Origin of the sequence: Streptomyces sp. NBC_01618 (assembly GCF_045209435.1) — a bacterium.
Taxonomy (GTDB): Bacteria; Actinomycetota; Actinomycetes; order Streptomycetales; family Streptomycetaceae; genus Streptomyces.
Genome location: NZ_CP109297.1, coordinates 1201957 through 1317299, shown reverse-complemented (window position 1 = coordinate 1317299; position 115343 = coordinate 1201957). Strand labels below are relative to the sequence as shown.

Annotated in this window: 101 protein-coding genes, 7 tRNA genes, 8 pseudogenes and 1 riboswitch (2 of these 117 only partly in view); of the genes and pseudogenes, 87 read left to right on the top strand and 29 right to left on the bottom strand. The window is 70.6% G+C overall.

The genetic code is table 11. The annotated features are described in order from the left end of the window. Window positions 1-955: the 3' portion of a phosphotransferase family protein gene (locus OH735_RS06265; protein WP_406380162.1), read on the top strand. It extends 2 nt beyond the left edge of the window; 955 of the gene's 957 nt are visible here — the last part of the coding sequence; its start codon straddles the left edge of the window (only 1 of its three bases is visible, at window position 1); its stop codon occupies window positions 953-955. Window positions 956-1023: 68 nt separating this feature from the next. Beyond that, complete coding sequence (locus tag OH735_RS06260) at window positions 1024-1299, top strand: zf-TFIIB domain-containing protein (RefSeq protein ID WP_406380160.1); 276 nt, start codon at window positions 1024-1026, stop codon at window positions 1297-1299. Between the two features lie 115 nt (window positions 1300-1414). Here OH735_RS06260 and OH735_RS06255 read toward each other — a convergent pair. The 5 genes from OH735_RS06255 to OH735_RS06235 form a co-directional block, all read right to left on the bottom strand. After that, window positions 1415-1486: transfer RNA gene (locus OH735_RS06255), tRNA-Val, on the bottom strand. Window positions 1487-1509: 23 nt separating this feature from the next. After that, window positions 1510-1581 (bottom strand) — tRNA-Val (locus tag OH735_RS06250). 19 nt (window positions 1582-1600) lie between these two features. After that, window positions 1601-1672: transfer RNA gene (locus OH735_RS06245), tRNA-Val, on the bottom strand. Between the two features lies 1 nt (window position 1673). Next, window positions 1674-1747: transfer RNA gene (locus OH735_RS06240), tRNA-Cys, on the bottom strand. A 37-nt stretch (window positions 1748-1784) separates the two neighbouring features. Next, a tRNA-Gly gene (locus OH735_RS06235) sits at window positions 1785-1857 on the bottom strand. A 163-nt stretch (window positions 1858-2020) separates the two neighbouring features. On the opposite strand from OH735_RS06235, the gene OH735_RS06230 reads away from it, so the two are divergent. From OH735_RS06230 to OH735_RS06220, 3 genes are all read left to right on the top strand, one after another. Continuing rightward, a complete protein-coding gene (locus OH735_RS06230) occupies window positions 2021-3055 on the top strand; it encodes a chorismate-binding protein (protein WP_406386436.1) in 1035 nt (344 codons plus the stop codon). Then, a complete protein-coding gene (locus OH735_RS06225; RefSeq protein WP_406380158.1) occupies window positions 3055-3876 on the top strand; it encodes an aminotransferase class IV in 822 nt (273 codons plus the stop codon). The genes OH735_RS06230 and OH735_RS06225 overlap by 1 nt, the downstream gene beginning before the upstream one ends. A 64-nt stretch (window positions 3877-3940) precedes the next feature. After that, complete coding sequence (locus OH735_RS06220; RefSeq protein WP_406380156.1) at window positions 3941-4777, top strand: GNAT family N-acetyltransferase; 837 nt, start codon at window positions 3941-3943, stop codon at window positions 4775-4777. A gap of 12 nt (window positions 4778-4789) precedes the next feature. On the opposite strand, the gene OH735_RS06215 is transcribed toward OH735_RS06220, so the two are convergent. After that, window positions 4790-5305: a DsbA family protein gene (locus OH735_RS06215; protein ID WP_406380154.1), complete on the bottom strand. Its 516-nt coding sequence runs from the start codon at window positions 5303-5305 to the stop codon at window positions 4790-4792. Between the two features lie 229 nt (window positions 5306-5534). On the opposite strand from OH735_RS06215, the gene OH735_RS06210 reads away from it, so the two are divergent. The 3 genes and pseudogenes from OH735_RS06210 to OH735_RS06200 all read left to right on the top strand — a co-directional run bounded on the left by OH735_RS06210 (window position 5535) and on the right by OH735_RS06200 (window position 7524). Beyond that, window positions 5535-5996, top strand: coding sequence for a hypothetical protein (locus tag OH735_RS06210; protein ID WP_406380153.1), 462 nt, complete (start codon window positions 5535-5537; stop codon window positions 5994-5996). A gap of 148 nt (window positions 5997-6144) precedes the next feature. Further along, window positions 6145-7136 (top strand): annotated as a pseudogene (locus tag OH735_RS06205) (LacI family DNA-binding transcriptional regulator). Window positions 7137-7368: 232 nt separating this feature from the next. Next, the gene (locus tag OH735_RS06200; protein WP_406380151.1) at window positions 7369-7524 is read left to right on the top strand and encodes a hypothetical protein; all 156 of its coding nucleotides are present in this window, start codon (window positions 7369-7371) and stop codon (window positions 7522-7524) included. Between the two features lie 4 nt (window positions 7525-7528). Here the strand turns inward: OH735_RS06200 and OH735_RS06195 are convergent, their stop codons facing one another. Together OH735_RS06195 and OH735_RS06190 are read right to left on the bottom strand one after the other, a co-directional pair. Continuing rightward, the gene (locus tag OH735_RS06195; protein WP_406380149.1) at window positions 7529-8101 is read right to left on the bottom strand and encodes a CGNR zinc finger domain-containing protein; all 573 of its coding nucleotides are present in this window, start codon (window positions 8099-8101) and stop codon (window positions 7529-7531) included. 353 nt (window positions 8102-8454) lie between these two features. Continuing rightward, entirely contained in the window at window positions 8455-8868 is a 414-nt protein-coding gene (locus tag OH735_RS06190; protein ID WP_003959770.1) for an SsgA family sporulation/cell division regulator, read from the bottom strand. Window positions 8869-9058: 190 nt separating this feature from the next. Between OH735_RS06190 and OH735_RS06185 the strand changes: the two genes are divergently transcribed. Then, a complete protein-coding gene (locus OH735_RS06185; protein ID WP_406380147.1) occupies window positions 9059-9538 on the top strand; it encodes a TIGR02611 family protein in 480 nt (159 codons plus the stop codon). Between the two features lie 52 nt (window positions 9539-9590). Beyond that, window positions 9591-9662: transfer RNA gene (locus tag OH735_RS06180), tRNA-Val, on the top strand. A gap of 145 nt (window positions 9663-9807) precedes the next feature. Here the strand turns inward: OH735_RS06180 and OH735_RS06175 are convergent. Further along, window positions 9808-12366 (bottom strand): SCO7613 C-terminal domain-containing membrane protein, encoded by a 2559-nt coding sequence (locus OH735_RS06175; protein WP_406380145.1) that lies wholly within the window; start codon window positions 12364-12366, stop codon window positions 9808-9810. 83 nt (window positions 12367-12449) lie between these two features. Between OH735_RS06175 and OH735_RS06170 the strand changes: the two genes are divergently transcribed. After that, a complete protein-coding gene (locus tag OH735_RS06170; protein ID WP_406380143.1) occupies window positions 12450-12896 on the top strand; it encodes an SRPBCC family protein in 447 nt (148 codons plus the stop codon). A gap of 39 nt (window positions 12897-12935) precedes the next feature. After that, window positions 12936-13007 (top strand) — tRNA-Val (locus OH735_RS06165). Window positions 13008-13104: 97 nt separating this feature from the next. Here the strand turns inward: OH735_RS06165 and OH735_RS06160 are convergent. Further along, complete coding sequence (locus OH735_RS06160) at window positions 13105-13830, bottom strand: 3'-5' exonuclease (RefSeq protein ID WP_406380141.1); 726 nt, start codon at window positions 13828-13830, stop codon at window positions 13105-13107. A 206-nt stretch (window positions 13831-14036) separates the two neighbouring features. Between OH735_RS06160 and OH735_RS06155 the strand changes: the two genes are divergently transcribed. From OH735_RS06155 to thrS, 3 genes are all read left to right on the top strand, one after another. Then, window positions 14037-14603 carry a DUF4365 domain-containing protein gene (locus tag OH735_RS06155; RefSeq protein ID WP_406380139.1) on the top strand — a complete coding sequence of 189 codons (567 nt, stop codon included), beginning with the start codon at window positions 14037-14039 and terminating at the stop codon, window positions 14601-14603. Continuing rightward, a complete protein-coding gene (locus OH735_RS06150) occupies window positions 14603-15913 on the top strand; it encodes a hypothetical protein (RefSeq protein ID WP_406380137.1) in 1311 nt (436 codons plus the stop codon). The genes OH735_RS06155 and OH735_RS06150 overlap by 1 nt, the downstream gene beginning before the upstream one ends. Window positions 15914-16040: 127 nt before the next feature. Continuing rightward, window positions 16041-18026 carry a threonine--tRNA ligase gene (gene thrS, locus OH735_RS06145; protein WP_406380135.1) on the top strand — a complete coding sequence of 662 codons (1986 nt, stop codon included), beginning with the start codon at window positions 16041-16043 and terminating at the stop codon, window positions 18024-18026. A gap of 100 nt (window positions 18027-18126) precedes the next feature. Here thrS and OH735_RS06140 read toward each other — a convergent pair whose 3' ends face one another. Then, window positions 18127-18801, bottom strand: coding sequence for a potassium channel family protein (locus OH735_RS06140; RefSeq protein WP_406386434.1), 675 nt, complete (start codon window positions 18799-18801; stop codon window positions 18127-18129). 69 nt (window positions 18802-18870) lie between these two features. Between OH735_RS06140 and OH735_RS06135 the strand changes: the two genes are divergently transcribed. After that, the gene (locus OH735_RS06135; protein WP_406380133.1) at window positions 18871-19431 is read left to right on the top strand and encodes an HIT family protein; all 561 of its coding nucleotides are present in this window, start codon (window positions 18871-18873) and stop codon (window positions 19429-19431) included. Window positions 19432-19496: 65 nt separating this feature from the next. On the opposite strand, the gene OH735_RS06130 is transcribed toward OH735_RS06135, so the two are convergent. Both OH735_RS06130 and OH735_RS06125 read right to left on the bottom strand, forming a co-directional pair. Further along, window positions 19497-21167 carry a hypothetical protein gene (locus tag OH735_RS06130; protein WP_406380131.1) on the bottom strand — a complete coding sequence of 557 codons (1671 nt, stop codon included), beginning with the start codon at window positions 21165-21167 and terminating at the stop codon, window positions 19497-19499. Between the two features lie 147 nt (window positions 21168-21314). Beyond that, window positions 21315-23540 carry an elongation factor G-like protein EF-G2 gene (locus OH735_RS06125; RefSeq protein WP_406380129.1) on the bottom strand — a complete coding sequence of 742 codons (2226 nt, stop codon included), beginning with the start codon at window positions 23538-23540 and terminating at the stop codon, window positions 21315-21317. 268 nt (window positions 23541-23808) lie between these two features. Between OH735_RS06125 and pgsA the strand changes: the two genes are divergently transcribed. The 15 genes from pgsA (at window position 23809) to OH735_RS06050 (ending at window position 39506) form a co-directional block, all read left to right on the top strand. Continuing rightward, window positions 23809-24489, top strand: coding sequence for a phosphatidylinositol phosphate synthase (pgsA, locus tag OH735_RS06120; protein WP_406380127.1), 681 nt, complete (start codon window positions 23809-23811; stop codon window positions 24487-24489). Beyond that, entirely contained in the window at window positions 24486-25421 is a 936-nt protein-coding gene (locus OH735_RS06115) for a phosphatidylinositol mannoside acyltransferase (protein ID WP_406380125.1), read from the top strand. Before pgsA ends, OH735_RS06115 begins: the two co-directional genes overlap by 4 nt. Beyond that, entirely contained in the window at window positions 25418-26605 is a 1188-nt protein-coding gene (locus tag OH735_RS06110; protein WP_406380123.1) for a glycosyltransferase family 4 protein, read from the top strand. The genes OH735_RS06115 and OH735_RS06110 overlap by 4 nt, the downstream gene beginning before the upstream one ends. 344 nt (window positions 26606-26949) lie before the next feature. After that, window positions 26950-27447 carry a hypothetical protein gene (locus OH735_RS06105; RefSeq protein ID WP_406386432.1) on the top strand — a complete coding sequence of 166 codons (498 nt, stop codon included), beginning with the start codon at window positions 26950-26952 and terminating at the stop codon, window positions 27445-27447. A gap of 167 nt (window positions 27448-27614) precedes the next feature. Beyond that, window positions 27615-28535, top strand: coding sequence for a pyridoxal 5'-phosphate synthase lyase subunit PdxS (pdxS, locus tag OH735_RS06100; protein ID WP_093898403.1), 921 nt, complete (start codon window positions 27615-27617; stop codon window positions 28533-28535). A gap of 6 nt (window positions 28536-28541) precedes the next feature. Continuing rightward, a complete protein-coding gene (gene pdxT, locus OH735_RS06095) occupies window positions 28542-29135 on the top strand; it encodes a pyridoxal 5'-phosphate synthase glutaminase subunit PdxT (RefSeq protein WP_406380121.1) in 594 nt (197 codons plus the stop codon). A 61-nt stretch (window positions 29136-29196) separates the two neighbouring features. Beyond that, window positions 29197-29949: a YebC/PmpR family DNA-binding transcriptional regulator gene (locus tag OH735_RS06090; protein ID WP_406380119.1), complete on the top strand. Its 753-nt coding sequence runs from the start codon at window positions 29197-29199 to the stop codon at window positions 29947-29949. A 137-nt stretch (window positions 29950-30086) separates the two neighbouring features. Continuing rightward, window positions 30087-30662, top strand: a complete 576-nt coding sequence (gene ruvC / locus OH735_RS06085) for a crossover junction endodeoxyribonuclease RuvC (RefSeq protein WP_406380117.1) — start codon at window positions 30087-30089, stop codon at window positions 30660-30662. Continuing rightward, on the top strand, window positions 30659-31282 hold the full coding sequence (ruvA, locus tag OH735_RS06080) for a Holliday junction branch migration protein RuvA (protein WP_406380115.1): 624 nt from the start codon (window positions 30659-30661) through the stop codon (window positions 31280-31282). Before ruvC ends, ruvA begins: the two co-directional genes overlap by 4 nt. A gap of 160 nt (window positions 31283-31442) precedes the next feature. After that, window positions 31443-32546, top strand: a complete 1104-nt coding sequence (ruvB, locus tag OH735_RS06075) for a Holliday junction branch migration DNA helicase RuvB (protein WP_406380113.1) — start codon at window positions 31443-31445, stop codon at window positions 32544-32546. Window positions 32547-32710: 164 nt separating this feature from the next. Then, entirely contained in the window at window positions 32711-33202 is a 492-nt protein-coding gene (yajC, locus tag OH735_RS06070; protein WP_406380111.1) for a preprotein translocase subunit YajC, read from the top strand. Window positions 33203-33349: 147 nt separating this feature from the next. Continuing rightward, window positions 33350-35098, top strand: coding sequence for a protein translocase subunit SecD (gene secD / locus OH735_RS06065; RefSeq protein WP_406380109.1), 1749 nt, complete (start codon window positions 33350-33352; stop codon window positions 35096-35098). Between the two features lies 1 nt (window position 35099). Beyond that, entirely contained in the window at window positions 35100-36206 is a 1107-nt protein-coding gene (gene secF, locus OH735_RS06060) for a protein translocase subunit SecF (protein WP_406380107.1), read from the top strand. Beyond that, entirely contained in the window at window positions 36203-36757 is a 555-nt protein-coding gene (locus OH735_RS06055) for an adenine phosphoribosyltransferase (protein ID WP_406380105.1), read from the top strand. The genes secF and OH735_RS06055 overlap by 4 nt, the downstream gene beginning before the upstream one ends. Window positions 36758-36926: 169 nt before the next feature. Continuing rightward, window positions 36927-39506: a RelA/SpoT family protein gene (locus OH735_RS06050; RefSeq protein WP_406380104.1), complete on the top strand. Its 2580-nt coding sequence runs from the start codon at window positions 36927-36929 to the stop codon at window positions 39504-39506. A gap of 38 nt (window positions 39507-39544) precedes the next feature. Here the strand turns inward: OH735_RS06050 and OH735_RS06045 are convergent, their stop codons facing one another. From OH735_RS06045 to OH735_RS06035, 3 genes are all read right to left on the bottom strand, one after another. Then, window positions 39545-39916, bottom strand: coding sequence for a MarR family winged helix-turn-helix transcriptional regulator (locus OH735_RS06045; protein WP_406380102.1), 372 nt, complete (start codon window positions 39914-39916; stop codon window positions 39545-39547). A 279-nt stretch (window positions 39917-40195) separates the two neighbouring features. Then, a complete protein-coding gene (locus tag OH735_RS06040) occupies window positions 40196-41425 on the bottom strand; it encodes a DUF349 domain-containing protein (protein ID WP_406380100.1) in 1230 nt (409 codons plus the stop codon). Between the two features lie 195 nt (window positions 41426-41620). After that, window positions 41621-42409: a peptidylprolyl isomerase gene (locus tag OH735_RS06035; RefSeq protein WP_406380098.1), complete on the bottom strand. Its 789-nt coding sequence runs from the start codon at window positions 42407-42409 to the stop codon at window positions 41621-41623. A gap of 154 nt (window positions 42410-42563) precedes the next feature. On the opposite strand from OH735_RS06035, the gene OH735_RS06030 reads away from it, so the two are divergent. Continuing rightward, on the top strand, window positions 42564-43250 hold the full coding sequence (locus OH735_RS06030; protein ID WP_406380096.1) for an MBL fold metallo-hydrolase: 687 nt from the start codon (window positions 42564-42566) through the stop codon (window positions 43248-43250). Between the two features lie 14 nt (window positions 43251-43264). After that, window positions 43265-44527, top strand: a complete 1263-nt coding sequence (gene hisS / locus OH735_RS06025; protein WP_406380094.1) for a histidine--tRNA ligase — start codon at window positions 43265-43267, stop codon at window positions 44525-44527. A 65-nt stretch (window positions 44528-44592) separates the two neighbouring features. On the opposite strand, the gene OH735_RS06020 is transcribed toward hisS, so the two are convergent. Together OH735_RS06020 and OH735_RS06015 are read right to left on the bottom strand one after the other, a co-directional pair. Then, window positions 44593-45438, bottom strand: coding sequence for an ABC transporter permease (locus tag OH735_RS06020; RefSeq protein WP_406380092.1), 846 nt, complete (start codon window positions 45436-45438; stop codon window positions 44593-44595). Next, the gene (locus OH735_RS06015; protein ID WP_406380090.1) at window positions 45435-46289 is read right to left on the bottom strand and encodes an ABC transporter ATP-binding protein; all 855 of its coding nucleotides are present in this window, start codon (window positions 46287-46289) and stop codon (window positions 45435-45437) included. Before OH735_RS06015 ends, OH735_RS06020 begins: the two co-directional genes overlap by 4 nt. Window positions 46290-46437: 148 nt before the next feature. Between OH735_RS06015 and OH735_RS06010 the strand changes: the two genes are divergently transcribed. Both OH735_RS06010 and OH735_RS06005 read left to right on the top strand, forming a co-directional pair. Further along, on the top strand, window positions 46438-47073 hold the full coding sequence (locus OH735_RS06010; protein WP_406380088.1) for a vitamin K epoxide reductase family protein: 636 nt from the start codon (window positions 46438-46440) through the stop codon (window positions 47071-47073). 69 nt (window positions 47074-47142) lie between these two features. Continuing rightward, entirely contained in the window at window positions 47143-48525 is a 1383-nt protein-coding gene (locus OH735_RS06005; protein ID WP_406380087.1) for a replication-associated recombination protein A, read from the top strand. On the opposite strand, the pseudogene OH735_RS06000 reads toward OH735_RS06005, so the two are convergent. Then, window positions 48498-48796 (bottom strand): annotated as a pseudogene (locus OH735_RS06000) (DUF2470 domain-containing protein); the annotation flags it as partial. The gene OH735_RS06005 and the pseudogene OH735_RS06000 overlap by 28 nt on opposite strands. A gap of 188 nt (window positions 48797-48984) precedes the next feature. Here OH735_RS06000 and rpsD point away from each other — a divergent pair. Next, window positions 48985-49599 carry a 30S ribosomal protein S4 gene (rpsD, locus tag OH735_RS05995; protein ID WP_030918857.1) on the top strand — a complete coding sequence of 205 codons (615 nt, stop codon included), beginning with the start codon at window positions 48985-48987 and terminating at the stop codon, window positions 49597-49599. A gap of 17 nt (window positions 49600-49616) precedes the next feature. On the opposite strand, the pseudogene OH735_RS05990 reads toward rpsD, so the two are convergent. Further along, window positions 49617-50152 (bottom strand): annotated as a pseudogene (locus OH735_RS05990) (regulator); the annotation flags it as partial. Between the two features lie 419 nt (window positions 50153-50571). Here OH735_RS05990 and OH735_RS05985 point away from each other — a divergent pair. The 14 genes from OH735_RS05985 to nusB all read left to right on the top strand — a co-directional run bounded on the left by OH735_RS05985 (window position 50572) and on the right by nusB (window position 65241). Next, the gene (locus tag OH735_RS05985; RefSeq protein WP_406380085.1) at window positions 50572-51567 is read left to right on the top strand and encodes an RNA-guided endonuclease TnpB family protein; all 996 of its coding nucleotides are present in this window, start codon (window positions 50572-50574) and stop codon (window positions 51565-51567) included. A 216-nt stretch (window positions 51568-51783) separates the two neighbouring features. Continuing rightward, window positions 51784-52233 (top strand): DUF948 domain-containing protein, encoded by a 450-nt coding sequence (locus OH735_RS05980; protein ID WP_406386430.1) that lies wholly within the window; start codon window positions 51784-51786, stop codon window positions 52231-52233. A 7-nt stretch (window positions 52234-52240) separates the two neighbouring features. After that, window positions 52241-52603 carry a DUF6167 family protein gene (locus tag OH735_RS05975; protein WP_406380083.1) on the top strand — a complete coding sequence of 121 codons (363 nt, stop codon included), beginning with the start codon at window positions 52241-52243 and terminating at the stop codon, window positions 52601-52603. Next, complete coding sequence (alaS, locus tag OH735_RS05970; protein ID WP_406380081.1) at window positions 52603-55272, top strand: alanine--tRNA ligase; 2670 nt, start codon at window positions 52603-52605, stop codon at window positions 55270-55272. Before OH735_RS05975 ends, alaS begins: the two co-directional genes overlap by 1 nt. An 8-nt stretch (window positions 55273-55280) precedes the next feature. Next, window positions 55281-55754 carry a Holliday junction resolvase RuvX gene (gene ruvX, locus OH735_RS05965; protein ID WP_406386429.1) on the top strand — a complete coding sequence of 158 codons (474 nt, stop codon included), beginning with the start codon at window positions 55281-55283 and terminating at the stop codon, window positions 55752-55754. 95 nt (window positions 55755-55849) lie between these two features. Then, window positions 55850-57577 carry an endolytic transglycosylase MltG gene (gene mltG, locus OH735_RS05960; RefSeq protein WP_406380079.1) on the top strand — a complete coding sequence of 576 codons (1728 nt, stop codon included), beginning with the start codon at window positions 55850-55852 and terminating at the stop codon, window positions 57575-57577. Next, complete coding sequence (locus OH735_RS05955) at window positions 57564-58400, top strand: shikimate dehydrogenase (protein WP_406380077.1); 837 nt, start codon at window positions 57564-57566, stop codon at window positions 58398-58400. Before mltG ends, OH735_RS05955 begins: the two co-directional genes overlap by 14 nt. A 147-nt stretch (window positions 58401-58547) precedes the next feature. Next, window positions 58548-59732 (top strand): chorismate synthase, encoded by a 1185-nt coding sequence (aroC, locus tag OH735_RS05950; RefSeq protein ID WP_406380075.1) that lies wholly within the window; start codon window positions 58548-58550, stop codon window positions 59730-59732. Beyond that, window positions 59729-61375: a 3-dehydroquinate synthase gene (gene aroB, locus OH735_RS05945; protein WP_406380073.1), complete on the top strand. Its 1647-nt coding sequence runs from the start codon at window positions 59729-59731 to the stop codon at window positions 61373-61375. Before aroC ends, aroB begins: the two co-directional genes overlap by 4 nt. Further along, the gene (gene aroQ, locus OH735_RS05940) at window positions 61372-61812 is read left to right on the top strand and encodes a type II 3-dehydroquinate dehydratase (RefSeq protein WP_266745098.1); all 441 of its coding nucleotides are present in this window, start codon (window positions 61372-61374) and stop codon (window positions 61810-61812) included. The genes aroB and aroQ overlap by 4 nt, the downstream gene beginning before the upstream one ends. Window positions 61813-62163: 351 nt before the next feature. Then, on the top strand, window positions 62164-62982 hold the full coding sequence (locus OH735_RS05935) for a Pro-rich N-terminal domain-containing protein (RefSeq protein ID WP_406380071.1): 819 nt from the start codon (window positions 62164-62166) through the stop codon (window positions 62980-62982). A gap of 101 nt (window positions 62983-63083) precedes the next feature. Then, on the top strand, window positions 63084-64190 hold the full coding sequence (locus OH735_RS05930) for an aminopeptidase P family protein (RefSeq protein WP_406380069.1): 1107 nt from the start codon (window positions 63084-63086) through the stop codon (window positions 64188-64190). A 50-nt stretch (window positions 64191-64240) separates the two neighbouring features. Further along, window positions 64241-64807 carry an elongation factor P gene (gene efp, locus OH735_RS05925; protein WP_406380067.1) on the top strand — a complete coding sequence of 189 codons (567 nt, stop codon included), beginning with the start codon at window positions 64241-64243 and terminating at the stop codon, window positions 64805-64807. A 2-nt stretch (window positions 64808-64809) separates the two neighbouring features. After that, the gene (nusB, locus tag OH735_RS05920; protein ID WP_266745094.1) at window positions 64810-65241 is read left to right on the top strand and encodes a transcription antitermination factor NusB; all 432 of its coding nucleotides are present in this window, start codon (window positions 64810-64812) and stop codon (window positions 65239-65241) included. Window positions 65242-65428: 187 nt separating this feature from the next. Here the strand turns inward: nusB and bldD are convergent, their stop codons facing one another. Continuing rightward, complete coding sequence (gene bldD, locus OH735_RS05915) at window positions 65429-65929, bottom strand: transcriptional regulator BldD (protein WP_266745093.1); 501 nt, start codon at window positions 65927-65929, stop codon at window positions 65429-65431. Window positions 65930-66150: 221 nt separating this feature from the next. Here bldD and pyrR point away from each other — a divergent pair, with 221 nt between their 5' ends. From pyrR to OH735_RS05845, 14 genes are all read left to right on the top strand, one after another. Beyond that, window positions 66151-66735, top strand: coding sequence for a bifunctional pyr operon transcriptional regulator/uracil phosphoribosyltransferase PyrR (gene pyrR, locus OH735_RS05910; protein ID WP_406380065.1), 585 nt, complete (start codon window positions 66151-66153; stop codon window positions 66733-66735). Between the two features lie 93 nt (window positions 66736-66828). After that, complete coding sequence (locus OH735_RS05905; protein WP_406380063.1) at window positions 66829-67815, top strand: aspartate carbamoyltransferase catalytic subunit; 987 nt, start codon at window positions 66829-66831, stop codon at window positions 67813-67815. 2 nt (window positions 67816-67817) lie between these two features. Then, window positions 67818-69104 carry a dihydroorotase gene (locus tag OH735_RS05900; protein WP_406380061.1) on the top strand — a complete coding sequence of 429 codons (1287 nt, stop codon included), beginning with the start codon at window positions 67818-67820 and terminating at the stop codon, window positions 69102-69104. Beyond that, window positions 69101-69682: a hypothetical protein gene (locus OH735_RS05895; protein WP_406380059.1), complete on the top strand. Its 582-nt coding sequence runs from the start codon at window positions 69101-69103 to the stop codon at window positions 69680-69682. Before OH735_RS05900 ends, OH735_RS05895 begins: the two co-directional genes overlap by 4 nt. After that, window positions 69679-70821 carry a glutamine-hydrolyzing carbamoyl-phosphate synthase small subunit gene (gene carA / locus OH735_RS05890; protein WP_406380057.1) on the top strand — a complete coding sequence of 381 codons (1143 nt, stop codon included), beginning with the start codon at window positions 69679-69681 and terminating at the stop codon, window positions 70819-70821. Before OH735_RS05895 ends, carA begins: the two co-directional genes overlap by 4 nt. Then, on the top strand, window positions 70814-74122 hold the full coding sequence (gene carB / locus OH735_RS05885) for a carbamoyl-phosphate synthase large subunit (protein WP_406380055.1): 3309 nt from the start codon (window positions 70814-70816) through the stop codon (window positions 74120-74122). Before carA ends, carB begins: the two co-directional genes overlap by 8 nt. Before the next feature lie 72 nt (window positions 74123-74194). Continuing rightward, window positions 74195-75304, top strand: a complete 1110-nt coding sequence (locus tag OH735_RS05880; RefSeq protein ID WP_406380053.1) for a quinone-dependent dihydroorotate dehydrogenase — start codon at window positions 74195-74197, stop codon at window positions 75302-75304. Next, window positions 75301-76140 carry an orotidine-5'-phosphate decarboxylase gene (pyrF, locus tag OH735_RS05875; RefSeq protein WP_406380051.1) on the top strand — a complete coding sequence of 280 codons (840 nt, stop codon included), beginning with the start codon at window positions 75301-75303 and terminating at the stop codon, window positions 76138-76140. Before OH735_RS05880 ends, pyrF begins: the two co-directional genes overlap by 4 nt. Before the next feature lie 244 nt (window positions 76141-76384). After that, the gene (locus OH735_RS05870) at window positions 76385-76708 is read left to right on the top strand and encodes an integration host factor (RefSeq protein WP_030584134.1); all 324 of its coding nucleotides are present in this window, start codon (window positions 76385-76387) and stop codon (window positions 76706-76708) included. A gap of 38 nt (window positions 76709-76746) precedes the next feature. Next, on the top strand, window positions 76747-77364 hold the full coding sequence (gene gmk, locus OH735_RS05865) for a guanylate kinase (RefSeq protein WP_406380049.1): 618 nt from the start codon (window positions 76747-76749) through the stop codon (window positions 77362-77364). A 113-nt stretch (window positions 77365-77477) separates the two neighbouring features. After that, window positions 77478-77750: a DNA-directed RNA polymerase subunit omega gene (gene rpoZ / locus OH735_RS05860; RefSeq protein ID WP_003970369.1), complete on the top strand. Its 273-nt coding sequence runs from the start codon at window positions 77478-77480 to the stop codon at window positions 77748-77750. A gap of 152 nt (window positions 77751-77902) precedes the next feature. Next, complete coding sequence (gene coaBC / locus OH735_RS05855) at window positions 77903-79105, top strand: bifunctional phosphopantothenoylcysteine decarboxylase/phosphopantothenate--cysteine ligase CoaBC (RefSeq protein ID WP_406380047.1); 1203 nt, start codon at window positions 77903-77905, stop codon at window positions 79103-79105. 250 nt (window positions 79106-79355) lie between these two features. Then, on the top strand, window positions 79356-80564 hold the full coding sequence (metK, locus tag OH735_RS05850) for a methionine adenosyltransferase (RefSeq protein WP_406380045.1): 1209 nt from the start codon (window positions 79356-79358) through the stop codon (window positions 80562-80564). Window positions 80565-80741: 177 nt separating this feature from the next. After that, window positions 80742-82886 carry a primosomal protein N' gene (locus OH735_RS05845; RefSeq protein ID WP_406380043.1) on the top strand — a complete coding sequence of 715 codons (2145 nt, stop codon included), beginning with the start codon at window positions 80742-80744 and terminating at the stop codon, window positions 82884-82886. Between the two features lie 80 nt (window positions 82887-82966). On the opposite strand, the gene OH735_RS05840 is transcribed toward OH735_RS05845, so the two are convergent. After that, on the bottom strand, window positions 82967-83518 hold the full coding sequence (locus tag OH735_RS05840; RefSeq protein WP_406380041.1) for a hypothetical protein: 552 nt from the start codon (window positions 83516-83518) through the stop codon (window positions 82967-82969). Between the two features lie 229 nt (window positions 83519-83747). On the opposite strand from OH735_RS05840, the gene fmt reads away from it, so the two are divergent. The 4 genes from fmt to OH735_RS05820 all read left to right on the top strand — a co-directional run bounded on the left by fmt (window position 83748) and on the right by OH735_RS05820 (window position 88183). Continuing rightward, window positions 83748-84680 carry a methionyl-tRNA formyltransferase gene (fmt, locus tag OH735_RS05835; protein WP_406380039.1) on the top strand — a complete coding sequence of 311 codons (933 nt, stop codon included), beginning with the start codon at window positions 83748-83750 and terminating at the stop codon, window positions 84678-84680. Between the two features lie 72 nt (window positions 84681-84752). Beyond that, window positions 84753-86186: an RsmB/NOP family class I SAM-dependent RNA methyltransferase gene (locus OH735_RS05830; RefSeq protein WP_406380037.1), complete on the top strand. Its 1434-nt coding sequence runs from the start codon at window positions 84753-84755 to the stop codon at window positions 86184-86186. Window positions 86187-86318: 132 nt separating this feature from the next. Next, a complete protein-coding gene (gene rpe / locus OH735_RS05825) occupies window positions 86319-87002 on the top strand; it encodes a ribulose-phosphate 3-epimerase (protein ID WP_406380035.1) in 684 nt (227 codons plus the stop codon). A gap of 164 nt (window positions 87003-87166) precedes the next feature. Next, window positions 87167-88183: a sugar-binding transcriptional regulator gene (locus OH735_RS05820; RefSeq protein WP_406386428.1), complete on the top strand. Its 1017-nt coding sequence runs from the start codon at window positions 87167-87169 to the stop codon at window positions 88181-88183. Between the two features lie 172 nt (window positions 88184-88355). Here OH735_RS05820 and OH735_RS05815 read toward each other — a convergent pair whose 3' ends face one another. After that, window positions 88356-89378: a terpene cyclase gene (locus tag OH735_RS05815; RefSeq protein WP_406380033.1), complete on the bottom strand. Its 1023-nt coding sequence runs from the start codon at window positions 89376-89378 to the stop codon at window positions 88356-88358. Between the two features lie 307 nt (window positions 89379-89685). On the opposite strand from OH735_RS05815, the gene OH735_RS05810 reads away from it, so the two are divergent. The 5 genes from OH735_RS05810 to OH735_RS05790 all read left to right on the top strand — a co-directional run bounded on the left by OH735_RS05810 (window position 89686) and on the right by OH735_RS05790 (window position 96380). Continuing rightward, window positions 89686-91152 carry a GuaB1 family IMP dehydrogenase-related protein gene (locus OH735_RS05810; RefSeq protein ID WP_406380031.1) on the top strand — a complete coding sequence of 489 codons (1467 nt, stop codon included), beginning with the start codon at window positions 89686-89688 and terminating at the stop codon, window positions 91150-91152. A gap of 197 nt (window positions 91153-91349) precedes the next feature. After that, window positions 91350-92807, top strand: coding sequence for an aldehyde dehydrogenase family protein (locus OH735_RS05805; RefSeq protein WP_406380029.1), 1458 nt, complete (start codon window positions 91350-91352; stop codon window positions 92805-92807). A 312-nt stretch (window positions 92808-93119) separates the two neighbouring features. Then, window positions 93120-93575: an Lrp/AsnC family transcriptional regulator gene (locus OH735_RS05800; RefSeq protein ID WP_406380028.1), complete on the top strand. Its 456-nt coding sequence runs from the start codon at window positions 93120-93122 to the stop codon at window positions 93573-93575. A 253-nt stretch (window positions 93576-93828) separates the two neighbouring features. Continuing rightward, window positions 93829-94626, top strand: coding sequence for a carbon-nitrogen hydrolase family protein (locus OH735_RS05795; RefSeq protein ID WP_406380026.1), 798 nt, complete (start codon window positions 93829-93831; stop codon window positions 94624-94626). 47 nt (window positions 94627-94673) lie between these two features. After that, window positions 94674-96380 carry a flavin monoamine oxidase family protein gene (locus OH735_RS05790; RefSeq protein ID WP_406380024.1) on the top strand — a complete coding sequence of 569 codons (1707 nt, stop codon included), beginning with the start codon at window positions 94674-94676 and terminating at the stop codon, window positions 96378-96380. Window positions 96381-96429: 49 nt separating this feature from the next. On the opposite strand, the pseudogene OH735_RS05785 reads toward OH735_RS05790, so the two are convergent. The 3 genes and pseudogenes from OH735_RS05785 to OH735_RS05775 form a co-directional block, all read right to left on the bottom strand. Continuing rightward, window positions 96430-96699: pseudogene (locus OH735_RS05785) on the bottom strand (fumarylacetoacetate hydrolase family protein); the annotation flags it as partial. Between the two features lie 14 nt (window positions 96700-96713). Then, window positions 96714-97448 (bottom strand): DUF5995 family protein, encoded by a 735-nt coding sequence (locus tag OH735_RS05780; protein ID WP_406380022.1) that lies wholly within the window; start codon window positions 97446-97448, stop codon window positions 96714-96716. Between the two features lie 83 nt (window positions 97449-97531). Next, window positions 97532-97678: pseudogene (locus tag OH735_RS05775) on the bottom strand (nitrate reductase); the annotation flags it as partial. An 84-nt stretch (window positions 97679-97762) separates the two neighbouring features. Between OH735_RS05775 and OH735_RS05770 the strand changes: the two are divergent. The 5 genes and pseudogenes from OH735_RS05770 to OH735_RS05750 all read left to right on the top strand — a co-directional run. Further along, window positions 97763-98767, top strand: a pseudogene (locus OH735_RS05770) (acyl-CoA dehydrogenase family protein); the annotation flags it as partial. Beyond that, entirely contained in the window at window positions 98740-98976 is a 237-nt protein-coding gene (locus OH735_RS05765; RefSeq protein ID WP_406386426.1) for an acyl-CoA dehydrogenase family protein, read from the top strand. The pseudogene OH735_RS05770 and the gene OH735_RS05765, both read left to right, overlap by 28 nt. After that, window positions 98976-100664 (top strand): annotated as a pseudogene (locus OH735_RS05760) (thiamine pyrophosphate-binding protein); the annotation flags it as partial. The gene OH735_RS05765 and the pseudogene OH735_RS05760, both read left to right, overlap by 1 nt. Before the next feature lie 160 nt (window positions 100665-100824). Further along, a pseudogene (locus OH735_RS05755) lies at window positions 100825-102029 on the top strand (Glu/Leu/Phe/Val dehydrogenase dimerization domain-containing protein). Between the two features lie 243 nt (window positions 102030-102272). Further along, on the top strand, window positions 102273-102422 hold the full coding sequence (locus OH735_RS05750; RefSeq protein ID WP_406380020.1) for an acetate--CoA ligase family protein: 150 nt from the start codon (window positions 102273-102275) through the stop codon (window positions 102420-102422). A gap of 107 nt (window positions 102423-102529) precedes the next feature. Here the strand turns inward: OH735_RS05750 and OH735_RS05745 are convergent, their stop codons facing one another. After that, window positions 102530-103570 carry a LacI family DNA-binding transcriptional regulator gene (locus OH735_RS05745; RefSeq protein WP_406380019.1) on the bottom strand — a complete coding sequence of 347 codons (1041 nt, stop codon included), beginning with the start codon at window positions 103568-103570 and terminating at the stop codon, window positions 102530-102532. A gap of 190 nt (window positions 103571-103760) precedes the next feature. On the opposite strand from OH735_RS05745, the gene OH735_RS05740 reads away from it, so the two are divergent. The 4 genes from OH735_RS05740 to OH735_RS05725 are packed head-to-tail and all read left to right on the top strand — an operon-like array spanning window position 103761 to window position 107248. Then, window positions 103761-104663, top strand: a complete 903-nt coding sequence (locus OH735_RS05740; RefSeq protein ID WP_406380017.1) for an ABC transporter substrate-binding protein — start codon at window positions 103761-103763, stop codon at window positions 104661-104663. Next, complete coding sequence (locus OH735_RS05735; RefSeq protein ID WP_406380015.1) at window positions 104660-105763, top strand: amino acid ABC transporter permease; 1104 nt, start codon at window positions 104660-104662, stop codon at window positions 105761-105763. The genes OH735_RS05740 and OH735_RS05735 overlap by 4 nt, the downstream gene beginning before the upstream one ends. A gap of 1 nt (window position 105764) precedes the next feature. Next, window positions 105765-106508: an amino acid ABC transporter ATP-binding protein gene (locus tag OH735_RS05730; protein WP_406380013.1), complete on the top strand. Its 744-nt coding sequence runs from the start codon at window positions 105765-105767 to the stop codon at window positions 106506-106508. After that, window positions 106505-107248: a type 1 glutamine amidotransferase gene (locus OH735_RS05725; RefSeq protein ID WP_406380011.1), complete on the top strand. Its 744-nt coding sequence runs from the start codon at window positions 106505-106507 to the stop codon at window positions 107246-107248. Before OH735_RS05730 ends, OH735_RS05725 begins: the two co-directional genes overlap by 4 nt. Window positions 107249-107751: 503 nt before the next feature. On the opposite strand, the gene OH735_RS05720 is transcribed toward OH735_RS05725, so the two are convergent. Both OH735_RS05720 and OH735_RS05715 read right to left on the bottom strand, forming a co-directional pair. After that, window positions 107752-109137 carry a uracil-xanthine permease family protein gene (locus OH735_RS05720; protein WP_406380009.1) on the bottom strand — a complete coding sequence of 462 codons (1386 nt, stop codon included), beginning with the start codon at window positions 109135-109137 and terminating at the stop codon, window positions 107752-107754. 174 nt (window positions 109138-109311) lie between these two features. Further along, a complete protein-coding gene (locus OH735_RS05715) occupies window positions 109312-110544 on the bottom strand; it encodes an MFS transporter (protein WP_406380007.1) in 1233 nt (410 codons plus the stop codon). Between the two features lie 156 nt (window positions 110545-110700). Between OH735_RS05715 and OH735_RS05710 the strand changes: the two genes are divergently transcribed. The 5 genes from OH735_RS05710 to OH735_RS05690 form a co-directional block, all read left to right on the top strand. Continuing rightward, complete coding sequence (locus OH735_RS05710; protein ID WP_406380005.1) at window positions 110701-111885, top strand: ROK family protein; 1185 nt, start codon at window positions 110701-110703, stop codon at window positions 111883-111885. 278 nt (window positions 111886-112163) lie between these two features. Next, window positions 112164-112294: riboswitch (FMN riboswitch) on the top strand. A 157-nt stretch (window positions 112295-112451) separates the two neighbouring features. Then, window positions 112452-113552 (top strand): bifunctional diaminohydroxyphosphoribosylaminopyrimidine deaminase/5-amino-6-(5-phosphoribosylamino)uracil reductase RibD, encoded by a 1101-nt coding sequence (gene ribD / locus OH735_RS05705; RefSeq protein ID WP_406380003.1) that lies wholly within the window; start codon window positions 112452-112454, stop codon window positions 113550-113552. Next, window positions 113553-114170 (top strand): riboflavin synthase, encoded by a 618-nt coding sequence (locus OH735_RS05700; RefSeq protein WP_406380001.1) that lies wholly within the window; start codon window positions 113553-113555, stop codon window positions 114168-114170. Further along, complete coding sequence (locus tag OH735_RS05695) at window positions 114167-114811, top strand: nicotinamide riboside transporter PnuC (protein ID WP_406379999.1); 645 nt, start codon at window positions 114167-114169, stop codon at window positions 114809-114811. The genes OH735_RS05700 and OH735_RS05695 overlap by 4 nt, the downstream gene beginning before the upstream one ends. Then, window positions 114808-115343: the 5' portion of a bifunctional 3,4-dihydroxy-2-butanone-4-phosphate synthase/GTP cyclohydrolase II gene (locus tag OH735_RS05690; RefSeq protein ID WP_406379998.1), read on the top strand. Its footprint extends 763 nt past the window's final position; 536 of the gene's 1299 nt are visible here — the first part of the coding sequence; the start codon lies at window positions 114808-114810; the stop codon falls past the right edge of the window. Before OH735_RS05695 ends, OH735_RS05690 begins: the two co-directional genes overlap by 4 nt.

Genomic DNA, 115343 nt, shown 5'->3' with positions numbered 1-115343 from the left:
GACCACCGCAGTCGTACGCGCGCTGGGCGCCCTCGCCCACCGGGCCGCCCACACCGGACCCCCGGCCGACTGCGCCTGCCCGCCACCGGCCGTGCTCGCGGACCGCGCGGACGGCACGGTGGTCCGCAGCGGTCCCGTCGTCGCCAAGGCCCACGCCCCCGGCACGGACACCCCCGGTCTGCTGACCCGCCTGACCCTCGCGAACGACCCCCGCCTGACCGGCATCCTGCTCGCTCCGCTGCGGCCCCGGCCCGCCACCCCGCTGCACGGCCGCCCCGTCACGCTGTGGCCCCACGGCCAGCCCGTCGACCCCGACGACCCGGACGCCGCCCCCTGGGAAGAAGCCGCCGTCCTGCTCGCCGGGCTCCACCGGACCCCGCCCACCGCCCCGCTCCCGCCCATGCGGGGCCCCGCCAAGGCCGCGCTCGCCGTTGCCCGGATGCGCGCCGCCCGGCCCGGCGAACCGGCCACGGCCCCCGTACTCGAAGCCTGGCGCCGCCTGCCGGCCTGGGCCCGCGACGAAGCCGCCGCGCCCCCGCACCGCGCGGGCTTCCTCTGCCACGGCGATCTGCACCTGGGCCAACTCGTCCGCCACCCCGCGCCGCACGGACCCTGGCTGCTCATCGACATCGACGACACGGGGCTCGGCGACCCCGCCTGGGACCTCGCCCGCCCCGCCGCCTGGTACGCGGCCGGGCTGCTGCCCCCCGACGTCTGGCTCCGCTTCCTGGACGCCTACCGGGCGGCGGGCGGACCCGCCGTACAGGCCGAGGGCGACCCCTGGCCCGAACTGGACGTCCCGGCCCGCGCCCTGACCGTGCAGACCGCGGCGCTCGCACTCGCCAAGTCCGCGGCTAAGGGCCGGAGTCCGGATGAAGTGGAGCAGACGATGATCGATGCCTGTGCCCGAATTGCCGCTCTCCCGCCCGAGTTGGCCGCCGAGTACTCGTCGTAGGCTGAACCGACCGTCGCCGGGCATGCATTCCGGGGACGGCGACCCGACGGCGAGGAGTGAGCCGAACCATGCAGTGTCCCAAGTGCCACGCACAGATGCAGACGTACAACCGCAATGGCATACAGATCGAGCAGTGCAGCGGCTGCCGGGGGATCTTCCTCGACTACGGCGAGCTGGAGACCCTGACCCGCATCGAGGCGCAGTGGACGCAGCAGGCCCCGCCCGCCCCGCCCGCCTACCCGGCCGCCCCGGCGCCCGCCTGGGGCGCCCCCCAGTACCAAGGCGGCCACCACGGCGGTCACTACCGGCACAAGAGCTTCGGCCGCATGCTCTTCTCGTCCTGAGGGAAAGCGCTGCGGGCCCGGACGGAAGACGTCCGGGCCCGCCACCGCACGCACCGCCGCCCACCGCGGGGACGACAAAGCCCCGGTCGCCGAGACGACCGGGGCTTGTACTGCGTGCGCGATACTGGGATTGAACCAGTGACCTCTTCCGTGTCAGGGAAGCGCTCTCCCGCTGAGCTAATCGCGCAGGGTGAACCTGCGTGTACTGCGTGCGCGATACTGGGATTGAACCAGTGACCTCTTCCGTGTCAGGGAAGCGCTCTCCCGCTGAGCTAATCGCGCGGGGGTCCTTGTGGACCGGTGGACGATACTGGGATTGAACCAGTGACCTCTTCCGTGTCAGGGAAGCGCTCTCCCGCTGAGCTAATCGTCCTTGGAGGTGGAGACGGGATTTGAACCCGTGTAGACGGCTTTGCAGGCCGTTGCCTCGCCTCTCGGCCACTCCACCAGGAGTGGGGGTTCGGGAAGATCCCCCACTTTCTGCGAGCGGACGACCAGGTTCGAACTGGCGACCTCAACCTTGGCAAGGTTGCGCTCTACCAACTGAGCTACGTCCGCTTGTCTTTTCCGACCCGCTTGCGCGTCCCGGCGACGTGTTGAACTCTAGCGGATTCCCGGGCCAGTACAAAAACGCGTTTGTGCAGCGTGCTGAGGTGCGTTCGCCCCGGCGCAGGTCATCGTGCGCCGTCCTAGACTCAACGGCGTGCACGACCTTGTCCCGATGGCCCGCTTCGGCGGCCTCGTCGCGTCCGATCTGCAGGACGTGACCAGTGATCCCACCGCCCTCGACTCGTCCGGCTTCTGGGCCGTGTCCGCCGATTTCGAGGGCCGTCTCGTCTGCGCCCGCTTCGCCTCCGTGCGTACGGAGGCGGTGGCCGCCCCGGCGCGCGGCGGCTGGCGCGGGCCTGCGGTCGGTGACTGGAGCTCGTCCCTGGACCGTGCCGCGTACACCGCGGGCGTACGGCGGATCCGCGAGTACATCGCGGCCGGCGAGGTCTACCAGGCCAACCTCTGCCGGGTGATGACCGCTCCACTGCCCGACCCGGCCGCCTCGGACGTGGACGCGCTGACCGCGCTGCTCGCGCGCGGCAACCCCGCCCCTTACGCAGGAACGATCCGGCTGCCCGCGCACGGCGTGGAGATCGCCACCGCGTCCCCGGAACTCTTCCTCGAGCGGGACGGCCGGACCATCGAGTCCGGACCGATCAAGGGCACCGGGCGGACCGAGGCCGATCTGCTGGAGAAGGACCACGCCGAGAACGTGATGATCGTCGACCTGGTCCGCAACGACCTCGGGCGGGTCTGCGCCACCGGATCGGTCACGGTCCCCGACCTGTGCGTCGTGGAGAAGCACCCCGGACTCGTCCACCTCGTCTCCACCGTGCGCGGGGAGCTCGCCGAGGGGGCCGGCTGGCCCGAACTCCTCGACGCCGCGTTTCCCCCGGGCTCCGTCACCGGAGCACCCAAATCCAGCGCTCTCAGGATCATCGAGGAACTGGAGACCGCACCGCGCGGCCCCTACTGCGGCGGCATCGGCTGGGTCGACGCCGACCGCCGCACCGCCTCTCTGGCCGTCGGCATACGTACGTTCTGGATCGACCGGACCGCAGCCGCCCCGGTCCTCCGCTTCGGTACCGGGGCCGGCATCACCTGGGGCTCCGACCCGGAGCGCGAATGGGACGAGACCGAACTGAAGGCCTCCCGGCTGCTCGCTGTAGCGTCGGGCGCTCACGAAGCGACTGGAAGGACCGCGTGATGAGGATTTGGGTCAACGGCGAACTGCGGGACGCCGACGACGCCCGGGTGTCCGTACTCGACCACGGACTCACTGTGGGGGACGGCATCTTCGAGACGGTCAAGAGCGTCGAGGGCAGGCCTTTCGCCCTCACCCGCCACCTCGACCGGCTGACCCGCTCGGCCCGCGGCCTCGGCCTCCCCGCGCCCGACCTCGACGAGGTGCGCCGCGCCTGCGCCGCCGTCGTCGACGCCAACCCGATGGCGCTCGGCCGGCTGCGCATCACCTACACCGGAGGACTCTCCCCGCTCGGCTCCGACCGCGGCGACGACGGTCCCGGCCTCGTCGTCGCCCTCGGGGAGGCGCGCCGCCGCCCCGACACCACCGCCGTGATCACCGTCCCCTGGACGCGCAACGAACGCGGTGCGCTCGCCGGGCTCAAGACCACCTCGTACGCCGAGAACGTCGTCGCCCTCGCCCGTGCCCATGAGCACGGCGCGTCCGAGGCGCTCTTCGCCAACACGGTCGGACAGCTCTGCGAAGGCACCGGGTCCAATGTCTTCGTCGTGCTCGACGGGCGGGTGCACACCCCGCCGGTCGCCTCCGGCTGCCTCGCCGGGATCACCCGCGCACTGGCCGTGGAGTGGACGGGGGCCGAGGAGACCGACCTGCCGTTCGACGTCCTGGAACGGGCCGAGGAGATCTTCCTGACCTCCACCCTGCGTGATGTGCAGGCCGTCCACCGGGTGGACGGCCGGGAGCTGCCCGGTGCGCCCGGACCGGTGACTGCCAAGGCCATGCGGATCTTCGACGAGCGGGCCGGGAACGACCTCGACCCGTAGAACCCGCACCTCGACTCCGTAAAACCGGGTGACGGGCCGGGGCACAGTGGATAGAACAACTGCGATGACTACGACCCTCCGGCCGACCGGGCCGATCCAGCAAGGCGCCGACGGCGCGAAGAGCCGCTCGTACGACGTGTGCGACAACGGGCGGCCCGTCGGCGCCGTCGAGATCGGTACGGATCCGCGGTTCGGTGCCTCGGTCGGCGTGCTGCGTTCCCTGAGCGTCGACGAATCCCGCCGCAGGCGCGGCCGCGGCACCATCGCGGTGCTGGCGGCCGAAGAGGTGCTGCGCGGCTGGGGCTGCACCCAGGTGCGCCTGGCGGCGCCCGAGGGCAACGAGGGAGCGCAGGGCCTGGCCGCCGCACTCGGCTACACCGAACGCGGCCGGAACATGCTCAAGGAACTCGACCGGACGGCTCCGGCGCTTTTGGACGGTGTCGTCGCCCGGCAGATGAGCGCCGAGGAGTTCGCGCGCTGGCAGAGCACCAGCGTCGACACGTACACGCAGTCCTGGATCGACCAGGGCGTTCCGGCTGAGCAGGCCATACAGAAGTCCAGGAACGACTATGCCCGTAACCTGCCGGACGGCATGGAAACCGCGGGCATGCATTTCCACGTCCTCGTTCACGAGGGCGTGGTCGTCGGCCATCTGTGGGTGTCGGTGCGCGAAGAAAGCCCGGGCGAAAAGGCCGGATACGTCTTCGACGTCGAAGTGGGCGAGGAGTACCGGGGCCGAGGCTACGGACGTGCCCTGATGTGGCAGGCGGAACACATCACCCTGGACGCGGGCGCCCACCGCCTCGGGCTGCATGTCTTCGCCGGCAACACACCGGCTCAGCGGCTGTACGAGTCGCTCGGTTACCGGACGACTCAGTACAACCTGGCCAAGACGTTCTGACCCGCCGCCGGCTCAGCCCTGCTCGGCGAGCAGCCGGTCGGCGATCTCCTCGATGCGTTCGCGCAGCCCGTCCTGGCTCCTGCCGCCGTCCAGCCGCTCGTCGCCGATCACGTACGTCGGCGTGCCGGTGACCCCGATGGCCTTGCCCTCGGCCTGGTCGGCGTCGACGATCAGCATGTGGCGGCCGTCGATCAGGGCGGTGTCCATCTCCTCGGCGTCCAGGCCGATTTCCCGCGCCACCTCGATCAGCAGCGGCTCGCCGGTGCGGCCGAGGTCGGCAGTGCGGGCGAGAACCGCCTCGATGTACGGCCAGCCCGTGCCCTGGGCCGTCGCCTCCTCGGCGGCCTGCGCGGCGGCGTGGGCGTGCTTGTGCTTCTCCAGCGGGAAGTGCCGCAGCCGCACCTCCAGCCGGTCGCCGTACTTGGCCCGCAGGGCGTGCACATCGGTGAGGGCCTGGTGACAGTCGGGGCACTGGAGCTCGCACCACAGGTCGAGGACGACCGGCGCTGCGGCGGTGGAATCGCTCATGCGGCCAGTCTCCCAGGGCGCGCGCGAGCGTCCCAATCCGCATCCCCCTCCGTATCCGGTCCGTATCCCCGTCCGGTCCGCTCCGGCTTCGGGCCGGAGTGCTTGGGAATCGGCACCTGCGGAGGATCCCGGCCCTGAAATGTCCCTGATGTGGTCCTGGAGCGTGGCCGCACGGGTGGTGGGCGGTGCAGGATGGAAGGGACGTTTCCCCTTGTGCCTGGAGGCCCCGATGCTTGCCGAGACCATTTGCTCCGCGGTGTCCGCGGCGGGCCTGGGCATCGCCGCCGTCACCGCGTACCGGAAGCGCTTCCTCGCCGCGGCCCGGATCGCCGCCTACTCCCTGGTCCCGATCGCGCTGGTGCTGACCGGGATCGTGGACTGGGTCGCCGGAATCGCCTTCAAGCCGAGCGTCTGGCTCGGCTTCGGGCTGCTCGCCGTGGCCTGGCTGCTGTTCATGACCACGCGCGCGGTCGAGCGCCGAGGCGTCGGCACCCGTAAGGAACGCAAGGCCGCCGCACGGGCGGCGCAGGGCGGGGCCGTCGCTCCGGCGGCTTCGGCACCCTCCCTCGGCTCCGGGCTCCCGGCGACCCGGGCGCAGGCGGTCCCGAAGACGAAGGCGAAGGAACAGTCCGCGTCGTCGGGCGAGGACTTCAGCGACATCGAGGCCATCCTGAAGAAGCACGGCATCTGACCCGCACCACCGCGACGGGGTGGGGGGCATGATGGGCGACCGGACCGGCGGTCGTCGCCGGGGAGTCGGCCCGCGACGGCGTCCGTACGATGGGGTGACGCCGTGGACCGGTGCGGCCGAGGGCATCAGTGGGGCAGGGATCAAGGATGTGGCCCGGCAGGCCGGAGTCTCCGTGGGCACCGTGTCGAATGTGATCAACCGGCCCGAGGCGGTGCTGCCGGAGACCCGTACCCGGGTGCTGGCCGCCATCGAGGAACTCGGGTACGTGCGCAGCGAGTCGGCCCGCCAGCTCAGGGCCGGCCGTAGCCGGATCATGGCACTGCTCGTCCTGGACATGGGCAACCCGTTCTTCGTCGACGTGGCCCGCGGCGCCGAGCGCGCGGCCCGTGTGGCCGGCCTCGGTGTGATGGTCTGCAACAGCGGCCAGAGCCCGACGGAAGAGGCCGAGTACCTCGGACTCTCGCCGAGCAGCGGGTGTGCGGTGTCCTGGTCACCCCCGCCGACGCGACCGGCCGCAACCTGGAGGCGTTCCGTCGTCACCGCATCCCCTTCGTGCTGGTGGACCGCGTCGTGTCCTCCACGGGGACCTGCGCGGTCTCCGTGGACGATGTCCGCGGCGGCGCGCTCGCCGCTGGTCATCTGGTCTCGGCCGGGCACCGCTCGGTGGCGTACGTCAGCGGCCCCGGTGACCTTCACCAGATCAGGGACCGACGCGAGGGCGCCCTGTCGGCCCTCTCCGACGCCGGACTGCCGCCCGAGGCACTCGTCGAGATCCCCTCCGACCGACCGGACGTGGCGGCGGGGCGCGATGCGGGGGCCCGGCTGCTCGGACTCGTGCCCCGGCCGACCGCGGTGTTCTGCGCCAACGACCTGCTCGCCCTCGGTGTGCTGCAGTCTCTGTACGCGGCGGGCGTGCGGGTGCCGCACGACATCGCCATCGTCGGCTACGACGACATCGAGTTCGCGGCGGCCGCTGCCGTACCGCTGACCTCGGTCCGTCAGCCCGCCGTCGTGATGGGCAGGATGGCCGCGGAGCTCCTGCTGGAGGAGGCGGACGACGAGGGCGGTACCCACGAGCACCGCAGTGTGGTGCTCCAGCCCGAGTTCGTGGTGCGCGCCTCCAGCACGACACCACGCTGAGACCGGGTTGCGCTGCCTCCCCGCGATTCCCGCCCGCAATTCGGTGCGTCTGCCGCGGTGTTGTGCTGCGCCGACGTCAACGACGAGTGGTTCAGGGGTTGTCGTACCGAAAATCTGACGGACGACCGGACGCCGGAGCGAATCGCGCCCCACTCCGGGGTGGGTGAACTCCCGGCGTAAAAAGGCGTGTTGATCGCCAACGGGGCCCGTTCTGGGTCATGATCGTCTCGAGATGGTGGACACCTCCCGGGGCGATGCCCCCGCACCCGCTGACGAAGAGCCGCGCGGCTGCCTCTTCGCGCTTTCCCAGCCCCCTTTGATGATCTTCCTCGCGGTGGTCGGCAGCCTGCTGCTGATGGCCGCGGTGCATGATCTCTTCATGCTGTGAACGGTCAGCCGGCCGCTTCCTTGCGGCGTGCCCGGTACGCGGCCACATGCAGACGGTTACCGCAGGTGCGGCTTGAGCAGTAGCGCCGGGAGCGGTTGCGGGAGAGGTCGACGAAGGCGTGCCGGCAGTCCGGCGCCTCGCAGCGGCGCAGCCGCTCCTGCTCGCCCGCCACCACGATGAACGCCAGGGCCATGCCGCAGTCGGCCGCGAGGTGGTCGGCGACCGAGGCGTCCGGTGCGAAGTAGTGCACATGCCAGTCGTAGCCGTCGTGGTTGCTGAGCTGCGGTGTGGTGCCGGCGGCGGCGACGAGGGCGTTGACGAGTGACGCCGCGGTCCGGGCGTCGTCCGTCGCGAAGATCTCGGCGAAGCGCGTCCGGACGTCTCGTACGGCGCGCAGGTCCTTCTCGTGGAGCTCGCCCACGCCGCTGATGCGATGGCGGCGCGCGAAGTCGTACAGCGCTTCGATGCCGGCGAGACCGTCGACCGGCCCGCCCTCCGGCTGCCCGCTCTCCGGCGCCGTGTTCAGCAGGTCGACCACCGTGTCGAGGGCGATCCGGGTGTCGTGGGGGATCAGCACGCTTTCGCTCCCTGGCCTCCGGCGGGCGGGTGCCCGCCGATGCCGGCTGACTCTACTGGCTCGGTGCCCCCGCACAGAGGCCCGAGAGCGCCCATTTGGGGCGCGAGGAGCGCGTACCGGCCGCCTGCGGGTACCCGTGGCCGGTGGCCGCCCGTCCTGGCCGTGGCGGGCGGCCTGGGCCCGCGGGGCGCGCGCCGGTGCGCGGAGCGTGGCCGCACGCGTGGGCGGTAACGCGCGCCGACGCCGTCATCACGGTGGATTCCGTGGTGACGGCGTCGGTGTCAGCCCTATGAGGTTGTCCGCGCGGCGCCGTCTCCCCGAGTCGGACGGCGCCGTGCAGCTCTCGGCCTGGCTCAGCTCTCGGCCAGGATGTGTGAGAGCTCCGTGTCGAGATCGAAGTGACGATGCTCGGTGCCTGGCGGAACCGCGGCGTCGGTCCTTTTCAGGAACGACTCCAGGGCCCTCGCCGGGGCTTCGAGCAGGGCTTCGCCCTCTGGGGAGCTCAGTGCGATGCAGACGACGCCCTGGCCGTGGCTACGTGATGGCCAGACGCGGACGTCTCCGGTGCCGGTGGGCCGATGCAGCCCCTCGGCAAGGAGGTCGCGGGCGAAAACCCATTCGACCGTTTCCTCCGCTCCGGTGTGGAAGGTGGCGTGCACGGCATAAGGATCGGCCGTGTCATACCGCAGGCCCGCGGGTACAGGCAGTGAAGACTCGCTCGACACAACGAGGCGCAGGTGCAGCTCGCAGCTGACCGTGGTGTTCATAAGCGCCAGGGCCTTTCGCTCAGTGTGCGCTCGGGGATTCGCACGTCGGCGAAATCGACATGCCACCTACGGTGGCGTTGTAAACCCCTCTGACCTTTTTGTGGCCCTTCAGGTAGCTCGTGCAGCGGTGTGTAACTTTGGGTTATGCGGCCATTCCGGTGACGAAGGGCGTTCCGGTAGGTTGGGCCCCATGAACGCGGACAGTGACGAGCGGGACGGCGGCGCCGGACCGGCGAAACCGTTGTCCGCCACGGGGGATGTGACGGGAGAGGCCACGGAGGGTGTGACGAGGGAGGACCGGGAGCTCGGTTCCCGGGCACCCGGGTTCATCAGGGCCTCACGGGCACTGCATGTGAGCTGGCAGGTCGGCGTCTTCGTGGTCGGCCTCGCGGTGGTCGTCGCGGGGATCATCATGCTGCCGCTGCCCGGCCCCGGCTGGCTGGTGATCTTCGGCGGCATGGCGATCTGGGCCACCGAGTTCGTCTGGGCGCAGCTGGTGCTGCGCTGGACGCGTCGGAAGGTCACCGAGGCCGCCCAGCGGGCGCTCGATCCCAAGGTCCGGCGACGCAACATCATCCTCACCGTGACCGGTCTGGTGATCATCGCGGTACTCGTGGGGATCTACGTCTGGAAGTTCGGCGTGACCATGCCGTGGAAGATCCACGAGTGACCGGGGTGGTCATGGGGCGCCGCTGACATGCGGTAATGTTTGGCCTGCGCCCGGGCGATTAGCTCAGTGGGAGAGCGCTTCGTTCACACCGAAGAGGTCACTGGTTCGAACCCAGTATCGCCCACCCGGACAGAGGGCCCGTGAGACCGCAGAGTCTCACGGGCCCTCTGCGTTTCCCGCGCTGTCCCGACCGGGCCCCCTCGACTTGTCGCAGACCGCCGGCCGGTCCGAGGCCCCGAGGGCGCCTTGGACCGGCCGTGCGCCACACCTCACCGCATCCGGCCCAGGACACCCTTCAGGCGCCGCGCATCGCGCAGCCGTTGCTCGTACGTCGCCCCGACCACCAGCAGCAGCACCCCGGCGAGCGCGGGCGGCAGCCAGCGCGGCAGTACGCCGACGACCTGGACCACGTACGGCGCGAGCTCGTGCACGGCGTCCAGCGCCAGCACCGCACCACCGAGCAGCAGCAGAGCCTGCAGCCGCAGCCGCGCGCCCGCCAGGGTGATCACCAGCGCCGCCGCACCGAGCAGCAGCGGCCGCACCCAGGACGGATCGACCCATGCCGCGAAGAGACTCGGCACCAAAGTCGCCGCGAGACCCGCCCCGTACGCCGTCCACGACGACGCCTCGGGGTCACGGCGCCGACGCAGCACACCGACCGCCAGGGCGGGCACCGTCACCGGCAGGGTGTATGCCTCCGGGGCCGACACCCCCGAAGCCGACAATCGCAGCCACGCCGCCAGGACGAACAGTGCCGTCGCCAGATACCCGGCCACCGGCCGGCGCTCGGGCCGTACGGCCGTGCCCGCCGCCAGCACCCCGCACAGCGACAGGACCAACGCCAGGAACGGCCGGTCCGGCACCGCCATGCCCACCGCCACGACACCCGCCACGGCCCCGGTCAGCTCGACCGGCAGAGCCGGCGGGCGGCCCCGCAGCCGCGCCCCGAGCAGCACCGTCACCACAGGGACGACCAGCATGACCGGCGCCGCCCGATACCCGGCGAGCCCCCACGACGCCCCCGCCGCACGGGCCAGCACCATCCCGCACACCACCGCACCGCAGGCCGGCACCGCCTGCGCCATCCGCAACACCCCTGCCGCACGCGCCGCCTGAGCGGACGGCAACGGCGGCAAGGCCCGCGCTGCCGGGACCGCGGCACCGCCGAGCACCACCGCAGCCGCCCCGAACACCACCAGCAACCCCGTGAACACCGCGTACGTGGCGGTCTCCGTGGCGAGCGACAGCATCCCCACGCTCACCGCACCGAGCAGCCCACACACCAGCGCGGTCCGCCCCGCCCCATCTGCCCCCCGGCGCAGTTCCCGGACCGCCACCGCGAACACCCCGGCGACCAGGACCGACTGCACCGACACCGCGGCCGCGTACGACAGTCCCAGCACCGCGGGCAACGCGGTGAACCCCGCCCAGCCGAGCGCCACCGCACCGGCCCCCGCCGCACCCCGCCACGCCGCCCTCGGTGCGACGACCGGCCCGGCCACCCGCAGCCACGACGCCCACGACCGGTACGCCGCCCCCGACAGAGCGGCCACCGCCAACAGCACCACCGGGGCCGAAGCCATTGCGGACCACGCGCCGGCCTCCATGCCCAACGCGCCCCGTACCCCGCCCTCCGGCACCCCCGACCACACCCGGGCCGCCTGCGACACCGTGCCCACCAGCGACAGACCGACCGGCGGCACCGCGGCCAGCACCGAGCCCACCGTCACCGCCGACGAGGCCCACAGCAGCCCCTTCCCGACCGGGCGCGGCAGCGGAGCGCGCACCGCCGCCAACAGCACCACACCGCACAGCAGGTACAGCGGCACCGACCAGCTCCAGGCCACCCCGGCGCCCAGCACACCACCCACCGCGGCCACCCCGCCGAGCCCGGCCACCGCCCCACCGGCCACCGCGAGCCCCGCCGGCGCACGCCATGCCCCGGCCACCGCGACCGCCGCACCCGCGAGCAACAGCAGACCAGGCGCCACCGCGGCCGACACGGCATCGGCGGACACCGACTGCCCCAGGCCCACCAGCAGGCCCAGCAGGCCCGTCGTCCAGCAGCAGAAGCAGGCCGTGACCCGTACCGCAACTCCCTTGCCCCACACCGCGATCGCACAGTCCAGCGCCGCCGTCGCCAGCAACGCCCAGCCGAACACCGTGGCCTCCGCACCCGCCGACCACGCCCACAGCAACAGCGGCAGTTGCGCGGTCACCACGGCTAGCGGCAGCGGCAGCCGAAGCCGGCCGAGCAGCAGCCCGTACGCACCCCAGAGCACCGCCAGCACCGCCGAGGCGACCGCGGCGAAACCGGGACTGCCGGCCTCCGGCACCGCCAACTGGTGCAGCGCGTACGCGTCCAGCACCATCAGCACCGACGCCAGAGCGGCGAGCGACTCGGCCGTCGAGGGCAGCCCGCGGCGCAGCAGCACGGCGGGAGCGGAGAGCGCCGCGACCGTCACCATCGTGAGCACCGCCGAGCGGCCGCCGATACCCATCTGACCCCAGCTGACCAGGGTGAACGCGATCGCAGCGACCGTGAGTAGCAGACCGCCCAGGGTGAGCAGCACGTTCTGCGCGCTGCGCGGCCCGGCCGGCGCGGTGGGAGGACCGAAGGGAGCCGTGAACGGGGCCGGCGGCCGGACCGGCGAGGGCGGTCCGTACGGAGCGGCGGGCGGCGGCACGGCGGGGCGCGCGGCGGGCTGCGCCAGCACACTCACCAGCCAGGCACGACGAACCAGCAACTGGGACCGGCGGGCGTCCAGCCGGGCCAGCTCGTGATCGAGGAGCGCCAATTCCTCGGCGGGCGGCGGCACATGTTCCATGGACGGGAGTGTGGCGCGGGCAACAGGACCGGACATGGGCTCGGGTACTCAGTTCCCCGGCTGAGTACGCGCAGACTGGGGTCATGGACTGGAGCCACTACCGATTCGTGAGTGTCTGGGACCTGCCGGGACCGCCCGACACCGTGTACGAGATCCTCGGACGCCCCGACGACTACCCGCGATGGTGGCCGCAGGTCCGCGAGGTCACCTCGGACGACGGCACCACCGGCACCACCCGGATCCGCTCCCTCCTCCCGTACGACCTCGTCATGACCGTCCGCGAACGCCGCCGCGACCCCGCGGCCCGGGTCCTCGAAGCGGCCCTCGGCGGCGACCTCGTCGGCTGGGCCCGGTGGACGGTCACCGCGCACGGCTCCGGCAGCCGTGCCACGTACGAGCAGGAGGTCCAGGTGCACCGACGGCTGATGCGGCTCCTCGCGGTGCCCGGACGCGCCGTGTTCCGGGCCAACCACGCGCTGATGATGCGCGCCGGGCGCCGGGGTCTCACGGCCTGGCTGGAAGGAGTTTGAACCGGACACCACGAGCCCTGTATGGTTCAACCCGTTCCCGGGCGATTAGCTCAGTGGGAGAGCGCTTCGTTCACACCGAAGAGGTCACTGGTTCGAACCCAGTATCGCCCACCCGGAAGAGGCCGGTCCGTCAGCAGAACCGACGGACCGGCTTCTGCGTGTCCGGGCGCGGGAGCCGCGGCGGCGTCCGTCGGCCCGACCCGTCCGATCATGCCGCGGCGGGCAGTTCCGGGCGCAGCGGCCACGCGGGATCCACCGCCTCGACCGTGCCGTTCTTCGCGAACCACGCCTGCAGCCCACGCGCCTGTGCCGCATGCCACACGGCCTGCAACGTGTGCAGCTCCGGCGGGGACAGCCGCTCCAGCCGGGACGAGAACCGCCGCCCCACCGCCCGTACCAGCTCCAGCGAGGCCGCCGCATCGGCCGCCGCGTCGTGCGCGCCGTCCAGCACCACCCCGTACAGCTCGCAGAGATCGGTGAGGGTCCGCCGCCCCTTGCGGTAGCGGTCCAGGTGCTTATCGAGCACGCGCGGATCCAGCACGCACAGCGGTGTGTTCTGCAGGTAATGGGCGAGTGACGACGCGCGGTGGCGCCTCAACTCCCGGTCCAGCAGGGTCAGATCGAACGGTGCGTTCATCACGACGAGCGGCCGGCCGGACGCACACTGCTCGGCGAGCGCACGGGCTATCTCCTCCACCACCGGCGCGGGCCAGCGGCCGTTGCGCTGAAGGTGATCGTCGGTCAGACCGTGGATCGCGGTCGCCCCCACGGGCACCGGAACCCCCGGATTCACCAGCCAGCGGGTGACCCGCACCCGCCCGCCTGCCGTGTCCTGGACGACCAGGGCGGCCGAAACGATCCGGTCCTCCTCGACGTCCACTCCCGTCGTCTCGGTGTCAAATGCGGCCAGTGGCCCTTCGTACCAGTGAGTCATCCCCGAACTCCTCGTGCGCGAACGGCAGATGGCGTGATTCCCCTGCCCGGTCCGGTGATACCCGCACCCTTTGCCTGATACGCCGTTTGCGCGCCGTTCCGTGCGGTGACAACACAGGTGGGGGCGACGGAAGTTGTCCGTCACCCCGCCATCGAGACCAATCCGTCGAAGAACCGATCGGCACAGCCCGGAAGGCCCACGCAGCCATGGCGCTCGCGCAGCCCGAACCGAGCGGGCTGCTGCCCCAGCGGATCGCACCGCTGCGCGGCACACTCGCCACCACCGCCTGCATGGAGACGCTCCAGGTGGGCTACTTGCACGCGGTCGCGGCTGCGGCGGGGTGCTCCCTGGCGCAGCCCTTCCCCGACAACGGCATCGACTGGCACGTCAGCCATGGCGCCCCCGGCCATGCCGTGGACGACGAAGTGACCATAAAGGTGCAGCTCAAATGCACCTACCAGATCCCGCCGAATCCGCCGGGACCGACGTTCTCCTTCACACTCGACAACGCACATCTCGTGAAGCTCGCCCGGACCCCCGTGTCGGTGCACAAGATCCTCGTCGTGATGATCGTGCCGCGCAGCCAGGACGAGTGGCTGCGTGCCGGACACGACCGGCTCGACCTGCGGCACTGCTGCTACTGGACCAACCTCGCCGGGCACGCGGTCACGGGCCGGCACCGGACCACCGTGCGGATCCCGACCTCACGCATCTTCGACGACCGGGCGCTCTGCGAGATCATGACCCGCGTAGGGGCGGGAGGGAGACCCTGATGCACCGGCCGATGGACGAGTCCGTCAACCCCGTCAACTCCGTCAACCCCATCAATTCCGTCAACGAAGTGATCCCGTCGGCCATGCGCCCGCACCCGAGCGAATCCGCGGGAGCGTGGGCCACCGCTCCCCGGCCGCCCGGGGACATCCCCGACCCCGCCCGGGTCGACCCCGCGGTCCTCGCCGCCCTGCTCGACCGGCACGGTTGGCTCCGCCGCGGCGGAGCGGCCGGACGGTACAGCCGCTGGACCCCACCGGGACCACCCGCCCCGCCCGGCGGCGGTACGAGCCTCCTCGTACCCGACACCACCGCCTTCCCCGACAGTGAGGACCTCCTCGGCGAGGCGCTGACCGCCCTCGCCCGCAGCGCCGCGCCCTCCGCCCGCGAAGTCCTGGTCTCCCTCGCCGTGCCCAGCGACGAGATCCGGTGGTGGCGCGAGGTCCCCGAACCCGTCGGGGGAGCGGCCGGGGCGGCAGGCTGGACGGGCGCGGAGCAACTGCACAGCGCCGCCCGGCAGATCCTGCTCGCCGGAGCCCTCGCCGTCCGAGCACGCGCCGGCTACCACGGCGCACGCCACCGCCGCAGGGCCCGGGCGGCCCTCGACGGCATCCTCGTCGGGCCCGCGCCCGGCGGCCGCGAGCTCGCCGCGTTCGTCCCCGTGGAACCGGGCCGGCCCGTCGCCGTACGGCTCTACCACGCCCTGCACGCCACCCGCGACGCCGTGGACTACCAGCGGGCCACCGGCGGCTTCGAAGCCTTCGACACCGCCGTCGAGGCAGGAGTCGGCCGGGAACTCACCGAGGCCCTCATCGCGCTGGTCCAGGGCTCGGAAGGGGCCGGGATCGCTCTGGAGTGGGCGCCCGCCGCCGGGATCCCCGAGGGCTGCCCGGCCCGTCCCGAGCCGGTGGAATTCTCCCCGGGCGACCTGCCCGCCCTGCGCCGGGCGGGCGCCCGCTACCTCCGGGACGAGCCCGCCGTGCCGGTACGGATCACCGGCGCCGTCGTCCGGCTGCGTCGCTCGGGACCGCGGGGCGCCGGAATCGTACGGCTGCGGGTGCTGGCCGGAGCCGAGGTGGCGCACGTACGGCTGGAGCTGGACGAGGAGGCGTACCGGATCGCCGGCCACGCCCACCTGGTGGGCCTGCCGATCAGGGTGGAGGGCAGGCTGGAGAGCCGTGGCGGCTTCCGGCGGCTGACCCGGACCGCGCAGGTGGTGCCCGTGCAGGTGGACGAGGCGGAACGGGACCGGCTGATGAAGTCGCTCCAGGAGAACGTCGACTATTTCGAGGAGGCGTGCACGGGCGAATAGGGGCGTAGCGGGGGAGCCGGCGGCCTTCACGGCTCCACCGTTTCGCAGAGGGGGCCCGCGGCTCGGTACGATTCGTATCGCACGCGCACCACGCATGCGTGCGTACCCCCTGAGTCAGGAGAGACCGGTGTCAGACGTCCGTGTGATCATCCAACGCGATTCCGAGCGGGAAGAGCGCGTGGTGACGACGGGCACTACGGCAGCCGAGCTCTTCCCCGGCGAGCGCACCGTTGTCGCCGCCCGGGTCGCCGGTGAGCTGAAGGACCTCGCGTACGCCGTCGCCGACGGCGAGGTCGTCGAGCCCGTCGAGATCTCCTCCGAGGACGGCCTGAACATCCTGCGGCACTCCACCGCGCACGTCATGGCGCAGGCCGTTCAGCAGCTCTTCCCCGAGGCCAAGCTGGGCATCGGCCCGCCGGTCAAGGACGGCTTCTACTACGACTTCGACGTCGAGAAGCCGTTCACTCCCGAGGACCTCAAGGCCATCGAGAAGAAGATGCAGGAGATCCAGAAGCGCGGGCAGCGGTTCTCCCGCCGGGTCGTGACGGACGAGGCCGCGCGCGAGGAGCTGGCGGACGAGCCGTACAAGCTGGAGCTCATCGGCATCAAGGGCTCCGACTCGGTCGAGAACGCCGGCGACGGCGCGGATGTCGAGGTGGGCGGCGGCGAGCTGACCATCTACGACAACCTCGATCCGAAGACCGGCGAGCTGTGCTGGAAGGACCTGTGCCGCGGCCCGCACCTGCCGACCACCCGGTTCATCCCGGCGTTCAAGCTGATGCGGAACGCTTCGGCGTACTGGCGCGGCAGTGAGAAGAACAAGCAGCTCCAGCGCATCTACGGCACCGCCTGGCCCACCAAGGACGAGCTCAAGGCGCACCTGGAGTTCCTGGAGGAGGCCGCCAAGCGTGACCACCGCAAGCTCGGCAACGAGCTTGACCTCTTCTCCTTCCCGGACGAGATCGGTTCCGGTCTCGCGGTCTTCCATCCCAAGGGCGGCATCATCCGCCGCACCATGGAGGACTACTCGCGCCGGCGGCACGAGGAGGAGGGCTACGAGTTCGTCTACTCGCCGCACGCCACCAAGGGCAAGCTCTTCGAGAAGTCCGGCCACCTCGACTGGTACTCCGAAGGCATGTACCCGCCCATGCAGCTCGACGAGGGCGTGGACTACTACCTCAAGCCCATGAACTGCCCGATGCACAACCTGATCTTCGATGCGCGCGGGCGTTCGTACCGTGAACTGCCCTTGAGGCTCTTCGAGTTCGGGACCGTGTACCGGTACGAGAAGTCCGGCGTCGTGCACGGCCTCACCCGGGCCCGCGGCTTCACGCAGGACGACGCGCACATCTACTGCACCAAGGAGCAGATGGCGGAGGAGCTCGACAAGACGCTCACCTTCGTCCTGAACCTGCTCCGCGACTACGGTCTGACCGACTTCTACCTGGAGCTCTCCACCAAGGACCCGGTCAAGTTCGTCGGCTCCGACGAGGTGTGGGAAGAGGCCACCGAGACGCTGCGCCAGGTCGCCGAGAAGCAGGGCCTGCCGCTGGTCCCGGACCCGGGCGGCGCCGCGTTCTACGGCCCGAAGATCTCCGTGCAGGCACGCGATGCCATTGGCCGTACCTGGCAGATGTCGACCGTCCAGCTCGACTTCAACCTGCCGGAGCGCTTCAACCTGGAGTACACCGGCCCGGACGGCACCAAGCAGCGCCCGGTCATGATCCACCGCGCCCTGTTCGGCTCCATCGAGCGCTTCTTCGCCGTGCTGCTGGAGCACTACGCGGGTGCGTTCCCGGTGTGGCTGGCTCCGGTGCAGGCGGTCGGAATCCCGATCGGCGACGCCCACATCCCCTACCTCCAGGAGTTCGCCGCGGAGGCAAGGAAGAAGGGCCTGCGGGTCGAGGTGGATGCCTCGTCCGACCGGATGCAGAAGAAGATCAGGAACGCGCAGAAGCAGAAAGTTCCGTTCATGATCATCGTTGGTGACGAGGACATGAACGCGGGCACGGTGTCGTTCCGGTACCGCGATGGCTCGCAGGAGAACGGTGTTCCGCGTGACCAGGCGCTGGCGAAGCTCGTTGACGTGGTGGAGCGCCGGGTGCAGTCGTGAACGTTCCCCGCCTGCGGCGGGGATGATCCGAAGATTCGGAAACAGCACAGGGCGAAGGCTCCGTGCTCCCCGCGCACGCGGGGATTCGGCCCCCGGAGAGCTACCCGCCCTCCGGGGGTCTCATCTCGTCCTCCCGCCGGAAGACGTGCAGCAGCCACGACGAGAACGAACCCGTCACCGCCCCCAGCAGCGCCAGCCCGCAAGCCATCAGGCCCGACGCCACGACCCGGCCGCTCGGGGTGACCGGCACCGTGTCCCCGTACCCCACCGTCGTGAGCGTCGCGCAGGCCCACCACACCGCGTCGCCGAACGTGCGGATCGAGGCACCCTCCGCGGTGTGCTCCTGGTGGTACACGGCGAGCGCGGCGGAGAAGCCGAGCAGCAGGGAGCTCACGCCGGCGTAAGCGATCACGCGCGCGTACAGGCTCAGCCGCGGCTGCTCCCTGCGCTGCTGGACCGCCGTGTAGAGCCGGATCAGCCGCAGCGGCCGCAGCAGGGGAAGCAGCAGGACCACCGTGTCCAGCCAGTGCACACGGACGAAACGGGGACCGAGGCCGCTGAGGCGGAGCCGTACCGCGTAGTCCGCGGCGAAGAACAGCCAGGTCGCGCAGACCAGTGCGAGGGCGATCTCGCGCCAGGGCCGGGCGTCGTGCGGGGCGAGCACGCGGACCGCGTAACCGAGCAGGAAGAGCAGTGAGGCGCCGAAGAGCGGCACTTCCGTGCGCTGCTCCCAACGCCTGAATCGAGGTGGGGTGGAGTCCGCGCGCTGGTCGATCACCGCCCCAGCATCGCCGGGCGCCGACGGGTGCGGCCCCGGCGACACGCTGCCCGGGAGCGAAGCAATATGCTGATCGGCATGACGAGTGAGCCGGAGCAGCAGATCGGAGTCGGGACGCCCGACGCGTTCCAGCGCCTGTGGACGCCCCACCGGATGGCGTACATCCAGGGCGAGAACAAGCCGTCCGGTCCGGAGGCCGGCGATGGCTGTCCGTTCTGCGCGATTCCGTCGCAGTCGGACGAGGACGGGCTTGTCGTGGCGCGCGGCAAGCATGTCTATGCCGTGCTCAATCTGTACCCGTACAACGGTGGCCACCTGATGGTGGTGCCGTACCGGCATGTCGCGGACTACACGGAGCTGGACGGCCCGGAGACCATGGAGCTGGCCGACTTCACCAAGCGGGCGATGGTGGCGCTGCGGGCGGCGTCGGGGGCGCACGGGTTCAATATCGGGCTCAACCAGGGTGCTTCCGCGGGGGCCGGTATCGCGGCCCACTTGCATCAGCACCTGGTGCCGCGCTGGGGTGGTGACACCAACTTCATGCCGGTGGTCGGGCACACGAAGGTGCTGCCGCAATTGCTCGCCGATACGCGCAAGATGCTGGCCGACGCCTGGCCGGTGGGCTGATCCGAGCTGTTGCTTCGAAGGGGCCGCCCCGGTCTTCGCGTTTTGCCGGGGCGGCCTTTCGCTGTCTACGCGTCGTACAGGTCGGCCTTGCGCGGTGTCGGGTCCTGGACCAGGCCGCTCAGTATCATCGAGCGGTTGTCGAAGCGTTCGGTATCCACCCCGTTCTCCTCCAGGACGCGCAGGGCGGCGCTGTGCACGGCGCGCAGGACGGGCGTGGCGGCGCGCATCGCGTCATCGGCCATGAAGCGGTGGCGCCAGGGCTTCTCGGCCCAGGCGTGGCGCAGGCCGAACGGCTCCGGCAGGGCGATTTTGCCGCCCAGGTAGTCGAGGAGCGGTGGGTACCAGGTGAAGGGTGCGCGCAGGGCGAGGCGGACGATTTCGCGGGGTTCCACCAGCGCGAGGGTGATGTCGCGGGTCTCCCAGAACCGGACGGTCTTGTTGACGGTCTTGGTCTTGGCCGCGGGCTTGCTGGTGAAGAGCGAGTGGACCGGGCCGAGTGCGTGTCCGGTGACTTCGATGCGCAGGGTTTCGTAGAGCACCGTGACCGTGATCATCATGGTGATGACCAACTGGCCGTCCCAGAGGGTGAACTGGACGCCCAGGTAGTGCCGGTCGCCGCCGCCGAACTGCTGGTGGTTGCAGATCCGCTGTATCTCGTGCGGTTTGACCTGGAAGGTGGCGACGTCCTCGCCGTCGGGGCGGGAGACCGAGTCGGCGTTCTCACCGACGGGGGAGACGATCCAGTGGGTGACCGACGGGGTCGGGAATCCGCCGGTGTTCAGCGGGCCGCGCTCCAGCACCTTGAGCTGGTCGTGGATGGCGCGTATCAGGTCCCAGCTGCGGAACTGGTGGAATTCCTTGCCGGGTTCCTTGGAGACGAGCTCTTCGGCGAGCTGCCAGCTGCCCCAGCGGGTGCCCATGCCGAGGATTCCCTTGGGGCCCGCGTAGAAGACCGAGTTGGACTGCTGCTCGGCGGAGAGCTTCTCCAGGCCCTGGCGCAGTGCCTCGCGGGACGTCTCGTTGGGGTTCTTGGGTACGGCCTCGGGGATCTTGGCGATGACACCGCCGCCGGAGAGCAATCCTTCCCAGCGGGCGCGCATGTCCTTGGCGGAGGCTTCGGCGATCCGCTTGGCGATGAGCCAGCCGATGACGGGGGCGACGATCATCGCCCGTACGTAGAGCGCCAGGAATCCGGTGAGCGGCAGCTTGATCAGGAAGAACAGGGCCACGATGCCGATGACCGGGAGCAGGGCGTTGCCCAGCGTGGCGAGCGCCTTGTCCTTGGTGTTGCCGAGCCCGTCGCGCAGCCGGAAGGCGATGACCCACAGGAGCATGCCGGGCAGGAAGGGGAAGCCGAACAGGGCGGTGACGGCGGTCAGTTTGGTGTCGCGTGCCCTGCGGAGGCGGGTAGCGGACAGGCAGTGTTCGACGACGGTCTGCGGGTCGGTCCCGAAGGACTGGATGAGGGCCTTGCGGGCGCCGCCCAGCATGCGTTCCTGGACGGCGCGGGAGAAGGCCTCGCCGAGATTGGGCTTGAAGTAGTCGGACTTGAAGAGTTTGGAACGGCTTGCTTTGACTTCGGACTTGTGCCACTCGCTGTTGGCGTCAAGGATCGTCTCCACCGGGCTGTCGCGGTATGCGGCGGAGGCGAGGGCGTTCGTCGCCACCGCCTGTCCGCCCGAGCCCTGGAGCGGGATCTGCGCTCCGGGAGAGAAATCGAATCCGTCGTTGGCCACTGTCGCCCCCACTCGCCGCCAAGGAACCGCTCCTGCGGCTGTTTCCCAACTGCCGTGCCCGGCACACCTTCTGAGCTGGGACCACAGCGTATCGTCCGGATCAACACGCCGCCCGCCCCTGTGGACAAGGGCGGGCGGCACAGCCGATTACGCGCCATTCGGGTTGTTCTGCTGCTGTTCGCGGATGCGCTCCGCGAGCTGTGGGGGCATGGCTTCGTGCCGGGCGTACGCCCGGTCGAAACGACCGGCGCCATGGGAGAGGGAGCGGAGTTCGATGGCGTACCGGCCGATCTCCAGCTCGGGCACCTCGGCCCGTACGAGGGTGCGTCCGGGGCCGGACTGTTCGGTTCCGATCACCCTGCCGCGCCGCCCGGACAGATCGCTCATGACCGTCCCGACGTAGTCGTCGGGGACCAGGACCCGGACCTCGGCGACGGGTTCGAGGAGCTGGATGCGGGTGTCCGCGGCCGCTTCGCGCAGGGCCAGGGCGCCCGCCGTCTGGAACGCGGCGTCGGAGGAGTCCACGGAGTGGGACTTTCCGTCCCGCAGGGTGACGCGCACGTCGACGAGCGGATGCCCGGCCGCCACTCCGCGCGCGGCCTGGGCGCGCACGCCCTTCTCGACGGACGGGATGAACTGGCGCGGTACCGCTCCGCCGACCACCTTGTCGACGAATTCGATGCCCGAACCCGGGGGCAGCGGCTCCACGTCGATCTCGCAGATGGCGTACTGGCCGTGGCCGCCGGACTGTTTCACATGCCGGCCGCGCCCGGTCGCGGGGGCGGCGAAGGTCTCGCGCAGCGGCACCTTGTGGGGTACGGAGTCGACCTGGACCCCGTAGTGGCTGCGCAGCCGGTCCAGGGCCACGTCCTGATGTGCCTCGCCGAGGCACCACAGGACCACCTGGTGGGTGTCCTGGTTCTGTTCGAGGCGCATGGTCGGGTCCTCGGCGACGAGCCGGGAGAGCCCCTGGGAGAGCTTGTCCTCGTCGGCCTTGCTGTGGGCCCGGATGGCGAGCGGCAGCAGGGGGTCGGGGGTGGCCCAGGGGTCCATCAGCAGCGGCTGGTCCTTGGCGGACAGGGTGTCACCGGTCTCGGCGCCGGCCAGTTTGGCGACGCAGGCCAGATCTCCGGCGATGCATGAAGTGAGGGGCTGCTGCTGTTTGCCGGAGGGGGCGGAGAGGGCGCCGACGCGTACCTCCGTCTCGTGGAAGGGGCGGGTCTCGTGGCCGGGGTCGGTGAGGCCGTGGCCGAAGACATGGACGGTTTCGTCGGGGCGCAGGGTGCCGGAGAAGACGCGTACGAGCGAGACGCGGCCGACGTACGGGTCGGAGGCCGTCTTGACGACCTCCGCGAGGAGCGGGCCCTGCGGGTCGCAGGTGAGGACCGGCCGGGGCGCGCCGTGCAGGGGGGTGACTTCGGGGAGCGGGCGCTCCCGCGGGGTCGGGAAGCCGCCGGTGATGAGGTCGAGGAGCTCGACGGTGCCGACGCCCTGGCGGGCGCCCTCGGCGGCCGGGGCGGCGGTGAGTACGGGGTGGAAGGCGTCCCGGGCGACGGCGCGTTCCAGGTCGTCGATGAGTGTCTTGATGTCGATGTCGGCCCCGTCGAGGTAGCGGTCCATCAGGGTCTCGTCCTCGCTCTCGGCGATGATTCCCTCGATGAGCCGGTTGCGGGCCTCCTGGAGCGGGGTCTGCTGGGCGTCGGCGGGCGGGTGCTCCTGCCGCTCGCCCGAGGAGTAGTCGAAGATCCGCTGGGTGAGGAGTCCGGTGAGGCCGGTGAGCGGGGCGTGTCCGTCAGGACCCTCGGGGCCGAGGACGGGCAGATAGAGCGGGAGTACGGCGTCGGGGTCGTCGCCGCCGAAGATCTCGCCGCAGATCCGGGTCATCCGGTCGAACGAGGTGCGCGCGGTGTCGAGGTGGGTGACGACGATGGCGCGGGGCATGCCGACGGCGGCGCACTCGTCCCACACGGCGCGGGTGGCGCCCGCCACGGCGTCGGCCTCCTGGGCGGCGGACACGATGAACAGGGCCGCGTCCGCCGCGCGCAGACCGGCCCTGAGTTCCCCGACGAAATCCGCGTATCCCGGGGTGTCCAGCAGGTTGATCTTGTATCCACCCCATTCGACGGGGACGAGGGAGAGCTGTACGGAGCGTTGCTGGCGGTGTTCGATCTCGTCGAAGTCGGAGATCGTCGTGCCGTCCTCGACCCGGCCTGCCCGGTTGACCGCACCCGCGGTCAGTGCGAGGGCCTCGACGAGGGTGGTCTTGCCGGAGCCGCTGTGGCCGACCAGCACCACATTCCGTATCGATGAGGGCTGGTCGGCCGTCGCTGCCCTGCCGGCGGCCCCGGTGTGTGCGTGTGCCTTGTCGCCCATGATGCGTGCCTCCCAGATAGTGGCGCGGAGCGGGAAGAAAAGCCGGCGCGGTGTGGGGAGAAGGGTGCACGGGCACGGAGGAGCCGCCGCGGCGGCTACGGCGACGCCCGCGGTAATTCGAGCTTTCCACTCCCGCCGGGTCGCGTCCATACGTCGGGCGCCGTCGTGCGAGGCCGGGTGCCCGGCCGGTGGAGTCCGGCGCGCGTGACTACGATGGGCCAGCCGGTGGCCGAAGGGGCCGCTCGGCCCACCGACCCTCGGGAAGGCCATGCTGAACAAGTACGCGCGTGCATTTTTTACGCGTGTCCTCACCCCGTTCGCCGCACTGTTGCTCCGTCTCGGCGTGAGCCCCGATGCGGTCACTCTGATCGGTACGGCCGGGGTGATGGCAGGTGCGCTGGTCTTCTTCCCGATGGGGGAGTTCTTCTGGGGCACGATCGTCATCACGATCTTCGTGTTCTCCGACCTCGTCGACGGGAACATGGCCCGGCAGGCCGGTATCTCCAGCCGCTGGGGCGCGTTCCTGGACTCGACCCTCGACCGGGTCGCCGACGGGGCGATCTTCGGCGGATTCGCGCTCTGGTACGCGGGCAAGGGCGACGACAACGTGATGTGCGCGGTCGCGATCTTCTGCCTGGCGAGCGGCCAGGTGGTCTCGTACACGAAGGCGCGTGGTGAGTCGATCGGGCTGCCGGTCGCGGTCAACGGGCTCGTGGAGCGCGCCGAGCGGCTGGTGATTTCGCTGGTCGCGGCCGGGTTCGCCGGTCTGCACAAGTTCGGTGTGCCCGGGATCCAGGTCCTGCTGCCGATCGCGCTGTGGATCGTCGCCGCGGGCAGCCTGGTGACGCTCGTGCAGCGGGTCGTGACGGTGCGCCGTGAGTCCGCCGAGGCCGATGCCGCCGAGGCCGAGGCCAAGGTCGCGGACCGGGGGAGCGGGGCCGCGCAGTGAGCGGCGCACCGGGGGAGGCGCGGACCGGCCTGCGGGACCGGTTGACCGACGGGCTGTACGGGTTCGGCTGGGCCGCTGTGAAGAAGCTCCCCGAGCCGGTCGCCCGGGCCCTCTTCCGCACCATCGCCGACCAGGCGTGGAAGCGGCGGGGCAAGGGCGTGCTGCGGCTGGAGTCGAATCTGGCGCGGGTCGTGCCCGGGGCGTCGCCGGCCCGGCTCGCCGCGCTCTCCAAGGCCGGGATGCGCTCGTACATGCGCTACTGGATGGAATCGTTCCGGCTGCCCACCTGGAGTCCGGCGCGGATCAAGGCGTCCATAGAGGTGACGGACGCGCACCGGCTGACCGACGGGCTGGACACCGGCCGCGGCGTCATCCTCGCCTTGCCGCACCTGGGGAACTGGGACCTGGCGGGAGCCTGGGTCACCACCGACCTCGAGGTGCCCTTCACCACGGTCGCCGAGCGGCTCAAGCCCGAGACGCTGTACGACCGGTTCGTGGCCTATCGGGAGGGGCTCGGCATGGAGGTCCTGCCGCACAGCGGCGGCGCCGCCTTCGGCACCCTGGCGCGACGGCTGCGCGCGGGCGGCCTGGTCTGCCTGGTCGCCGACCGCGACCTGTCGGCCTCCGGCGTCGAGGTGACGTTCTTCGGGGACACCGCGCGCATGCCCGCGGGACCGGCACTGCTCGCCCAGCAGACCGGGGCGCTGCTGCTGCCCGTGACCCTCTCGTACGACGAGACGCCGGTGATGAAGGCGCGCATCCATCCGCCCGTCGAGGTGCCCGAGTCAGGCAACCGCGACGAGAAGACGTCCTCCATGACACAGGCGCTGGCCGATGCCTTCGCTGTCGGGATCGCCGAACATCCGGAGGACTGGCACATGCTGCAGCGGCTCTGGTCGGCCGATCTGGAGAACCGGGAGGACCGGCAGTGAAGATCGGCATCGTATGCCCGTACTCCTGGGACGTACCGGGCGGCGTGCAGTTCCACATCCGGGACCTGGCCGAGCACCTGATCCGGCTGGGACATCAGGTGTCGGTGCTGGCGCCCGCCGACGACGAGACTCCGCTGCCGCCGTACGTGGTCTCCGCGGGCCGGGCCGTGCCCGTCCCGTACAACGGCTCCGTGGCCCGGCTGAATTTCGGCTTCCTTTCGGCAGCCCGGGTGCGCCGCTGGCTGCACGACGGCACGTTCGACGTGATCCACATCCATGAGCCGACGTCGCCGTCGCTGGGGCTGCTCGCCTGCTGGGCCGCGCAGGGCCCCATCGTCGCGACGTTCCACACCTCGAACCCGCGCTCCCGGGCGATGATCGCCGCATACCCCATCCTGCAGCCCGCGCTGGAGAAGATCAGCGCGCGCATCGCGGTGAGCGAGTACGCGCGCCGGACCCTGGTCGAGCACCTCGGCGGTGACGCGGTCGTCATCCCGAACGGAGTCGATGTCGGCTTCTTCGCCGGTGCCGAGCCCAAGGCCGAGTGGCAGTCGAAGGGGGCGCGAAGCTCGGTCGCGGGCGGCACGATCGGCTTCATCGGGCGCATCGACGAGCCCCGCAAGGGCCTGCCCGTCCTGATGAGGGCGCTGCCCGCGATCCTCGCCGCACGGCCGGATACCAGGCTGCTGGTGGCGGGCCGGGGCGACGAGGAGGAGGCCGTCGCCTCGCTGCCCGAGGAGATGCGCGGGCGTGTCGAATTCCTCGGCATGGTGAGCGACGAGGACAAGGCGCGGCTGCTGCGCAGCGTCGATGTGTACGTCGCGCCCAATACGGGCGGCGAGAGCTTCGGGATCATCCTGGTCGAGGCGATGTCGGCCGGCGCGCCGGTCCTGGCCAGTGATCTGGATGCGTTCGCGCAGGTCCTGGATCTGGGCGCGGCGGGCGAACTCTTCACCAACGAGGACGCGGACGCGCTGGCGTCGGCGGCGATCCGGCTGCTCGGCGATCCGGAGCGGCGCGCGGAGCTGCGCGAGCGGGGAGCCGCGCACGTGCGGCGCTTCGACTGGTCGACGGTCGGGGCGGACATCCTCGCGGTGTACGAGACGGTGACGGACGGCGCGGCATCCGTGGCGGCCGACGAACGCACGGGCCTGCGCGCCCGCTTCGGCCTGACGCGGGACTAGCGCCCCTCCTGGCAAGCTTTGCCCCGTCGCAAAGCTTGCCGGTCACGGCACTAGCTAGGGCCTGTCCGGCGGGTTCAGGCCGGACAGGCCCCTAAGACCTCTCGTTCGATCGTGCGCGGCTCGCGTGACGTATCAAGGCACGCAGAGCGATGCGCGCGGCGATTTCACGCCCGTCCGGCGAGTGAGGAGCGGTGTCCGGAGCGCCGCTACGGCGGCTACCGGGCCCGTCCCCGTCGCCGCCCGTGCCCGGGCCGTACGGCCGCACCGCCCGCGCCCCGACGGTAGCCTTGCCGCCCGTGATCGAAACCCTCATCTGGATCGCCGTCGCGGTCGTCGCGATCGGCATGTACCTCAGCTGGACCGCGGGACGGCTGGACCGGCTGCACACCCGTATCGACGCCGCCCGCGCGGCTCTCGACGCGCAGCTCCTGCGTCGCGCCTCGGTCACCCAGGAACTGGCCACCTCGGGTGTTCTCGACCCGGCCGCGTCCATCGTGCTGTACGAGGCCGCGCACGCCGCCCGTCAGGCGGAGGAGGAACACCGCGAGGTCGCGGAGAGCGAGCTGAGCACCGCGCTGCGGGCGGTCTTCGGCGAGCGGGCGCAGGTGGAGAGCGTGAAGGAGATCCCCGGCGGCGAGGAGGCGGCGTCCGAACTCGCCGCGGCCGTGCGCCGGGTCCCGATGGCCCGGCGGTTCCACAACGACGCGGTGCGCGCGGCGCGTGCGCTGCGCAGGCACCGTACGGTGCGGTGGTTCCGGCTGTCCGGGCACGCCCCTTTCCCGCTCGCCTTCGAGATGGACGACGAACCACCGGCCGCCCTGGCGGACCGCCCCGTCAGCTGATCCGGCGGTCTCACCCGTACGTGACCGGGGCCACAGCCCGTCCCGTACGAGTCCAAAACGATCCACCGGCCTGCTATTGGCCCTTGCTGTGGACTGGTCCCGGAGAGTTTGCTCTGCTCAGCACCAAACAGCGCATTCAGCAACTTTTCTCCGAGTGAGGTCGATCCGTGTCCACGCTTCCCACCACCCCGCAGTCCGCCGACTCCCCGGCCACCGGCACCGCCCGCGTCAAGCGCGGCATGGCCGAGCAGCTCAAGGGCGGCGTGATCATGGATGTCGTCAATGCCGAGCAGGCGAAGATCGCCGAGGACGCGGGCGCCGTGGCCGTCATGGCACTGGAGCGGGTGCCCGCCGACATCCGTAAGGACGGCGGCGTGGCCCGGATGTCGGACCCGAACATGATCGAGGAGATCATCGAGGCCGTCTCCATCCCGGTCATGGCGAAGTCCCGCATCGGGCACTTCGTCGAGGCCCAGGTCCTGCAGTCCCTCGGGGTCGACTACATCGACGAGTCCGAGGTCCTCACCCCGGCCGACGAGGTCAACCACAGCGACAAGTTCGCCTTCACCACCCCGTTCGTCTGCGGCGCCACCAACCTGGGCGAGGCCCTGCGCCGCATCGCCGAGGGCGCGGCCATGATCCGTTCGAAGGGCGAGGCCGGCACCGGCAACGTCGTCGAGGCCGTCCGTCACCTGCGCCAGATCAAGAACGAGATCGCCCGGCTGCGCGGCTACGACAACAACGAGCTGTACGCCGCCGCCAAGGAGCTCCGCGCCCCGTACGAGCTGGTCAAGGAGGTCGCCGAGCTCGGCAAGCTGCCCGTCGTGCTGTTCTCCGCGGGCGGCGTCGCCACCCCCGCCGACGCCGCGCTGATGCGCCAGCTCGGCGCCGAGGGCGTCTTCGTCGGCTCCGGCATCTTCAAGTCCGGCGACCCCGCCAAGCGCGCCGCCGCCATCGTGAAGGCCACCACCTTCTACGACGACCCGAAGATCATCGCGGACGCCTCCCGGAACCTGGGCGAGGCCATGGTCGGCATCAACTGCGACACCCTGCCCGAGGCCGAGCGCTACGCCAACCGCGGCTGGTAGTCACTGATGAGCGACACCCCTGTGATCGGAGTCCTGGCTCTCCAGGGCGACGTACGGGAACACCTGATCGCCCTGGCCTCGGCGGACGCCCTGGCCAGGCCGGTCCGGCGTCCCGAGGAGCTCGCCGAGGTCGACGGCCTGGTCATTCCCGGTGGCGAGTCCACCACGATGTCCAAACTGGCTGCCCTGTTCGGCATGCTGGAACCACTGCGCGAACGGGTCCGGGACGGGATGCCGGTGTACGGCACCTGCGCCGGAATGATCCTGCTCGCCGACAAGATCCTCGACCCGCGTTCGGGCCAGGAGACCGTCGGCGGCATCGACATGATCGTGCGCCGTAACGCCTTCGGGCGGCAGAACGAGTCGTTCGAGGCGGCCGTCGAGGTCGCCGGGATCGAGGGCGGCCCGGTCGAGGGCGTGTTCATCCGCGCCCCGTGGGTGGAGTCGGTCGGCGCACGGGCCGAGGTGGTGGCGGAGCACGGCGGTCACATCGTCGCCGTACGCCAGGGGAACATCCTCGCGACGTCCTTCCACCCGGAACTGACCGGGGACCACCGGGTTCACGCCTTGTTCGTGGACATGGTGCGCGCAGTCGGCTGACTCGATCCCGGTAGGATCTCTCGGGTTCGAACCGATTTTGGTGACGCGAAGGAGAAGGCAGATGTCCGGCCACTCTAAATGGGCTACGACGAAGCACAAGAAGGCCGTGATCGATGCCAAGCGCGGCAAGCTCTTCGCGAAGCTGATCAAGAACATCGAGGTCGCGGCGCGCACCGGCGGTGTGGACCCCGATGGAAACCCGACCCTTGTGGACGCGATCCAGAAGGCCAAGAAGAGCTCCGTACCGAACAAGAACATCGACTCCGCGGTCAAGCGCGGTGGCGGTCTCGAAGCGGGCGGCGTCGACTACCAGACGATCATGTACGAGGGTTACGGCCCGAACGGTGTCGCGGTGCTCATCGAGTGCCTGACCGACAACCGCAACCGTGCCGCCTCCGACGTGCGCGTCGCGATGACCCGCAACGGTGGTTCGATGGCCGACCCGGGTTCGGTCTCGTACCTCTTCAACCGCAAGGGCGTCGTGATCGTCCCCAAGGGCGAACTGACCGAGGACGACGTCCTGGGCGCCGTCCTCGAAGCGGGCGCCGAGGAGGTCAACGACCTGGGTGACACCTACGAGGTCGTCAGCGAGGCCACCGACATGGTCGCGGTCCGTACGGCGCTCCAGCAGGCCGGCATCGACTACGACTCCGCCGAGGCCAACTTCCTGCCCACCATGCAGGTCGAGCTGGACGAGGAGGGCGCGCGCAGGATCTTCAAGCTGATCGACGCGCTGGAGGACAGCGACGACGTGCAGAACGTCTTCGCCAACTTCGATGTCTCCGACGAGGTCATGGAGAAGGTGGACGCCTGAGCCGGGATCGGCACAGCCTTCACGGACGGGCCGACGGGGGACACACCCCGTCGGCCCGTCGCATTGCCCGCCGCTTTGTCAGTGCGAGCCGATAGCCTGCGGGAACAGTTGACCGATCGGTTCGGAGGGGGCGTCCCATGCGGGTACTCGGCGTCGACCCGGGGCTGACCCGGTGTGGTGTCGGCGTTGTCGAAGGCGTCGCCGGGCGGCCCCTGACGATGCTCGGCGTCGGCATCGTCCGCACCCCGGCCGATGCGGAGCTCGGCCTGCGGCTGGTCACCATCGAGCGCGGCATAGAGGAGTGGCTGGACGAGCACCGGCCCGAATTCGTCGCCGTGGAGCGGGTGTTCAGCCAGCACAACGTCCGTACGGTGATGGGCACGGCCCAGGCCAGCGCCGTCGCCATGCTCTGCGCCTCACGCCGCGGCATCCCCGTCGCCCTGCACACCCCCAGCGAGGTCAAGGCGGCCGTCACCGGCAGCGGCCGCGCCGACAAGGCGCAGGTCGGAGCGATGGTCACCCGGCTGCTGCGGCTCGACGCCCCGCCGAAACCGGCCGACGCGGCCGACGCCCTCGCGCTCGCCATCTGCCACATCTGGCGCGCCCCCGCCGTCAACCGTCTCCAGCAGGCGCACGCGGCGGCCGCCGCCGCGGCCCGCACCGCTCGTGGTTCCCGTACACCCGCAGTTCCCGTCCGGAAGGTCCCCCGATGATCGCCTTCGTCAGCGGCCCCGTGGCCGCGCTCGCCCCGACCACGGCCGTGATCGAGGTCGGCGGCATCGGCATGGCCGTCCAGTGCACCCCGAACACCCTGGCCGGCCTCCGGATCGGCCGGGAGGCCAGGCTCGCCACCTCCCTCGTCGTACGGGAGGACTCGCTCACCCTCTACGGCTTCGCCGACGACGACGAGCGGCAGGTCTTCGAGCTGCTCCAGACCGCCAGCGGAGTCGGCCCCCGGCTCGCCCAGGCCATGCTCGCCACCCACACCCCGGACGCCCTGCGGATCGCGGTCGCCACCGGCGACGAGAAGGCGCTCACAGCCGTCTCCGGTATCGGCAAGAAGGGCGCGCAGAAACTCCTCCTCGAACTGAAGGACAGACTCGGCGAGCCCGTCGTCCAGATCGGCCGGCAGGGCATCGGCACCGCCGTCACCTCCTCCTGGCGCGACCAGCTGCAGGCCGCCCTGATCGGTCTCGGCTACGCCACCCGCGAGGCCGACGAAGCGGTCGCCGCGGTCACCCCGCAGGCCGAGGCAGCGCTGGCCGAGGGCGGGCAGGCCCCCGTGCCGCAACTGCTGCGCGCCGCGCTGCAGACCCTCAACCGCGCGCGCTGACCTGAGAGGCTGTCGGGTGACCTCCGACCGGGCGGCCACGCCCTGGCACGGTCGGAGGTCACCCGACAGCCTCTGAGCGCCACACCCCCAGGGGCACCGACACCCCGACGCCGGGCCGGACACCGCACGGCACCGAAACACCCGAGGCGGGACAGACAGAATGAACTGGGACGAGACCGGACCCGACACCGAAGAGCCGCTCGGCGAGCGCCTCGGCGAGCGGCTGGACGAACGCCTTGTCGACGCCGACGCCGACGCGGACGGCGAGGACACCGCGGTCGAAGCGGCGCTGCGGCCGAAGGATCTCGACGAATTCGTCGGCCAGGAGAAGGTGCGCGAACAGCTCGACCTGGTCCTCAAGGCGGCCAGGGCCCGCGGCGCCACCGCCGACCATGTCCTGCTCTCCGGCCCCCCCGGCCTCGGCAAGACCACCCTCTCCATGATCATCGCGACCGAGATGGGCGCACCGATCCGGATCACCTCCGGCCCCGCCATCCAGCATGCGGGTGATCTTGCCGCGATTCTCTCCTCGCTCCAGGAGGGCGAGGTCCTCTTCCTCGACGAGATCCACCGCATGTCGCGGCCCGCCGAGGAGATGCTCTACATGGCGATGGAGGACTTCCGGGTCGACGTCATCGTCGGCAAGGGCCCCGGCGCCACCGCCATCCCGCTGGAACTGCCGCCGTTCACCCTGGTGGGCGCCACCACCAGGGCCGGACTGCTGCCGCCCCCGCTGCGCGACCGCTTCGGCTTCACCGGCCACATGGAGTTCTACGCCCCCACCGAACTGGAACGCGTCATCCACCGTTCCGCCCGCCTCCTCGACGTGGCGATAGACACGGAGGGCGCCGCCGAGATCGCCGGGCGCTCCCGCGGTACCCCCCGTATCGCCAACCGGCTGCTGCGGCGCGTCCGGGACTACGCCCAGGTCAAGGCGGACGGGCGGATCGACCGCACCGTCGCCTCCGTGGCCCTCGGGGTCTACGAGGTCGATGCCCGAGGTCTCGACCGGCTGGACCGGGCGGTGCTCGGCGCCCTGCTGAAACTCTTCGGCGGCGGCCCCGTCGGGCTGTCCACCCTCGCGGTAGCCGTGGGCGAGGAGCGCGAAACGGTCGAGGAGGTCGCCGAGCCCTTCCTGGTACGGGAAGGGCTGCTGGCCAGGACGCCGCGGGGGCGCGTCGCGACACCCGCGGCGTGGGCCCACCTCGGTCTCGTACCTCCGCAGCAGGATGGAAAGGGACAACAGGGCCTGTTCAGGGCGTGATGCGTCACAGGTTCACCCGGACAGGAACCACCGAGCCGTGCCGGGCGTTGTTCCATCGATGCGGACTCGCTTAGACTCCGCCGATGCCGCCCTTAAAGGTCGGTGTTCCCACCCCCGTAGATCAGGCCGCCGTGCAGCGCGGTCGTGCGAAGGAAACTCGTCCCGTGAATCCCGTGTCTCTTCTCCCCTTCATCGTGCTCATCGGGGCCATGTTCCTGATGACGCGGTCCGCCAAGAAGAAGCAGGCGGCCGCCGCCCAGATGCGCAACGATATGCAGCCCGGCACCGGCGTCCGGACGATCGGGGGCATGTACGCCACCGTCAAGGAACTTCACGACGACACGGTTCTCCTTGAGATCGCGCCCGGCGTCCACGCCGTCTACGCCAAGAACGCCATCGGCGCCGTCCTCGACGACGCGGAGTACAACCGCATCGTCCACGGCGACGGCGAGAACGCCTTCGACATCGACGGCGCGGTCGTGCCGGACGATGCCTCCTCGCTGACCGAGGCCGAGGCCGGCGCCGACGAGGACACCTCGGACGACGCCAAGATCGACCTGGGCAAGAAGGCCGACGCCGCCGACGCCGAGCCGACGGACGTCGCGTCCGACAAGAAGTCCGAGGGCAAGACCGACGGCGAGGCCGACGCCAAGTAACCCACGACCCGGGGATGCCATGAGCCCACCGGCATCAGGCACTCCCCGGACCGTGCGATCTTCTGCGGGGGCGGGTCCCCACAACACTTCGTGGCCGCTCGGGCGCGTACCCGGCGCGGGGGCGGTTGGACAGGGAGAAACGAGAAGGTGGCAGCACCGAAGAAGAGCCGAGGGCCGGCCGGCGGTCAGGGCAGGCCGGGGCGTTCCCTGCTTCTGATCCTGATCGCCATGGTCGCGCTCACCGGCGGGATGTTCCTGGCGGGTCAGACGGCCCCACGTCTGGGTATCGACCTGGCGGGCGGCACGTCCATCACCCTCAAGGCGAAGAGCGAGCCGGGCCAGGAATCGGCGATCAACAAGACCAACATGGACACGGCGGTCCAGATCATGGAACGCCGTGTCAATGGTCTTGGCGTCTCCGAGGCCGAGGTCCAGTCCCAGGGCGATCGCAACATCATCGTCAACATCCCCAAGGGCACGAACTCCGCCCAGGCCCGTGAGCAGGTCGGCACCACCGCCAAGCTCTACTTCCGGCCGGTGCTGACCGTCGCCCAGGGCACGCCCACACCGACGCCCAGCGCCTCGTCGTCCGGCAAGCCCAGCCCGTCCGCGAGCCCGAGCGCCTCGGCATCGGTCGACGGCAAGGCGTCGGCGACGCCGAGCGCCGGCGCCTCCACGCAGGGCCGCGCGGTCACCGACGGCCTCAAGGCCGACGTCACACCGAGCCCCAAGGCGAGCGGCTCCGCCGCCACCACACCGGAGCCCTCCGCATCCGCTCCCTCCGCCGCGGAAGAGGCGGCCGCCGCCAAGCTCCAGAAGCAGTTCGCGGCGCTCGACTGCTCCAGCAAGGCTTCCCGCGCCGAGGCCGCAATGGGCGCCAAGCCCACCGACACGGTCGTCGCGTGCAGCTCCGAGGGCGACGCCAAGTACGTCCTCGGTCCGGCCGAGGTGTCCGGCACGGAGGTCGACAACGCCAAGGCCGGCTTCGACCAGCAGCGCGGCATGTGGATCGTCAACATGGAGTTCACCGAGAAGGGCTCCAAGGAATTCCAGACGATCACCAAGAAGCTCTCCGCACTGCAGTCCCCGCAGAACCAGTTCGCCATCGCCCTGGACGGCGAGGTCGTCTCCGCTCCGCAGGTGAACACGACGCTCAGCGGCAGTGCCGAGATCTCCGGCAGCTTCACCCAGCAGTCCGCGGAGGATCTGGCCAACGTGCTCTCCTACGGTGCGCTGCCGCTCTCCTTCGAGGAGCAGAGCGTCACCACCGTCACCGCCGCGCTCGGTGGCGAGCAGCTCCGGGCCGGTCTGATCGCCGGCGCCATCGGTCTGGCCCTGGTGGTCATCTACCTGGTGGCCTACTACCGCGGCCTCGCGTTCATCGCGCTCCTGAGCCTGCTGGCCTCCGGCATCCTGACCTACACGCTCATGTCGCTGCTCGGCCCGGCCATCGGCTTCGCACTGAACCTCCCGGCGGTCTGCGGCGCCATCGTGGCCATCGGTATCACCGCGGACTCCTTCATCGTGTACTTCGAGAGAATCCGCGACGAGATCCGCGACGGCCGTACGCTCCGCCCGGCCGTCCAGCGAGCCTGGCCGCGCGCCCGGCGCACCATCCTGGTCTCCGACTTCGTGTCGTTCCTCGCCGCCGCGGTGCTCTTCGTCGTCACCGTCGGCAAGGTCCAGGGCTTCGCGTTCACGCTGGGTCTCACCACCCTGCTCGACGTGGTCGTGGTGTTCCTCTTCACCAAGCCCGTCATGACGCTGATGGCCCGTACGAAGTTCTTCTCCAGCGGTAACCCGTGGTCCGGTCTGGACCCGAAGCGGCTCGGCGCCAAGCCGCCGCTGCGCCGCTCGCGCCGTGTCAACGCCCCCACTGACCCGAAGGAGGCGTGAGATGTCGCGACTCGGCACTCTCGGCGCCCGTCTCTACCGCGGCGAGGTCGGCTACGACTTCATCGGCAATCGCATGATCTGGTACGGGATCTCGATCCTGATCACCATCACGGCCATCGTCGGCCTGGCGGTCAGCGGTCTGAACATGGGCATCGAGTTCAAGGGCGGCGCGGTCTTCACCACTCCGAAGACAAGCGCCAGCGTCTCCCAGGCGGAGGACCTGGCCACGGAGGCCTCCGGTCACCAGGCGATCGTCCAGAAGCTCGGCAACAGCGGCGGTCTGCGTATCCAGATCACCGAGGTCGACACCGCGAAGTCCGACCAGATCAAGGAACAGCTCTCCAAGGGCCTCAACGTCCCCACGGAGAAGATCGCCGCCGACCTGGTCGGCCCCAGCTGGGGTGAGCAGATCGCCAACAAGGCCTGGACCGGCCTCGGCATCTTCATGGTCCTCGTGGTGATCTACCTGGCCATCGCCTTCGAGTGGCGCATGGCGATCGCGGCCCTGGTCGCACTGATCCACGACATCACCATCACGGTCGGTGTCTACGCCCTGGTCGGCTTCGAGGTCACCCCGGGCACCGTGATCGGTCTGCTGACCATCCTCGGTTACTCCCTCTACGACACGGTCGTCGTCTTCGACAGCCTCAAGGAGGGCACGCACGGGATCACCAAGCAGACCCGGTGGACGTACAGCGAGATCGCCAACCGCTCCATCAACGGGACGCTGGTCCGTTCCATCAACACCACCGTCGTGGCGCTGCTGCCGGTCGCCGGTCTGCTGTTCATCGGCGGCGGTGTCCTCGGCGCCGGCATGCTGAACGACATCTCCCTGGCGCTCTTCGTCGGCCTGGCCGCCGGTGCGTACTCCTCGATCTTCATCGCCACCCCGCTCGTCGCCGACCTCAAGGAACGCGACCCGCAGATGAAGGCCCTGAAGAAGCGGATCCTCGCCAAGCGCGCGGCAGCCGCCGCCAAGGGCGAGTCCGCCGAGGACGAGCCCTCCGACGACGACTTCCCCCAGGACGCCGCACCCGCTGCCGCGGTTGTCGGCCAGCGCCAGGAGCCCCCCACGGGCCATGGCCGGACCTCGGGGAAGCGTCGATGACCAGCAGCACCACCGAGAGCGTCCGCGAGCTCCTGCTCAGCCGGATCCGTGATGTGCCGGACCACCCCAAGCCGGGCGTGCTGTTCAAGGACATCACCCCGCTGCTCGCGGACCCGGCAGCGTTCGCGGCCCTCACCGAGACCCTCGCGGAACTGTGCGTACGCCACGGCGCCACGAAGATCGTCGGTCTCGAGGCACGCGGCTTCATCCTGGCCGCCCCGGTCGCGATCCGGGCCGGGCTCGGCTTCGTACCCGTCCGCAAGGCGGGGAAGCTGCCCGGAGCCACGCTCCGCCAGGCGTACGACCTGGAGTACGGCACCGCCGAGATCGAGATCCACGCGGAGGACCTGTCCGCCGACGACCGGATCATGGTCATCGACGACATCCTCGCGACCGGTGGCACCGCCGAGGCCTCGCTGGAGCTGATCCGGCGGGCCGGTGCCGAGGTCGCGGGTGTCGCAGTCCTCATGGAGCTCGGCTTCCTGCCCGGTCGAGCCCGTCTGGAGCAGGGCCTGCGCGGCGCGCCGCTGGAGGTTCTGATCACGGTCTGAGCGGCAGCGAACCGTACGCGGCAACGGCGCACGCGCGAAGAACGGGCACCCGGGAACAACCGGGTGCCCGTTCCGCGTTGTGAGGGGTCTCACGGTCCCCGGGGGAGGACGGGCCACAGGATCGATACGATGGCCTTTCCGGGTATCCGGATCCGCACGAGGAGCGCTCTTGCCAGACGAGGCCCAGCCAGTCGCCGCCCCGCAGCCCGACAAGCCCGCGGCGGCCTCAGCCACGCCCGGGAAGAAGCAGCCTGAGCAGAAGCCGAAGCCCCCGGCACCCGAGCCCGGTACGGGCCCGGCGCCGGCCGGTGCCGCGGTGCTGCGGCCCGCGCCCGCTCCCCCCGCCCAGCCGGTCACGCCCGCCTCACCGGCCGCGTCCGCCCCGAAGCCCCCGGCGAAGCCCGCCGCCCAGCCGGTCACCCCGGCCGCTCCCGCGACCCGCTCCAGCGGCTCCTCCAACCGGGTACGGGCCAGGCTCGCCCGCCTCGGCGTGCAGCGCTCCAGCCCGTACAACCCGGTCCTCGAACCGCTCCTGCGGGCGGTCCGCAGCAACGACCCCAAGATCGAGACGTCCACACTGCGCCAGATCGAGCGCGCCTACCAGGTCGCCGAGCGCTGGCACCGCGGTCAGAAGCGCAAGAGCGGCGACCCGTACATCACGCATCCGCTCGCCGTCACGACCATCCTCGCCGAGCTCGGCATGGACCCGGCGACGCTGATGGCCGGTCTGCTCCACGACACGGTCGAGGACACCGAGTACGGCCTGGACACCCTGCGACGGGACTTCGGCGACCAGGTCGCCCTGCTCGTCGACGGCGTCACCAAGCTGGACAAGGTCAAGTTCGGTGAGGCCGCGCAGGCCGAGACCGTACGCAAGATGGTCGTCGCCATGGCCAAGGACCCCCGCGTCCTCGTCATCAAGCTCGCCGACCGGCTGCACAACATGCGCACCATGCGCTACCTCAAGCGGGAGAAGCAGGAGAAGAAGGCCCGCGAGACGCTGGAGATCTACGCCCCGCTGGCGCACCGCCTGGGCATGAACACCATCAAGTGGGAGCTGGAGGACCTCGCCTTCGCGATCCTCTACCCCAAGATGTACGACGAGATCGTCCGTCTCGTCGCCGAGCGGGCCCCCAAGCGCGACGAGTACCTCGCCATAGTGACCGACGAGGTCCAGGCCGACCTGCGTGCCGCCCGGATCAAGGCCACGGTCACCGGCCGGCCGAAGCACTACTACAGCGTCTACCAGAAGATGATCGTGCGCGGCCGGGACTTCGCCGAGATCTACGACCTGGTGGGCATCCGGGTCCTCGTCGACACCGTCCGCGACTGTTACGCGGCGCTCGGCACCGTCCACGCGCGATGGAATCCGGTCCCCGGCCGGTTCAAGGACTACATCGCGATGCCCAAGTTCAACATGTACCAGTCGCTGCACACCACGGTCATCGGTCCCAGCGGCAAGCCGGTCGAGCTGCAGATCCGTACGTTCGACATGCACCGCCGCGCCGAGTACGGCATCGCCGCGCACTGGAAGTACAAGCAGGAGGCCGTCGCGGGCGCCTCCAAGGTGCGCACCGACGTACCCAAGAGCACGGGCAAGGGCGCGCGCCAGGACACCGTCAACGACATGGCGTGGCTGCGCCAGCTCCTGGACTGGCAGAAGGAGACCGAGGACCCCAGCGAGTTCCTGGAGTCGCTGCGCTTCGACCTCTCCCGCAACGAGGTCTTCGTCTTCACGCCCAAGGGCGACGTCATAGCGCTGCCCGCGGGTGCGACGCCGGTCGACTTCGCGTACGCCGTCCACACGGAGGTCGGCCACCGGACCATAGGGGCACGGGTCAACGGGCGGCTCGTACCGCTCGAATCGACCCTGGACAACGGCGACCTGGTGGAGGTCTTCACCTCGAAGGCGGCCGGTGCCGGTCCGTCCCGGGACTGGCTGGGCTTCGTCAAGTCGCCCCGCGCCCGCAACAAGATCCGCGCCTGGTTCTCCAAGGAGCGCCGCGACGAGGCGATCGAGCAGGGCAAGGACGCCATCGCGCGCGCCATGCGCAAGCAGAACCTGCCGATCCAGCGCATCCTCACCGGCGACTCCCTGGTGACCCTCGCCCACGAGATGCGCTACCCCGACATCTCGTCCCTGTACGCGGCGATCGGCGAGGGCCATGTGGCCGCCGCCGGTGTCGTACAGAAGCTCGTCCAGGCGCTCGGCGGCGAGGACGCCGCCAACGAGGACATCGCGGAGAGTTCGCCGCCCTCGCGCGGCCGCGGCAAGCGCCGCTCCAACGCCGATCCCGGTGTCGTCGTCAAGGGCGTCGAGGACGTCTGGGTCAAACTGGCCCGCTGCTGCACGCCTGTCCCCGGCGACCCGATCATCGGCTTCGTCACCCGTGGCAGCGGCGTCTCCGTGCACCGCGCCGACTGCGTCAACGTCGACTCCCTGTCGCAGCAGCCGGAACGGATCCTGGACGTCGAGTGGGCGCCGACCCAGTCCTCGGTCTTCCTGGTCGCCATCCAGGTCGAGGCCCTGGACCGGTCGCGGCTGCTCTCGGACGTCACGCGCGTCCTGTCCGACCAGCACGTCAACATCCTTTCGGCGGCCGTCCAGACCTCCCGGGACCGGGTGGCCACCTCACGCTTCACCTTCGAGATGGGCGACCCGAAGCACCTCGGACACGTACTGAAGGCCGTACGGGGCGTGGAAGGCGTCTACGACGTCTACCGCGTCACCTCGGCGCGCAGGCCCTGACCGGCCGACGGCACTCCTTCTGGCAGCCCTTCGCGTGATTACGCGGGGGGCTGCCGCTCGTCGTGGCCGGAGGCGTGGTCCGAGAGCAGCCGAGTGGCCGAATCGGCGACCGGCAGCCCGATGACCTTCGCCGCGCTGCGGATTTCCTCGTCCGGCACGCCGCCCAGCACCTCGCCGAACGTGTTCCGTACGCCTTCCGACAGCCGCTCCACCATGGTGCGGCCGCGCTCCGTCGGTTCCAGCAGCTGCGCGCGGTGGTCACGCGGGTCCGGCATGCGGCGGATCAGACCGTCCTCCTCCAGCCGTGCCGCCTGCCGCGTGACATGCGGCGGTCTGACGAACAGCCGTTGGGCGACATCGGTGATCCGCAAGGGTTCCTCGCTGGCGCAGAGCACGCGCAGCAGAGCCACCTCGGCCGGTCGATCCTGACGCCCACGGCTGTCGTCTGACCTCCGCCGCCCCGCAGCCCGTCACGGCGGGCGCGAGCGGCTGAGCCCCGGGCCCCGCACGACCGGCTCCTGGCGCCGGACTGCACCCAGCAGCCCCACCACCAGCACGGCGCGCACCTCCTCGACCCGAACAGGCCGCAGGGCCCTCCATGCTCGATGCGAACAGGCCGCAGGGCCCCCGTCCATGACAGGGGCCCTGCGGCCCGATGCACTACGGCGAACGGACAGCCGCGGGGAGCTTCAGCCGCCGAACTCCTCCAGGCCCTTCAGCGCCTGGTCCAGCAACGCCTGCCGGCCTTCGAGCTCCTTGGCCAGCTTGTCGGCCCGGGCGTTGTTGCCCGCGGCGCGGGCCGTGTCGATCTGCGTACGCAGCTTGTCCACGGCCGCCTGCAGCTGACCCGTCAGACCCGCGGCGCGCGCACGCGCCTCCGGGTTCGTCCGGCGCCACTCCGACTCCTCGGCCTCCTGAAGGGCCCGCTCCACCGCGTGCATCCGCCCCTCGACCTTCGGACGGGCGTCACGCGGCACATGGCCGATGGCCTCCCAGCGCTCGTTGATGCCCCGGAACGCGGCCCTGGCCGCCTTCAGGTCCTTCACCGGCACCAGCTTCTCGGCCTCCGCGGCGAGCTCCTCCTTCAGCTTGAGGTTCTCGCCCTGTTCCGCGTCCCGCTCGGCGAAGACCTCGCTGCGGGCGGCGAAGAAGACGTCCTGAGCACCGCGGAAACGGTTCCACAGATCGTCCTCGGCCTCGCGCTGGGCGCGGCCGACCGCCTTCCACTCCGTCATCAGATCCCGGTAACGGGCGGCCGTGGCCGCCCAGTCCGTGGAACCGGACAGCGATTCGGCCTCCGCGACCAGCTTCTCCTTGGCCTTACGGGCCTCCTCGCGCTGGGCGTCCAGCGAGGCGAAATGGGCCTTGCGACGCTTGGAGAACGCCGAGCGGGCGTGCGAGAAGCGGTGCCACAGCTCGTCGTCCGACTTGCGGTCGAGCCGTGGAAGGCCCTTCCACGTGTCGACGAGCGCGCGCAGCCGCTCGCCCGCGGAGCGCCACTGCTCGCTCTGCGCCAGCTCCTCGGCATCGGCGACCAGCGCCTCCTTGGCGTGCTTCGCCTCGTCGGTCTGCTTCGCCTTCTGGGCTTTGCGCTCCTCGCGCCGCGCCTCGACTGTCGCGGCCAGCGCGTCGAGCCGCTTACGGAGCGCGTCGAGGTCGCCGACGGCGTGATGTTCGTCCACCTGCACGCGCAGATGCTCGATGGCGGTCGTGGCGTCCTTCGCCGACAGATCGGTGGTCTTCACCCGCCGTTCGAGGAGGCCGATCTCGACCACAATGCCCTCGTACTTGCGCTCGAAGTAGGCCAGAGCCTCCTCGGGGGAACCCGCCTGCCACGATCCGACGACCTGCTCGCCATCGGCTGTACGCACGTACACGGTGCCTGTCTCATCGACACGGCCCCACGGGTCGCTGCTCACAGCGCCTCCTCCACCTGATGCCTGCGAGAGGGTTCGCCCCCCTGGCATCGTCCACAGTTTCCTGGGGCGGGCAGCGCCCGCCCTGCACAACGCCAATCTAGGCGACCGGCCGCCCGGCTGTCCGCACTCAGCGCTGCTGAAAATAATCCGGCTCGCGCTTCGCCGGTCACCACCGGACGGCCCGGTCCGGCCACGTCACGACTTCGCGACAGCGGCCTTCGAGATGTCCACGGCCTTCTTCGGCGCACCGTCGGTGGCACCGCCGGCCACACCCGCCGCACCGATGTCCTTGACGGCCTTCAGTGAGGCGTCGTCCATCGTGCCGAACGGGGTGTAGGTGGGCGGCAGTTTGCTGTCCTTGTACACCAGGAAGAACTGGCTGCCGCCGGTGTGCGGCTGTGCCGTGTTCGCCATCGCCACCGTGCCCGCCGGGTAGGTCACCGTGCCGTCCGCGCCCGCCTTGCCCAGCGCGGTCAGGTTCTCGTCCGGGATGGTGTAACCGGGGCCGCCCGTGCCGTCGCCCTTGGGGTCGCCGCACTGCAGGACGAAGATGCCCTGCGTGGTCAGCCGGTGGCACTTCGTTCCGTCGAAGAAGCCCTTGTCGGCCAGCGACTTGAACGAGTTCGTGGTGTGCGGGGTCTTCGCCGCGTCCATCGTGAACGCGACGTCGCCCTGGCTCGTCTTGATCGACATCGTGTACTTCGACGTCTTGTCGATCTTCATCGCGGGCTCCGGCGCGCTGCTCTCGCTGGGCGACGGCGACGGCGAAGCCGAAGGGCTCGCGGCCGCATCGCTCTTGTCCTTCTTGCCGTCGTCGTCGAGGGCGAGATACGCGCCCACCCCGGCGACCGCCACCACGGCCACCACGGACGCGATGACGGCCGTCAGCCGCCGCGTCCGGCGGCGGGCCTCCTCCCGGCGCTGCTGCTGCCGCTCGAACTTCTCCCTGGCGAGCTGCCGCCGCCGCTGATCGCTGCTGACCACCGGGTGATCTCCTTGTGGGTCGTGTGATGGGGATGGGGCCTGGGTTGCCCGTACCGTATATGGGTTGGCTGTGGAATGAGGAGCGCCGGTAGGCTCTGAACTGCCGCGACCTTCTCAGTCGCAATCCATCGTCGGACGACCAGTAAGGACGATCGTGCTCATTGCCGGGTTCCCCGCCGGAGCCTGGGGGACCAACTGTTACCTGGTCGCCCCGGCCGCAGGCGAGGAGTGCGTGATCATCGACCCGGGCCATCAGGCCGCATCCGGAGTCGAGGAAGCGCTGAAGAAGCATCGGCTGAAGCCCGTCGCCGTCGTGCTGACCCACGGCCACATCGACCACGTCGCCTCGGTCGTCCCGGTGTGCGGCGCGCACGACGTCCCCGCCTGGATCCACCCGGAGGACCGGTACATGTTGAGCGACCCGGAGAAGGCCCTGGGCCGCTCCATCGGGATGCCGCTCATGGGCGAGCTGACGGTGGGCGAGCCGGACGACGTCAAGGAGCTGAGCGACGGCGCCCGGCTGAAGCTGGCCGGTCTGGAGTTCGGTGTCGCGCATGCGCCCGGCCATACCAAGGGGTCGGTGACGTATCGGATGCCCGAGGCCGCGGATGTTCCGCAGATCCTCTTCTCGGGCGACCTGCTCTTCGCCGGCTCCGTCGGACGCACCGACCTGCCCGGCGGCGACCACGCCGAGTTGCTCGAGTCGCTGGCCCGTGTGTGCCTGCCGCTCGACGACTCGACCGTGGTGCTGTCCGGCCACGGCCCCCAGACGACCATCGGCCGCGAGCGCGCCTCGAATCCGTATCTGCACGGTATGGACGCGCCCCGACGAGGAATGTGACGAGAGAAACAACCGTGAGCACCTTCAAGGCCCCCAAGGGCACGTACGACCTGACCCCGCCCGACTCCGCGAAGTACCTCGCGGTGCGCGAGGCGATCGCCGCACCCCTGAAGAACTCCGGCTACGGCTACATCGAGACGCCCGGCTTCGAGGACGTCGCCCTCTTCTCGCGCGGTGTCGGTGAGTCCACCGACATCGTGACCAAGGAGATGTACACCCTCACCACCAAGGGCGGCTCCCAGCTGGCGCTGCGCCCCGAGGGCACCGCGTCCGTGCTGCGCGCCGCACTGGAGGCCAACCTCCACAAGCTCGGCAACCTGCCCGTGAAGCTCTGGTACTCCGGCTCGTACTACCGCTACGAGCGCCCGCAGAAGGGCCGCTACCGGCACTTCTCGCAGGTCGGTGCCGAGGCGATCGGCGCCGAGGACCCGGCGCTCGACGCCGAGCTGATCATCCTGGCCGACCAGGCCTACCGCAAGCTGGGTCTGCGGAACTTCCGCATCCTGCTCAACTCGCTGGGCGACAAGGAGTGCCGCCCCGTCTACCGGGACGCGCTCCAGGGCTTCCTGCGCGAGCTCGACCTCGACGAGGAGACCCGCCGCCGCATCGAGATCAACCCGCTCCGGGTCCTCGACGACAAGCGGCCCGAGGTGCAGAAGCAGCTCACCGGCGCTCCGGTGCTGCGCGACTACCTGTGCGACGCCTGCAAGGCGTACCACGAGGAGGTACGGGACCTGCTCTCCGGGGCCGGTGTGGTATACGAGGACGACGAGAAGCTCGTCCGCGGCCTCGACTACTACACCCGCACCACCTTCGAGTTCGTCCACGACGGACTCGGCTCGCAGTCCGCGGTGGGCGGCGGCGGCCGCTACGACGGTCTGTCCGAGATGATCGGCGGCCCGGCGCTCCCGTCGGTGGGCTGGGCGCTCGGTGTGGACCGTACGGTGCTCGCGCTGGAGGCGGAGGGCATCGAGCTCGAACTGCCCGCGGCCACCAGTGTCTTCGCCGTACCGCTCGGCGAGGAGGCCCGGCGGGTGCTCTTCGGGATCGTCACGCAGCTGCGCCGCGAGGGTGTGGCGGCGGACTTCGCGTACGGAAACCGCGGCCTCAAGGGCGCGATGAAGAGCGCGAACCGTTCGGGCGCCCGGTTCACGATCGTCGCGGGCGAGCGGGACCTGGCCGAGGGCGTCGTCCAGCTCAAGGACATGGAGTCCGGCGAGCAGACGGCGGTCCCCCTGGCGGACGTGGCCGGGACGATCCGCGAGCGCCTGGCGTAGCGCCGCCGGGCCGCCGGGCGGGCCATGGATTCCCAGCCCGCCCGGCGACCGGCGCCGCAGCCGACTCAGCCGTCGCGCCGGTCCTTCCACCGGAAGGTCAGCAGGCACAGCACGAGACCGGCGACGCACCAGGCCCCCAGCACCAGCGCGGTCTTCCCGAACTCCCAGCTTCCCGCCTGCTCGATCACGGCAGCCGACTCGGGCAGGAACACGCCGCGGAAGCCCTGGCACATCCACTTCAGCGGGAACAGCGCGCCGATGGTCAGCATCCAGTCGGGCAGCCCGATTACCGGGATGTAGACACCGGAGATGAACTGCAGGACGAGGAAGGGCAGGACGACCACCGAGGTCGCGCTCCGCCCCGACCTCGGCACACTGCTGATCGCGATCCCCAGCAGCGCGCAGGCCGTGATCCCCAGCAGGAAGATCCACCCGAAGGTCAGCCATTTGACGGCGCTCGTCGGCAGATCGACGTCGTACAGCGTGGTGCCGAACACGAGCAGGACCGCTGCTTCCAGCAGCCCGGTGACCAGCACCAGCCAGACCTTGCCGAGGAAGTAGGCCGCCGGGGGCATGGGCGTGCCGCGCAGCCGGCGCAGCACCCTCTCGTCCCGTTCGATCGCGATGGAGATGCCGAGCGACTGGAAGCTGGTCGACATGATGCCCGCGGCGAGCATCGCGGCGACGTACAGCTGCGAGGCGGTGATGCCGGCGCCCTCCACGTCGTCGCTGAAGATCGAGGCGAACAGCGTCATGAAGACGATCGGGAAGGCGAAGGTGAAGACCACCTGATCGCGCTGGCGGAAGAACTGCTTCAGCTCCAGCGCGCCGCGCCGCAGGCCGATTCCCCACGCGCCGGGCAGCACCGCAGTCCCGTCCTCGTGCATCGACCGGGATGTGACAGCGGTCATCGGGCCTGCTCCTGTCCGGTGAGCCGGAGATAGACGTCCTCCAGCGTGGGGCGGGTGATCCGCAGACCGGGTATCTCGCCGTCGAAGCGGGTGATCAGTCCGGCGACGGTACGGGTCGGGGTCGGCGTGCGCTCCGAGCGCGGGGTTCCGTCTGGCTCCGTCCATTCGACGGTGGCACGGTTGCCGAACCGCTCGCGCAGCGCGGCGGGTCCGCCCTCGGCGACCACCTTCCCCGCGGAGACGACCGCGAGCCGGTCGGCCAGGGCCTCGGCCTCCTCCAGATAGTGCGTGGTGAGCACGATCGTCGTGCCCTCCCGGGCGAGCAGCCGTATCAGCTCCCAGAACCGCCGCCGGGCCCCCGGGTCGAAACCCGTGGTCGGCTCGTCGAGCAGCAGGAGTTCGGGGGAGCCGATCACACCGAGCGCCACGTCGAGACGGCGCCGCTGGCCACCGGAGAGCTCCTTGATACGGGCGCCAGCCTTCTGTTCCAGACCCACCAGCGCGATGACGTCCTCGCAGTCGCGCGGCCTCGGGTAGTAGCGGGCGAAATGCGTCACCGTCTCGCGCACCGTCAACTCGGCGGGCGCGGATTCATCCTGCCAGACGACTCCGACCCGCGAACGCCAACGGCGGCCTGCGGAAGCCGGGTCCACGCCGAGCACCGACACGGTTCCCCCGTCACGGCTGCGATGACCCTGCAGAATCTCCACGGTCGTGCTCTTCCCGGCCCCGTTCGGTCCGAGGATTCCGAACACCTCGCCCGGCCGGATCCCCAGGTCCAGGCCGTCGACCGCGGTCACTTCACCGTAGCGCTTACGCAGTCCGCGCACCTCAACCGCAAAACGAGCCATGGTCCGGATGATCTCGCGGACCGGCGGGTTCCGTACCGGTCGTACACGAGGTTTCGCGTGCACCTTTATGTCCATCGAACAGAAGACTCGCGATGCGGTGCGGCACAATGACCGTGCCCAGCAGGCCACTCACTGATGGAACGGCGATATGACGACTGCAGCGGTAGACCACCCCTCCTCCGACCAGGACGAGGACGACGGGAAGAGGACCATCGGCGGCAGCCGGGCGTTGGCACTGCTGCTGGTGATCACGGGCGCCGCCGGACTCCTCGCCGCCTGGGTCATCACGATCGACAAGTTCAAGCTGCTGGAAGACCCCAACTTCACACCGGGATGCAGTCTCAACCCGGTCGTCGCATGCGGCAACATCATGAAGAGCGAGCAGGCGGCCGCCTTCGGCTTCCCGAACCCGATGCTCGGGCTGGTCACCTACTCGGTGATCATCGGCATCGGTCTCGCACTGCTCGCGGGTGCCCGCTTCCGCAGCTGGTACTGGCTGGGGATGAACGCGGGCACGCTGTTCGGCGTCGGCTTCTGCACCTGGCTCCAGTACCAGTCGCTCTACAACATCAACTCGCTCTGCCTGTGGTGCTGCCTGGCCTGGGTCGCCACGATCTTCATGTTCTGCTACGTCACCACGCACAACATCAAGCACCGGATCCTGCCCGCGCCGAACTGGCTGCGCAACGGACTGACGGAGTTCCACTGGGTGCCGCCGGTCCTGTGGGTCGGCATCATCGGCATGCTGATCCTGACCCGCTGGTGGAACTTCTGGACCAGCTGACGGGGCTGCGGCTCCCGCCGGGCGACCGGCCCGGCAGGGATGTCGGTGCCGTGACATAGGCTTCAAAACGTGGAGCCCGACCTCTTTACCGCAGCCGCCGAAGACCGCCAGGAGAAGGACCCCTCCAGCAGCCCCCTGGCTGTCCGGATGCGCCCCCGCACCCTCGACGAGGTCGTCGGCCAGCAGCATCTGCTCAAGCCGGGCTCGCCGCTGCGCCGCCTCGTCGGCGAGGGGAACGGCGGGCCCGCGGGGCCCTCGTCGGTGATCCTCTGGGGCCCGCCCGGTATCGGGAAGACGACTCTCGCGTACGTGGTCAGCAAGGCCACCAACAAGCGCTTCGTCGAGCTCTCCGCGATCACCGCGGGTGTCAAGGAAGTACGGGCCGTCATCGAGGGCGCCCGCCGCGCCACCGGCGGCTACGGCAAGGAGACCGTCCTCTTCCTCGACGAGATCCACCGCTTCTCCAAGGCCCAGCAGGACTCCCTGCTCCCCGCCGTGGAGAACCGCTGGGTGACCCTGATCGCCGCGACCACCGAGAATCCGTACTTCTCGATCATTTCGCCGCTGCTGTCGCGCTCGCTCCTGCTCACCCTGGAATCGCTCACCGACGACGATCTGCGCGGCCTGCTGCGGCGTGCCCTGACCGACGAGCGCGGGCTGGGCGGCGCAGTGGCGCTGCCGGGGGACGCCGAGGCACATCTGCTGCGTATCGCGGGCGGCGACGCCCGTCGCGCGCTGACGGCGCTGGAGGCGGCGGCCGGAGCGGCGCTGTCCAAGCAGGAGAAGGAGATCACCCTCCTGACCCTGGAGGAAACGGTCGACCGCGCGGCTGTGAAGTATGACCGGGACGGCGACCAGCACTACGACGTGGCGAGCGCGCTCATCAAGTCGATCCGCGGCTCCGACGTCGATGCCGCGCTGCATTACCTGGCCCGGATGATCGAGGCGGGGGAGGACCCCCGGTTCATCGCCCGCCGGCTGATGATCTCGGCCAGCGAGGACATCGGACTCGCCGACCCCACGGCACTGCCCATCGCCGTCGCGGCCGCCCAGGCGGTCGCCATGATCGGATTCCCGGAGGCGGCGCTCACCCTGAGCCATGCCACGATCGCCCTGGCCCTCGCCCCCAAATCCAATGCGGCGACGCTGGCGATCTTCGCCGCCCAGGAGGACGTACGGAAGGGGCTCGCCGGCCCCGTCCCGGCCCATCTGCGCGATGGCCACTACAAGGGCGCGGCCAAGCTGGGCCACGCCCAGGGCTATGTGTATCCACACGACGTCCCCGGCGGCATCGCCGCCCAGCAGTACGCCCCGGACGCCGTCCGCGACAAGCACTACTACCAGCCCACGCGCTACGGCGCGGAGGCGCGTTACGCGGATGTGGTGGAGCGGGTCCGCGAGCGCCTCGGCCGCTCGGGCTCCGACGGCGACGCGAGCCCGTCCACCGACTGAGGAGGACGCCCGCGGATGCGGTGCGGCACGGAGACCGGGGCGACGTCCGTGATCTCCAGCACAGCGGTCGGCCCGTCGCCCTCGGCGTGCGTCGCGGCCCGTACGGCCGGGGAATCCGCGGGGAGTTCGAGGAAGAGATCCCCGTCGGGGCCCACGCTCCTCGTCGACGGCATCAGCCGGCCCGGGTCGGTCCCGTCGGCCCGGGGACGAGCAGCACCGCCGAACAGGTACTCTGTACGAGAGTTCGTGTGCGCTCGGCTGCTGACGGCATCCGAGTGTTTTCAAGCCCGCCGGGACGCGGCTGACCACGATCTGATCGGTCCTCCGTCGTATCGGCACCCTGAGGGGTGTCGACGCTGTCAGTGCTGTCCGTGATGTGTGTGGTGTTCCCCGGGCGAGACATGCGATCTCCTCAAGTAAGGTGAGCCTAACCTAACCTACAACGGAGGTCTGGAGAACGTGCCTAACCAGTCGCGTCCCAAGGTCAAGAAGAGCCGCGCGCTCGGCATCGCGCTGACGCCGAAGGCCGTCAAGTACTTCGAGGCCCGCCCCTACCCGCCGGGCGAGCACGGCCGTGGCCGCAAGCAGAACTCGGACTACAAGGTCCGTCTGCTGGAGAAGCAGCGCCTGCGTGCCCAGTACGACATCAGCGAGCGCCAGATGGCGCGTGCCTACGACCGCGCCAAGAAGGCCGAAGGCAAGACGGGCGAGGCGCTGGTCGTCGAGCTCGAGCGTCGTCTCGACGCCCTGGTTCTGCGTTCGGGCATCGCCCGCACCATCTACCAGGCCCGCCAGATGGTCGTGCACGGTCACATCGAGGTCGACGGCCGCAAGGTCGACAAGCCGTCCTTCCGTGTCCGTCCCGACAACATCGTGATGGTCCGCGAGCGCAGCCGCGACAAGCACCCCTTCCAGGTTGCCCGCGAGGGTGGTTACGCCCCCGACGGCGAGACCCCGCGCTACCTGCAGGTGAACCTGAAGGCCCTGGCCTTCCGCCTTGACCGGGACCCGAACCGCAAGGAAATCCCCGTGATCTGCGACGAGCAGCTCGTCGTCGAGTACTACGCCCGCTGATCCAGGCGTAGCCGCTCTCACCAGCGCTCCGGCCCGCCCCTTCCCGTCGTACGGGAAGCGGCGGGCCGCCGTGTTCTCCCGGGACCCGCCGACGACCCGGGAGAACGCCCCGGCGTCCGCGGCCGGTCCGCGGGCCCGTTCGCCAGCGCCCTGGCCACCGCGCCGCGTCCAGATCGAGCCGCCCGCCCGCGCGCAGCCCCGATTCGTACGGGCCGTCGCCCAGCTCCCGGCGGGCCAGCTCCTCGCACCGGGCCCGAGGCAGCCCGTAGTAAGCCGAACCGAACAGCGGCAGTCCCACCGACGGCCAGATCCGGTCGGCCGCCCCCTGCAGCACGGCTGCCTCCGCCGCGTCCCCCTCGACCGCCGTGACCAGGGCCAGCAGCTCCAGGTCGAGCACCGAGCCGAGCAGATCGTGGAAGGCGTGGCCGATCGCCAGGGACTCCCCGAGCAGGTCCGGGGCCCGGTCGGGCCGGCCCCGTTGCAGCGCCGCGTAGGCCAGTACGTACAGCGCGTACGAGAGGGCCCACCGCTCCCCGTGGTCCTCGCAGATCTGAGCAGTCGCTGTTCCGGAACGCAGAGTTCATGGCTCCAGCCGATGGCCGTACGGAGCGTCTGGTGACGCGCCAGGGCGCTGCGGGTCTTGCCCACTCCGCCCACCCCGAACACGGTGACGAGCCTCGACTTGTTCAGAAGGTGGCCGAGATCCGCCAGTTCGTCCTCCCGCCCGACGAAATCCTTCAGCGGATCCTCGCGAGGAACCCCGGGACTTCGGTCCCGGGAGGAATCGCGTCCTTGGTGGGCGGCGCGGAGCGCCACAGCGTCGCATCTTCGGGCACGGAGTGCCCGCACCGCTGCCCGGTGGAGTTGGGCAAGGAGGAGGGCGCCGGAGTCGAACGCGTGGACTATAGGTCGCTGGTTCGGGCGGAATGTGTGCGGGCCCGGCTGGTTTGTGCGATTGGCGCACTAGGGTCCGTGGTTGTGAAGCTGGTGGTGCGGGTCAAGCTGCTGCCGACGCCCGTGCAGGCGTCGGTGCTTGAGGCGACCCTGACCGCCTGCAACGAGGCTGCGACCTGGGCTGCACAGGTGGCCTTCGACAAGGGCGTGCGCAAGAACCTGCCGCTGCGCAGGCTGACGTACCGGGAGATCAAATCCAGGTGGGGGCTCGGGGCACAGGCCGCCCAGCACGCGATCAAGAAGACCTGCGACGCCTGCACGACTCTGGCGGCAAGCCTCCGCAACGGCCGTTACGGCAAGCGCGTCTCGAAGCGTCATGACCGGGCACCGGCCAAGCCGGTCGTCTTCCGGCCCCGGGCGGCCCAGCCGTACGACGACCGGATGTTGTCCTGGCGGCACGAGGCGCGCACGGTGTCGCTCTGGACCACCGGCGGGCGGATGAAGAACGTGGCCTTCACCGGACAGGCAGAACAGTTGGAGGTCCTGGCCCGGCACCGGCAGGGTGAGTCCGACCTGCTGTGTGAGGGCGGGCAGTGGTATCTGATCGCGACCTGCGAGATTCCCGAGGCCGAGCTGAACGGGCACCCGGCCGTGTTTAGCGGCGTGGATCTCGGGATCGTGAACATTGCTGCCACCAGTGACGGTGCCAGGTACTCCGGGCGCCGGATCAACCGCAGGCGGGCCAAGGACCGGGCTCTGCGTTCCAAGTTGCGGAAGAAGGGCACGAAGTCCGCGAGGCGGCGGGCGAAGAAGTACGCCGGCCGCGAGGCCCGTCGTAACAAGGACATCAACCATAAGATCAGCAAGCGGATCGTGGTGGAGGCTGCACGCACCGGTCGCGGGATCGCCCTCGAAGACTTGGGCGGTATCCGGGAGCGGGCACGGCTGAGGAAGCCCCAACGAACCACGCTCCACTCCTGGCCGTTCGCGCAACTCGGCGCGTTCATCGGCTACAAGGCCCAGCGGGCCGGGGTTCCGGTGGCGACGGAAAGGGGCGCTGGGGGCGTCGCATGAAACACGCAGAGTACTGGCCCCGAAGCTCTCCGTGCAATCTTCTCGTGCCAACTCCGGTCCTTGCCGCCGGTAATGCGGTACGAGGCGCGACCACCGGCGCGATAGGCTCGGATGACGACGACTGGCTGCCGCGGCAGCGGTCGGCGGACCGAGCAGAGACAGACAGTACAGAGACAGCGACAAGCTAGAGAGCGGTGCACTGTGTCCGGTGGAGAGGTGGCCGGGATCCTGGTGGCCGTCTTCTGGGCGATCCTGGTTTCGTTCCTCGCCGTCGTGCTGGTGAGGCTGGCCCAGACGCTCAGGGCGACCACCAAGCTCGTGGCGGACGTGACCGAGCAGGCCGTCCCGCTGCTTGCCGACGCCTCCGCCACCGTGCGCTCCGCGCAGACCCAGCTCGACAAGGTCGACGCGATCGCCACGGACGTCCAGGAAGTCACCTCCAACGCCTCGGCGCTCTCCACCACGGTCGCCGCGACCTTCGGCGGCCCGCTCGTCAAGGTCGCCGCGTTCGGTTACGGGGTGCGTCAGGCCATCGGCCGCAAGACCAGTCCGGAACCGGAACCTGCGCGCCGGCCGTCCCGTCGCACGGTGATCGTCGGCCGTACCGTGCCGTCCGCGCGCCGCGGGAAGCGCAACGGCAGAAACTCCCGCGGATCGAAGGACTGACGCAGCGATGTTCCGCCGTACGTTCTGGTTCACCGCCGGCGCCGCCGCCGGTGTCTGGGCCACCACCAAGGTCAACCGCAAGCTCAAGCAGCTGACCCCCGAGAGCCTTGCGGCGCAGGCCGCCGACAAGGCGATCGAGACCGGACACAAGCTCAAGGACTTCGCTCTCGACGTCCGCGAGTCCATGGCCCGGCGAGAGGCCGAACTGGGCGAGGCGCTGGGCCTGGAGGCACCCGTCGACCCCGAGCTCCCCGTACGGCGCCACTTCGCCGTCGAGGTGGCCGAGTCCGTCGGACCGGACCGGCCGCTCGAAGGCACCCGCTACCGCACGCTCCCCTACAACTCGTACAACCGGAATGAGGACCACTGATGGAGTCGGCTGAAATTCGTCGCCGCTGGCTGAGCTTCTTCGAGGAGCGCGGTCACACCGTCGTCCCTTCGGCGTCGCTCATCGCGGACGACCCGACTCTGCTCCTGGTCCCCGCGGGCATGGTCCCCTTCAAGCCGTACTTCCTCGGCGAGGCCAAGCCGCCCGCCCCGCGCGCCACCAGCGTGCAGAAGTGCGTCCGTACGCCGGACATCGAGGAGGTCGGCAAGACCACCCGGCACGGCACGTTCTTCCAGATGTGCGGCAACTTCTCCTTCGGCGACTACTTCAAGGAAGGCGCCATTAGCTACGCCTGGGAGGCTCTGACGAGCTCCGTGGCGGACGGCGGCTTCGGTCTCGACCCCGAGCGGCTGTGGATCACGGTCTACCTGGACGACGACGAGGCCGAGCAGATCTGGCGCGACAAGATCGGCGTACCGGCCGAGCGCATCCAGCGTCTGGGCAAGAAGGACAACTTCTGGTCCATGGGCGTCCCCGGTCCCTGTGGCCCCTGCTCCGAGATCAACTACGACCGCGGCCCCGAGTTCGGCGTCGAGGGCGGCCCGGCCGTCAACGACGAGCGCTACGTGGAGATCTGGAACCTGGTCTTCATGCAGTACGAGCGGGGCGCCGGCGACGGCAAGGAGGACTTCCCGATCCTCGGTGACCTGCCGTCCAAGAACATCGACACCGGCCTAGGCCTCGAGCGCCTCGCGATGATCCTGCAGGACGTGCAGAACCTGTACGAGATCGACACCTCGATGGCCGTCATCGAGAAGGCCACCGAGCTGACCGGGGTGCGCTACGGCGAGAACCACACCTCCGACGTCTCGCTCCGGGTCGTCACCGACCACATGCGTACGTCCGTCATGCTCATCGGCGACGGTGTCACCCCCGGCAACGAGGGCCGCGGCTACGTTCTGCGCCGCATCATGCGCCGCGCCGTCCGCAACATGCGCCTCCTCGGCGCCACCGGCCCGGTCGTCGCCGAGCTCGTGGACACGGTCATCAAGTCGATGGGCCAGCAGTACCCGGAGCTGATCACCGACCGCAAGCGCATCGAGACCGTCGCCCTCGCCGAGGAGGCCGCCTTCCTCAAGGCCCTCAAGGGCGGCACCAACATCCTCGACACCGCCGTCACCGAGACCAAGGCCGCCGGCGGCAAGGTCCTCGCCGGCGACAAGGCATTCCTGCTCCACGACACCTGGGGCTTCCCGATCGACCTCACCCTGGAGATGGCCGCCGAACAGGGCCTCGCCGTGGACGAGGACGGCTTCCGCCGCCTGATGAAGGAGCAGCGGGACCGCGCCAAGGCCGACGCCAAGGCCAAGAAGACCGGCCACGCCGACCTGTCCGCCTACCGTGAGGTGGCCGACAAGTCCGGCTCCACGGAGTTCACCGGCTACACCTCCACCGAGGGCGAGTCGACCGTCGTCGGCCTCCTCGTCGACGGGATCTCCTCGCCCGCCGCCACCGAGGGCGACGAGGTCGAGGTCGTCCTCGACCGCACGCCGTTCTACGCCGAGGGCGGCGGCCAGCTCGCCGACCAGGGCCGGATCCGGCTCGACACCGGCGCCGTCATCCAGGTGCGCGACGTCCAGCAGCCGGTCCCGGGCGTCTCCGTCCACAAGGGCACGGTCCAGGTCGGCGAGGTGACGGTCGGCTCCACCGCCTACGCCGCCATCGACACCACCCGCCGCCGTGCCATCGCGCGCGCCCACAGCGCCACGCACCTCACGCACCAGGCGCTGCGCGATGCACTGGGCCCGACGGCCGCCCAGGCCGGTTCGGAGAACTCGCCGGGCCGCTTCCGCTTCGACTTCGGTTCGCCCGCCGCCGTACCCGGCACGGTCCTCACCGACGTCGAGCAGAAGATCAACGAGGTTCTCGCCCGCGAACTCGACGTCCAGGCCGAGGTCATGTCGATCGACGAGGCCAAGAAGCAGGGCGCCATCGCCGAGTTCGGCGAGAAGTACGGCGAGCGCGTCCGGGTCGTCACCATCGGCGACTTCTCCAAGGAACTCTGCGGCGGTACGCACGTCCACAACACCGCCCAGCTGGGCCTGGTGAAGCTGCTCGGCGAATCGTCCATCGGCTCCGGTGTGCGCCGCATCGAGGCCCTCGTCGGCGTCGACGCGTACAACTTCCTCGCCAGGGAGCACACGGTCGTCGCCCAGCTCCAGGAGCTGGTCAAGGGCCGTTCCGAGGAGCTGCCGGAGAAGATCGCCGCAATGCTCGGCAAGCTGAAGGACGCCGAGAAGGAGATCGAGAAGTTCCGTGCGGAGAAGGTCCTCCAGGCCGCCGCCGGACTGGCCGACTCCGCCAAGGACGTACGGGGCGTCGCCCTGGTCACCGGTCAGGTGCCCGACGGCACCTCGGCCGACGACCTGCGCAAGCTCGTCCTCGATGTCCGTGGCCGCATCCAGGGCGGTCGCCCGGCCGTCGTGGCCCTGTTCACCACTGCCAACGGCCGCCCGCTGACCGTGATCGCCACCAACGAGGCCGCCCGCGAGCGCGGCCTCAAGGCCGGCGACCTGGTCCGTACGGCCGCCAAGACCCTCGGTGGCGGCGGCGGCGGCAAGCCGGACGTCGCCCAGGGCGGCGGCCAGAACCCCGAGGCCATCGGCGCCGCCGTGGCCGCTGTCGAACGCCTCGTCACCGAGACGGCGTGACGGCGGGGATGACGCAGATGCGCCGCGGCCGTCGGCTCGCGATCGACGTCGGGGACGCCCGGATCGGGGTCGCCTCGTGCGACCCCGACGGAATCCTCGCGACGCCGGTGGAGACCGTTCCGGGGCGCGATGTCCCGGCGGCCCACCGGCGGCTCGGACAGATCGTCCAGGAGTACGAGCCGATAGAGATCATCATCGGCCTGCCGCGGTCCCTCGGCGGCGGTGAAGGACCCGCCGCCGCCAAGATCCGCGTCTTCGCCCAGGAGGTCGCCCGCTCGGTCGCACCCATTCCGGTGCGATTGGTGGACGAGAGGATGACCACAGTGACGGCCAGTCAAGGACTGCGCGCCTCGGGCGTGAAGTCCAAGAAAGGCCGTTCCGTCATCGATCAGGCTGCCGCTGTGGTGATCCTTCAGAACGCTCTGGAGTCCGAACGGTCCTCCGGTAAACCCCCGGGCGAAGGCGTCGAAGTGGTTGTCTGATCGCGATACGGTAACGTTCCGCGCGATGCGGCGGTGTTCGAACAAACACCGCACAGCAAAGAGACGGAATGTCGTCTCGCGGCTCAAGGGGATCGATGACTGAGTATGGCCGGGGCCCCGGCTCCGAACCGTGGCATCCCGAGGACCCCTTGTACGGGGACCAGGGATGGGGAGGACAGCAGCCTGTCCACGGCCAGAACCAGTACGGCGGCCAGCAGCAGCCCTACCCGCACGACCCCTACGCGCAGCAGCAGCCGCCGCAGCAGGACCCGTACGCACAGCAGGATCCGTACGCACAGCAGCAGCCGTACCAGCAGCAGCCGGCGTACGGAGTCCCGCAGGACCCGTACGCGCAGCAGCAGCCCCAACAGCCCCAGCAGCCTCAGCAGCCCCAGTACAACAACGGTGGCTGGGACTCCGGGCAGCAGTCCGCCGGGATGCCCTACGACCCCCAGTCGGCCGACCAGTACGGCGGCCGGCAGGCCGGTTACCGCGAGACACACGACTACTACGGCACGCCGGAGGCCTACCCGCCGCCGCAGCCCCCGGGCCACCGGCAGGCCGTCGCCGAGCAGCCCCCCGCGCAGAGTCCCGACTGGGACCCGGAGGTCCAGCCGGAGGAGACCCACCCCTTCTTCACGGGCGCGGACGACGGGGGCGACAAGGACGACGACTACGACGACGACCCGCGTGAGTCACGCCGCGGCGGCCGCGGCGGCAACGAACGCCGGGGCAAGGGCAAGAAGAAGAACCGCAGCGGCTGCGCCTGCCTGGTCGTCTCGGTGGTCCTGGTCAGCGGCCTCGGGGGAGTGGGCTACCTCGGATACTCGTACTGGCAGGACAAATTCGGCGCGGCACCCGACTACGCGGGCAGTGGCTCGGGGTCGGTCGAGGTGGAGATCCCCAAGGGTGCCTTCGGCTCCGACATCGGCAACCTCCTGAAGACGAAGGGTGTCGTCAAGAGCGTCGACGCGTTCGTCTCCGCGCAGAACGACAACCCCAAGGGCAAGTCCATCCAGGCAGGCGTCTATCTGCTCCACGAGAAGATGTCCGCGGCCGAGGCCCTGAAGATGATGCTCGACCCGAAGAGCCAGAATCTTCTGATCATTCCCGAGGGCTATCGCAATGTCGCCATCTACGCGATGGTCGACAAGAAGCTGGGTCTCAAAAAAGGAACGACCAAGGGAATTGCCACGTCCAAGGCGTCCGGCCTCGGTCTGCCCGACTGGGCGAGCAATGGCAAGGACATCAAGGACCCGCTGGAAGGATTCCTTTACCCGGCGGCCTATCCGGTCACCAAGGAAACCAAGCCGGAGGCCCTCCTGAAGAAGATGGTCTCCCGCGCCAACGAGGAGTACGACAAGCTAGACATCGAGGGAACGGCCAAGAAGTACAACCTGGACGGTCCTTGGCAGGTCCTCACTGTCGCCAGCCTGGTCCAGGCGGAGGGCCTCACGCACGACGACTTCCGCAAGATGGCCGAAGTCGTCTACAACCGCTTGAAGCCGGACAACGCGGTCACGAACCGTAAGCTTGAATTCGACTCCGCATTCAATTACCTCAAGAATCAGAGCGAGATCAAGATCCGGTCGAGTGAGATCCGGACCAACCCGGACCCGTACAACACCTACTACCACGCCGGCCTGCCGCCCGGTCCCATCAGTAATCCCGGCGACGAAGCCCTGCGTGCGACGCTCAATCCCACCGGCGACGGGTGGATGTTCTTCATCTCGCTCGACGGCAAGAAGACCCAGTTCACCAAGACGGCCGCCGAACACGAGAAGCTCAACCAGAAATTCAAGGAACAGCATGGCCTCGGCTGACCCGCGTCACCGGGCGGCCGTCCTCGGCTCGCCCATCGCCCACTCGCTCTCCCCGGTCCTGCACCGGGCCGCGTACGCCGAACTCGGCCTCACTCACTGGACGTACGACCGGTTCGAGGTCGACGAGGCGGGCCTTTCAGCCTTCATGGAGGGGCTCGACTCCACCTGGGCCGGGCTCTCGCTGACCATGCCACTCAAGCGCGCGATCATCCCGCTGCTGGACTCCATCAGCGAGACCGCGTCCTCGGTGGAGGCCGTCAACACGGTCGTTTTCACCGAGGACGGCCGACGGACCGGCGACAACACCGACATCCCCGGCATGATCGCCGCGCTGCGCGAACGCGGCGTGGAGAAGACCGACTCCGCCGCCGTCCTCGGTGCCGGGGCGACCGCTTCCTCGGCGCTTGCCGCACTGTCCGAGATCTGTACGGGACCGGTCACCGCGTACGTCCGCAGCAAGGAACGGGGCCAGGAGATGCGCGGCTGGGGCGAATGCCTCGGCGTCGACGTGCGGATCTCCGACTGGGCGGAGGCCGGGCAGGCGCTGCACGCCCCGCTGGTCGTCGCCACCACTCCGGCCGGTGCCACGGACGCGCTGACCGGCGCCGTGCCGGACCGGCCGGGCACGCTCTTCGACGTGCTGTACGAGCCCTGGCCGACCGGTCTCGCGGCCGCCTGGGCGGCTCGTAACGGCACAGTCGTCGGAGGTCTCGACCTTTTGGTGCACCAGGCCGTCCTCCAGGTCGAGCAGATGACCGGCCGTGCGCCCGCTCCGCTCGTGGCCATGCGGCAGGCCGGGGAAGCGGCGCTCGCCGCCCGCTGACCCCCTCGCGCCCGCGACGGAAGGCGTCCGTCTGCTGGATCGGCGACCGGTTCACGCCCCTGGGCGTGGGAGGATCGAAGGCGGCGGGCCAGGGCCGCGCACCCGGTCGCGCCGTCGCAGTTTCAGGCGCGAGCATGAGGAGCACCGTTGAGCAGGTTGCGCTGGCTGACCGCAGGGGAGTCGCACGGCCCCGCACTGGTGGCGACGCTGGAGGGTCTTCCCGCCGGTGTCCCGATCACCACGGAGATGGTGGCGGACGCACTCGCCCGGCGGCGGCTCGGTTACGGCCGCGGTGCGCGGATGAAGTTCGAGAAGGACGAGGTCACCTTCCTCGGCGGGGTGCGGCACGGTCTCACCATGGGCTCCCCGGTCGCCGTGATGGTGGGCAACACCGAGTGGCCCAAGTGGGAGCAGGTCATGTCGGCCGACCCGGTCGACCCCGAGGAACTGGCCGCGCTGGCCCGTAACGCCCCGCTGACCCGCCCGCGTCCCGGCCACGCCGACCTCGCCGGGATGCAGAAGTACGGCTTTGACGAGGCCCGGCCGATCCTGGAGCGCGCCAGCGCCCGGGAGACGGCGGCCCGGGTGGCACTCGGCGCCGTCGCACGGTCGTACCTCAAGGAGACCGCGGGCATCGAGATCGTCAGCCACGTCGTCGAACTGGCCGCGGCCAAGGCGCCCTACGGCGTCTACCCGACGCCCGCCGACGTCGAGCGGCTGGACGCCGACCCGGTGCGCTGCCTGGACGCCGACGCGAGCAAGGAAATGGTCGCCGAGATCGACCAGGCCCACAAGGACGGCGACACTCTCGGCGGCGTGGTCGAGGTGCTGGCGTACTCAGTGCCCGTCGGCCTCGGCTCGCACGTCCACTGGGACCGCCGCCTCGACGCCCGGCTCGCCGCGGCCCTGATGGGCATCCAGGCCATCAAGGGGGTCGAGGTCGGCGACGGCTTCGACCTGGCCCGGGTCCCCGGCTCGAAGGCGCACGACGAGATCCTGGTCACCGAGGACGGCATCAAGCGTGCCTCCGGCCGTTCCGGCGGCACCGAGGGCGGTCTGACCACCGGCGAGCTGCTGCGGGTCCGCGCCGCGATGAAGCCCATCGCGACCGTGCCGCGCGCGCTGGCCACCGTCGACGTCGTCACCGGGGAGCCCGCCAAGGCGCACCACCAGCGCTCCGATGTCTGTGCCGTGCCGGCCGCCGGGATCGTCGCCGAGGCGATGGTCGCACTGGTCCTGGCCGACGCCGTCGCGGAGAAGTTCGGCGGCGACAGCGTCCCCGAGACCCGTCGCAACGTGCAGTCGTACCTCGACCACCTGCAGATCCGATGACCGGCCCGCTGATCGTCCTCGTCGGGCCGATGGGCGTCGGCAAGTCCACGGTCGGTGAGCTGCTCGCCGACCGGCTCGGCACCACGTACCGGGACACCGACGCGGACGTCGTCGCCACGGCCGGCAAGCCGATCTCCGAGATCTTCTACGACGAGGGCGAGGAACACTTCCGCGAGCTGGAGCGACAGGCCGTGCACACCGCCGTCGCCGCGCACACGGGCGTCCTCTCCCTCGGCGGCGGCGCCGTGCTCGACGCGACGACCCGCGCGCTGCTCGCCGACCACCGCGTCGTCTATCTCTCGATGGACGTCGAGGAGGCCGTCAAGCGGGTCGGACTGAACGCCGCCCGCCCGCTGCTCGCCGTCAACCCGCGCCGGCAGTGGCGCGAGCTGATGGACGCCCGTCGGCACCTGTACACGGAGGTGGCCCGGGTGACCGTCGCCACCGACGAGCGCACCCCCGAAGAGGTCGCCCTGGCGGTCCTCGACGCACTGGAACTGCCGGAGCGCACGGACGACCCCGTCACCCCCGGCCGGGAGAACACACGTATGACCGAGCAGGGCCCCACCCGTATCCAGATCGCCGGCAGCGCGGGCACCGACCCGTACGAGGTGCTGATCGGCAGGCAACTCCTCGGCGAGCTGCCCACGCTCATCGGCGACCGCGCCAAGCGGGTCGCCGTCCTGCACCCGGAGGCGCTCGCCGAGACCGGTGAGGCGGTCCGTCAGGACCTCGCCGAGCAGGGCTACGAGGTGATCGCGATCCAGCTGCCGAACGCCGAGGAGGCCAAGACCGTCGAGGTCGCGGCCTACTGCTGGAAGGCGCTCGGGCAGACCGGCTTCACCCGCACCGACGTCATCGTCGGCGTCGGCGGCGGAGCCACCACCGACGTCGCCGGATTCGTCGCCGCGACCTGGCTGCGTGGCGTGCGCTGGATCGCCGTACCCACGACCGTGCTCGCCATGGTCGACGCGGCCGTCGGCGGCAAGACCGGCATCAACACCGCCGAGGGCAAGAACCTCGTCGGCGCCTTCCACCCGCCCGCCGGAGTCCTGTGCGACCTCGCCGCGCTGGACTCGCTGCCCGTGCACGACTACGTCAGCGGCGTGGCCGAGATCATCAAGGCCGGCTTCATCGCCGACCCCGCGATCCTCGACCTCATCGAGGAGGACCCGCAGGGCGCCCGTACGCCCACCGGACCGCACACCGCCGAGCTGATCGAGCGGGCCATCCGGGTCAAGGCCGAGGTCGTCTCCAGCGACCTCAAGGAATCCGGGCTGCGCGAGATCCTCAACTACGGCCACACCCTGGCCCACGCCATCGAGAAGAATGAGCGCTACAAGTGGCGGCACGGCGCGGCCGTCTCGGTCGGCATGGTCTTCGCCGCCGAGCTGGGCCGGCTGGCCGGACGCCTCGACGACGCCACCGCCGACCGGCACCGCGCCGTCCTGGAGTCCGTCGGACTCCCGCTCACCTACCGCGGCGACCAGTGGCCCAAGCTGCTGGAGAACATGAAGGTCGACAAGAAGTCCCGCGGCGACCTGCTGCGCTTCATCGTCCTCGACGGCCTGGGCAAGCCCACCGTGCTGGAGGGCCCCGATCCGGCCGTGCTGCTCGCCGCCTACGGGGAGGTGTCGGCGTGACCCGCCGCGTCCTCGTCCTCAACGGGCCGAACCTCGGCCGGCTCGGTTCCCGCGAGCCCGATGTGTACGGCGCCACGTCCTACGCCGGGCTCGTCGAGACCTGCCAGGCGCTCGGCAAGGAGCTCGGCTTCGCCGTCGACGTCCGGGAGACCAACGACGAGGGCGAGCTGATCCGCTGGCTCCACGAGGCCGCGGACGGTTCAATTCCGGTCGTTCTCAACCCGGGGGCCTTCACCCACTACTCGTACGGAATGCGGGATGCGGCGGCCCAGCGCACCGCCCCGCTGATCGAGGTGCACATCTCGAACCCGTACGCACGGGAGGAATTCCGCCACAACTCCGTGGTCGCGCCGGTCGCCACGGGGACCGTGGCGGGATTCGGCATCGGCTCGTACCGCCTCGCTCTGCGTGCCCTCGCGGACGAGCTGACCGACTGACGGACCCGTACACCGGACGGCCGACCCAGGGCCTCTCGTTTGGATCATGCCGGGCTCGCGTGCCCCGGCACCGCGCCTCGCCGCGTTGTCGTCAGTCTTCCCCGAGCTCTCGGCTCCGCTCGAGCAGGGGAGACCCCATCGGCTCTTTCCTCCGCCTTGCGATGCACGGCACCACGGTGACATCAGCCGCTCCGCGGCGGGCCGCTCCCAGATCCGGCCTGATCCAAACGAAAGACCCTGGCCGACCGGGCACCGTGGACCGTCCCCGGCCGTTCCCTCAGTGGCGGCCGGGGACGGTACGGTTGCCGTTCCACCAGCGCCAGTTGCCTGTACGAGACGGAGTGGCACCGGATGCAGCACGCAGTGGGGGCCCCGCTGCCGCCGCCCCAAGGCCCCGGAAGCGGACCTGTCGGCTGGACGCACCAGGCCCAGCACCCCGGACAGCCGGGGCCGCCGCCCACCCCTCCCGCGCCCCCGACACCCCGGGGCTGGAGCGGATCCGCCCCGCAGCACGCCCCGGCCCCGCCCTCCAGGGACACCACCGGGCACGTCCAGCTGCCGCCCGGCGGCCCCGTCCCGCTGCCCGCGCCACCCGCCGGGCCCGGCACCGGCAGCGCGACCCTCGCCGTCCTGCTGATCGGTCCCGCGGGCGCCGGCAAGACCACCGTGGCCAAGCTGTGGGCCAGCCGCCGCCGGGTTCCCACGGCCCACGTCAGCCTCGACGACGTCCGTGAATGGGTCTGCTCCGGCTTCGCCGACCCCCAGGCCGGGTGGAACGACCACTCCGAGGCCCAGTACCGCCTCGCCCGCCGCACCTGTGGCTTCGCCGCCCGCAACTTCCTCGCCAACGGCATCTCCTGCATCCTGGACGACGCCGTGTTCCCGGACCGGCCGGTCGTCGGCCTCGGCGGCTGGAAACGCCATGTCGGCCCCGGACTCCTGCCCGTCGTCCTGCTGCCCGGCCTGGAGATCGTGCTGGAGCGCAATGCCGCCCGCAGCGGGAACCGCCGCCTCTCGGACGAGGAGGTCGCCCGGATCCACGGCCGGATGGCCGGGTGGTACGGCTCCGGACTGCCGATCATCGACAACTCGACGTACGACGTGGAGACCACCGCCCGCGTCCTCGACGACATACTCGCCCGCTCCATAGCCAGCCCACCGGCCTGGTGAACCCGCACCGGGCGGCGCTCCCGGTCCGGTGAGGGCGGGCCGCGGCCCCGGTCGGGTGCGCTGACCGAGCAGGCCCGCGCTACCGCTCGTAGGCTCGTGACATGTCAGACGTGTACGCCGTCCGCCGCGGGGAGCTCCGTGACCGGTGCGCCGCCGTCGGATCCGCGGCCGCTCTGGTCTCCCGCCCCGCCAACGTCCGCTATCTTGCGGGCGGAGCGCCCCCGGGTGCCGTGCTGCTGCTCAGCCCCGGCGAGGACGTGCTGCTCTGCCCCCGCGACCTGGCCGACGATCCCTCCGACGGCCGCACGGACGATCGGCTGCGGGTGTCCCCGCTGCCGGACAGTGACGGCGATCCGGTGGTCGCGGCCGCCGCTCTGGCCGGTTCCCGGGGTGCGGAGTCCCTGGCCGTGGAGGAGCACCACCTGACGGTCTCCCGCCACCGGGCCATGGGCTCGGTCGCCCCGCGGCTCCGGCTCGCCGATCTCGGTGCCACCGTCGAGCAGCTCCGGGTCGTCAAGGACGAGGAGGAGATCGCCTGTCTGCGGATCGCCGCCGAGATCACCGATCAGGCCCTGGGCGAGCTCCTTGAATCGATCCTGGTGGGCCGCACCGAACGCCATCTCGCCCTGGAGCTGGAGCGCCGCCTGGTGGACCACGGCGCAGACGGCCCCGCCTTCCCCACCTCCGTGGCCACCGGCCCGAACTCCGGCCAGGGCCGCCACCGCCCCTCGGACCGACGGGTGGAGGAAGGGGATTTTCTCTCCGTCTGCCTCGGCGCCAACTATCGCGGCTACCGCTGCGAGATCGGCCGCACGTTCGTCATCGGGACGACGCCCGCCGACTGGCAGATCGAGCTCTACGACCTGGTTTTCGCCGCTCAGCGAGCCGGCCGCGAGGCGCTCGTACCGGGCGCGGCCTACCGCGATGTGGACCGCGCGGCCCGTCACATCCTGGACTCCGCGGGCCACGGCCGGAGCCTGGCACCGTGGACGGGGCACGGGGTGGGGCTAGAAATCGACGAGGACCCGCAGCTGACACCTGCGGCCATGGGTAAACTGGACGCTTGTGTACCGGTCACCGTCGAACCGGGGGTCCACCTCCCGGGCCGGGGCGGAGTCCGGATCGATGACACGCTCGTCGTGCGCCCCGAGGCGGACGGCGGACCCGAGCTACTCACCATTACGACCAAGGAGCTGCTCGCGCTCTAGCGCGCATCCTCGGTCGTTCCACCAGCTTCAGTCCAGGAGATTCCGCAACCGTGGCTTCCACGAACGACCTCAAGAACGGCCTGGTGCTCAAGCTCGACGGAGGCCAGCTCTGGTCCGTCGTCGAGTTCCAGCACGTCAAGCCCGGCAAGGGCCCGGCCTTCGTGCGCACCAAGCTCAAGAACGTGCTGTCCGGCAAGGTCGTCGACAAGACGTTCAACGCCGGCGTAAAGGTCGAAACGGCCACCATCGACCGTCGCGACATGCAGTTCTCGTACATGGACGGCGAGTACTTCGTCTTCATGGACATGGACACGTACGACCAGCTCATGGTCGACCGCAAGGCTGTCGGCGACGCCGCCAACTTCATGATCGAGGGCTTCACCGCCTCCGTCGCCCAGCACGAGGGCGAGGTGCTCTACGTCGAGCTGCCCGCCGCCGTCGAGCTGACGGTCCAGCACACCGACCCGGGCGTCCAGGGCGACCGCTCCACCGGTGGCACCAAGCCCGCCACGCTGGAGACCGGCTACGAGATCGGCGTCCCGCTCTTCATCACCACGGGTGAGAAGATCAAGGTCGACACCCGCACGGGCGACTACCTCGGCCGGGTGAACAGCTAACCGTGGCTGCCCGGAACAAGGCCCGCAAGCGCGCCTTCCAGATCCTCTTCGAGGCCGACCAGCGCGGTGAGTCCGTGCAGACGGTCCTCGCGGACTGGGTGCGGCACTCGCGGACCGACACCCGTCAGCCGCCGGTCACCGAGTACACGATGGAGCTCGTCGAGGGGTACGCGCAGTACGCGGACCGGATCGACGACCTCATCGTGACCTACGCCGTGGACTGGGAGATCGACCGCATGCCGGTCGTCGACCGGAACATCCTGCGGCTCGGTGCCTACGAGCTGATCTGGGAGGACGGCACCCCGGACGCGGTGGTGATCGACGAGGCGGTCCAGCTCGCCAAGGAGTTCTCCACCGATGACTCCCCGTCCTTCGTGAACGGGCTGCTCGCCCGGTTCAAGGACCTCAAGCCGAACCTTCGCCGGGAGCAGTAGCCCCGGCGGCGGTCAGCCGACGAAGGGCCCACGGTCGGATGGCGGTGGGCCCTTCGGCATGAGTGCGCCGGCTCGCCGCGCACCCGGTTGCCGTAGAAAGTTGCCGTAGAAAAACGAGAACGCCGTGTCGACGGGACTCCCGGAAGGGGCCCGCGTCGACACGGCGGCACGTTTCTGCGAAGGGGCCTCAGCCCTCGTCGTGAGCGACGGCGCGGCGCGCTTCCGCGTCCAGTACGCCCCAGCTGATCAGCTGTTCCGTCAGCACGGACGGCGACTGGTCGTAGATGACGGCCAGTGTGCGCAGGTCGTCCTGACGGATCGAGAGCACCTTGCCGTTGTAGTCGCCGCGCTGGCTCTGGATCGTCGCCGCGTAGCGCTGCAGCGGTCCGGCCTTCTCCGGCGGGACGTGGGCGAGGCGCTCCAGGTCCAGGACGAGCTTCGGCGGCGGCTCGGCGGCCCCGCCGGGCGTCGTGCCGGGCAGGAGCTCCTGCACCGGGACCCCGTAGAAGTCCGCGAGCTCGGCGAGGCGCTGTACGGTCACGGCACGGTCGCCGCGCTCGTACGAACCGACCACGACGGCCTTCCAGCGGCCCTGCGACTTCTCCTCCACGCCGTGGAGGGAGAGGCCCTGCTGGGTGCGGATGGCACGGAGCTTGGCCCCGAGCTGTTTTGCGTATTCGCTGGACATAAGGCTCCCCGGACGCTGGGACATTCTGCGGCTCCGCCGCGTGGCTGGTAACTCACTGTGAGGTTACGCAGCGTTACTTGGTTGCGTCAAGCCGAATGGTCCGGACCGGCACCTTCCGGGGGTGCGACCAGAGCCTGGCACCAGCCCTGGTAACATTGATGACGCAATTTCGACGTCCTTTAAGGTCCGTCCCGTGAGGCGGAGAAGGAGGTCCGTTTCTTATGGACGCACAGCACGAAGCCACCGGCAACGCGGCACGCCCCGTTCTGGAGGCTCCCGACATCGCCCGGGTACTGACCCGGATCGCCCACGAGATCGTCGAACGCGCCAAGGGCGCCGACGACGTGGTGCTCCTCGGCATCCCGACGCGGGGCGTCTTCCTCGCCCGCCGGCTCGCCGAAAAACTCCAGGAGATCACCGGCCGGAAGATGCCGGTCGGCTCCCTCGACATCACCATGTACCGCGACGACCTGCGGCTGCGCCCGGCGCGCGCCCTGGCCCGCACCGAGATCCCCGGCGAGGGTATCGAGGGCCGCCTGGTCGTCCTCGTCGACGACGTCCTCTTCTCGGGCCGCACGATCCGCGCCGCGCTCGACGCGCTGGGCGACATCGGCAGGCCCCGCGCGGTGCAGCTCGCGGTCCTCGTCGACCGCGGTCACCGCGAACTCCCGATCCGTGCCGACTACATCGGCAAGAACCTCCCCACGTCGCTGCGGGAGACGGTCAAGGTCCAGCTCGCCGAGGAGGACGGCCGCGACGCCGTGCTGCTCGGTGTCCAGCGGACCGCCCCCGCGGGCGCGCAGTAACCGCACTCCACCTGTACGGCGTACCCCGAGCCCGTACGGCCGCCTCCGCGCGCCCGCATGCCTGAACCCTCCAGCCCTCCGGAGAACACCCAGATGAAGCGTCACCTCATCTCGGCCGCCGATCTCACCCGCGACGACGCCGTCCTGATCCTCGACACCGCCGAGGAGATGGCACGGGTCGCGGACCGGCCGATCAAGAAGCTCCCGACCCTGCGCGGCCGTACCGTCGTCAACCTCTTCTTCGAGGACTCGACGCGTACCCGCATCTCCTTCGAGGCCGCGGCCAAGCGCCTCTCCGCCGATGTCATCAACTTCTCCGCGAAGGGCTCGTCCGTCTCCAAGGGCGAGTCGCTCAAGGACACCGCGCTGACCCTGGAGGCGATGGGCGCCGACGCCGTCGTCATCCGGCACGGCGCCTCCGGAGCCCCGTACCGCCTCGCCACCTCCGGCTGGATCGACGGCGCCGTCGTCAACGCCGGTGACGGTACCCACGAGCACCCCACCCAGGCACTCCTGGACGCCTTCACCATGCGCCGCCGTCTCGTCGGGGCCGACAGCGGTCTCGGCCGCGACCTCGAAGGCCGCCGGATCACCATCGTCGGCGACATCCTGCACAGCCGGGTGGCCCGCTCCAACGTCCATCTGCTGACCACGCTCGGCGCCCACGTCACACTGGTGGCCCCGCCGACCCTCGTCCCGGTCGGCGTCGAGCAGTGGCCGTGCGACGTCAGCTACGGCCTGGATGAGGTGCTGCCGAAGTCCGACGCGGTGATGATGCTGCGTGTGCAGCGTGAACGGATGAACGCCGCGTACTTCCCGACCGAGCGCGAGTACTCCCGCCGCTACGGCCTGGACGGCGATCGTATGGCGAAGATGCCCGAGCACGCCGTCGTCATGCACCCCGGCCCGATGGTCCGCGGCATGGAGATCACCGCCGAGGTCGCCGACTCCGACCGGTGCACGGCCGTCGAGCAGGTCGCCAACGGCGTATCGATCCGCATGGCCGTCCTGTACCTGCTGCTGGGCGGGTACGAATCCGCCGCCCCCGCCGCCCCGTCCCGTCCCGAGGAGAACAAGTAACCATGAGCAAGATCCTTATCCGCGGCGCGAAGGTCCTCGGCGGCGAACCCCAGGACGTCCTGATCGAAGGCGAGACCATCGCCGCCGTCGGTACCGGCATCGAGGCCGGCGACGCGACCGTCGTCGAGGCGGCGGGCCGGATCCTGCTGCCCGGCCTCGTCGACCTCCACACCCACCTGCGCGAGCCCGGCCGCGAGGACTCCGAGACCGTCCTCACCGGCACCAAGGCCGCGGCCGTCGGCGGCTTCACCGCCGTGCACGCCATGGCGAACACCTTCCCGGTCGCCGACACCGCCGGCGTCGTCGAGCAGGTCTGGCGGCTCGGCAAGGAGTCCGGCTACTGCGACGTGCAGCCGATCGGCGCAGTCACCGTCGGCCTGGAGGGCAAGAAGCTCGCCGAACTCGGCGCCATGCACGATTCGGCTGCCGGGGTGAAGGTCTTCTCCGACGACGGCAAGTGCGTCGACGACGCGGTGATCATGCGTCGCGCGCTGGAGTACGTGAAGGCGTTCGACGGCGTCGTGGCCCAGCACGCCCAGGAGCCCCGCCTCACCGAGGGCGCCCAGATGAACGAGGGCGTCGTCTCCGCGGAGCTCGGTCTCGGCGGCTGGCCCGCCGTCGCCGAGGAGTCGATCATCGCGCGCGACGTCCTGCTCGCCGCCCACGTCGGCTCCCGGGTGCACATCTGCCACCTGTCGACCGCCGGCTCCGTCGAAATCATCCGCTGGGCGAAGTCCAAGGGCTGGAACGTCACCGCCGAGGTCACCCCGCACCACCTGCTCCTCACCGACGAGCTCGTACGGTCCTACAACCCGGTCTACAAGGTGAACCCGCCGCTGCGCACCGAGGCCGACGTCATGGCCCTGCGCGAGGCGCTCGCCGACGGCACCATCGACTGCGTCGCCACCGACCACGCCCCGCACCCGCACGAGGACAAGGACTGCGAGTGGGCCGCCGCCGCCATGGGCATGGTGGGCCTGGAGACCGCGCTCTCCGTCGTCCAGCAGACGATGGTCGACACCGGCCTCATCGACTGGGCGGGCGTCGCCGACCGGATGTCGTTCCGTCCGGCCGCCATCGGCCGTCTCGACGGACACGGCCGGCCCGTCTCGGCCGGTGAGCCCGCCAACCTCACCCTGGTCGATCCGGCATACCGTGGTGTCGTGGACCCCGCAGGCTTCGCGTCCCGCAGCCGCAACACTCCGTACGAGGGTCGCGAGCTGCCGGGCCGAGTCACCCAAACCTTCCTGCGGGGCCGTGCCACGGTCGTCGACGGGAAGCTCGCGTGACATCACTCACCCCCCTGTACCTCCAGCTCGCCGCCGAGCAGAAGTCGGCCGAAGTGACCGACTGGCCCGCGCGCATCAGCTGGGTCGTCGGACTGCTCGTCCTCATCGCCTTCGTCTACTGGCTGATGCGCCAGGGATGGAAGTGGCGGGGCAGTCTCCAGTCCGCTCTGCCGGAACTCAGGACGACCCCGGAGGGGTTCGCCGACGGCGAGAAGCTGCTGACGCTGACCGGCCGGTACCACGCCTCGACGACCGCCGGGCAGTGGCTCGACCGGATCGTCGCCCACGGCCTCGGTACCCGCAGCCGCGTCGAGCTCACCCTGACCGACCAGGGCCTCGACGTCGTACGCCCGGGGGCGGCCGGCTTCTTCGTACCGGCCGACGCACTGCGCGAGGCCCGGCTCGACAAGGGCATCGCCGGCAAGGTCCTCCCCGAGGGCGGCCTGCTGATCATCACCTGGGCGCACGGCGACCAGCTGATCGATTCCGGATTCCGCTCCGACCGCTCGGCCGAGCACCCGGCCTGGGCCGAGGCCATCAACCATCTCACCAGCACTACGGAAGGCACCGCACGATGACGATCTCCACCCGGGGAGCCGCCCAAGCTCCCGCCGTACTCGTCCTGGAGGACGGCCGCGCCTTCCGCGGCCGTGCCTACGGGGCCGTGGGGGAGACCTTCGGCGAGGCGGTGTTCTCCACCGGCATGACCGGCTACCAGGAGACGCTGACCGACCCCTCGTACCACCGCCAGGTCGTCGTGATGACCGCCCCGCACGTCGGCAACACCGGTGTGAACGACGAGGACCCCGAGTCCGGACGGATCTGGGTCTCCGGTTACGTCGTCCGCGACCCCGCCCGGGTGCCCTCCAACTGGCGCTCGCGGCGCTCGCTCGACGAGGAACTGGAGCGTCAGGGCGTCGTCGGCATCAGCGGCATCGACACCCGCGCCCTCACCCGCCATCTGCGCGAGCGCGGCGCCATGCGCGTCGGCATCTTCTCCGGTGACGCACTCGCCGACGAGGCCACGCTGCTCGCCCGCGTCCAGCAGGCCCCCGAGATGCTGGGCGCCGACCTCTCCGCCGAGGTCGCCACCAAGGAGGCGTACGTCGTCCCCGCGATCGGCACGAAGAAGTTCACCGTCGCCGCGATCGACCTCGGCATCAAGGGCATGACCCCGCACCGGATGGCCGAGCGCGGCATCGAGGTGCACGTGCTGCCCGCCACCGCCACCCTGGAGGAGGTGTACGCGGTCCGGCCCGACGGCGTCTTCTTCTCCAACGGCCCCGGCGACCCGGCCACCGCCGACCACCCGGTCTCCGTGATGCGAGGCGTCCTGGAGCGGAAGACCCCGCTCTTCGGCATCTGCTTCGGAAACCAGATCCTGGGCCGCGCCCTCGGCTTCGGCACGTACAAGCTGAAGTACGGCCACCGCGGCATCAACCAGCCCGTGCAGGACCGTACGACCGGCAAGGTCGAGGTCACCGCGCACAACCACGGCTTCGCCGTCGACGCCCCGCTCGACAAGGTGTCCGACACCGCGTTCGGCCGCGCCGAGGTCTCCCACGTCTGCCTGAACGACCAGGTCGTCGAGGGCCTCCAACTCCTCGACCAGCCGGCCTTCAGCGTCCAGTACCACCCCGAAGCGGCCGCGGGCCCGCACGACGCCGCGTACCTCTTCGACCGCTTCGTTTCCCTGATGGAGGGCCAGCGTGCCTAAGCGCTCCGATATCCAGTCCGTCCTGGTCATCGGCTCCGGTCCGATCGTCATCGGGCAGGCCGCCGAGTTCGACTACTCCGGCACCCAGGCCTGCCGCGTGCTCAAGGCCGAGGGCCTGCGCGTCATCCTGGTCAACTCCAACCCGGCGACGATCATGACCGACCCGGAGATCGCCGACGCCACGTACGTCGAGCCGATCACCCCCGAGTTCGTCGAGAAGATCATCGCCAAGGAGCGCCCCGACGCGCTCCTGCCCACGCTGGGCGGCCAGACCGCGCTCAACACAGCGATCTCCATGCACGAGAACGGTGTCCTGGAGAAGTACGGCGTCGAGCTCATCGGCGCCAACGTCGAGGCCATCCACAAGGGCGAGGACCGCGACCTCTTCAAGGGCGTCGTCGAGGCCGTCAAGGCGAAGATCGGTTACGGCGAGTCCGCACGCTCCGTCATCTGCCACTCCATGGACGACATCCTGGCGGGCGTCGAGACGCTCGGCGGCTACCCCGTGGTCGTCCGTCCCTCCTTCACCATGGGCGGCGCCGGCTCCGGCTTCGCGCACGACGAGGACGAGCTGCGCCGCATCGCCGGCCAGGGCCTCACCCTCTCGCCGACCACCGAGGTGCTCCTGGAGGAGTCCATCCTCGGCTGGAAGGAGTACGAGCTGGAGCTGATGCGCGACAAGAACGACAACGTCGTGGTCGTCTGCTCCATCGAGAACTTCGACCCGATGGGCGTCCACACCGGTGACTCGATCACCGTCGCCCCGGCGATGACGCTCACCGACCGCGAGTACCAGCGGCTGCGCGACATCGGCATCGCGATCATCCGCGAGGTCGGCGTCGACACCGGCGGCTGCAACATCCAGTTCGCCATCGACCCGACCGACGGCCGGGTCATCGTGATCGAGATGAACCCGCGCGTCTCGCGCTCCTCGGCGCTCGCCTCGAAGGCGACCGGCTTCCCGATCGCCAAGATCGCCGCCAAGCTGGCCGTCGGCTACACGCTCGACGAGATCCCGAACGACATCACCGAGAAGACCCCGGCCTCCTTCGAGCCGACCCTCGACTACGTAGTGGTCAAGGCCCCGCGCTTCGCCTTCGAGAAGTTCCCCTCCGCCGACTCCACCCTCACCACCACCATGAAGTCGGTGGGCGAGGCCATGGCGATCGGCCGGAACTTCACCGAGGCGCTCCAGAAGGCGCTGCGCTCGCTGGAGAAGAAGGGCTCGCAGTTCTCCTTCACCGGTGAGACCGGTGACAAGGCCGAGCTGCTGGCCGAGGCGGTCCGCCCGACCGACGGCCGGATCAACACCGTCATGCAGGCGATCCGGGCCGGCGCCACCCAGGAGGAGGTCTTCGACGCCACGAAGATCGACCCCTGGTTCGTCGACCAGCTCTTCCTGATCAAGGAGATCGCCGACGGGCTGGCCGCCGCCGAGGAGCTCGGCCCCGAGCTGCTCGCCGAGGCCAAGCGGCACGGCTTCTCCGACGCCCAGATCGCCGACATCCGCGGCCTGCGCGAGGACGTCGTCCGTGAGGTGCGGCACGCGTTGGGCATCCGCCCGGTCTACAAGACGGTCGACACCTGCGCCGCCGAGTTCGCCGCGAAGACGCCGTACTTCTACTCCAGTTACGACGAGGAGTCCGAGGTCGCGTCCCGCACCAAGCCCGCGGTGCTCATCCTCGGTTCCGGCCCCAACCGCATCGGCCAGGGCATCGAGTTCGACTACTCCTGCGTCCACGCCTCCTTCGCGCTGAGCGACGCGGGCTACGAGACCGTGATGGTCAACTGCAACCCGGAGACCGTCTCCACCGACTACGACACCTCCGACCGCCTGTACTTCGAGCCGCTGACGCTGGAAGACGTGCTGGAGATCGTGCACGCCGAGACCCTCGCGGGCCCGGTCGCCGGTGTCATCGTCCAGCTCGGCGGCCAGACCCCGCTGGGTCTGTCGCAGGCGCTCAAGGACAACGGCGTGCCCGTCGTCGGTACGTCCCCGGAGGCCATCCACGCAGCCGAGGACCGCGGCGCCTTCGGCCGCGTCCTGGCCGAGGCCGGGCTGCCGGCCCCGAAGCACGGCACCGCCACCACGTTCAACGAGGCCAAGGCCATCGCCGACGAGATCGGCTACCCCGTCCTCGTACGCCCGTCGTACGTGCTCGGCGGCCGCGGCATGGAGATCGTGTACGACGAGGCACGGCTCTCCTCGTACATCGCCGAGTCCACCGAGATCAGCCCCAGCCGGCCGGTCCTGGTCGACCGCTTCCTCGACGACGCGATCGAGATCGACGTCGACGCGCTCTACGACGGCACCGAGCTCTACCTCGGCGGCGTCATGGAGCACATCGAGGAGGCCGGCATCCACTCCGGCGACTCCGCCTGCGCCCTGCCCCCGATCACCCTCGGCGGCTACGACATCAAGCGGCTTCGGGCCTCCACCGAGGGCATCGCCAAGGGCGTCGGCGTACGCGGACTGATCAACATCCAGTTCGCGCTCTCCGGCGACATCCTGTACGTCCTGGAGGCCAACCCGCGCGCCTCGCGCACCGTCCCCTTCACCTCGAAGGCGACCGCGGTCCCGCTCGCCAAGGCCGCCGCCCGGATCTCGCTGGGCGCGACCATCGCCGAACTGCGCGCGGAGGGCCTGCTCCCGGCGAACGGCGACGGCGGCACCCTGCCGCCCGACGCGCCGACCTCCGTCAAGGAGGCCGTCCTGCCGTGGTCGCGCTTCCGCGACATCCACGGCCGCGGCGTCGACACCGTCCTCGGCCCGGAGATGCGCTCCACCGGTGAGGTCATGGGCATCGACTCGGTCTTCGGTACGGCGTACGCCAAGTCGCAGTCCGGCGCGTACGGCCCGCTGCCGACCAAGGGCCGCGCGTTCATCTCGGTCGCCAACCGCGACAAGCGCTCGATGATCTTCCCGGCGCGCGAACTCGTCGCCCACGGCTTCGAGCTGCTCGCCACCTCCGGCACCGCCGAGGTCCTCAAGCGCAACGGCATCAACGCCACGGTCGTGCGCAAGCAGTCCGAGGGCGTGGGCCCGCAGGGCGAACGGACCATCGTCCAGCTGATCCACGACGGCGAGGTCGACCTGATCGTCAACACGCCGTACGGCACGGGCGGCCGCCTCGACGGCTACGAGATCCGTACCGCGGCCGTGGCCCGGTCCGTGCCCTGCCTGACCACGGTCCAGGCGCTCGCCGCCGCGGTCCAGGGCATCGACGCGCTCACCCACGGAGACGTCGGCGTCCGCTCCCTCCAGGAACACGCGGAGCATCTGACCGCGGCCCGCGACTAGCAGCCGAGAGGGGGACACCGGAAACGGTGTCCCCCTCTCTGTGAGGACACCGAGGACACCGAGGACACCCCGATGTACAAATTCTTCTTCCAGCTGGTCTTCAGGCGGATGGATCCGGAGCAGGCGCACCACCTGGCCTTCGGCTGGATCCGCCTCGCGGCCCGCATCCCCGTGCTGCGCACCTTCGTCGCCGCCGTGCTCGCCCCCCGCCACAAGGAGCTGCGCACCGAGGCCCTCGGCCTGCGGATGCACGGCCCCTTCGGCCTCGCCGCGGGCTTCGACAAGAACGCCGTCGCGATCGACGGCATGTCGATGCTCGGCTTCGACCACATCGAGATCGGTACCGTCACCGGCGAGCCGCAGCCCGGCAACCCCAAGAAGCGCCTCTTCCGCCTCGTGGCGGACCGTGCGCTGATCAACCGCATGGGCTTCAACAACGAGGGCTCCGCGGCCGTGGCCGAGCGCCTGGCCACCCGCAACCCGGTCTTCCGGACCACGGTCGGCGTCAACATCGGCAAGACCAAGGTCGTGCCGGAGGCCGAAGCGGTCGGCGACTACGTGAAGTCCACCGAGCGGCTCGCCCGCCACGCCGACTACCTAGTCGTGAACGTCTCCTCGCCCAACACGCCCGGCCTGCGCAACCTCCAGGCCACCGAGGCGCTCCGCCCCCTGCTCAGCGCCGTGCGCGAGGCGGCCGACCGGACCGTCACCGACCGGCGGGTCCCGCTGCTCGTCAAGATCGCCCCGGACCTCGCGGACGAGGACGTCGACGCGGTCGCCGATCTCGCGGTCGAGCTGGGACTGGACGGCATCATCGCCACCAACACCACCATCGCCAGGGACGGCCTCGGCCTGAGGTCCTCGCCGTCCCTCGTCGCGGAGACCGGCGGACTCTCCGGCGCGCCCCTCAAGGCACGCTCCCTGGAGGTCCTCGGCCGCCTGTACGCGCGGGTGGGCGACCGGATCACCCTGGTCGGTGTCGGCGGCATCGAGAACGCCGAGGACGCCTGGCAGCGCATCCTCGCCGGCGCCACCCTCGTCCAGGGCTACAGCGCCTTCATCTACGAGGGCCCGTGCTACGCCCGGGCGATCCACAAGGGCCTGGCCGCGCGCCTGGCCGCATCCCCGTACGCCACCCTCGCCGAAGCCGTCGGCGCGCAGACCAGGAAGGCCACCGCATGATCCCGGAACCGTTCGGCGCACGTCTGCGCCACGCCATGGACACCCGCGGGCCGCTCTGCGTCGGCATCGACCCGCATGCCTCGCTCCTCACCGCCTGGGGCCTGAACGACGACGTCACGGGTCTGGAGCGGTTCACCCGTACCGTCGTCGAGGCACTGGCCGACCGGGTCGCCGTGCTCAAGCCGCAGTCCGCGTTCTTCGAGCGCTTCGGCTCGCGCGGCATCGCGGTCCTGGAGAAGGCCGTCGAGGAGGCGCGCGCGGCCGGCGCGCTCGTCCTGATGGACGCCAAGCGCGGCGACATCGGCTCCACCATGGGCGCCTACGCGGCGACCTACCTGGACAAGGACTCGCCGCTGTTCTCCGACGCGGTCACCGTCTCGCCGTACCTCGGCTTCGGCTCGCTGCGCCCGGCGCTCGACGCGGCCGTCCTCTCCGGCTCGGGCGTCTTCGTACTCGCCCTGACGTCCAACCCCGAAGGGGCACAGGTGCAGCGCGCCACGGCCGCCGACGGGCGTTCGCTGGCCCAGGTGATGCTCGACCACATGGCCGCAGAGAACGAGGGCGTGACCCCGCTCGGCTCCGTCGGCGCGGTGGTCGGCGCCACGCTCGGGGACGCGGGTGTGAATCTCGCCATAAACGGCCCGCTGCTCGCCCCCGGGATCGGGGCCCAGGGCGCGACGCCCGCCGATCTGCCCGGTGTCTTCGGCGACGCGGTGGGCAATGTGGTGCCCAGCGTGAGCCGCGGCGTACTGAGCCGGGGACCGGACACGGCGGGGCTGCGGGCGGCAGCCGACCGGCTCACGGACGAGGTCCGGACGGCCGTCGCACGTACATGACCATGCCACGTAACCGGGTGTTGACTGAATCCTGACCAAAAAACTCGGTTGTTATGCACGAAATGTCCTGGTCGGCTGAGGCTGACCAGGACTTTTCGTTGGTTCTCGCTGACTGGGACGGCCTTGGCCGCTAGTCTCCGTCGAGAGCCGACGTACACAAGTTGTCCGTCGCTCACCTGGTGTGGAGCGTCCAGCTTCCGCACCGGTCCGTATCCGACAGATCGACATCCGAGGTGACGTAGGCGTGGCTCTTCCGCCCCTTACCCCTGAACAGCGCACAGCCGCGCTCGAAAAGGCCGCCGCGGCTCGCCGGGAGCGGGCCGAGGTCAAGAATCGACTCAAGCACTCCGGCGCCTCGCTCCACGAGGTCATCAAGCAGGGCCAGGAGAACGACGTCATCGGCAAGATGAAGGTCTCCGCCCTTCTGGAGTCCCTGCCGGGCGTGGGCAAGGTCCGCGCCAAGCAGATCATGGAGCGGCTCGGCATCTCCGAGAGTCGCCGGGTCCGGGGCCTCGGCTCCAACCAGATCGCATCCTTGGAGCGTGAGTTCGGCGGCAGCGCCGCCTGACGTTCTCAGGCACTCCTGAGAACCTGGATAATCGCTGCATGGCTGCAACATCCCGGGGGACGTCCCCCGCACCCCCGGACGTACGTCCGCGGCTGACCGTGCTCTCCGGCCCCTCGGGGGTCGGCAAGAGCACGGTCGTCGCCCATATGCGCAAGGCCCACCCCGAGGTTTGGCTCTCGGTGTCGGCGACGACCCGCAAGCCGCGCCCCGGCGAGCGCAACGGTGTCCACTACTTCTTCGTGGACAACGACGAGTTCGACAAGCTGATCGCCAACGGCGAGCTGCTGGAGTGGGCCGAGTTCGCGGGCAACCGGTACGGCACGCCCCGCCGTGCCGTGCTGGAGCGCCTGGAAGCGGGCGAGCCGGTGCTGCTGGAGATCGACCTCCAGGGTGCCCGGCTGGTCCGGCAGTCGATGTCGGACGCCCGGCTCGTCTTCCTGGCCCCGCCGAGCTGGGAGGAGCTGGTCCGCCGGCTCACCGGCCGCGGGACCGAGTCCGCCGAGGTGATCGAGCGCCGGCTCGCCGCCGCCAGGATCGAACTGGCCGCCGAATCCGAGTTCGATACGACGCTGGTCAACACCTCCGTCGAGGACGTGGCCCGTGAGCTGCTAGCCTTGATGCTGGAGGGTTCCGGCCACTGTGTCGACAGCGACTGACGGTCGGCACACGCGCATCACGGAATCACATGCATCACGGAACCACGCGCATCACGGAACTCCGCACTGTCAAAGATTTCTTTGATCTTTACCCCCCCTTCGGAAGGCAGAGAGTGTCCTCTTCCATCACCACGCCCGAGGGCATCATCAACCCGCCGATTGATGAGCTCCTCGAGGCCACCGACTCGAAGTACAGCCTCGTGATCTACGCCGCCAAGCGTGCGCGTCAGATCAACGCGTACTACTCGCAGCTCGGCGAGGGTCTCCTGGAGTACGTCGGTCCGCTCGTCGACACCCACGTGCACGAGAAGCCGCTCTCGATCGCGCTCCGCGAGATCAACGCGGGCCTGCTCACCTCCGAGGCCATCGAGGGCCCCGCGCAGTAAGCAGGGTTTGCACCTTCATCACAGGCCCGGCGGCCACGACCGCCGGGCCTGTGATGTGTCCGGGGTCTTCGTGGTGTGTCCGGGGCGACAGCCTCGGACCGGCCGCGGTGAGGCAGCATGGGGGTGTTCGTATCCGAGTGCGGGGAGACGCAGTGGAGAAGCCGAAGGTCGTTCTTGGGGTCAGCGGGGGCATCGCAGCGTACAAGGCGTGCGAGCTGCTGCGCCGGCTGACCGAGTCCGGTCACGATGTGCGCGTCGTCCCGACCGGGTCGGCGCTGCACTTCGTGGGGGCGGCCACCTGGTCGGCGCTCTCCGGCCACCCGGTCTCCACGGAGGTCTGGAACGACGTCCACGAGGTGCCACACGTCAGGATCGGACAGGGCGCCGACCTCGTCGTCGTCGCCCCGGCCACCGCCGACGTGCTCGCCAAGGCCGCCCACGGCCTCGCCGACGACCTCCTCACCAACACGCTCCTCACCGCCCGCTGTCCGGTCGTCTTCGCGCCCGCCATGCACACCGAGATGTGGGAGCACCCCGCCACCCAGGAGAACGTCGCCACGCTGCGCCGCCGCGGCGCCGTCGTCATCGAGCCCGCCGTCGGCAGGCTCACCGGCGTCGACACCGGCAAGGGCCGGCTCCCGGACCCTGGGGAGATCTTCGAGGTCTGCCGCCGGGTGCTGGCCCGCGGACCCGTCGAGGCCGACCTGGCCGGCCGCCACGTCGTGATCAGCGCGGGTGGTACGCGCGAGCCGCTCGACCCGGTGCGCTACCTCGGCAACCGCTCCTCCGGCAAGCAGGGCTACGCCCTGGCCCGCACCGCGGTCGCCCGCGGCGCCCGGGTCACCCTCGTCGAGGCCAACACCGGCCTGCCCGACCCGGCCGGCGCCGACGTCCTGCACGCCGGGACCGCCATACAGCTTCGCGAGGCGGTGCTGAAGGCCGCGGCGGACGCCGATGCGGTCGTGATGGCGGCGGCGGTCGCCGACTTCCGCCCCGCGGAGTACGCGAGGGGGAAGATCAAGAAGAAGGACGGCCAGGAGCCCGCGCCCATCAAACTGGTCCGCAATCCGGATATCCTCGCGGAGGTCGCCGCCGAACGCGCCCGCCCGGACCAGATCGTCGTCGGTTTCGCCGCCGAGACCGACGACGTCCTCGCCAACGGCCGTGAGAAGCTCCGCCGCAAGGGCTGCGATCTGCTCGTCGTCAATGAGGTGGGGGAACACCGGACATTCGGCTCCGAGGAGAACGAAGCGGTGGTCCTCGCGGCCGACGGCGGTGAGACCCCGGTGCCCCACGGCCCCAAGGAGGCGCTCGCCGACACGGTCTGGGATCTCGTGTCGGCGCGGCTCGGATGAAATTCCTTTCCCCTTTCTCCTGTCTTCGCGCAGGCCGAAACCCTTGAAATATGGGAGTAAATGGCTTTCCTGACAGCCGATTTCCCCACCGCCACATGACGTGCCACAGGTCACAGAACTGCCAAAGGGCGAGACACGTTGTCCGCCGAACGGAAGTGACCGATAAACTGGCCTGCGGACCGTGCCGGGCGCAGCTCCCGGCCGTCCGCCAAATGATCAGCCAGCAGCCGCTGCAACCCCAGGGAGCGATGTGTCCCGCCGTCTCTTCACCTCGGAGTCCGTCACCGAGGGTCACCCCGACAAGATCGCTGACCAGATCAGCGACACCATTCTCGACGCGCTGCTCCGTGAGGACCCCCGGTCCCGCGTCGCCGTCGAGACCTTGATCACCACCGGTCTGGTGCATGTTGCGGGTGAGGTCACGACCAAGGCCTACGCCGACATCCCGACCCTCGTGCGCAACAAGGTTCTCGACATCGGCTACGACTCCTCCAAGAAGGGCTTCGACGGCGCCTCCTGCGGTGTCTCGGTGTCCATCGGTTCGCAGTCGCCCGACATCGCGCAGGGTGTCGACACCGCGTACGAGAACCGGGTCGAGGGCGATGAGGACGAGCTCGACAAGCAGGGTGCCGGCGACCAGGGCCTGATGTTCGGCTACGCCTGCGACGAGACGCCCGAGCTCATGCCGCTCCCGATTTACCTCGCGCACCGGCTCTCGCGACGGCTCTCCGAGGTCCGCAAGAACGGGACCATCCCGTACCTGCGCCCGGACGGCAAGACGCAGGTCACCATCGAGTACGACGGCGACAAGGCCGTCCGTCTCGACACGGTCGTCGTCTCCTCGCAGCACGCCAGCGACATCGACCTCGACTCGCTGCTCGCGCCGGACATCCGCGAGTTCGTCGTCGAGCACGTGCTCGGGCAGCTGATCGAGGACGGCATCAAGCTGGACACCGACGGCTACCGGCTGCTGGTCAACCCGACCGGTCGTTTCGAGATCGGCGGCCCGATGGGCGACGCCGGTCTGACCGGCCGCAAGATCATCATCGACACCTACGGCGGCATGGCCCGTCACGGCGGCGGCGCGTTCTCCGGCAAGGATCCGTCCAAGGTGGACCGTTCGGCGGCGTACGCGATGCGCTGGGTCGCCAAGAACGTCGTCGCCGCGGGCCTCGCCGCCCGCTGCGAGGTACAGGTCGCCTACGCCATCGGCAAGGCCGAGCCCGTCGGCCTGTTCGTCGAGACGTTCGGCACCAACACCGTCGACACCGAGAAGATCGAGCACGCCATCGGCGAGGTCTTCGACCTCCGCCCGGCCGCGATCATCCGCGACCTCGACCTGCTGCGCCCGATCTACGCCCAGACCGCCGCGTACGGCCACTTCGGCCGCGAGCTTCCCGACTTCACCTGGGAGCGCACCGACCGCGTGGACGCGCTGCGCGCGGCGGCCGGGCTGTAACGACCAGGGGTGAACGGAGCCCGCTCGGGCTCCGTCGCTCCCGGCACGTGAGCCTGCTGCTCTCCGTCTGTACGCCGGGGCCCGGACGCCGCACACGGTGTCCGGGCCCCGGTGCGTGCGGCCGCCGGTGCGCTCGCGCCGGGGCCGCTGTCAGTGGTGTCTGGTAGGAATTTGGCTGTGAGCAGCGACAACGAGCGATCCGAGGACCCCGCGAGCGGGGCCCCGGAGCAGCTTGCGCTGATTCGGGAGACGGTACGGAAGGCGAAGGTGCCGCGGGCCAAGCCGCGGACCTGGCGCGGCGCCGCGCTCGCCAAGGAGCTGCCCGTCGCCCGGGTGCTGGTCAACAAGGGCGTGCTCCATCTCGACCAGTACTTCGACTACGCCGTCCCCGAGGAGCTCGACGCCGACGCTCAGCCCGGGGTGCGGGTGCGGGTGCGGTTCGGGGCCGGGGGGCGCAATGTCCGCGGCGGCCGGCGCGAAGGCGGCGGATTGATCGACGGGTTCCTCGTGGAGCGGCTCGCCGAATCGGACTACCCGGGTGCCCTCGCCGCGCTCGCCTACGTCGTGTCCCCCGAACCGGTGCTGGGACCGGAGCTGCTGGCCCTCTCGCGGGCGGTCGCCGACCGTTACGCGGGCAGCCTCGCCGATGTGCTGCAGCTCGCCGTGCCGCCCAGGAACGGACGGGCCGAGGCCAAGCCCTCGCCCGAGCCGCTGCCCCCGCCGCCCGCCCCGTCGGCGGGCAGCTGGGAGAGATACGCGCAGGGGCCCGCGTTCCTGCGGGCACTGGCCGAGGGCGGCGCGCCCCGGGCCGTCTGGACCGCACTGCCCGGCCCGCACTGGCCCGAGGAGATCGCCAGGGCCATGGCCGCGACCCTCGCCTCCGGGCGCGGCGCCCTCGTCGTCGTGCCCGACGGCCGGGCCGCCGGCCGGGTGGATGCCGCGCTCACCACGCTGCTCGGCCGGGGACGCCACGCCCTGCTGACCGCCGACTCCGGACCGGAGAAGCGGTACCGGGAGTGGCTCGCCGTGCGGCGCGGCTCCGTGCGGGCCGTCGTCGGGACGAGGGCCGCGATGTTCGCCCCAGTCGCCGATCTCGGCCTGGTCGCCGTCTGGGACGACGGGGACTCCAGCCACAGCGACGACAACGCCCCCTTCCCGCACGTCCGGGAAGTGCTCGAACTACGGGCCGCGCACGGCCGGTGCGCGTTCCTGCTCGGCGGCACGAACTGCACCGTGGAGGCCGCCCAGCTGGTCGAGAGCGGCTGGGCGCTCCCGCTGCGCGCGGACCGGGAGCAGCTGTGGATCGCGGCGCCTCTGGTGCGCACGGTCGGCGACGGGGAGCTGGCGCGGGACGGGGCCGCGCGGGCAGCCCGGCTGCCCAGCCTGGCCTGGCAGACGGTACGGGACGGGCTGCGCGAGGGCCCCGTCCTCGTACAGGTGCCGCGCCGTGGATACGCGCCCCGTCTCGCCTGCGAGCGCTGCCGTGAACCCGCTCGTTGCCGGCACTGCGCCGGACCGCTCCAGGCACCGGATCAGCGGGATCTCGACTGCGCCTGGTGCGGACGGGCCGAGACCGCCTGGCACTGCGCCGCCTGCGGCGGGAGCCGGTTGCGGGCCCGGATCGTCGGCGCCCGTCGCACCGCCGAGGAGCTCGGCCGCGCGTTCCCGGCCGTGCCGGTCCGGACGTCGGGCCGCGATCACATCCTGGACTCGGTGCCGGGCGTGCCCGCCCTGGTCGTCAGCACCCCGGGCGCCGAACCCGTCGCCGAGGGCGGCTACGCGGCCGCGCTGCTGCTGGACGGATGGGCAATGGTCGGCCGCCCCGACCTGCGGGCCGGCGAGGAGGCGCTGCGCCGCTGGACGGCCGCGGCGTCGCTGGTGCGCGGGCAGCCGGAGGGCGGCACGGTGGTGATCGTCGCCGAGCCGACCCTGCGGCCGGTGCAGGCCCTGGTGCGCTGGGACCCGGTCGGGCACGCCCGCCGCGAGTTGGCGGAGCGGGCCGAGCTCGGCTTTCCGCCGGTGTCCCGGATGGCTTCGGTGACCGGTTCGCCGGAGGCGCTCGCCGCGTTTCTCACGGCCGCCGAACTGCCGCCGGACGCCGAGGTGCTCGGACCGGTCCCGGTGCCGGGCGCCGAACCCGGCAGGCCCCGCAGGCCCGGGGACGCACCGCCGGGGGAGAGGTGGGAGCGGGGCCTGCTCAGGGTGCCGCCGGGGAGCGGGGCGGCGCTGGCGGCCGCGTTGAAGGCGGCGCAAGCGGCGCGGATGGCCCGGGGGAGCGGTGAGCAGGTCCGGATCCGGGTGGATCCGCCGGACATCGGGTGACGGCGGGGCGGGACCCGGTGCGCGGACGCGGCTGCCCCGCCGGGCGTCGGGCGCGGCGGGGCAGGAGGCGGGGTGGCGCGTCAGCCGTTGCGCGGGCCGGGGAAGGCGCCCGGGCGCAGATCCTCGTGGAGTGCCGGGCGGTCCGCCGAGGGCTGCGGTGGCATGGAGCGTGCGGCGGGCACGGCGGGCAGCGGTGGGGTACTGGAGGAGCCGGGTGCCATGGGCAGGGGGCGCGGCACCGTGGTCTCGGCGGCGGGCTCGGTCGCCGCTCCCGGCTGGCGGGCGTTGCGGCGGGCGCCGTAGCGGCGGTGCACCGCCTGCTTGGTGACCCCGAGCGCGGAGCCCACCGCGTCCCAGGAGAAGCCCAGCGAGCGGTCGAAGTCCACTGCCGCGGTGACCAGGGTCTCGACGCTGTCGCGCAGCTCCTGGGCCAGCCTGACGGTGGGGGCCGGGGCCCGGCCGTAGACGACGAAGCCCGTGGACGGGCCGGAGCGGCGCGGACGGTAGACGTTGCCCAGTTGGGCGGTGAGCGTGCGCAGCGCGTCCACCTGCCGCCGGACCCGCTCGATGTCCCGCACCAACAGATGCAGGCTGGCCCTCGCTTGGGCGTCGTGGGTGGCGTGGTCGGCCATGAAGAAGCCTCTCGAACCGGCGTTGAAAGGGATCGGGCCGCACCGTGGCGGCTCGCTTCGGTCAATCTCTCTTGACCAACGCATCAGCCGTGGATCTGGTCACGCTGGAGGGGCGCGTGCGCATATCCAAGGGGCGCACAGTGATGCGTACGCCCCCCGACCGCCTGGCCCATAGAATTGTGCGTTGCTCGTCACCGTACGTTTCGGCCTGAGAGGCAGTCAGCCACCCATGAAGCTCGTCTTCGCAGGCACCCCCGAGGTAGCCGTACCCGCCCTGGACGCATTGATCGCCTCCGGCCGGCACGAGGTGGCCGCCGTCGTCACCCGGCCCGACGCCCCCGCCGGGCGAGGCCGCCGGCTGGTCGCCAGCCCCGTCGCCGAGCGGGCCGAGGAGGCCGGGATCGAGGTGCTCAAGCCCGCCCGCCCGCGCGACGAGGACTTCCTGGCGCGGCTGCGGGAGATCGCCCCGGACTGCTGTCCCGTCGTCGCCTACGGGGCCCTGCTGCCCAGGACCACGCTCGACGTACCCGCCCGCGGCTGGGTCAATCTCCACTTCTCGCTGCTGCCCGCCTGGCGCGGCGCCGCCCCCGTACAGCACGCGATCATGGCCGGGGACGAGGTGACCGGTGCGTCGACCTTCCTGATCGAGGAGGGGCTCGACTCCGGCCCGGTGTACGGCGTCCTCACCGAAGAAGTGCGGCCCACCGACACCAGCGGCGACCTGCTCACCCGGCTGGCGTTCGCCGGTGCGGGGCTGCTCGTCGCGACCATGGACGGCATCGAGGACGGCACGCTGCACGCCGTGCCGCAGTCCGCCGACGGCGTCACCCTCGCGCCGAAGATCACCGTCGAGGACGCCGAGGTGCAGTGGTCCGCCCCTGCCCTGCGGGTCGACCGCGTGGTGCGCGGCTGCACACCCGCTCCGGGGGCGTGGACGTTGTTCCGCGGGGAACGGCTGAAGCTGATCCAGGCGACGCCCGTACTGGACCGCGCCGACCTGGCCCCCGGCGAACTGTCGGCGGCCAAGAACAACGTGTACGTCGGCACCGGATCGCACGCCGTCGAGCTGCTCTGGGTCCAGCCGCAGGGCAAGAAGCCGATGCGGGCCGCGGACTGGGCGCGCGGGGTGCGCATCGTCCACGGCGAGCTGCTGGGCAGCTAGGGAGATCCGGACCGGGGCGGCGACGTAGGCTGGGAGGGTTCGTCCTCTCACCATCAGCGGAGCACCTTTCACGTGAACGACCAGCAGAGTCGCCGTCCCGCCAAGCCGCATCGCCGGCCCAAGAAGGACCCTGTCCGGTTCCTCGCCTTCGAAGCGCTCAGGGCCGTCGACGAACGTGACGCGTACGCCAACCTCGTCCTTCCCCCGCTGCTGAAGAAGGCCCGGGCCAAGGGCGACTTCGACAGCCGGGACGCGGCGCTGGCGACCGAGTTGGTCTACGGGACGCTGCGCCGCCAGGGGACGTACGACGCGATCGTTGCCGCCTGCATCGACCGGCCGCTGCGCGAGGTCGACCCGCCGGTCCTCGACGTGCTCGACATGGGCGTGCATCAGTTGCTCGGCACCCGTATCCCCACCCACGCCGCGGTCTCCGCCAGCGTGGAGCTGGCCCGGGTGGTGCTCGGCGAGGGGCGTGCCAAGTTCGTCAACGCCGTCCTGCGGAAGGTCGCCGCGGACGATCTCGACGGCTGGGTGGCGCGCGTCGCCCCGCCGTACGACGAGGACGCCGAGGACCACCTCGCGGTCGTGCACTCGCATCCGCGGTGGATCGTGTCCGCCCTCTGGGACGCGCTGGGCGGCGGTCGCGCCGGGATCGAGGACCTCCTCGAAGCGGACAACGAACGGCCCGAGGTCACGCTGGTCGCCCGCCCCGGCCGCGCCACCACCGAAGAGCTGCTCACCGCCCTCGGCGAGGGGAACGGCCTGCCCGGCCGCTGGTCGCCCCATGCCGTACGGATGGGCGAGGGCGGCGAGCCCGGCGCCCTCGCGGCCGTGCAGGAGGGCCGCGCCGGAGTCCAGGACGAGGGGAGCCAGCTGGTGGCCGCCGCCCTCGCCAACGCGCCGGTGGAGGGCAGCGACACCCGCTGGCTCGACGGCTGTGCCGGGCCCGGCGGAAAGGCCGCCCTGCTCGCCGCCCTCGCCGCCGAACGCGGCGCCGCCCTGCTCGCCGCCGAGAAGCAGCCGCACCGGGCCCGCCTCGTCGAGCGCGCGCTGGCCGGCAACCCCGGCCCGTACCAGGTGATCACCGCCGACGGCACCCGCCCGCCGTGGCGGCCCGGCACCTTCGACCGGATCCTGATGGACGTGCCCTGCTCGGGACTCGGCGCCCTGCGCCGCCGCCCGGAGGCCCGCTGGCGGCGCCGCCCCAAGGACCTGGAGAGCTTCGCACCGCTGCAACGCGGGCTGCTGCGCGAGGCGTTGAAGGCGGTACGGGTCGGCGGCATCGTCGGCTACGCGACCTGCTCGCCGCATCTCGCGGAGACCCGGGTCGTCGTCGAGGACGTGCTCAAGGGCCGAGGCGGAGAGCCGGTCGAGGCGGAGTGGGTCGACGCCCGCCCGCTGATGCCCGGCGTGCCCGCGCTCGGCGACGGCCCCGACGTCCAGCTGTGGCCGCATCTGCACGGCACGGACGCGATGTACCTGGCACTGCTGCGGCGCACCGCCTGACGGGTCCGACGCGGGCGGAAAGCCCGGATCGCACGGAGTGGGCGGTCCGGATCGAGCGAACTGTAATGATCCCGTGAGGCTTTGGCCCGCACCGGGGCGGGGAAGTGGCGCCGAGCATGGCAGGCTTGGCACATGGCCCAGATCAACCCCAGCATCCTGTCCGCCGATTTCGCCCGTCTCGCCGAGGAGGCGAAGGCGGTCGAAGGTGCCGACTGGCTCCACGTCGACGTGATGGACAACCACTTCGTGCCCAATCTGACCCTCGGCGTGCCGATCGTGGAATCGCTCAGCCGGGCCACGGACACCCCGCTCGACTGCCATCTGATGATCGAGGACGCGGACCGCTGGGCGCCGCAGTACGTCGAGGCGGGCGCCGGTTCCGTCACCTTCCACGTCGAGGCGGCGGCAGCCCCCGTACGGCTGGCGCGGGAGATCCGGGCCAAGGGCGCCCGCGCCTCCATGGCGCTCAGGCCCGCGACGCCCATCGAGCCGTACGAGGACCTGCTCCCCGAGCTCGACATGCTGCTGATCATGACGGTGGAGCCGGGCTTCGGCGGCCAGGCGTTCCTGGACATCATGCTGCCGAAGATCCGCCGCACCCGTGAGTTGATCTCCAAGCACGGCCTCGAACTCTGGCTCCAGGTCGACGGCGGCGTCTCCGAGTCCACCATCGAGCGGTGCGCCGAGGCCGGGGCGGACGTGTTCGTCGCGGGTTCGGCGGTGTACGGGGCCGAGGACCCGGCCGAAGCGGTGCGCACACTGCGGGCCAGGGCCGACGCGGTCACGGCGTCGGCGGCCTGGGCATGCGGCCACTGAATCCGGAAGCGGAGCCGGTAGCCGCTCCGGCCCCCGATTGCGGGTCGGCCCGGCCAAGGGCAGATGAACGTGGTCCGACGGGACCGATCAAGGATCGCCGGATCTGACAGGATGAACGGCGTATCGAGAGTGTGAACAGCAGTGAGGAGAGCGCGGTGTCTGCAATGTCGGCGGGCCGGTCCGCCCTGCGGATGGGGCCCGCGGAGCTGGTGCAGGCGGCGGCCATGGCCCGCCGCTTCTACCTCGAAGGAAAGTCGAAGATCCAGATCGCCGAGGAGTTCGGCGTCAGCCGCTTCAAGGTGGCCCGGGTCCTGGAGACGGCACTGGAACGCGACCTCGTGAGGATCGAGATCCGGGTCCCCGCCGAGCTGGACGCCGAGCGCTCCGACGCGCTGCGGGCCCGCTACGGGCTGCGTCACGCGGTCGTCGTCGAATCCCCCGCGGAGGAGCAGGACGACGCACCCGACCCGGAGAACCTGGGCGAGGTCGCGGCCGATCTCCTCGGCGAACTGGTGAACGAGGGCGATGTGCTCGGCCTGGCCTGGGGCCGCTCCACGATCCACATGGCGGCGGCCCTCGACCGGCTGCCGCCGTGCACGGTCGTGCAGCTCACCGGGGTGTACGACGCGGGGACGGCCGAGCGCGGCTCGGTCGAGGCGGTCCGCCGGGCCGCCCAGGTGGCCGGCGGCGAGGCCCACCCCATTTACGCCCCGATGCTGCTGCCCGACCCGGCCACGGCCGCCGCACTGCGCCACCAGACCGGAATCGCCCGTGCCTTCGAGTACTTCGACAAGGTGACGGTCGCCGCGGTGTCCATCGGCGCCTGGGAGCCGGGCATCTCCACCGTCCACGACATGCTGACGGACGAGGAGCGCGCGCACTATGCCTCGCTCGGCGTTGCCGCGGAGATGTCCGCGCACCTCTTCGACACGGAGGGACGCCGGGTCGGCCGGGACCTGGGGGAGCGGTGCATCACCGTCGAGGCGGACCGGCTGCGCCGGATCCCCGAGGTGGTCGCGATCGCGGGCGGCCAGCGCAAGGCCGCGGCGATCGGGGCGGTGCTGCGGTCCGGTCTGGTCACCAGCCTGGTGACGGACACGGCGGCGGCGGACTACCTGCTGACCGAGTCGGCGGCGCCGCGGCGGCCGGCGCTGGAGCGGGCGGATCCGGACGGGGTCTGAGCGGGTTCGGGCGGCGGACGGCGGTGATTGATACCGGGGCCGCCCTGGCCGTTTTGTCCTCGGACACCGGACGGGCTCGCACGGGCCCGGACGCGGCCGAGCCGTGCGGGTGGCGGCGAGTGAACAGCCCGGACAGCGGATGTGCTGCCCGGGCGTTGTCCGGTCCGGCGGTTCAGTTCTTGGCCATGCCCAGGACCGTGGCCTCCAGGTACTGCTCCGGCTCCTCGTACTGGCTCACATCGGCCGGGTTGTAGCGGGGGGTCTGCCGGGACCAGTCCAGGTTGCCGCGCATCCAGCTCCGCATCCCGTCCAGGTACGGCGTGAGCATCCAGGACAGCTGCGGGTACGCGGCCAGCAGCTCGACCTCGGCGGCGAGGAACCGCTCCGTCTCCGTGGCGATCTCCGCGCAGACGTGTTCCAGCGCCTTCTGCTTGCCGTAACCGCGGTGGTGGCGGATCAGGTGGACGAGATTGTGGATTTCGCCGAGCACCTGCTCCTTCTCGTAGGAATACGCGTCGTTGGCCCAGCACACGACGTTGCACGAGGCTTCCAGCGCGGTGATGAACCGGGAGTCGTTGTGGATCGACTCGGGTGCCTCGATCCCGGCCACGATCTCTATCAGGTCCATGCAGACATGTATCGCGCCGGTGTGACGGCGCTTGGCAATATACGTCTCCTCGGCCGGCACCACACCCGCCTCCCGGTTCCCGGCCTCCCAGGTGGTGGCCGTCGTGAGATACGTGATCACGTGCCGGCCGAACCGGGCGCGCCAGTGTGGGGCCGCGGTCGGCGTCGTCCGATCCCACAGATCGACCAGGGCGACCACGGCGGCGGGGAGCTCCTCGTCCGGTACGCCGCCCGTACCGTTACCCTCGATCACGGAGCGCATCACCGCGACCACGTCCCGCACCCGCTCCGGGCTGCGGCCGAGATGGCCGTCGTCGAGCTGGTCGTCGACGAGAAACAGCCACACGAACCAGTCGGCGACGAGGTCGAGATTCTTGCCGTCGGCGGTCGGGTACACCATGCCGACGAATGCCCCGAAGTCCGCCTGCTCGAAGCGTTCCCTGGCTGAATCCCGGTGCACCCGACCGGTGTTGCGGATCCAGTCGTCGAGATGGACTCTGGTGTCCCCGGCGTGCGGATTCGTCCGCTGGGGGAACGGGCAGTAGATGTACGGAAGTTGGCTCTCCACGGGTGGGTCGTGATCCTCTCCGGTCGTATGGCTGACGGAAGTTGTGACCTTCTGCATGTTCCTCCGGGGCGACGTGGCGACCCACGGGACCTGCGGGTTGTGAAGCTGCCTGACCCCTTGTCACCAGGCCCAGGGAAGATGATCGCGAATGATTCGGGCGTGACTCGGGTATGGTCCGTCGGTAAGGCAGGTTCCACTTGCCCGGGACTCCCGCCCGGTTCCTTTGGAGGAACGCACGAACGCGGGGGCCATTTGCTGTGTCTTCGTGGAAGCGACCTGCTCCGTTTCGTGTGAAAAAATGAGTGTTATGCGTTTCCTTGAGCCCGGCACCGGTCGCTACACAGACTCCCCCTCGGTCCCGTACGACCTCACGTACGACGATGTCTTCATGGTCCCGGGCCGTTCGGCGGTCGGATCCCGCCAGGGTGTCGATCTGTCCTCACCCGACGGCACCGGCACCACCATCCCCCTCGTCGTGGCGAACATGACGGCCATCGCGGGCCGCCGGATGGCCGAAACGGTCGCCCGCCGCGGCGGGCTCGTCGTCATCCCGCAGGACATCCCGATCGAGGTGGTCGCCGACGTCGTCTCCTGGGTGAAAACGCGCCATCTGGTGCTCGACACGCCGATCGTGCTGGCCCCCGGCCAGACGGTCGCCGACGCCCTGTCCCTGCTGCCCAAGCGCGCGCACGGCGCCGGCGTCGTCGTAGACGCGGAGCAGCGGCCCGTCGGTGTCGTCACCGATCACGACCTGACCGGTGTCGACCGCTTCACCCAGCTCTCCGAGGTCATGTCCAGGGACCTGGTGCTGCTCGACGCGGACATCGACCCGCGCGACGCGTTCAACAAGCTCGACGGCGCCCACCGCAAGCTCGCCCCCGCGGTCGACGCGGACGGCCGGCTCGTCGGCATCCTCACCCGGAAGGCCGCACTGCGCGCCACCCTGTACACCCCCGCCACCGACGCCGGCGGCAAGCTGCGGATCGCCGCCGCCGTCGGGATCAACGGCGATGTCGCGGGCAAGGCCAAGCAGCTCCTCGACGCGGGCATCGACACGCTCGTCGTGGACACCGCCCACGGCCACCAGGAGTCCATGATCAACGCGGTCCGGGCTGTGCGCGGGCTCGACCCGCAGGTGCCCGTCGTCGCGGGCAACGTCGTCGCCGCCGAGGGCGTGCGCGACCTCGTCGAGGCCGGCGCGGACATCATCAAGGTCGGTGTCGGGCCGGGCGCCATGTGCACCACCCGGATGATGACGGGCGTGGGTCGGCCGCAGTTCTCCGCCGTCCTGGAGTGCGCCGCCGAGGCGAAGAAGTACGGCAAGCACGTCTGGGCCGACGGCGGTGTCCGCCACCCGCGTGATGTCGCGATGGCGCTCGCCGCTGGTGCGTCCAACGTGATGATCGGCTCCTGGTTCGCCGGTACGTACGAGTCGCCCGGCGACCTCCAGCAGTCCGCCGACGGCCGCTTCTACAAGGAGTCCTTCGGTATGGCGTCCGCCCGCGCCGTGAAGAACCGTACGTCGGACGAGTCGGCGTACGACCGGGCCCGCAAGGCGCTCTTCGAGGAGGGCATCTCCACCTCCAGGATGTTCCTCGACCCGGCCCGGCCGGGCGTCGAGGACCTGATCGACTCGATCATCGCGGGCGTCCGCTCCTCCTGTACCTACGCCGGTGCGGCCTCCCTGGAGGAGTTCGCCGAGAAGACGGTCGTCGGGGTGCAGAGCGCCGCCGGTTACGCCGAGGGCAAGCCGCTTCACGCCAGCTGGAGTTGATCCTGCAGTCCCGCAACACCGTTGCCCCTCACGGCCGTTCGAGCCATGGGGGGCAACGGTGTTTCCAGGTGTCCTCGCGGTTTGCACAGATGTCCGATTCCGGCCCCCGGATCCCGCCCTGATCCACCTCAATCTCGTTGGAATGTAAGTAACATGAAGACCAATCAGCTGCCCGTTCCTCTGTGGTAAGGGATCTCATGTCCTTCTTCACCGATCTGGCCCATCAGTACATCGACGGCGAGTGGAGGCCGGGCAAGGGGTCCTGGGAAATCATCGACTTCAATCCGTACAACGGGGAGAAGCTCGCCTCGATCACGGTCGCCACGGCCGACGAGGTGGACCAGGCGTACCGGTCCGCCGAGGCCGCGCAGCGGGCGTGGGGCGACACCAACCCGTACGCCCGGCGGGTGGTGCTGGAGCGGGCGCTGCGCATCGTCGAGGAGCGTGAGCCCGAGATCAGTGACGCGATCGTCGCGGAGCTGGGCGGCACCAGGCTGAAGGCGGCCTTCGAACTGCATCTCGCCAAGGAGTTCCTGCGCGAGTCGATCCAGCTCGCGTTGCGGCCCACCGGACAGATTCTGCCCTCGCCGACCGACGGCAAGGAGAACCGCGTCTACCGGGTGCCCGTCGGGGTCGTGGGCGTCATCAGCCCGTTCAACTTCCCATTCCTGCTGTCGCTGAAGTCCGTCGCCCCCGCCCTGGCGCTCGGCAACGCGGTGGTGCTCAAGCCGCACCAGAACACCCCGGTCTGCGGCGGCACGCTGGTGGCGAAGGTGTTCGAGGAGGCGGGGCTGCCGGCCGGCCTCCTGAACGTCGTGGTCACCGACATCGCCGAGATCGGTGACGCACTGCTGGAGCACCCCGTTCCGCAGGTCATCTCCTTCACCGGTTCGGACAAGGTGGGACGGCACGTCGCCACGGTGTGCGCGGCGAACCTCAAGCGCGCCGTGCTCGAACTCGGCGGCAACAGCGCGCTCATCGTCCTCGACGACGCCGATCTGGACTACGCCGTGGACGCGGCCGTCTTCAGCCGGTACGTGCACCAGGGCCAGGTCTGCATGGCCGCGAACCGGATCCTGGTCGACCGGGCGGTGGAGAAGGAGTTCACCGAGAAGTTCGTCGCCAAGGTCGCGTCGCTGCGGGTCGGTGACCCGGCCGACCCGCAGACCGTGATCGGCCCGCTGATCAACTCCTCGCAGGCCGAGGCCATTTCCTCGCTCGTCGACCAGACCGTCGAGGCTGGTGCGACCGCCCTGCTGCACGGCCGGGCCGACGGCAACCTGGTGAGCCCGTCCGTGCTGACCGGGCTGGCCGCCGATTCCCCCGTCCTCTCCCAGGAGATCTTCGGGCCGGTCGCACTCCTCGTGCCGTTCGACGGTGACGACGAGGCGGTACGGATCGCCAACGACACCCCGTACGGCCTGAGCGGCGCCGTGCACACCGGCGACATCGAGCGCGGTGTACGGATCGGGCAGCGCGTCCACACCGGCATGATCCACATCAACGACGGCACGGTCCACGACGAGCCGATCGTCCCGTTCGGCGGCGAGAAGAGCTCCGGCCTCGGCCGGCTGAACGGCGATTCGATGGTCGATGCCTTCACCACGCAGAAGTGGATCTCGGTGCAGCACGGCCGCTCGCAGTTCCCGTTCTGACCGGTCACCGGATGCGGTGAGCGTGCTAGGGCCTCTCGTTTGGATCATGCCGGGCTCGCGTGCCCCGGCACCGCGCCTCGCCGCGTTGTCGTCAGTCGCCAGGGCTCCTTCCCCAAGCTCTCGGCTGCGCTCGAGCAGGGGAGACCCCATCTGCCTCCTTCCTCCGCCTTGCGATGCACGGCACCGGACCCCGCTTCCTGATCCGGCCTGATCCAAACGAAAGACCCTGGGCGGGGCGGCGCCATGGTCTACTTCGGGGGCGGCTCCTGCCGCCCCCGACACCGGCCATCGCAGAGAAGTGAACCGCCCGAAGTGCGCCTGAACGACCTCGACGAACGCATCGTCCACGCCCTCGCCGAAGACGCCCGGCGCTCCTACGCGGACATCGGCGCGAGCATCGGCCTGTCCGCGCCCGCCGTGAAGCGCCGGGTGGACCGGCTGCGCGCCGAGGGCGCGATCACCGGCTTCACGGTGCGGGTGGACCCGGCGGCGCTGGGGTGGGAGACCGAGGGGTTCATCGAGATCTACTGCAGCCGGAACACGTCGCCGGAGGCGATCAAGCAGGGGCTCGCCCGGTATCCGGAGATCGCCTCCGCCTCCACGGTGACGGGGGAGGCCGACGCGATCGTGCAGGTCTTCGCCGCGGACATGCGCCACTTCGAGCAGGTCCTCGAACGGATCGCGGGCGAGCCGTATGTGGAGCGGACGAAGTCCGTGCTGGTGCTTTCGCCGCTGCTCAGGCGGTACTCGTCGGGGGCGCCGGAGTAGGGCGCCGCGCGGCGGCCGGCGGCCGGTGGCCGCTCCGTCCGCAATCGCCGGACGGCCTTGATCCGCCGGGCGGGCAGAGACCTGTGTCACCTGCTTGACCTGCGAAGACGTTGCGCGCAACGAATCGCCGCCACTGGCCGTCGGCGCGCAATGGATCGATGGTGTGTGCGCAACGGTCGTGCCTTGCCGGGCCCGCGTGCTCGACCGTACGGTCTATACGTCCCCGCCCCGCCCGCACCGCCCGAGGTCAGCCATGCCGCCGTTGCGCACCGCCCTGCTCCAGAGCTCCGGACGACCCGGGCACGTGGACGAGAACCTCAAGGTGCTCAACTCCGCGGCCCGCCGGGCGGCGGACGCCGGGGCCCGGCTGCTGGTCTGCCCCGAGCTGTTCCTGACCGGATACGCGATCGGGGCCGATGTTCCCCGGCTGGCCGAGCCGGCCGACGGTCCTTCCGCCCGGGCCGTCGCCGAGATCGCCGTACGGCACGGGCTCGCGGTCCTCTACGGCTACCCGGAGCGCGCGGGCGAGGAGATCTTCAACGCCGCACAGCTCATCGGGCCGGACGGCGGCGCGCTCGCGAACTACCGCAAGACCCACCTCTTCGGCTGCTTCGAGCAGGAGTGGTTCACCCCGGGCGAGCAGCCCGTCGTCCAGGCCGAACTCGACGGTGTCCGCATCGGGATCGTGATCTGCTACGACGTCGAGTTTCCGGAGAACGTCCGCGCGCACGCCCTCGCGGGCACCGGTCTGCTGCTGGTGCCCACCGCGGTGATGCACCCCTTCCAGTTCGTCGCCGAGTCCGTCGTGCCGGTGCGCGCCTTCGAGAGCCAGCTGTACGTGGCGTACGTAAACAGGACCGGCCCGGAAGGTGATTTCGAGTTCGTCGGGCTGAGCTGCCTGGCCGGTCCGGACGGAGCCGTCCGCACCCGCGCCGGACGTGGTGAGGAGCTCGTCATCGGTGAGGTCGACCCCGAGCTCCTGAGCGCGTCGCGCGCCGCCAACCCGTATCTGCGCGACCGCCGCCCCGGCCTGTACGGCTCCCTCGTCTGAACCCGTCACCCCCGTTCCGTCTTTTTTGTGCAAGGAGTCCGTACCCCATGACGTCCACGGTGCCCAACGCCGTCCAGCACACCGACGCCACCGAGCCGATCACCATGTTCGGGCCGGACTTCCCCTACGCGTACGACGACTTCCTGGCGCACCCCGCGGGCATCGGGCAGATACCGGCGACCGAGCACGGCAGCGAGATCGCCGTCATCGGGGGCGGGCTCTCCGGCATCGTCGCCGCGTACGAGCTGATGAAGATGGGGCTCAGGCCCGTCGTCTACGAAGCGGACGAGATCGGTGGCCGGCTGCGTACCGTCGGATTCGACGGCTGTGGCCCCGAACTCACCGCCGAGATGGGCGCGATGCGGTTCCCGCCGTCCTCCACCGCACTCCAGCACTACATCGACCTGGTGGGCCTGGAGACGAAGCCGTTCCCCAACCCGCTCTCCCCGGCCACCCCGTCGACCGTCGTCGACCTCAAGGGCACCTCGCACTACGCGCGGACCGTCGACGATCTGCCGCAGGTCTACCGCGAGGTGATGGACGCCTGGAACCGGTGTCTGGAGGAGGGCGCGGACTTCTCCGACATGAACCGGGCGATGCGCGAACGCGATGTGCCGCGCATCCGGGAGATCTGGGCGGAGCTCGTCCATAAGCTCGACAACCAGACCTTCTACGGATTCCTCTGCGACTCCGACGCGTTCAAGTCGTTCCGCCACCGGGAGATCTTCGGCCAGGTCGGCTTCGGCACCGGCGGCTGGGACACCGACTTCCCCAACTCCATCCTGGAAATCCTGCGCGTCGTTTACACCGAGGCGGACGACCACCACCGCTCCATCGTCGGCGGCAGCCAGCAGCTCCCGCTGCGGCTCTGGGACCGCGAACCGCAGAAGATCGTCCACTGGCCGCTCGGCACGTCGCTGTCCTCGCTGCACGGGGGCGAACCGCGCCCAGCCGTGACCCGGCTGCACCGTACCGCCGGAAACCGGATCACCGTCACCGATGCCACCGGCGACATCCGCACTTACCCGGCCGCGATCTTCACCGGGCAGTCCTGGCTGCTGCTCTCGAAGATCGACTGCGACGACGCGCTCTTCCCGATCGACCACTGGACGGCGATGGAGCGCACCCACTACATGGAGTCGTCCAAGCTGTTCGTTCCCGTCGACCGGCCGTTCTGGCTGGACGAAGCCGTCGACGGCAGGGGGGTGCCGACCGGGCGGGACGTCATGTCGATGACGCTCACCGACCGGATGACCCGGGGGACGTACCTCCTGGACGACGGCCCCGACCGGCCCGCCGTCATCTGCCTCTCGTACACCTGGTGCGACGACAGCCTGAAGTGGCTGCCGCTCTCCCCGAACGAGCGCATGGACGTCATGCTCAAGTCGCTCGGCGAGATCTATCCGGGCGTCGACATCAAGAAGCACATCATCGGCAACCCGGTGACGGTCTCGTGGGAGAACGAGCCCTATTTCATGGGAGCGTTCAAGGCCAACCTGCCGGGCCACTACCGCTACCAGCGGCGGTTGTTCACCCACTTCATGCAGGACCGGCTGCCCGCCGACCGGCGGGGGCTGTTCCTCGCGGGCGACGACATCTCCTGGACGGCCGGATGGGCCGAGGGCGCCGTACAGACCGCGCTCAACGCCGTCTGGGGCGTGATGACCCAGTTCGGCGGCGCGACCGATGCGACGAATCCCGGCCCCGGCGACGTCTTCGACGACATCGCCCCGGTCGAACTCCCGGAGGACTGAGGCCTGTCCGGCGGATCAGGGTCGGACAGGCCCTGAGGCCGGTTCGGTGCTACGCGGGTCGGCAGACGCTGCGCTGCCGGCCCAGGCCCGAGATCTCGACCTCCATCACGTCGTCCGGACCCAGGTAGGGGAAGCGGCCGGACAGCGCCACACCCTGCGGGGTACCGGTGTTGATGACGTCGCCGGGCTCCAGCACCAGGTACTGCGACAGATGGTGCACCAGATGCGCCACGCTGGAGATCATGTCCGCGGTGCTGGAGTCCTGCCGCGGCTCCCCGTTGACGTAGCTGCGCAGCCGCAGCTGCTGCGGGTCACCGCCCGGCCGGGGCGCTGTCAGCGGCAGGGAGTGAGCAGACAGCGCCCCACCAGACCCGCCCCCGCGTCCATCCGCTTCCTGAACTCCTCGGCGAGCAGCGGCACATCGCGCAACCGCCACAGCACCAGGGCCGCCGACCAGGCTGCCTCGCGGGCCCGTTCCAGGCTCCACGAGCCGAGCAGATGGGTGAGCGGGTCCGCGAGCTCCAGCAGATCGGGGCCCGGCATCAGATCCTCACGGATCCGCTCCTCCAGCGTCACGAGGAGATCTCCCACCCTGTCGAACTCGTCCTCCAGGTCCGGCGGGGCGCAGTCCAGGGTTCGGCAGGTGTCCACGACGGCCAGCGGCAGATCGTGGGCGATATGCGCGTTGATGCCGGCCAGCGCGAACTGCAGTGGCCGTACTCCGGGATGGCGCCGGTACTGGAACAGCGGCCGCCAGCAGTCGGGTGGCCGTCGCCCCGCCGCCGCAGCGTCGACCGCCGACAGGTAACGCTCCGCGAACCGCACATCCAGCGCGGTGGCGGCCCGCCGGTCGGGGAAGGCACCGTCGTCGATCTGCCGGCCGATGGTCTCGGTGACCGTCAGATAGACCCGGTTGAAGACCTCCACCCCGTCCTCGACCCCGCCCACCGGCGGCCAGGCGGTGCGTAGTACACGCATCCGCTCGATCACCGGGGCGATGTCGGGTACCGGGGCGACGGACGGCCCGTCCCCCCGCGAAAACTTCTGCACCTGCTCGAACTGCGCCATGGTGGCAGCGTCCCAGCCGGGGACCCGCCACGGCACCGACCGGCCGAGGGTTCATCGGAATGGGGGAACGGCCACGCCACCCGCACCACCAGCGCTGTCCACTGGTCCTGCGGCCGGCACGTCGACGCGGTCACCGGGGCCAGGCTGAAGCCGATCGGAATGGCGATACCGCCGGTGACCACCGGCGGTATCGCCGCGTGGATGATCCGGGCGCCGAACCGCCGCACCGCGGTGGAGGGGTCGCTGAAGGATCCCGTTCGCCCCAATCGACTGAATCGATGTTCAGTAACCGCACTCATTGACACGGGCGATCCATGCTCCGAATACTGACTACTCATTCAGTAGGACGCCTTTGTAGTGTCTGGAGACGCCATGTCAGAGCTGCCCACCGAGCTGGTCCCGCTGAGCCCCGAACAGCGGGACATCGTCGACCTCACCCGTTCCTTCGCCCAGGAGGAGATCCGGCCGCGGGCGCGTGCCGTCGACGAGGCCGACACGAGACGCTCTGGGACCTGTGGCGCAAGGCCGCCAAGGTCGGCATCACCGGATTCATGCTGCCTGCCGAGTACGGCGGGGGCGGTTTCACCGACGTCTTCACACAGGTTCTCGTCCAGGAGGAGCTGTGCGTCGGCGACCTGGGCATAGGCAACCTGCTGTGCTCCAACGGCTTCTTCGCCGACCCGCTCCTGGAGCTCGGCAGCGAGGAACAGAAGCGCGCCTGGCTCACCCCGCTCGCGGGCCCGGACACCCCGATGACGGCGCTGGCCACCACCGAGCCCGGTGCCGGTTCGGACGCCGCCGCCATCACCACCACGGCCACCCGCACCACCGGCGGGTACCGCCTGCACGGCCAGAAGGCGTGGATCTCGAACGCCGGGGAAGTCGAGCAGTACGTCATCTTCGCCAAGACCGACCCCACCCAGCGCTCACGCGGCGTGACCGCGTTCCTGGTGCGCAAGGGCGCCGAGGGGATGGAATTCGGCGCGCCGATGCGGAAGATGGGCCAGCGCGCCATCGTCTGCCGCGAGATCTTCCTCAACGGCGTCTTCGTGCCCGACGAGGACCGACTCGGTGCGCAGGGCCGCGGGTTCCACGGCCTGATGCGTACCTTCGACGTCTCCCGCACGGTGCTGGGCGCTGCCGCGACGGGCATCGCCCGGGCCGCGTACGAGTACGCCCGCGACTACGCCAAGACCCGGCAGCAGTTCGGCAAACCGGTCATCGAGCACCAGGCGGTCGCCTTCCGGCTGGCGGACATGCGCACCCGCATCGAGCAGTCGAGGCTGCTGACCTGGCGAGCGGCCAAGCGGCTGGATGCCGGCCTGGACGCCACGACCGAGGCGGCGATGGCCAACTCACCGCGTCGGAGACGGCGGCGTACTGCACGTGGGCCGCCGTCCAGACGCTGGGCGGCTGGGGCTACTCGCGCGAGTACCCGGTGGAACAGTGGATGTGGGACGCCAAGTTGGAGGAGATCGAGGAAGGCACCTCCGACATCATGCGCCTGGTCATCTCGCGGAGCATGTGATGACGGAGCGAGTGATGAGCGGACAGCAGACCCCGAAGCCGGTGACAGCAGCCCCGGCGACCATCGGCCCCGTGACCGAGCCGGCAGCGACCACCGGCCCCGAGACCACCGATCCCGTCACCGCGGAGCCGGCCACGCCCGCCGCCGCCCCCGTACCGGTCCCGGACGACGAACTCACCGGCGGCGAAGCCCTGGTGCGGGCGCTCGCCGCGCACGGTGTGACCCAGGCGTTCGGCATCCCGGGCACCCACAACCTGGAGATCTACCGGCATCTGGCCGCCTACCGGATCGACCACCTCAATCCCCGCCATGAACAGGGCGCGGGCTATGCCGCCGACGCCTACGCCCGCGTCAGCGGGCAGCCCGGCGTGGCGATCACCACCACCGGGCCGGCCCTGCTGAACATCGCGGCCGCCGTCGGCCAGGCGTACTCCGACAGCGTCCCGCTGCTTGTCCCCTCGCCGGGCATGCCGCTGCGCCACCCCCGGCAGTCGACCGGTCTGCTGCACGAGATGCGCAGCCAGACCGAGGCGCTGCGGGCGGTCGCGGCTGTCAGCCACCGGGTGTCCTCAGTCGCGGAGATAGGCGTGGCGGTCGCCCGGGCCTTCACCCTCTTCCGTACGCAGCGGCCCCGCCCCGTACACATCGAGGTACCGCTGGACCTGCTCACCGCCGTGGAGCCGGCCGGTCCGGTCCGGACTGCCCCGTCGGCCGCCCCTGCGGTGGCGGAAGCGGGCGCCGTCTCAGCGGCCGCCGAGGCGCTGCGCGCGGCCGCCCGGCCGGCCATGGTGCTCGGCGGGGGAGCGCGCGAAGCCGCCGCCGAATGCCTGCAACTGGCTGCGGAGCTGGGCGCCCCCGTGGTGACCTCCACCAACGGCAAGGGGATCGTCGCGGAGACTCACCCGCTGTCGCTCGGCGTCTCCCTGCACAGTCCGGCAGTCCAGCGCTGGCTGGGGGAGCGCGACGTGGTGCTCGCCGTCGGCACCGAGCTCGCCGAGTCCGACCTGTGGCAGGCCCCGCCTGCGCTCAGCGGCATTCTCATCCGGGCAGACGTCGACCCGGCGCAGATGTACGCGGGGCTGCCGGCGGACATCCCCCTGGTCGGCGATGCCCGTCACACCCTGCGATCGCTGCTCTCCGCCTGCCGCGGCGACGCGCCCGGTACCCGTAGCGCCCAGGTACCCGGCATCGCACGGCCGGACGTCGATGCCGCCCACAGGGCCGTCGTCGCGCTGCGGGACGAGCGGGACGACGAGACACGAAGCCAGGACGCACGGTGGCTCCCGTATCTGGCGGAGATCCGGTCGGTGCTCCCCGCGGACGCGGTGATCACCTCCGACAGCGCCCAGTGCTGCTATTACGGCGCGATCCCGCACCTGCCCGTCGCCCCGGAGGGCCGATATCTGCATCCGACGGGCTTCGGCACGCTCGGTTACGCGCTGCCCGCCGCCATCGGCGCCAAGACCGCGGACCCCGTCCGGCCGGTCGTCGCGCTGAGCGGCGACGGCGGCCTGCAGTTCTCCGTACAGGAACTGGCCACCGCCGTACAGCTGCGACTCCCGCTGCCCGTCGTGGTCTTCGACAACGGAGGCTACGGGGAGATCCGCGACGAAATGGCCTCCCGCGGCGACCGCCCCACCGGTGTCGACCTTCCACCGGTCGATCTGCCTGCCCTGGCCCGCGCGTACGGCGGCCACGGCGTGCGTGTCGACTCGCCCGAGGCGCTCGCCGAGGCACTGCGCCGGGCCCCCTGGACACCGCAGGACCCACTCTCATCACCGTTCCTGAGGAGCTCTCCCGATGACCACGTACCCCACCACGTCGCAGACCTCCGTCGCGCCCGTGACGATCGAATCGGCGGAGTCGGGGACGGCCGGTCCCACCGCCCCCCTGGTCTCCCTCACCTGGACCGACCACGAGACGGGGCACCAGGGGCACCTGGTCATCGACCGTCTGGTGCGCGGTGTCTCCAGCGGCGGCCTGCGGATGCGCTCAGGTTGCACGCTGGAGGAAGTAGCCGGCCTGGCCCGCGGTATGACGATGAAGGAGGCGTTGCACTACAACCCGCAGGGCATTACATCCCGATGGGCGGCGCCAAGGGCGGCATCGACTGCGACCCGCGCGATCCGGCCGCCTACGGCATCCTCGTCCGCTACCTGCGCGCTGTACGCCCCTACATCGAGCACTTCTGGACCACCGGCGAGGACCTCGGCCTCACCCAGGACCTCGTCGATCAGGCCGCCGCCGAGGTGGGCCTGGTCTCCTCCATCCAGGCCGTGTACCCGCTCCTCGACGACGAGGAAGCCGCCCGGCGGCGCCTCGCCGACGCATTCGCCATCGACGTGGACGGCATCGGCCTGGACGAGCTGGTAGGCGGCTGCGGCGTCGCCGAATCGGTACTCGCGGCGCTGGACCGAGCAGGCGTCGCCCATCAGGGAACCCGCGTCGCGGTGCAGGGCTTCGGCACCATGGGCGGTGCCACCGCCCGATTCCTGGCCCGCGCCGGACTGCGCGTCGTCGCGGTCGCCGACATCAAGGGCACCATCGCCAACTCTGCCGGGCTGGACATCGAGACCCTGCTCGCCGCCCGCGACGGTCACGGCTGCGTGGACCGCGCCGCGCTCCGCGCCGAGGACAGTGAACTGCCGGCCGGCGCCTGGCTGACGGCCGACGCCGAGGTGCTGGTGCCGGCCGCCGTCTCCTACGCCGTGACTGCCGCCAACCAGGCCGGTGTCACCGCCGGCTGGATTGTCGAGGCCGCCAACATGCCCGTGGTGCCGGAGGCGGAGGCGCTGCTGGCCGCCCGCGGCATCACCGTGCTGCCGGACGTCGTCGTCAACTCCGGTACCAACGCCTGGTGGTGGACGCTGTTCGGCGACATCGGCGCCGACGCCGACGAGGCATTCGCTTACACCCGCCGCTCGATGCGCGCTCTGATCGATCAGATGCTGGCCCGCGCCGAGACCGAGGGCTGCACGCCCCGTGTCGCCGCGCACGCTCTGGTCGCCGACCGGCTGCCGGTCATCGCGGAGCGCTTCGGATGGTTCCGTTGACGGCCCGGGCTGCCGCGCCGGCTGCGGCACCCGACGCACTCGTCACGCTGTTCGATCCCCGCTCGGTCGCCGTCGTCGGCGCCTCCGACAACCCCGAGAAGTGGGGGATACTGGCTGGCCTCGGGGGCGCTGGCCGGGCGCCACCGCCGCACCGTCCACCTGGTCAACCGGCGGGGCGGCGTCCTGGACGGGGCGCCGTTCCTGCCGGACCTGGCCGCGCTGCCGAGCGCGCCGGAACACGTGGTGCTGGCAGTGCCGGCCCAGCACCTGCGGACGGTCGTGTTCGGCCCCGTCGTCATGGCCGGCATCGGCGGCATACGCGCCGAACTCCTCGGCGACATCGTCCTGGCCCTCGCCCCGCACGCGAACTCGGCCTGGACCGCGGCGCATTGACGGAATCGGCGGCCCGCTGAGAGGCCCGTCCGAGGCGCGGATCCGCGTGGCCCGGGAACGGCTGCCCGGCGTCGGGCCAGGAGCTGCGCCCAGCGGGTCGTCGCCGCTCAGTTGCGGCGCGTGGAGCCGCGTACGACCACGGTGCACGGCACCACCACATTGCGCGGCGCCTTCCCGTCGAGTACGTCGATCAGCATCGCGACGGACTCCGCGCCCAGGCGCCGGGCGTCCAGGCTCAGTGCGGTCAGCGGCACTTCCCAGTCCCCGGCACCCCCGGAATGGTCCCCCTCGCGCATCACGCTGACCATCAGATCGCCGGGGATGTCCAGACCCAGCCGCCGTGCCGCGATCACCAGGGCCTGGCCGTAGGTCTCGTTGAGCCCATGCACCGCGTCCGGGCGCCCGGGTCCGGACAGCAGTCGTAGCGCCGCCTCCACCGCATCCTCCGAGGCGGCCGGGGTTTCGACGACCGCCTGTTGCCCGGCCGCGGTGCACCACTGGCGGTAGAGGCGCTCGGAGTCCTGGGTGTACGCGTCGGGTTCGGGTCCTGAGAGCAGACCGACCCGGGTGGCGCCGGCGTCCCGCAGATGGCCGAGGACCTCAGTCATGCCGCGCTCCAAGTCGCTCTCCACGGTGGGCACGTCCTCGTATCCCGGGTCGATGGGGCGGCCATCGGTGACCACCGGCAGTCCGCGGCGCGCGCAGTCGGCGAGCAACGGGTCCTCCTGCACCGGGTCGACGATGATGAGGCCGTCCATGGGGACCCGGGCCCACAGCCCGGAGGCCGGGTCGCCCGGGACGACGACGAGTGCGTAGTCGCGCTCGACCGCGGTCATGGTGGCACCGGCCGAGAACGCCGCGTAGTACGGGCGGTAGGTGCTGGCCCACGGGCGGTCCGACATATGGCCGACGGCCAGCCCGACGATGCCGGTGCGCCCGGACACCAGTCCCTGGGCGACGGGGTCGGGGCGGTAGCCGAGTTCCTCGGCTGCGCGGCGTACCCGCTCGCGGGTGGCCGGGGCGATCTGGCCCTTGCCGCTGAGGGCGTGGGACACGGTGGTGATGGACAGTCCGGTGGCCCGCGCCACGTCGCGGATTCCGATGCGTCGGCCCGCCGCTCCGGCCTGTGTTGATCTCCGGCTGGTCATGGATCGGTCGCCCCTCCGTGTCGTCCGCCGCGCGGTCCGCCGTGCGGTCTCAAGCGTGCCAGAGACCGGTCTGCTCGAACCCCGGCACCCAAAACGTTTTTGTATCGATGAGCTTGGGGTCTTGACGTGCCCAAAACGTTTTGGGCACTGTAACGCATCACCGGTTCCCGGCCCTTTCCCTAGGAGCTCCATGCGCAGCGTCCGTACATCTGCCGTGCCCGCACTCGCCGCCGTGATGCTGGCAGCACTCACCGCCTGCGGCAGCTCCGCGGCCGGCAGTGGCGACTCCACCACCCACACAACCGACTCCAAGGGGTCCCGCGTCTACGGCAAGTGCACAGCGACCGGGTCCCGCGGCTCGATCCACCTCGAGACGGTCGAGAAGGACACCCTCACCGTCGTCGGTGACCTCCCCAGCCCCGGCTGGTGGAACGGCGACACCGTGCGGCAGATCGCAGACGGCTATGAGTACTGCATGGCCGCGGATCTCGCCTACCGGGCCGGCCTGTCCAAGCTCACCGTGCGCAACGTGTCCTTCGACGCGCTCGTCGCGGGCAAGGCCCAGGACTTCGACATGGCGCTGGCCGAAATATCCATCACTGATGCCCGCCGCAAGGTGGTGGACTTCTCCGCCCCGTACTTCGCCTCCAACATCGGTGTCCTGGTGACAGCGGGGTCCAAGGCCACCGAGGAGAACATCGCGGGCCTGCGGCTCGGTGTGAAGCAGGGCACCACCGGCGCCGACTTCGTCCGCGACCACCTCCGGCCGAAGAGCCCGCCGAAGGTCTTCGCGGGCGATGTCGAGCTGCAGGCCGCCCTCCAGGCAGGCCAGATCGACGCCGCGCTCACCGACGTCGCCATCGTCCTGGGTAAGGCCCAGGAGTCCAAGGGCAAGTTCCAGGTGATCGGCCAGTACAGCACCGGCGAGTCCTACGGAGCGCTCTACCCCAAGGGCGGTAAGAACTCCGCCACCCTCGACGCGGCCATCGAGGCGATGAAGAAGGACGGCACGCTCGACAAATTCTCCTCCACCTACCTGGCCAAGGCCTTCGGCGGAGACCCGTCCGTGATCCCCACGTGGAGCGCCAAGTGACCGTCAGCACCGATCCGTTGACGACCGAGCGGGCCGAGCCGCGGGTGGCCACCCCGCCTCGGCGGGCCCTGCCGCTCGCGACCGCCGCAGTAGGGGGCGTCCTGGTCACCGTGGCGTTGACCGCGGCGACCGCCTGGTCCGTGAGCGAGGTCCTGCCCGGCTCCGGCCTGCCGGTGGCCGTCGGCGCCGCCGTGATGGCCGCCGCCGTGCTCACGCGGCTGAGGCCCGCGCTACGGGCGGTGCGTTCGAGCCGGACAGCCGCCGCGGCCTGGTCCGAAGCCCGGCGGGCCGACGCCCGGCGGGCCGTATCCGAGGCCCGCGAGGACGCCTGGACCGTACTGGGCTGGTGTCTGACCGCGCTCGTGCTGCTTGGCGCGGTCTGGTTCCTGTTCGCCAACGACCGCGCCGTACAGCGCACCTTCTTCGACGGCGAAGTGATCGGGATCAGTCTCCGGGAGATCGCCGCCGCCTTCGGCACCAATCTCTTCATCGCCGTCGTCGCCCAGATCCTGATCCTCGTCTGGGGACTGGCGCTCGCCCTCGCCCGGATGGCGCCGGGCCGGGCCGGACGCCCGCTGCGGCTGCTCGCCACCACATACATCGACGGCTTCCGCGCCGTACCGGCGATCATCATCATCTATCTGATCGGCTTCGGACTGCCGCTCGCCGAGGTGCCGTTCCTCAGCTCACTCAGCCCGGTGTGGTTCGCGATCCTCGCGCTCACTCTCACCTACGGTGCGTATGTCGCCGAGGTGTTCCGGGCCGGCATCGAGTCCATCGCGCCCGGCCAGAGTGCGGCCGCCCGTTCGCTCGGCCTCTCACGGAGCGCCACGCTGCGCCATGTGGTGCTGCCACAGGCCACCCGCCGCGTCGTACCGCCGCTGCTCAATGACTTCATCAGCCTGCAGAAGGACACCGCGCTGGTGAATGTCATCGGCACCATCGACGCCTTCAACCAGTCGAAGATCTTCGCGTCCAACCACTTCAACCTCTCTTCGGTGACCGTGGTCGCGGCGCTCTTCATCCTCATCACCATCCCGCAGGCCCGGCTGGTCGACCGGCTGGTGGCCCGTGAGCAGCGTCGCGGCAAGGGAGCCTGACATGGCCTTCATCGAGATCGACGCGGTGCACAAGAGTTACGGGGAGACCCCCGTACTCCGAGGCATCGACCTGAACGTGGAACAGCACCAGGTGGTGACCCTGATAGGCGCCTCCGGCAGCGGCAAGTCCACCCTGTTGCGGTGCATCAACGGCCTTGAGGAGATCAGCGGGGGCGAGATCCGCGTCGGCGGTGATGTCGCCTCGGGCCGCGGCACCGACGTGGACCGGCTGCGCCGTGATGTCGGCATGGTCTTCCAGCACTTCAATCTCTTCCCGCACATGAGCGTGGTGCGCAATGTCGCCCTGGCACCGATGCGGGTGGGCGGGGTGGAGCGCGCCGAGGCCGAGGAACAGGCGCGCATCCTGCTCAAGCGGGTCGGCCTCGCCGACAAGGCCGACAGCATGCCCGACCAGCTCTCCGGCGGGCAGCAGCAGCGGGTGGCCATCGTGCGCGCCCTGGCCACCGGCCCGCGCGCCCTGCTGCTCGACGAGATCACCTCGGCCCTCGACCCCGAACTCGTCGCCGAAGTGCTGGCCATCGTCCGCGAACTGGCCGAAGGCGGCATGACCATGCTGCTGGCCACCCACGAAATGGGCTTCGCCCGGGAGGTGTCGAACAAGGTGTGCTTCCTGCATCAGGGCGTACTGCTGGAGGAAGGGCCGCCGGAGCAGATATTCGGCGACCCGCAGCAGGAGCGCACCCGCGCTTTCCTGCGCCGCATCGTCGAGGCGGGGCGGCTGTGAGCGGCGCACGGGTGCTCGTCGTCGAGCACGAGGACGGTACGGGCCCGGCCCAGGTCGGCGAACGACTCGCCGGACAGGGGCTGGTGATCGACCTGTGCCGCCCCTGGGCGGGTGACGCGCTGCCCCGTACCCTGGGCGGCCACGACGCCCTGCTGGTTCTCGGCGGATCCATGGGCCCGTACGACGAGGAGCGGGCGCCCTGGCTGCCCGCTGTGCGGGAACTGCTGCGGCAGGCGGTGGACCGGGACGTGCCCACGCTGGGGATCTGCCTGGGCATGGAACTGCTCACGGTGGCCTGCGGCGGCGAGGTCCGGCACGCCGCACGACCCGAGGTCGGGCTCTGCGACCTGACACTGCTCCAGGAGGCCGCCGGAGACCGGCTGTTCGGGCCCTTCGCGGACCCGGCCGTGCGGTTGCGCGCGGTGCAGTGGCACTGGGAAGAGACCGGCACTTTGCCCGGGGGTGCCGTTCCCCTGCTCGCCAGTGAGCGCTGCGCCCACCAGGCCTACCGGATCGGCACAGCGGTCTGGGGCGTGCAGTTCCACCCCGAGGTACTGGCCGACGACATCCGCACCTGGGGGACGTCGGACGTCGGTCCGCTGCATGCCCTCGGCCTCGACCCCGCCGCTGTCGTCGCCGAAGTGGCCCGCGAGGAGACACGGCTGCGAACGCTCTGGGGCGCTTTCGCCGAGCAGTGGGGCGAGATCGTGGCCGACCGCCACGCCGCCGCCCGCTGCTGACCGCAGCCGGGCACTTTGTTGGGCATGGGCCGGCCGGAACGCCGCTCGCGGACGACAGCCTGCCGTCGACGCGGGCCGCGGCGCGCCTGCTTCGGTAGCGGCCCGGCGGTCGGCGACGGAGGTTGTCCCCTCCCGCCGCACCGCCGCCGCCATCGAGGACACCGAGAACGGTCACGGCCGCTACGCCCGCCTCGACAAGCTCCCCTGTCCGGCCATTTCGGTCGTCGGCGAGTCCCTGCCCGAGGACCCCGAGGACTTCCTCGATGCTGCACTCTCGATGGTGCGGTACGGGGCCCCACCGGGCGGATCGACCAGCCAGCCCAACATCGCCTGAACAGTCGAAATCGGACCGCTGTGCACCACCCGGAACGATCCGTCATGCATTGTGAAAGCCCTTGTGGCCCTCGTAGTGCGTGGGTCCGAGGATCGTCGACCATTCCGACGCCCGCCGACAGGGCAGGCCATGCCCGAGTCGGTTCGAGCGGCTCGGCGGGCGCCTGGGATCAAGATGCGTCAAGTCCTCGGTCATACCCCGGATTGCCCGATTCGAGGAGCGGCGGCTCGTTCGTCATGTGGGCAGGAGCCAGGATGCGCAGAGCGTGATATCCGACGACCACGATCAACGTTCCCAACGCGATACCGCTGAGCTGGAAGTTTTTCGTGAGTGTCAGGCTCACGTTGCCGATACCGATGATGAGACCCGCAGCCACAGGTACGAGGTGCAGCGGGTTCGAGAGGTCTACGCGTGAGCGGACCCAGATCTGTGCGCCCAGCAGGCCGATCATGCCGTAGAGGATGACGGTGATGCCACCGAGAACGCCGCCGGGAATGGCAGCTACGACGGCGCCGAACTTGGGGCAGAGTCCGAACAGGATCGCGAAGCCGGCAGCGCACCAGTAGGCGGCAGTCGAGTAGACGCGAGTGGCGGCCATGACGCCGATGTTCTCGGCGTACGTAGTCGTGGCGGGACCGCCGACGGAAGTGGACAGCACGGTGGCCGCACCATCGGCCATGATCGCGGTACCGAGCTTGTCGTCGAGCGGGTCGCCGGTCATCTCGCCGACAGCCTTGACGTGTCCGGCGTTCTCGGCGATGAGCGCGATGACGACGGGCAGGGCGACGAGAACTGCCGAGAGGGAGAAGCTCGGGGCATGAAGGTTCGGCAAGCCGATCCAGTCGGCTCTGGCCACACCCGAGAGGTCGAGGCGCCAGTGGTCGACCGCCTCGGCACCGCCGGCGGGGGAGTGGATCTTGCCGAAGACGCGGTCGAATACCCAGGAGATCACGTAGCCGAAGGCCAGGCCGAGGAAGATCGCGATACGGGACCAGAATCCGCGCATCACGACGACGGCGAAGCCGGTGAAAATCATCGTGAGCAGAGCGGTCCACTGGTCCTGGGGCCAGTAGGTGCCGGCGGTGACGGGAGCCAGGTTGAAGCCGATGAGCATGACTACGGCACCCGTGACAACGGGGGGCAGGACCGCGTGGACAATGCGGACGCCGAGAGCGCGGATGGCCGCCCCGCACAGGAAGAGGACCGCGCCGACCACGAGAAGTGCGCCGGTGAGGGTCGCCGCATCGCCGCCCTGAGTCTTGATGACGGCGGCGACGCCGATGAAGGACAGGCTGCTGCCGAGGTAGCTGGGGATGCGGCCGCGGGTGATGAGCAGGAACAGGATGGTGGCCACACCGGATGCCATGACGGCGAGGTTGGCATCGAGACCCATCAAGATGGGGGCGACGAAGCAGGCTCCGATCATGGAGACCACATGCTGCGCACCGAGACCGGCAGTGCGCCCCCAGGTGAGTCGTTCCCCGGGTTTCACGACCTCGCCCGGTGCGGGTGTCTTCCCGTCGCCGTGCAAGGTCCAGCGCACGCCGAGGCCCATGGTTGCTCCCTGTGTGTGGATACGGAGTCCAGTGCCTCGCCCGGCATGGTGCTCACCGCAGAAATGATCAGCGCCATGATAGTGGCGGATCGCGGCGCGCCGGGCGGCCGGGCCGCGGACGGGGGAGCACCGCCGGGGCGCGGCCGGGGGCCCGCGCCCCGTACAGCCTGCGGCTCAGGGGCGCGGCTCGGCCGCCGCCGCGCTCGGCGCACCGGTGTCCGAGGACGACGCGGCCCTGCGGTCGCCCGTCCGCAGCACCCCGGCGCCCAGCACCAGGCCGAACGCCAGCACCGTCACCAGGCCGAACGAGACGACCAGCGACGTCGCCTCGGCCAGCGAGCCGATCGCGGACGGGGCGATGAGCCCGGAGGTGTACGTGATGGTGGCGACGCCCGCGATCGCCTGACTCGGGTTCGGGCCGCTGCGCCCGGCCGCCGCGAAGGCGAGCGGGACGACCACGGCGACACCGAGGCCGAGGAGCCCGAAACCGCACATCGCCAGTACCGCGTTCGGTGACGCGACCACGAGCAGCCCGCCGACGGTCGCGAGGACGCCGCCCACCCGTACGGTCCGGACCGCGCCGAAGCGGTCGACGACCTTGTCGCCGGCGATCCGGGCGACCGCCATGGTGAGCGCGAACGCCGTAGTGGACGCCGCGGCGAGCCCGGCGGAGGTGTCCATGATGTCCCGCAGATAGACCGCCGACCAGTCCAGGCTGGCCCCCTCCGCGAACACCGCGCAGAAGCCCACCGCGCCGATGATCAGCGCGGACTTCGGCGGCAGCGTGAAGCGCGGCGGCGGCTCCTCGTCCGGTTCGCTGCGCAGATCCAGTACGCCCCGGCAGGCGATCAGGCCCAGCACGGTGAGGGCGAGGGCGGCGATGGAGTGGTGCAGCCGGGCGTCGGCGCCCAGATGCGCGGCCACCGTGCCCGCGGCCGAACCGATCAGGGCGCCCACGCTCCACATCCCGTGCAGCCCGGACATGATCGACTTGTCGAGGCGGTTCTCCACCTCCACACCGAGGGCGTTCATCGCCACGTCCGACATGCCGGCCGATGCCCCGTACACGAAGAGCGCCGCGCACAGCGTCAGCAGGTTGGGGGCGAGCGCGGGCAGGACCAGCGCCAGCGTCCACAGGGCCAGCAGCCCGCGCAGTGCGGTCCGGGCGCCGAAGCGATGGCTGATCGCGCCGGCCAGCGGCATCGTCAGCGAGGCGCCGATCGCGGGGAAGGCGAGGGCCAGACCGAGCTGTCCGGCACTGACCCCGGCGTGATCCTGGATCCAGGGCACCCGGGTCGCGAAGCTGCCGGTCACCGCGCCGTGCACGGTGAAGACCGCGGCGACGGCGAATCTGGCCCGCCTCACCTGCTCCATGCCGAAGACCGCCTCTGTGGAATCCGTTGTCATACCGCCGTGCCCTCCCCTGGGAATGCTCTGTCGCCGGCGGCCCCGGCGCCCGCCTCGCGGTGCCGGGGTAAATTATCAGGAGCCCTGCCTGATAAATAGTGCGTCTCTCAGTCCGTCCCTTCAGCCCGTGCGGCAGTGATCTGGAAGGATCCCGGCATGCCCGCGTCACCGAGCACCGCCCGGGCCATCAACGACCGGCTCGCCCTGCGACTGCTCCAGCAGGACGGCCCGTTGACGGCCACGCAGTTGAAGGCCCTGACCGGCCTCTCCCGGCCCACCGTCGCCGACCTTGTCGAACGGCTTCAGGGGGCCGGTCTGATCAGGGTGGTCGGTGAGGCGGGCGCCGAGCGCCGCGGGCCCAACGCCCGTCTGTACGGGATCGTCGCCGACCGCGCGCACCTCGCCGCGCTCGACGTACGCACCGGCAGCGTCGCCGTGGTCGTCGCCGATCTCCTCGGTGCCACGCTCGCCGAGGCCACCTTGCCCATCGGCAGCGACACCGACACCGAGTCCGCCGCCGAACAGGCCGCCGCGCTGCTGGAGCGCACCGCGCGCGAGGCGGGCGCCACCCCGCTGCACAGCGTCGGCGTCGGCGCGCCCGGTCTGATCGACCCGGTCACCGGCGAACTGCGCGACACCACGGGGCTGCCCGCCTGGCACCGGCGGCTGGTCCGGGTGCTCCAGCAGCGGCTGCCCGCCACCGTGCTGGTGGAGAACGAGACCAATCTCGCCGCCGTCGCCGAACATCGCAGCGGCGCGGCCCGTGACACCTTCGTCCTGTTCTGGCTCGGCAACGGCGTCGGCGCGGCCGTCATGCTGGACGGGAAGCTCCGGCGCGGGGCCTCCGGCGGTGCGGGTGAGATCGGCTTCATGCCGGTGCCCGGCGCGACAGGCACCCCCTCGGCCGTCAACTGCGACGGCGGGTTTCACTCATTGGTGGGCTCTGCCCCGGTCTGCGAACTGGCCGCCGCCCACGGCATCGTGGTGCCCCCGGACACGGCCGACGGGGACAAGGAGCCGGGTGCCGCGTTCGCCGTACGGGCCGCCCTGGCGGGGGAGGGGAACGGCGAGGCGTTCCTGGACGCCTTCGCCGAACGCCTCGCGCTGGGTGCCGCCGCCATCGCCTCGGTCCTCGACCCGGGCTGTGTGCTGCTCGCGGGCGAGGTCGGTCACGCGGGCGGCGACGCGCTCGCGGCCCGGGTCGAGCAGCGGCTCACCACGATGTCCCCGTTGCGCACGGAGGTCAGGGCCGGGCGGCTGGGCGGCGCCGCGGTGCTCCGCGGCGCGCTGCTCGCGGCCCGGGAGGCGGCTCAGGACGAGCTGTTCGCTCCGGCCGGCTGAGCGTGGCTGGGCATGGCTGAGCCCGGCTGAGCATGGCTGGGCATCGCTGAGCCCGGCGGCGACCCGGGGGCGAACCGGTCACCGCCGGGCGGCAGGGGAGAGGGCCAGCAGGCCCCGAGGTCCTGCCGGACACCCCAGTCACCGGTGGAGCCGGGCGTTTCGCCCTTCGTCCACCACTTGGCCTTCCGGCCCCGCCCCGGGGTCCTTGTGAGCCACCCCACAAGTACTCACCCATATGGCCCATCGGTGGGCATGGCACACTGACCGTGTACCAGCAGCAGCGCACTCCGGGGTCGGTGCAATTCCGAACCGGCGGTTATAGTCCGCGACCCGTCCGCATCCAGCGGCCGGTTGACCAGGTGGGATTCCTGGACCGACGGTTAAAGTCCGGATGGGAGGCAGTGCGCGGCGGGCCGTTCCACGGGTACGCCGCCGTCGGCGGGTGGTTTTCGGGCAACCGATCCATCCGTTTGTTCCGGCATTCGGCGTTCCCCTGTTGCGTTCCCGCTTCATCTGTCGTCGTCGACAGGCCCCGGAGTCCGTGCCCGAAGAGGCAGGAGGACCCGGTGGACACCGCAGCCGACATCACCGCCATGCGCCGAGCGATCACGCTCGCCGCCCGCGGTCTCGGCTCCACCAGCCCCAACCCGGTCGTCGGCTGCGTCATCCTCGACGCCGCGGGCCAACCGGCCGGCGAGGGCTTCCACCGGCGCGCCGGCGGGCCGCACGCCGAGATCCACGCGCTGCGTGCCGCAGGCGATCGCGCCCGCGGCGGCACCGCCTACGTCACCCTCGAACCCTGTAACCACACCGGCCGCACCGGCCCCTGTGCCCAGGCCCTCGTCGAGGCCGGTGTCGCTCGCGTCGTCTACGCGGTCGGCGACCCGAACCCGCAGGCCACCGGCGGTGCCGACACCCTGCGCGCGGCCGGGGTCAAGGCCGAACAGGGGCTCCTCGCCGACGAGGCCGAGGCGGGCAACGCGGCCTGGCTGACCTCGGTGCGCCTGGGCCGTCCGTACGTCCTGTGGAAGTACGCGGCGACCCTCGACGGCCGGATCGCGGCCGCCGACGCCACCAGCCGCTGGATCACCTCGCCCGAGTCCCGCGCCGACGTCCACCGGCTGCGCGCCGAGGCCGACGCCGTCGTGGTCGGCTCCGGCACCGCCCGCACCGACGACCCGCAGCTCGGCGTACGCGGCATCGACGGCGCCGTACAGCCCCTGCGGGTGGTGGCGGACACCGGTGCCACCGCCGTACGCCCCGGCGCCCGCGTCCTCGACGACAGCGCGCCCACCCTGATCGCCGTCGCCGACGACGCCGACGCCCGCCACCTCCCCGAAGAAGCCGTGCTGCGGCTGCCGCGTGCCGCCACCGGCCCCGGCCTGGATCTCACCGCCCTGCTCGGCGCCCTGTACGGGCGGGGCGTCCGCTCCGTACTCCTCGAAGGCGGCCCGACCCTGGCCGGGGCCTTCGTCGCCGCGGGAACGGTCGACAAGGTCGTCGGCTATCTCGCCCCCGTGCTCCTCGGCGCCGGCCCCGCGGCCCTCGCCGACGCCGGAATCACCACCATCGCCGAGGCGTTGCGCCTCGATGTCACCGAGACCGTCCGTATCGGCCCCGATCTGCGCATCACCGCCGTACCCGGCCCTGCCCGGAAGGGAAACTGAGTGTTCACCGGAATTGTCGAAGAACTGGGTGAAGTCACCGCCGTCGAGAAGCTCGACGACGCCTCCCGCTTCCGCCTGCGCGGTCCCGTGGTCACCGAAGGCGCGAAGCACGGCGACTCCATCGCCGTCAACGGCGTCTGCCTCACCGTCGTCGACCTGGGCGAGGGCGAGTTCACCGCCGACGTGATGGCCGAGACCCTGAACCGGTCCAGCCTCGGCGCCCTGGAGACCGGCTCCCGGGTCAACCTGGAACGCCCCATGGCGGTCGGCGGCAGGCTCGGCGGCCACATCGTCCAGGGCCACGTCGACGGCACCGGCCGCATCGTCGAGCGCACGATCTCCGAGAACTGGGAGATCGTGAAGATCTCCCTCCCGGCGGACCTGACCCGCTACGTGGTGGAGAAGGGGTCGATCACCGTCGACGGCGTCAGCCTGACCGTCGTGGACGCCGGACCCGACTACTTCACCATCAGCCTCATCCCCACCACCCTCGCCCTGACCACGCTCGGCATCAAGGAGCCCGGCGACCCGGTCAACCTGGAGGTGGACGTCATCGCGAAGTACGTCGAGCGGCTGCTCGGCGACACCGCGCGGGAACCCGGGGAGCCGGTGAAGTGACGGCACTGAACTGGCTGAACTCGGAGGCGTTCACCGTCTTCGGGCAGCACATCATCTGGTCCGACATGATCGGCAACACCGTCGGTCTGATCGCGCTGACCCTGGGCTGGCTCCGCTCGATCTGGACCTGGCCCGCCCAGCTCCTGTCCGGCGTCGTCCTGGTCGCCGCCAATGTCTCCGTGCACCAGGCGGGCAGCGTCGGCAAGCAACTCGTCGTCATCGCCGTGGCCGTCTGGGGCTGGCAGCAGTGGACCCGGGGCAGGCAGCAGGCCCAGGACGGCTCCATCGCCGTACGGTTCGCCACCTGGCGCGAGCGCCGCTACCTGCTGGCCGGCGCCGCACTCGGCACCCTCGCGGTCGGCGGCCTGTTCACCGCGTTCCCCTCGCTCTCCTGGAGCCCGTGGGCGGACGCGTACATATTCGCCGGCACGCTCGTCGCGATGCTCGCCCAGGCCCGCGGCATGGTCGAGTTCTGGTTCGCCTGGCTGCTGGTCGACCTCGTCGGCGTACCGCTGAACTTCCAAAGCGGCCTCGCCTTCTCCGGTCTCGTCTACGTCGTGTACGGCGCCCTCGTCCTGTGGGGCATGCGCGACTGGTGGCTGCGTTCGCGGACACCCGCTCTGGAAGGAGCCACGGCATGACAGCCCAGCCCACCTGGTTGCACCGGGAACACGAGAGCGCCGTCGAGGACCTCACGCTCGACCCCGTGGAGCAGGCGATCCGCGACATCGCCGCCGGACGGCCCGTCGTGGTCGTCGACGACGAGGACCGGGAGAACGAGGGCGACCTCGTCATCGCGGCCGAGAAGGCCACCCCCGAGATCGTCGCGTTCATGATGAGCGAGTGCCGCGGCCTGATCTGCGCGCCCATGGAGAACGACGAGCTGGAACGGCTCGAACTGCCGCAGATGGTCGCCCACAACACCGAGTCGATGCGTACGGCGTTCACCGTCTCCGTCGACGCCTCGGCGGCGCACGGCGTGAGCACCGGCATCTCCGCGGCCGACCGGGCCGCCACGCTCCGGCTGCTGGCGGGCGGCGAGGCGGGCCCCGGCGACTTCGTACGGCCCGGCCACATCTTCCCGCTCCGCGCCCGCTCCGGCGGTGTGCTGGTCCGCAACGGCCACACCGAGGCCGCCGTCGACCTCGCCCGGCTCGCCGGGCTGCGTCCCGC

Excerpts from the sequence above, each read along its gene's own strand:
- OH735_RS05790 (WP_406380024.1), top strand. The coding sequence starts at position 94,674 with ATGACGTCCACGGTGCCCAACGCCGTCCAGCACACCGACGCCACCGAG.
- OH735_RS06225 (WP_406380158.1), top strand. The coding sequence starts at position 3,055 with ATGAGGATTTGGGTCAACGGCGAACTGCGGGACGCCGACGACGCCCGG.
- pyrF (WP_406380051.1), top strand. The coding sequence starts at position 75,301 with ATGATCCCGGAACCGTTCGGCGCACGTCTGCGCCACGCCATGGACACC.
- OH735_RS06090 (WP_406380119.1), top strand. The coding sequence starts at position 29,197 with ATGTCCGGCCACTCTAAATGGGCTACGACGAAGCACAAGAAGGCCGTG.
- OH735_RS06210 (WP_406380153.1), top strand. The coding sequence starts at position 5,535 with ATGCTTGCCGAGACCATTTGCTCCGCGGTGTCCGCGGCGGGCCTGGGC.
- mltG (WP_406380079.1), top strand. The coding sequence starts at position 55,850 with ATGACTGAGTATGGCCGGGGCCCCGGCTCCGAACCGTGGCATCCCGAG.
- aroB (WP_406380073.1), top strand. The coding sequence starts at position 59,729 with ATGACCGGCCCGCTGATCGTCCTCGTCGGGCCGATGGGCGTCGGCAAG.
- OH735_RS05780 (WP_406380022.1), bottom strand. The coding sequence starts at position 97,448 with ATGGCGCAGTTCGAGCAGGTGCAGAAGTTTTCGCGGGGGGACGGGCCG.
- OH735_RS06055 (WP_406380105.1), top strand. The coding sequence starts at position 36,203 with ATGACCAGCAGCACCACCGAGAGCGTCCGCGAGCTCCTGCTCAGCCGG.
- OH735_RS05905 (WP_406380063.1), top strand. The coding sequence starts at position 66,829 with ATGAAGCGTCACCTCATCTCGGCCGCCGATCTCACCCGCGACGACGCC.
- OH735_RS05740 (WP_406380017.1), top strand. The coding sequence starts at position 103,761 with ATGCGCAGCGTCCGTACATCTGCCGTGCCCGCACTCGCCGCCGTGATG.
- OH735_RS06175 (WP_406380145.1), bottom strand. The coding sequence starts at position 12,366 with ATGGAACATGTGCCGCCGCCCGCCGAGGAATTGGCGCTCCTCGATCAC.
- ruvB (WP_406380113.1), top strand. The coding sequence starts at position 31,443 with ATGAACTGGGACGAGACCGGACCCGACACCGAAGAGCCGCTCGGCGAG.
- OH735_RS06105 (WP_406386432.1), top strand. The coding sequence starts at position 26,950 with ATGTACCTCAGCTGGACCGCGGGACGGCTGGACCGGCTGCACACCCGT.
- OH735_RS05930 (WP_406380069.1), top strand. The coding sequence starts at position 63,084 with ATGTCAGACGTGTACGCCGTCCGCCGCGGGGAGCTCCGTGACCGGTGC.
- OH735_RS06190 (WP_003959770.1), bottom strand. The coding sequence starts at position 8,868 with ATGAACACCACGGTCAGCTGCGAGCTGCACCTGCGCCTCGTTGTGTCG.
- OH735_RS05715 (WP_406380007.1), bottom strand. The coding sequence starts at position 110,544 with ATGACAACGGATTCCACAGAGGCGGTCTTCGGCATGGAGCAGGTGAGG.
- OH735_RS05840 (WP_406380041.1), bottom strand. The coding sequence starts at position 83,518 with ATGGCCGACCACGCCACCCACGACGCCCAAGCGAGGGCCAGCCTGCAT.
- OH735_RS05720 (WP_406380009.1), bottom strand. The coding sequence starts at position 109,137 with ATGGGCCTCGGCGTGCGCTGGACCTTGCACGGCGACGGGAAGACACCC.
- pdxT (WP_406380121.1), top strand. The coding sequence starts at position 28,542 with ATGAGCGACACCCCTGTGATCGGAGTCCTGGCTCTCCAGGGCGACGTA.
- OH735_RS05900 (WP_406380061.1), top strand. The coding sequence starts at position 67,818 with ATGAGCAAGATCCTTATCCGCGGCGCGAAGGTCCTCGGCGGCGAACCC.
- OH735_RS06015 (WP_406380090.1), bottom strand. The coding sequence starts at position 46,289 with ATGGCTCGTTTTGCGGTTGAGGTGCGCGGACTGCGTAAGCGCTACGGT.
- OH735_RS05955 (WP_406380077.1), top strand. The coding sequence starts at position 57,564 with ATGGCCTCGGCTGACCCGCGTCACCGGGCGGCCGTCCTCGGCTCGCCC.
- OH735_RS06160 (WP_406380141.1), bottom strand. The coding sequence starts at position 13,830 with ATGACTCACTGGTACGAAGGGCCACTGGCCGCATTTGACACCGAGACG.
- OH735_RS06170 (WP_406380143.1), top strand. The coding sequence starts at position 12,450 with ATGGACTGGAGCCACTACCGATTCGTGAGTGTCTGGGACCTGCCGGGA.
- OH735_RS06150 (WP_406380137.1), top strand. The coding sequence starts at position 14,603 with ATGCACCGGCCGATGGACGAGTCCGTCAACCCCGTCAACTCCGTCAAC.
- OH735_RS05935 (WP_406380071.1), top strand. The coding sequence starts at position 62,164 with ATGCAGCACGCAGTGGGGGCCCCGCTGCCGCCGCCCCAAGGCCCCGGA.
- ruvC (WP_406380117.1), top strand. The coding sequence starts at position 30,087 with ATGCGGGTACTCGGCGTCGACCCGGGGCTGACCCGGTGTGGTGTCGGC.
- pyrR (WP_406380065.1), top strand. The coding sequence starts at position 66,151 with ATGGACGCACAGCACGAAGCCACCGGCAACGCGGCACGCCCCGTTCTG.
- OH735_RS06135 (WP_406380133.1), top strand. The coding sequence starts at position 18,871 with ATGCTGATCGGCATGACGAGTGAGCCGGAGCAGCAGATCGGAGTCGGG.
- OH735_RS06200 (WP_406380151.1), top strand. The coding sequence starts at position 7,369 with ATGGTGGACACCTCCCGGGGCGATGCCCCCGCACCCGCTGACGAAGAG.
- bldD (WP_266745093.1), bottom strand. The coding sequence starts at position 65,929 with ATGTCCAGCGAATACGCAAAACAGCTCGGGGCCAAGCTCCGTGCCATC.
- OH735_RS06020 (WP_406380092.1), bottom strand. The coding sequence starts at position 45,438 with ATGACCGCTGTCACATCCCGGTCGATGCACGAGGACGGGACTGCGGTG.
- OH735_RS06220 (WP_406380156.1), top strand. The coding sequence starts at position 3,941 with ATGACTACGACCCTCCGGCCGACCGGGCCGATCCAGCAAGGCGCCGAC.
- OH735_RS05795 (WP_406380026.1), top strand. The coding sequence starts at position 93,829 with ATGCCGCCGTTGCGCACCGCCCTGCTCCAGAGCTCCGGACGACCCGGG.
- OH735_RS06185 (WP_406380147.1), top strand. The coding sequence starts at position 9,059 with ATGAACGCGGACAGTGACGAGCGGGACGGCGGCGCCGGACCGGCGAAA.
- OH735_RS06215 (WP_406380154.1), bottom strand. The coding sequence starts at position 5,305 with ATGAGCGATTCCACCGCCGCAGCGCCGGTCGTCCTCGACCTGTGGTGC.
- OH735_RS05805 (WP_406380029.1), top strand. The coding sequence starts at position 91,350 with ATGTCCTTCTTCACCGATCTGGCCCATCAGTACATCGACGGCGAGTGG.
- pgsA (WP_406380127.1), top strand. The coding sequence starts at position 23,809 with ATGCTGAACAAGTACGCGCGTGCATTTTTTACGCGTGTCCTCACCCCG.
- OH735_RS06010 (WP_406380088.1), top strand. The coding sequence starts at position 46,438 with ATGACGACTGCAGCGGTAGACCACCCCTCCTCCGACCAGGACGAGGAC.
- ruvA (WP_406380115.1), top strand. The coding sequence starts at position 30,659 with ATGATCGCCTTCGTCAGCGGCCCCGTGGCCGCGCTCGCCCCGACCACG.
- carA (WP_406380057.1), top strand. The coding sequence starts at position 69,679 with ATGACGATCTCCACCCGGGGAGCCGCCCAAGCTCCCGCCGTACTCGTC.
- fmt (WP_406380039.1), top strand. The coding sequence starts at position 83,748 with ATGAAGCTCGTCTTCGCAGGCACCCCCGAGGTAGCCGTACCCGCCCTG.
- ruvX (WP_406386429.1), top strand. The coding sequence starts at position 55,281 with ATGACGCAGATGCGCCGCGGCCGTCGGCTCGCGATCGACGTCGGGGAC.
- OH735_RS05745 (WP_406380019.1), bottom strand. The coding sequence starts at position 103,570 with ATGACCAGCCGGAGATCAACACAGGCCGGAGCGGCGGGCCGACGCATC.
- OH735_RS06230 (WP_406386436.1), top strand. The coding sequence starts at position 2,021 with ATGGCCCGCTTCGGCGGCCTCGTCGCGTCCGATCTGCAGGACGTGACC.
- OH735_RS05810 (WP_406380031.1), top strand. The coding sequence starts at position 89,686 with ATGCGTTTCCTTGAGCCCGGCACCGGTCGCTACACAGACTCCCCCTCG.
- OH735_RS05710 (WP_406380005.1), top strand. The coding sequence starts at position 110,701 with ATGCCCGCGTCACCGAGCACCGCCCGGGCCATCAACGACCGGCTCGCC.
- gmk (WP_406380049.1), top strand. The coding sequence starts at position 76,747 with ATGGCTGCAACATCCCGGGGGACGTCCCCCGCACCCCCGGACGTACGT.
- rpe (WP_406380035.1), top strand. The coding sequence starts at position 86,319 with ATGGCCCAGATCAACCCCAGCATCCTGTCCGCCGATTTCGCCCGTCTC.
- OH735_RS06155 (WP_406380139.1), top strand. The coding sequence starts at position 14,037 with ATGGCGCTCGCGCAGCCCGAACCGAGCGGGCTGCTGCCCCAGCGGATC.
- OH735_RS06260 (WP_406380160.1), top strand. The coding sequence starts at position 1,024 with ATGCAGTGTCCCAAGTGCCACGCACAGATGCAGACGTACAACCGCAAT.
- alaS (WP_406380081.1), top strand. The coding sequence starts at position 52,603 with ATGGAGTCGGCTGAAATTCGTCGCCGCTGGCTGAGCTTCTTCGAGGAG.
- OH735_RS06125 (WP_406380129.1), bottom strand. The coding sequence starts at position 23,540 with ATGGGCGACAAGGCACACGCACACACCGGGGCCGCCGGCAGGGCAGCG.
- OH735_RS05730 (WP_406380013.1), top strand. The coding sequence starts at position 105,765 with ATGGCCTTCATCGAGATCGACGCGGTGCACAAGAGTTACGGGGAGACC.
- OH735_RS05975 (WP_406380083.1), top strand. The coding sequence starts at position 52,241 with ATGTTCCGCCGTACGTTCTGGTTCACCGCCGGCGCCGCCGCCGGTGTC.
- OH735_RS05820 (WP_406386428.1), top strand. The coding sequence starts at position 87,167 with ATGTCGGCGGGCCGGTCCGCCCTGCGGATGGGGCCCGCGGAGCTGGTG.
- OH735_RS05880 (WP_406380053.1), top strand. The coding sequence starts at position 74,195 with ATGTACAAATTCTTCTTCCAGCTGGTCTTCAGGCGGATGGATCCGGAG.
- secF (WP_406380107.1), top strand. The coding sequence starts at position 35,100 with ATGTCGCGACTCGGCACTCTCGGCGCCCGTCTCTACCGCGGCGAGGTC.